Here is a 115043-nt window from a genome sequence, read left to right as displayed (position 1 = left end):
GGGGCCCACTTGCGCTTCTGCCGCAGGAGTGCGCGGTTGAGAAGGTCGGCGAACGGGCCCAAGGGCCGCCGGAAGTCGACGATCACGACGATGCGCGACTCGTCGCTCTCGTTGATGACCTCGTGTTCGAAGGAGACGTCCAGGACGACGCCCTCGCCCTCCTTCCAGGTGTAGTAGTCGCGGTCGAGCCTGATGCGGGGCGGGTTGCTCTTCGGGACCCGCACGCCGAGGTGATAGCGCATGATGCCGGCGTACGGATCCCTGTGCGACGGCAGCGGGACGCCCGGCTCCAGGATGGAGACCATCGCGTTGACGACGTTCGGGGTCGACTCCGCGAAGGCGAGCAGAGCGGGCAGGTCCTCCCTGGCCAGCTCGTTCGGCTGCCCGAACATGTAGGCGTAGTAGAGGCGCCAGTCCTCGGAGACCTGGGCCGCCCGCACCGGGTCGAAGTTGCCGTACTTCGGAATGGTCCGGCGGGCGACGAGGGCGTCCACCTCGGCCTGGATGGTCGCGAACTGCTCCTCCAGCTTCCTGGCCGCGGGGAACACCCCGTGTGGCGAGAGAAGCCTCGGCCGGTGCGGTCCGCCTTTGCGCAGAAAGACCCAGTTCGCGAAGGTGCGGAGCCGCGGATTGTTGACGCTGGGCGATCCCTTCATGACCTGCTCCTGACTCGGTCGGTGTCAGTCAGCCCGGGGGGTGGCCGCGAACCGCGTGTCACGGATCCGGGCGGACGGGGAGATGTAGCCCGCGATGAGCCGGCCCACGCCGATGATTCCGATCAGTGCGGGCCAGCCCAGCACGGGCATCGCGGTCACCATGCCGCCGACGAGCAACGGTCCGGCGGCACTCTGGGTGGCCTCGCCCAGGACGCAGGCGCTCTGGTAGAAGCCGTGCTCGCCGTCGCCGGCGAGCGTCGCGGACAGGCCCCACTCGCCCGCCGCCTCGAACATCTCTCCCGCGGTGAGCGCGATCGTCGCGGCGACGAGCACGACCGTCTGGAGCGCCTGCGGCGCGAAGCTCACCAGGCCGAGCAGCACGCAGCACGCCGCCGTCCACACGGCCGAGCCCCTGAAACACCGCAGCGCGCGCTCCGTCGTCGCGGCGAGCCTGCTCACCGGGATCTGGCCCGCGATGGTGATCACCGCGTTGAGCATGACCAGCCACCCCAGCACGGACACCGGCACCGACGTGTGCCTTGTGATCCACAAGGGCAGCACGGTGGTGAGCAGCGTCGCGTGGACCGTGAGGATGGTCGTCGCCACGGCGAGCGCGGCCCCGGTGCGCAGGTCGCGCGGACGCCGTCGCATGGCCCCCGCCGTCGCGTCGTCCGCCCGGGCGTCGTCCGCCGTCGCCTCGTCCGCCGTCGCCTCGTCCGCCCGAGCCGTGGCCCGCGTACGGCTCCGGGGCCCCAGCGGTGTCGTGGCGAAGCACACGGCCATCAGGACGTAGACGCCGCCGATGAGCAGATAGGCGAGCGCGTATCCGGCCGCCGAGTTGTCCGACAGCAGCCACACGGACAGCAGCCCGCCCAGCGCGAACCCGACGTTCGACACCGTGCGCCCCCAGGCGAGCGTCGTGACCGCGTCGTCGCCCACGCCCGCGAGCATCGCCCGCCTGACCACGTTCCCGGCGCTGTCGAACCCGCCGGCGGCCAACAGGACGATCATGAGGATCCACGGCGAGCGCGTCTGCGCCGCGATCGGCACCAGGACCGCCGTGCAGACCGCGGTGATCGCGCCGAGCTCCCGGCCACGGCCGCGGTCGATGAGCATCCCGGCGGGGACCGCGACGGCCGCGGACGCCGTGCCCCACATGGTCAGCCCCGTGGTCGCGGCCAGCGGGCTCAGCCCGGCCACCTGGAGCAGGTACACCATCACGGTGGCGAGGAACGTCCCCTTGCCCACCGACAGCATCAGGGTCGCGGCCAGCAGCGTACGGGCCCGCCGCGGGGGGCCCGACCGGGCGAGAGCGGCTAGCCGAGCGCGCACAGCCCGCCCCGGGAGGCGCGCCACGTCCGCACGGCGCCGTCCGGCTCCTCGAAGGTGAAGCGCAGATGCGCCAGGCACTGGTCCACGGTCTTGACCATCGTGTCGTGATCGGGCGCGCTGCCGCGCAGGAAGTCCAGCTGGAAGGTCATGACGCTCGGCGGCAGCTCCCTGCCGAGGGGCACCCGCTGGACGTAGTCGATCACTCCCGGCTCCCGCCGGACCGCGTCCGCGCCGTCGGCCCCGCGCAGCACCCCGCCCCCGGCCGGCGGGCTGTTCCAGCAGTGGAACTCGACCGACCCCGCGGGGTTCGCGGGAACCGGGTCCACCGGTTCGCCGCAGGCCACGGCGATCCCCAGCTCCAGCAGGTCCAACCCGGCCCCCCGGCGGTACAACTCGCTGTGGAAGCCGCCGAGCCTGCCGTTGACCTCGATGATCCTCGGCCCCCGCGGCGTGAGCTTGATCTCCGTGTGCACCAGGCCCCGCCGGACGCCGAGCGCCTCCGCGGCCCGCGACGCCAGGCGTACGACCTCGTCGCGCGCGGCCGGGGGCAGGTGCGTGGGCAGGAACTGGCCCTGCTCGCGGAACGGGTCGAGCAGGGGGAACTTGCCGGTGACCCCGAGCGTGAACGCCCGGCCGCCGGCGAAGAGCGACTCCACCGACACGTAGTCGCCGAAGTCCCCCTGGTCGCGGCCCTCCAGGTACTCCTCCAGCACGAAGGGACGCTCGGCGCTCGGCGCCACCCCCGCGGGCAGGCCGGTGGGGTCCTCCACGAGGTAGGTGTCCTGGCTGCTCTGGCTGCGCAGCGGCTTGACCACCACCGGGTCCCGCCGGCTCCCGAGCACCGCCAGGGCCTCGTCGCGGCTGGTCACGACCACGGACGCGACGGCGTCCACCCCGGTGCCGGCCAGCCGCCGCCGCTGCGCCCACTTGTTGACGAGCACCGTCGTCGTGTCGTGATCGTGGAACGGCAGCCCCAGCCCGGCGGCGAGGTCGGTGGTCAGAGGGAGCATGCCCTCGCTGAACGTCGTGACCCCGCACGGCCGGTGGCGCCGCAGTCGCGCGATCGCGTCGCCGGGATCGCCCGGGTCGCACTCGACGAGCGGCCCGAACGCCGTGTGGACGGCCTTGGCCTGCTCGTCCATCGCCCCGGCGACGGCCACGAAGACCGGCTCGTGCCCGCGGGCCGCCGCGGCCCGCGCGATGTCGGCGGGTCCCGCGGCCGCGTTCGGGACTACAGCGGCTATCACCGTGCCCATGTCTCACCTGCACTCGTCGTCGCGGATCCGGTACACCCGGTCCTTGAGTTCCTCGATGCGCGCGTAGTCGCGGTTCACCGCGTCCATGTCGCGCCCGCACATGAAGATCCGGAGCGTGCTCGAATAGAGGTCGACGGTCGGGCGGATGCGTTCGCCCGGCGCGATCTTCAGGTCGAGGCCGAACACGGTCTCCAGGGCGGCGATCTCGTCGGCCACCGCGTGGTCGACGGCCTCGACGACGCCCGAGAGCGTCGTGGAGGTGGTGCAGCAGACCGCCTCCAGCCGCTTCGCGTACCGCCGCCCCGCGTACTCCCGCATGAACCGGCCGGGGTCGAGGTAGGCGAGCGCGGTGACCGTCGCCTGGTTCGCGCCGGCGCAGCGGTCGTGGAATCCCGGATGCATGTTCCCGCCGATGCGGGCGCCGACCTCCACCAGGGCCGCTCCGCCGGGCGTCCACATCACCTCCGCGTGCGCCGGACCGAAGTCGACGCCCAGCGCGGCCAGCGCCCGGTCCACGTAGTCGATCAGTTCCGGCGCCGGGTGCTCGTCGGCCGCCAGGAGCCGCTCGCGGTCGTAGATGTTGCGGCCGGACGGGAGCAGCCGCTTCTGGTACTCCCACACGCCGCACACGTAGCGCCGCCCCGCGTACGACACCGTGTCGACGACGTACTCGACGCCGCGCAGGTACGACTGGACCAGCGCCTCCCGGTTGGCCTCGCAGTAGATCGTCTCGGAGGCCAGCACGGCCTTGGCCGCGTCGCGGACCTCCTCCGCGTCGCGGCAGACGAACACGCCGTCACCGGCGGCCGACCTGAGCGGCTTGACCACCACCGGGTAGTCCGCGGCGCGCTCCGCCCAGGCGACGAGCGCCTCGACGTCCCCGGCCTTGAACTGGTCGGCGCAGTGCAGCCCGGCCTCGCGCAGCACCTCGATCATCCGATACTTGTCGCGCCGGGCCTGCGACAGCGCGGTCCCGTTCGTCGTCAGGCCCAGACGTTCCGACAGGACGTCGGCCAGTGGCACGCCCGGCTCCTGCCCGGCGGCGACGCACACCGGCGCGTACGGCCTCAGCCGCGCCAGGGTGCCTTCGACGTCCTCGTGCACGATGGTCGCGCGGTACACGCTCAGGTCGGGAGCGGGCATCGACGGCATGAGCTCGGGCGTGCTCTGGACGTGGACCAGGTCCGCGCCCAGGGCGCCGAACTCCGGCGGCAGGTATTTCGCCGACGTGTACGCGTCGACGAGCACCACGACGGGTCTGTCCGATGACGGCGGCAACGGCACTCCTTCTGATCGAGGTCAGGACTGCGCTCGCCGGGCGAGCGTCAGGTGGACGAGAACCCCCCGTCGACGAAGATCGTCTGCCCGGTCACGTAGGCCGAGGCGTCGCCGGCCAGGAAGACGGCGATCCCCACGAAGTCGTCCAGCTCGCCGTTCCGGCCGATCATGGTGCGGCGCGCCATCGCCTCGCTGCGGTCCGGGTCGCTGAAAACGGCCTGGGTCAGCGGGGTGCGCACGAAGCCCGGCGCCACGGCGTTGACGCACACGCCGCGGGCCGACCACGCCTCGGCCTGGGACCGGGTCAGCGCCGCGATCCCCGCCTTCGAGACTCCGTAGGCGCCGCTGTTGCCGAAGGCGCGGATCGACTGCTGGGACGCGATGTTGATGATCCGGCCCCAGCCCCTGCCCGCCATGCCCGGGCCCAGACGCTGGCCGAGCACGAACGGCGCGTCGAGGTTGAGGCGCATCGTCAGATCCCAGTCGTCCTCGGCGAGGTCGTCCATCGGCGGCCGGAGGTTCACTCCGGCGGCGTTGATCAGGATGTCCGGCGTGCCGTGCCGTTCCAGCAGCTCGTCGGCCACCTTGTGCACCGCCTGACGGTCGCCGAGGTCCCCGCTGATCCAGGAGGCGGCGCCGCCGGCCGCGCGCATCTCGTCCGCGGCGTCCCGCAGCGCGTCTGTCCGGCGCGAAATCAGCACCACCTCGGCTCCGGCACGGCACAAGGCCATCGCCATCGCCTTCCCGATGCCCGAACTGCCGCCCGTGATCGCGGCTTTGCGGCCGTGCAGCGAGAACAACTCGGTGAGGAATGCGTCCATGGGTGCTCCTTCGCGCGATGACGACGTCAGATCTTCTGCCGAGTGGGGCGAAGGCGGATGTCGTCGAGATGCACGTGGGGCGGCCGGTCGACGGCGAACCCGACGACCTCGGCGACATCCTCCGGCACCAGCAGGGGTCCGTTCTGCTCGGCGACGGCTTCGAACCACTCGGGGTCATAGCCTGCCGTCTCCTGGAAGCCGGAGCGGACGAAACCGGGTTCGATCAAGGTGACTCTGATTCCGTGGACGCAGACCTCCTGACGCAGCGCCTCGACCAGCGCGTGCACGGCGAACTTCGTCGAGCCGTAGACGGGGTTGGCGGCCGAGACCTGCCGCCCGACCGTCGAGCCGATCACCACCACGTCGCGCACGCGCCGTCCGCCGTCCGCCTCCGCCTGCTTCTTGAACTCGGCGGCGGACGCGCGGAGCTGGTGGAGCACGGCGAGGTAGTTGGCCTCGACGAGCTCCCGCCACCTGCCGGGGTCGGACCGAAGGACGGTGCCGGGCAGGCCGCGGCCGGCGGACGCGACGAAGACGCTCGCCGCGCCGAATTCGCGTTCGGCCGCGGCCAGCAGCTCCTCCGTGTGGCCGGGCCTGGTCATGTCTCCCGCGAACGGCACGACGGCGCCCGGGTGCCCGGCGAGCTCACGGACCAGTTCGGCCAGCCGGTCCTCCCTGCGGCCCGCGGCGACCACCCGCATGCCCCGCCGGGCGAAGCAGGCCGTGATCGCCCGCCCGATGCCCGACGAGGCCCCCGTGACGATCGCGATGCGCCCCTCCGTCATGTCCCCTCCGACCTGCCGGGGGCGAGGGAGATCTCGCCCTGCTGGATCAGACCCGTGAAGTACTCCCGCAGCCACGCGCGGCTGGGCGGCGGGAACTCCACGCCGAGTTCGGCGAGCAGGCGCCGGGTGCGGGTGTGGTCGTACCGGACGTTGCGTTCGGGCCTGCTCGCCCACAGGTGCGCGAGCGCGACCTGCTCGTCGTCTCCGCCGAGGTGGCGGCGGAACAGACCGGCGAAGTCGGCGGCCTCGTCGTCCTCCACCGCGCATCCCAGCTCGCGCAGCGCCGCGAAGATCTCTCCGTAGGAGATCCGGTGGTGGGTGTCGACGTGGAAGGTGCCTCCGCACACCCGGGTGCTGCGGGAAATCGCGAAGATGCCGGCGGCCACGACGTCCACGGGGCTCAGCGCGAGGGTTTCGGCGCCCACGGCCGGCACCCGCCCCAGACGGACGGCGGCGCGCAGCAGCTGGACCAGCCGGTTGTCGCCGCCGTTGCGCTGGAATCGGCCCGACACCGAGTGTCCCGTGACGTTTCCGGTGCGGTAGACGAACCCGGTGCCGCCCTGCGCGACGAACTCGTGGACCAGGCGCTCGGCGGCGTACTTGCTGCGCTCGTACTCGTTCAGGAACCGCTGGCCGATGTTCAGGGTGTCCTCGGAGAACACGGCGGGCTCGCCCTCCGGGCCGCGGCCGCAGACCGCCAGCGTGGAGACGTGGTGCAGGTCCTTGGGACGCCCGGTCGCCGCGAGACGGATCAGCGCCCGCACCGGCTCGACGTTGTGCCGTTCGAAGGACTCCCGCCCGGCGAACAACCGCGTGTCGCCGGCGAGGTGGTAGATGGCCTCCACCTCCCGGCACAGCGCCGTGTAGTCCTCCTCGCCGAGCCCGAAGCGGGGCTCCGACAGGTCTCCGGCGAGCACGGTGACACGGTCGCCGTACCGGCCGAGGTCCTCGCCCGGCAGATACCACGCGTACGCCTCCCGCAGCCGGTCGGCGGCAGGCCGCCCCTCCGCCGGGCGCACCAGGCAGCGGATCTCGCCGTCGGTGCGGGTCAGGAGGAGATGCAGCAGGTGCACGCCGATGAAGCCGGTCGCACCGGTGAGCAGGACGGTGCCGTAGTCGCGGGACGGCGGCTCCGGAGGTTCGCCGAGCAGGGCCCGCGGCACCTGGGCGAACAGCCCGGAACTCGACCCGCGCTCCACGACGAGCCGTCCCTCGGTGTACGGGACGCCCGCGGCCTGCACCAGGTGCGCGCGGGTGGCGCGGGCCAGGCGCAGCATCCGCTCGGTGTCGTGCCGGCGTGAGCTGTAGGACAGGTCCGCGACGAGCTGTCCGTCGATGACCCGGGCGGTGAGCTTGAGGTCGTAGACGCGGTCGTTGCCCGCCCCGCGCACCGGCCCCACCGCGTGCCGCGACAGCGCCGGGCGCAGGTCGTCGCCGTACGGCAGGGGGAAGGAGCCGAGGTAGTTGAAGCACACGTCCGAGCGCCGCGGCCGCCCGTGCAGGCCGTACGCGACGCCGAGGCGGGGCACGCCGTGCAGGGCGGTGGCCACGGACTTGCAGGTGGCGGCGACGTCGCCGGCGACGACGCCGATCAGGACGGGGAAGGTCGAGGTGAACCAGCCCACGGCGCGGGAGACGTCCAGCACGTCCCCGAGGGAGGCGCGGCCGTGACTCTCGACGTCCACCACCACGTCGTCGGTGCCGCGCAGCTCGGCCAGCGCCTGGGCGAAGGCGCCGAGGAGCGCGGCGTGGGGCGGCGTCCCCCCGGAGGCCGACCCCTGGGCCAGCGCCTCGCTCTCCGCGCGGGACAGCCGGAACCACACCGACCACGCGTCCCGCTCACGGTTGTCGTCGCCGTCTCCTGCGGACGACGGGGCGGGGAAGCGATCGAGGTCGTTCCAGTAGGCGAGGTCCGCGCGCAGTGCGCCTGCCTGGTCGCGCAGGTGCGTGGCCCACGCGCCGAAACCGGTGGTGCCCGGGGCCGTGACCGGCCGGTCGCCATACAGGCGTGCGCTGTAGCAGCGGCTGAGGTCGTTCACGATGATGCGCCAGGAGACGACGTCGACGGCCAGGTGATGACAGATGAGCAGCAGGTGGGCCCGGCCGGCGCCGCGGAACAGATGCGCCCGGAAGACGGCGCCGTCCGCCACGCTGATCTCGGCCTGGCGGGCCGCCGCGACCTCCCGGATGTGCCCGTCGGCCCGGCCCTCGCCACGCGGCAGCTCCGACACGCTGAAGACCTGCCCGGGCTCGACGACCTCGCGCAGGCGGCCCGCCGCGCCCGTCCTGAAGGCGGTGCGCAGCAGGGGGTGCGACCGGACCACGTCACCGACGGCGGCGGCGAGCTCCGCCGGCCGCACCGCCCCGTCGACGTCCAGGAGCAGGGCCTGGTTCCACTGGTCCGGCTGGGCGAAGTCCTGCCGGAAGAACCACTCCTGCGCCGGGGACAGGACGGCGGCGTCGTCCGGGAGCGGGACGGCCCCAGGACCGTCCCGTTCACCGTCGCGCTCGCCGTCCGGCTCACGGGCCTGCGCGCCGGCCGCGATCCTGGCGGCCAGCGCAGCGGGCGTCGGCTCGGCCAGGAAGGCCGCTGCCGAGATCCGGTAGCCCCTGACCTGGAGGTCGGCGATGACCTGGATGGCGTCGATGGAGCTGCCGCCGATCCGGGTGAAGTCGTCGTCGACGCCGAAGTCCCCGTGGCCGAGGTGCCTGCGCCACACGGCGCACACCTCGGCGAGGATCGGGTCGCCGGCGTCCCGCACGCGCCCGGCCCGCCCGGCCAGCCGCTCCTCGACCATGCCGGCGATCGCGGCCTGGTCGGTCTTGCCGTTGCCGTTCCCGGGGAAGGCGTCGAAGATCTCGACATGGTCCGGGACCATGTACGGCGGGAGAACGCCGAGCGCCTCCTGCCGTAGATCGGCCGCAGGCGCGCCGGACGCGGTCAGCACCGCGGCGACGAGCGCGGGCCGCTCCCCCGGCCGGTGGACCACGACCACATCGGCCACCGCGGGCAGCCGGCGCAGCGCCGCCTCCACATGGCCGAGCTCGACCCGGTAGCCACCGATCTTGACCTGTCTGTCTCCCCGGCCGAGGAACTCCAGCACGCCCCGCGCGTCGGCGCGCACCTTGTCGCCCGTACGGTAGACGCGCCCCAGGCCGGGAAGGGCCGGGTCCTCGGTGAAGGCCGCCGCGGTGGCGGGGGCGTCACCGCGGTAGCCGAGCGCGACCGACGGCCCCGCCACGTACAGCTCGCCGGCCGCGTCCCGCTCGTGGTAACTCCCGTCCTCCGTCCGTACGAGCAGCCGGGTCGCGCCCAGCGCGGTGCCGATGGGCACGGAGGCGGCGTCGCCGAGGGCGTCCACGTCCGCCGTGCCGGTGAGCACGTGCGCCGCGACGCCGACGGTCGTCTCGGTGGGGCCGTAGTGGTTGACGAGCGCGCGGGTGATCCCCGAGGCGAGGGTCCGGCGGGCGAGCGGCGGCGCCAGGAGCTCACCGCCGAGCAGCAGGAAACGCAGGTCCGGCCGGGTCGCCGGGTCGCCGCCGAAGGCGCGGAAGACCGCGTTCCAGTGCGAAGGCGTCGTCTTCAGGACGTCGATCCGCTCCGCCCGCAGGTAGCGGAGCAGCCCCTCGGGGTCACGGCGGGTGGCGTCGTCCACGAGGTGCAGCGACCCGCCGGTCCACAGGGCGAGGAACAGGCAGGTGTTGCCCAGGTCGGCGGCCAGCGTCGTCACGTGCGCGTACGCGAGTGGTTCCGCGACGCCGAGCCGGGCGAGCAGCGACTCGGTGTAGTGCCGGACGTTGGCGTGGGAGACCATGACGCCCTTCGGCACCCCGGTCGAGCCCGACGTGTACAGGACGTAGGCGGTGTCGCCCGCCTCGGGCTCGTCGAGGCGGGCCCGCGGGAGGCGGTCGTCGCCGTCCTCGTTGACGTCCAGCACGGGCAGTCCGTGCCGGAGCAGCTCCTCCCCATAGGGGGAGGAGGTGACGACGAGGTCGGGGCCGGCCGCGGCGAGCCGGCCCGCACATTCATCCGTCCGTCCGGCCGGCTCGACGACCGTGTACGCGGCGCCCGCGCCGAGCACGGCCAGCAGGGCCGCCACCGCGTCCGGTGTGCGGTCGAGGTGGACGCCCACGAGAGAGCCCCGGCCGATGCCCCGGGCCCGCAGGCGGTGGACCAGGCCGGACACCCGGCCGTCGAGCTCGGCGTAGGTCAGCCGGTCCCGGCCCACGGCGACGGCCATCCGGTCGGGACGCGTCCTTGCGTGTCTGCGAACGAGCGCCGCGATCATGCGGTGGTCAATCCTCCGGTCTCGGCTGTCGGTCGTGGGGGGCCGCCGGTGCGCCCGTCAGCTCCAGAAGACGAGAGGCTCCTGCGGGCCCTTCGTGGCGATGAACGCGGCGGCGCCGACACGGTGCCTGCCGTGGCCGGGCGTCACCGCGTGGAGCATCCGCGGGCTGAAGATGATGAGGTCGCCCGCGGCGGGGTGGATCTGATGGACCGGAGGCTCGACGGTCTTGGGGTCCAGGCCCTCGACGTCGAGGATGATGTCGGTCTCCTCCCGGGTGGGCTCGCGCAGCCACAGCTGCAGGTCGCCGCCCTCGTCCGGCACCTGGAGGTAGATGTTGGCCACGAGCTGGTTGAGCACGCCCTGGATCTCGGGGGCGTCGGTCTCCTGGTCGATGGCGTCGTTGTGCGGGTAGAACTCCGAGGTCGTGGGCTGGAAGACCCGGAACGCGCCGACGAAGCAGGCCCGCCCGCGCAGCCGCAGCAGGTTGGCCCCGGCCGGCCACAGCTCCTGCAGTTCCAGGCGCACCTTGTCCACCGGGGCCAGGTACGGGTGGAACATCGAGCGGACGTCCCTGATCGACGGCAGGGCGGCGTCGTGGTATTGCTTCGTGAGCTCGGGGTCCCACTTCGTGTCGATGTGGGGCATGTACACGCGGCCGACGCTGCTCGTGTGCAGCTTGTGGTAGTGACCGAGCGCCGGATGGTCGATCGCCTTCTGCGCGACCTGTTCCGCGATGTCGGCAGGGTAGTACCCCCGGACGTGAATCGCGCCGATCCGCCGATCGGCCAGCTGGAGCAGCGTCTCCGTGGTGAGTTCGGTGGCGATCTCGTTGGTGGCGCATCGGACGACGTTCGACATGACGGTCACGAGTTGCTCCTCGATGGTCGGGGACTGGTCGAACCGGTCTCGCGGACGCGCGGGCGTCCGGGGTACGCGACGGCGGCCGGCGGGGAGGCGGCCGGGCCACGCCCCGCCGTACGGTGGCGGCGGGGCCGCCTGGCGCCCGAGGAACCGGATGCGCGGCGGCCTGAGCCGTTCTCCGCTACGCATGCACGGCCCCCGTACGATGCCAGGCGTATGAGGATCTGAAAGTGCCGTTATCTCCGGGCAATTCGCCGCCGCGCTTCCGCACCGGCCGTTCATCGGCCGGCGATGCGGTGCGCCGCGCCGATGCGCGCCGTCACGGCCGCGGCGTCGCTGTCCGGATCGATCTGTCTACGTCACCACGGGCAAGTCGGCGAGCCGAAGGCCGCAATCGGGTTCGGGATATGCGCTCACAGATGTCCGAGAATTCACGAGGCACCTTTTTGAGAGTGGATACGGCGACGGCACGGTGTCACAACGAACCGCCGCCGCCCCCTATATGCTCGTTTATCCGGCAATTTGCGCCACAAGTGGTTATACAGGAGGTGTCAAAGCCGAGTCAAGCGCCGTTTCGAGGTCGGCGGAAAGGGTGAGCTCGCCCCACACGGCGCCACGGCGACATACAATTACGCCCTATACCGACTTTATTTGTCGGAAAACTTCGGCGATTACGGCCGCGAAATCGCCTCATTATCCGGAATTCCGAAAACGCTCACGCACGGTGACGCGAAAGGCGGCGTGCGGGAGAAAAAGGCAGCACGGCCGCGCGGGCGGCTCAGAGCCAGTCGCGGCGTTTGAAGACCAGATAGAGCGTGAGGCAGACGACGCCCATGAGCATGATCGCGACGGGGTATCCGAGCACCCAGTGCAGCTCGGGCATGTGGTCGAAGTTCATCCCGTAGATCGTGCCGACCAGCGTCGGGGCGAACAGGATGGCCGCCCACGCCGAGATCTTCTTGACCTCGTCGCCCTGGGCGATGCTCGCGGCCGTGAGCTTGGTCATCTCCTCGTTCTGCTGCTGGCTGACGAGCGTGGAGTTGACGACGAGGATGTCCTGCAGCATCTGCCGGAAGCCCGCCACACGCTCGGTGACCGTGATCGCGTGGTCGGACACGTCGCGAAGGTAGCGCTGCAGCTCCTCGTTCACACCATATTTGGGCGAGCCGGCGATGAAGCCGTCGAGCATCGGGACCAGGGGGCTGGTCGCCCGCTGGAATTCGATGACCTCCCGCGACAGGCTGTAGATACGCCGGGGCGCGGCCGGGTCGCCGCCGAAGACCTGCACCTCGATCTCGTCGATGTCGTTCTGCAGCCCGGCGACCACCGGCGCGTAGCCGTCCACCACCGCGTCGAGGATCGCGTACAGCACGGCCTGCGGTCCCTGGCGGAGCAGGTCGGGGTCCGACTCCATCCGGCGGCGCACCTTGGACAGGTCGGGCGCCTCGCTGTGCCGTACGGTCAGCACGAAGTCGGGGCCGACGAAGACGTGCAGCTCGCCGAAGGCCACCTTCTCGGGCTTGTCGAGGTACTGCGCCGCCCGCAGCACCACGAACAGCGTGTCGCCGTACCGGTCGGCCTTGGGCCGCTGGTGGGCGACGATGGCGTCCTCGATGGCGAGCTCGTGCAGGCCGAACTCCTCGGCCGCCTTGATCAGCTCGGCCTCCTCGGGCCGGTACAGGCCGATCCACGCCATCGCCCTCGGCCGCGCGCGCAGCGAGGCGATCGCGTCGCCCAGCGACAGCGGCGAGTCCACGCGCTCGCCGTCCACGTACACGGCGTTGTCGATCACGCTCTGCCTGAACGTCTCCTCCTCGCCCGCACGGGGGTCCATGGAGTGCTCGGGAGCCTGCTCCGGTTTCGCTCTCATCAGCCCACTCAATCCGCGCAACCCACGCATACGCCGCTCAGCCACACGTAGAAGGTAACCACCATCGCCGCACTTACTCAGCGGGCGCCGTACGAAGCGAGAGCCCGCGGCACGAGGAGCCGGGGCCGGACGCACGGGGAACGGGAGCCCGGAGCACGGGGAGCGCGGGCCGGGCCGCCGGGCCGTACGATTCCGAAGGTGAACCCCCTGAAGGCCCTGTGGAACCAGCTGACCGCCACCCAGATCGCGCCCCCGCTCTGGCTGGTCGTCCTGTCCGGGTTCGCCGCCCTGGCCGTCGTCGCCTACCCGGCGTCGTGGCACATCTCCCGCGGCCTGATCACGATCGCGCACGAGGGGGGCCACGCGCTGGTCGCGGTGCTGACCCGGCGCAAACTGCGGGGCATCCGCCTGCACTCGGACACCTCGGGGGTGACGCTCACCCGGGGCAGGCCCACGGGCCCCGGCATGATCGTCACCGCCGCGGCGGGGTACGTCGCGCCCTCCCTGATCGGGCTCGGAGCGGCCTGGCTGGTCTCCGGCGGGCGGATCACGATGCTGCTGTGGGCCGTGCTCGCGCTGCTGACGTGCATGCTGCTGATGATCAGGAACTTCTTCGGCGCCGTGTCGCTGCTCGCCGTCGGCGGCGCGGTCTTCGCGCTGTCGTGGTTCGCGACGCCCGACATCCAGTCGGCCTGCGCGTACGCCGCCGCGTGGTTCCTGCTGCTCGGCGGTGTGCGGCCGATCCTGGAACTGCAGACCAAGCGGCGTCTGGGCCGCGCCCCGGACTCCGACGCCGACCAGCTCGCCCGCCTGACCCGCGTCCCCGGCACGTTCTGGGTGCTGGTGTTCCTGCTCGTCTCCGCCGCCGCGCTCGTCTACGGCGGCTATCTCCTCACCGCCCGCTGGCTGCCGCTGTAGATCTGGTTGACCTTGACGCGACGTCAACGTCTTCAATGAGGGCATGCGGATCGGAGAACTCGCCGCACTGGCCGGGGTGTCCACCCGTACTGTGCGGCACTACCATCATCAGGGCGTGCTGCCCGAACCGGCGAGGCGGGTCAACGGCTATCGGGAGTACGGCCTGCGCGACGCGCTCCGCCTCGCCCGGGCCCGCAGGCTGACCGAGCTGGGCCTGTCGCTGGACGAGGTGCGCGACGTGCTGGCCGGCGACTCCACGCGGGAGCTACGGGAGATCCTGCTGGAGCTGGACGCCGACCTCGCGCGGCAGGAGGAGGCCATCAGGGCCAGGCGCGAGCGGCTCGCCGCGCTGCTGAGCGAGGAGTCGCCGTCGCCGGACGGCGCCGTCTCGCCGCGGATGGCCGAGTTCCTGCGGTGCCTCGAACCCGTGCGCCACTCTCCGTTCGCGGCGGCCGACGCCGAGCTGCTCGCCCTCCTCGACACGGCGGCCGAGCCGGAGGACCGGGACCGGCTGCTGGAGCTGATGAGGCCGCTGACGACGCCGGAGGCCCTCGCCCGGGCCGAGGAGTTGTACCGGAGGCTGGCGGAGCTGGACGAGGCCGGCCCCGCCGATCCCCGCGTCGACGCCCTCGCCGCCGACTTCGCCGCCCACCTCCCGCGGGACCTCGCCGCCGGCCTCGCCATCACGGTGCCCTCGGCCGGCGATCCGTTCGCCCAGGCCTTCCTCGCCGACCTGTCCCCCGCCCAGGCCGAGGTCGTACGGCGGGTCCTGGCCCTGCTCGCGGACCGGCCGTCGTGAGGCACGTAATCGGCTACAGCCGGGAGCAGACGCCGATGATGGCAGTGATGCTGTTCGTGCTGGTGCTGGAGACGGCGGCCGTGGACCTGCTGCTGCGCGGGTTCGGGCTGCCCGACGTGCCCCGTCTGGGCATCCTGGTCCTCGACGCGGCGTCGGCCCTCGCCGTCCTCGGCGTCATGGTCAGCTGCGCCCGGCGGCCGCACACCGTGTCGCCGGAGGCGCTGCGCCTGCGATATGGCCGCCTCTTCGGGCTGGACGTCCCGCTGGAGCTCGTCACCTCGGTGCGGATCGACCGCCGCTACGACCAGAGGAAACTCGTGGGCCTCTCGGACGGCGAACTCGCGCTCGCGGTCTCGTCGCAGACGAACCTCGTGGTCGAGCTGCGCGAACCGATCGAGGTGCCTCCTCCGCGCCGTCCGTGGACGGCTGCACGCCCGGCGGCAGCCGTCCGGCGGCTGCGGTTCTTCGCCGACGACCCGGCCGCGGCGCTGTGCGCGGTCGCCGCGCTCACCCCGAGGACCAGCGAGGAGCGCGCTCCCTGACCTGCCGGGTCCGCGCGCGGATCACGACGCCGCGGCCGGTCGCGTCTCACCGGCCGCGAGAACCGACGCCAGCGCCGCGGCGGTGATGTTGCGGCCCGAGACCACCGCCACGACCCGTCCGTACGCGTCGACCTTGCCGGCGAGCAGGGCGGCGACCGGCACCGCTCCCGCGCCCTCGGCCACGTATCCACGCTCGTAAGCCAGGTAGCGCAGCGCGGCGCGGATCTCGTCCTCGGACACCGTCACCAGGTGATGCACATGCCGCGCGACGAGGCCGACGGTGACCGACCCGGGCTCGATGTTCCCTGCGAGCCCGTCGGCGAGGGTCGGGCGGACCTCGACGGGCACGCGACGGCCCGCGGCGACCGCCGCGGACACGGCGGTGGAGGCGGCGGCCTCCACGCCGACGACGCGTACGTCCGCGCGGCCCGCCGCCCACAGCCCCAGGCCGGAGACGAGCCCTCCGCCGCCGACCGGGCACACCACGGTCAACGGCCCGTCGAGCTGTTCGTCCAGCTCGTGCCCGATCGTGCCCTGACCCGCGATGACGTGCGGATCGTTGTAGGCCGACAGGTAGTGGCGCCCCGACGCTCCGGCGAGCGTGAGCGCGTATTCCTCCGCCTCGTCGAAGCTCTCACCGGTGCACACCAGGTCGGCGTTCAGGCGGCGCAGGCGGGCCGTCTTCGCGGCCGAGGCGGTGCGCGGGACGACCACCGTGGCCTTGCCGCCGAGCGCGTTCGCGGCGAAGGCGACGCCCAGCCCGTGGTTGCCGGCCGACGCCGTCACCACACCGGGTCCGGGTGCGGCGGCTATGGCGCTGAACGCACCGCGAACCTTGAACGACCCCGTGGGCTGCAGGCTCTCCAGCTTCAGCGTGGGATCGCCGGGCGTGCCCGCGCCCAGGTCCACCGGGGTGGGGCGCAGGTGGGCCCGCACCACCTGCCTGGCGTTCTCCAGGTCGTCGCGCCGGGGGACGACCACGTCTCGCATCGATCGGTTCTCGCCCATGTTCCGATCATGGACGCGGTTCGCTCGATGCCGCAGCCCGCTTTGCCCTTTACGTTGTAGATTCATTCGCTTTTTCCGGACATCAGGGATGTCGGCCGCCGGGCGTCCTGCGGCGGCCCGGAGAAGGCCCGGGGGCACGAGAAGCTCGACGATGTGCGCCACATGGCCGCGCATCTCCGCGGGGGCGGCATCCGGGACGGCGGCGGGATGGGCTCGTGCTCCGCGGCATTCCGTCTGATCCGCCCGCAGCGCTCCGGCTTTCCCTTCAGGCCGGGGATCGCGTCAAATGTCAGGTGCACCGTCGCGAACCCCGCACGCCGAGCAGGCCCCCGGGCATGTGCCCTATGACCCCCGCGAGTGAAAGGTCCGGTCATCGTGATCGTTCCGAGCACCCCCGAGTCCGTCTTCACCTACGGCGCGCCCGCGCTGAAGTTCGGCCCGGGCGCGTCCGCCGAGATCGGCTTCGACCTCGGGCAGTACGGCGTGCGCCGCGTGCTGGTGCTGACCGACGCCGGTGTGGCGGCGACCGGCGCCCCGGCGCGGATCGCCGGGCAGATCGCCGGCTTCGGCATGCACGCCGAGGTGTACGACGGCGTGCACGTCGAGCCCACCGACGAGAGCCTGCTCGCGGCGATCGGGCACGCCCGGGCGAGCGGCCCCTGGGACGCCTTCGTCGCCGTCGGCGGCGGGTCGAGCATCGACACCGCCAAGGCCGTGAACCTGCTGACGACCAATCCGGGCGAGCTGATGGACTACGTCAACGCGCCCATCGGTGCCGGCCGCGCCCCATCCGAGCCGCTCAAGCCGCTGGTCGCGGTGCCCACGACCACGGGAACCGGTTCGGAGAGCACCACGATCTGCGTGCTCGACGTGCTCGGGCTCAAGGTCAAGACGGGGATCAGCCACGCCCGGCTCCGCCCCGTGCTGGCCGTCGTGGACCCGGACCTGACGATGACGCAGCCGCCCGGGGTGACCGCCGCCGCGGGGATGGACATCCTCTGTCACGCCCTGGAGAGCTACACCGCCCGGCCGTACACCTCCTATGAGCGCAGGCGGCCGGAGGAGCGCGTGCCGTACTGCGGGTCGAATCCGGTGGCGGACATGTGGTCGGAGCAGGCGCTCCGGCTGCTGTCCGGCTCGTTCCGCACGGCGGTACGGGACGGCGACGACGCCGGGGCGAGGGGCGCGATGGCGCTGGCGGCGACCTTCGCGGGGCTGGGGTTCGGCAACGCGGGCGTGCACATCCCGCACGCCAACGCCTATCCCATCGCCGGGCGGGTGAAGGACTTCCACCCGCACGGCTATCCCGGCGGCGAGCCCATGGTGCCGCACGGCATGGCGGTGGCGCTGACCGCGCCGGAGGCGTTCCGGTTCACCTTCGAGGCGGACCCGGCGCGGCACGTGCGCGCGGCCGGGCTGCTCGATCCCTCGGCCGCCGTGCCGGACGAGCCTGCGGAGTTCCTGCCCGGCGTGCTCACCGCGCTCATGCGCGACGTCGGCATCCCGAACGGCATCGGCGGCGTGGGATACGCGGAGAGCGACGTACCGGCGCTGGTGGAGGGGGCGATGAAGCAGCAGCGGCTGCTCACCACCTCCCCCAGGCCCGTGCGGGAGGAGGACCTCGTCGGCATCCTGACCCGTTCGCTCGCCCTCTGGTGAGTTCGGCCCGTCCGGTCCTCGTCTCCGCCGTCGCTCCGGCGGGTCCCCGGCGGTGGCCGACGCTCAGCAGTGCTTGCTCAGCGACATCCCCTTGATCAGGGGGTACAGGCTGGGGTCGAACCTGCCTTCGGCCAGCCATCGATACTTCCGCGGCCAGGCGAGGGGCAGGTTCTTGACGAATTTGGTGCTGGTGCTGCCGGGTATGCGTAGGTCGGCGAGCAGCGCGCCGTTCTCGTCCTTGAGATGTGCCCACATCAGCCAGGCGTCGTCACCCGACATGCTGGTGAGCGTGGCGTCGAACCAGGCCGTGCCGTCCGGGTAGAGCGTCCATGTCGGGGCCGTCCAGCCGGCGCCGCCGCTGTACATCGTGCAGTCACCCGCGGTGGAACCGTGCTTCCAGGTGAACGTCTTGTAGCCGGCGGACGCGTTGGCCGTTCCCGTGGGGAGCGCCAGACCGAGCGCGAGGGCGCCCGCGGTGACGACCATGACCGTGCTCTTGCGGATGCTCCTCATGACGCACTCACCTCTCATCGGCGGCTGTGCAGCCCGGCCGGTCGGGAGCGGCCGCGCGGTGGACTCCGTGGGCCTGCATGTCGTTGATAGGGCCGCACGGTTGCAGAGCGCTTGACCTCCTCTTACACGGACCGCTCCGGTCCGTGGGCGACCACGGGCATCGCGGGCGGAGAGGCCACCGCCGGCGGGCGGCGGTCCTTACGCTGTGGGTCGTGCCGCCGGGCGCCTCACGACCCACGACCCACGACAGGCGAAACCGCCGGAGCCGGTGGGGCAAGCCGGGGTCAGCGCTGCGACAGGGTCGAGCCGGAGCGGCCCTTGATCACGCGGAGCTGGGCGGGGATGCGCACCCGCAGTTCGGCGACGTGGCTGACCACGCCGACGGCCCGGCCGCCCTCTCGCAGGCCGTCGAGGATGTCGAGCACGTCGTCGAGCGTCTCCTCGTCGAGGGTGCCGAAGCCCTCGTCCACGAAGAGGCTGCCGATCTCGGCGCCGCCCGCCTCGTCCGTCACCACGTCGGCCAGGCCCAGCGCCAGGGCGAGCGAGGTGATGAAGCTCTCGCCGCCGGAAAGGGTGGCGGGGTCGCGTTCCACGCCGGTCCAGGCGTCGAGCACCCGCAGACCCAGCCCGCCGCCCGACCGGCCACGGTCGCCCGCCGACCGGTTCAGGTCGTGCCGCAGCAGGTAGCGCCCGCCCGACATGCGGTCGAGGCGCTCGTTCGCCGCGTCGACGACCTGGCGCAGGCGCTCGCCCAGCACGTACGCCGACAGCCTCATGTGCCACTGATTGTCGCCGGACGTGCCGGTGGCCAGCTCGGCGAGCCGGCGTGCCAGGCGGTGCCGCTCCTCGGCCGGCCGGAAGGCGCGCAGCGCGGCGTCCAGCTCACCGGCGAGCCCGGTGAGCTGGTCGAGCCTCCCCTGCGCCCGGTCACGGGCGGAGGTGCGGGCGGCGTGCTCCCGCTCGGCCCGCTCGTGGCCGGCCTCCAGCTCCGGCAGATCCGCGGCGGGCTCGGCCGCCGCCGCGACCAGCTCGGGATCGGCGAGCAGGCCCTCGACCGTGGCCCGCTCGGCGTCCAGGTGTGCCAGCCGCTCGGACATCGCCTCCCGGTCCTCCGGTGTGCGCACGGCGGCCGCCGCGTGCTCCACGCTCGCGAACCCCTCCTCGGCGGCGGCCCGGGCCGCCTCGGCCAGCGCCGTCTCGCTCTCGCGGCCCGCCGCGGCCGCCTCGGCCGCCGCCTCGGCCGCCTCACGCAGCAGGTCCGCCTCCTCGGCCAGCCGGTCGAGGCGAGCGGCGAGAGACGAGTCATCGCCGCGCAGGGCGTCGATGACCTCGGCCAGCCTGCGCTCGTCGGCCTCCAGCCGGTCGCGATGGGCGCGGATCTCGGCCAGCTCGGCGCCGGTCCGCGCGACGCGCAGGCCCAGGTCCTCCGCCTCGGCCGCGAGCCGCGCCGCGTGGGCGGACAGCTCCTCCTCGGCCGCCGCCAGGGACCGGGCGCGTTCCAGGTCCGCCTCAGCCGTCGCGAGGTCGCCCGCCAGGCCGGCGGCGAGACGCTCGCCCTCCGCCAGCAGGGCCTCGCGCCTGGTCCTGTTCTCGGTCACCAACCCGGCCAGTTCCCCGGCCCGGTCACGGGCGGCGTCGAGGGCGGCCACCAGCCGTGCGGCCTCCTCCTCGGCCGCACCGACGGCCCGTGCCGCCGAACGCAGCCGCGACAGCTCCTCACGCGCGTCCGCGAAAGCGGCCGAGGCCGCCTCCTGGGACAGGTCCGCGGCACGGGAGGCGGCGTCGGCGAGGTGGGAGGAGAGCCGGGCGACGTTCGCCTCGGCCTCCTCACGGGCCCGCTGCGCGGCGTCGAACTCGTCCTGCGCGGCCTGCTCGTCCTCGGCGGTGGCGGGGCGTCCGGCGGCCTCGGCCGGACGCGGGTGCTCGGTGGCGCCGCAGACGACACAGGGCAGCCCGTCCACGAGCCCGGCCGCCAGCTCGGCGGCCATGCCGTCGATGCGGTCCTGCCGGACCTTCTGCAGCCGGTCGCGGCGCTCCTGCGCCAGATCGACCGCCTCGCGGCGGTTCCGCTCGGCCTCCTCCAGCTCGGCGGTCAGCGCGTCGCGCAGCCGCGCGGCCCGCAGCCGCTCCTCCGCCATCTGGGCGGCGGCCTCCAGCGCGGGGATGCGCGCGGTCATGTCACGCAGGTCGCCCAGCCGCTCCTGCGCGCCGGTCAGCGCGGCGGGCAGCTCCCGCTGATCCGTCCGCGCCTGTTCCTCCTCGCCGGCGAGCCGGGCCAGCTCGCCCTCCAGCAGCGCGGCCTCCTCGGTCACCTCGCGCAGCCGCAGCGCGGCGTCCCTGGCGCCGGTCAGTCCCGGAAGGCTCGCCGCCGCCAGCCTCGCCCGCGCGAGCCGCTCCTCGGCGTCGAGCCGCTCGGCGGGCAGCTCGGCCAGCCGCTCCTCCAGCCGGGCCTCGTCCTCCGCCAGCGTCTCCAGCGTCCGCTCGGCGCCCGCGCGCTCGTCCCGCACCCGGCGCAACCGCGCCTCCTCGGGAAGGACCTGACGCACCCGGGCGATCTCGTCGCGCCGTTCCCGCTCCAGCACGGCCAGCCGCTCCGGATCCGGCGGGTCCAGGCCGGGCAGCGCGCGGAACACGGCGTCGGCGGCCACCCGCCGCGCCTTGGCGGCGGCCTCCGCCCGCTGATCGGCCTGCCGGATCAGCGGCGCCGCCCGGCCGGCCCGCGCGGCCTCGTCGAGCATCGCCTCCAGATCCGACCGCTCGTCCGCCGCCGCGTCGAGCTCCTGCCGCCGGGCGAGGGCGGCGGCGTGCCTGCGCTGCCGGTCGGCCAGGGCGCGGCCCTCGTCCAGGCGGGCGCGGGCGGACAGCAGCGCGTCCTGACTCGCCGTGCGGGCCGCGGCCGCGTCCGCGAGAGCGCCGCGGGCGAGGTCGAGCACCTCCAGCGACCAGGCGGCCGGCTCGCCGGCGTCCTCGGGCAGCGGCAGGTCGTCGCCCGCCGCGCCGCGCATGCGGTCGAGCACCGACTCGACCCGCTGCCCCAGCTCCTGGGCCTCCCGCCAGGTGCGCGTGCGGTGGTCGGCCAGCCATCGCTCCACCTCACTGAACACGCGCACGGAGAACAGCCGCTCCAGCAGTTCCCGCCGTTCCTCGCCGCCCGCCCGCAGGAACTTCGCGAACTCGCCCTGAGGCAGCAGCGCGACCTGGCAGAACTGGGCCGCCGTCATGCCCGTCAGCGTGTTCACGAAGTCGCCGGCCTCGTCGCTGCGGGTGGTACGCGCGATCCACTGCCCGCCGGACTCGGCCGGCTCCCCGACGAGCTCCTCGACCAGAGCCTTGGCCTTCTCCTCCACCAGGCCCGAGCCTCTCAGCTTCGGCCGCATCCAGGCGGGCGAGCGGGTGACGCGCAGGCGCCTGCCCCGGATCGTCACCTCCAGCGTCACCGACGGCCCCCGGCCGGGCGGCGCGTGGTCGCAGCGCAGGCTCCTGGCGTTCTCCCGCTGACCGGGCACCCTGCCGTAAAGGGCGTAGCAGACGGCGTCGAGCACGGTCGTCTTGCCGGCGCCGGTCGGGCCGTGGATCAGGAACAGGCCCGCCTCGCCGAGCGCGTCGAAGTCGACCTCCTCGGTCCCGGGGAACGACCCGAACGCGACCATGCGCAGCCGATGCAGCCTCACCGGACCTCCTCGCCTCTCCGCGGGCCGGGCCCGCGCTCCCGCACCGCCGCCCGCCCGGCCTCCGCACACGCGATCATGTGCTCTCCCTGATGCGGCAGGCCTCGACCGCCTCTTCCAGCAGGCGCCGTTCGTCGTCGTCCGCGGGCTCGCCGCGCACCTCGCGGACGAAGTCGAGCGCCACCTCGATTTCGGCCCGGCCCGCGATCCTCGCCCGGGCCGCCGGTCGCTCCGTCACGCCGTCCGGCTCGAAGGCGAGCGCCAGCGTGTGGGGGAAGCGCCGGCGCAGGCGCTCCATCGCCTCGCGCGGCCGCTCCGGATCGGTCAGCGTCACCTGCAGCCAGTGGTCCTCGTACCGGTCGAAACGGGCGTCGGTCAGCAGGTCGTCGATGCGGCCCCGCACCGTGCTCACCGGCCGGGGCACGGGGGCGGGGACGAACTCGGTCCGGCCCGTGCCGAGATCGGCCAGCCAGGAGCCCTTGGTGTGGCCGGCTTCCGAGAAGGAGTAGGCGATCGGCGAGCCGCTGTAGCGGACCGTCTCGCTCATCACCTGGCGACCGTGCAGATGCCCGAGCGCCACGTAGTCGATCTCGGAGAACGCGCTCAACGGCACGTGTGAAACCCCGCCGACGCTGATGTCCCTTTCGCTGTCGCTCGCCTCTCCCCCGGTGACGAAGGCGTGCGCGAGCACCACCTTGCGCGCCGCCGGGTGCTCACGCACGCGGTCCATCGCGTACGTGACGGCGGCGGTGTGGCTGCGCTCGGCCAGCTCCCACGGCCCCCGGACCAGCTCGGGCTCCAGATAGGGGATGCCGAAGAACGCCACGTCGCCGATCATGACCGGCTCCCAGGCCCGGCCGGGGTCGGTGCGCAGATGCACCCGCTCCATGAGGTCGGCGCCGAAACCCAGCCGTACGGCGGAGTCGTGGTTGCCGCTGATCAGCACGATGTGCGCGCCGACGGCCTTGAGCCTGGCCAGCGCCTCGTTGCACAGCGCGACCGCGTCGACGGGAGGCAGCGCCCGGTCGTAGACGTCACCGGAGACCACCACGACGTCCACGCGCTCGCTCCGCACGGTCTCGACCAGATGGTCGACGAACGCGGCCTGGGCGGCGAGCAGGCTTTCGCGGTGGAACGACCGGCCGAGGTGCCAGTCGGAGCTGTGCAGGACACGCATGTCGCAGGAAGCTAACAGGTCCCGCCGACAAACGCGGCACCAACCGCCCCTCTGGTGCGCGTGGTAAATGGCGGGTAATGACTTAGCCTGAGTTCGGTACTACGGGCAAGCATGAGGGAGCGGCCTCATGAACGTCGGCCGGGGCACTCTCGGAGTGATCGCCGGTGTGTTGACGGTGGCACTCGCCATCGTCGGCCACGTGCTCTCCCCGCCGGCCTTCGATCCCCCACCCCTGTCCGCTTCGCCCCAGTTTCATGACTTACCTCCCCAGCCCGCCGCCGAAGTGCGGCCGGTCGCCCGCACCGACCGGTTCCGTACCGAGACGCTGCTCGTGCCGGCGAAGAACGAGACGCTGACGGCGACGATCAGGGCGCCGCTGTCCCCCGGGCGCCACCCGGCGATGGTGTTCGTGCAGGGCTCGGGATCGGGCGACGGCGGGGAGTTCACCCAGCAGGCCGAGTGGCTGGCCCGGGCGGGCATCGTGACGCTCGCCTACGACAAGCGGACGGTGGGCTACTCCTTCCGCAGCCGCGACTTCGGGCTGCTCGCCGACGACGCCCTGCGCATGCTGCGAGTGCTGCGCGGGCGGCCCGACGTCGACCCGGCGCGAGCCGGCCTGTGGGGCGTCAGCGAGGGCGGCTGGGTCGTGCCGATCGCCGCGTCACGCGATCCCAAGGCCGCGTTCGTCGTTCTGGTCTCCTCCCCCAACGTCTCCCCCCTGCGCCAGGTCGCCTGGGCGCTCAACGAGCAACTGCTGCGCCTGCACGCCCCGACCGGCGTGCGCGACCTGCTCACCCGGGCGATGGGCGGGGTCGGCTTCGACTTCCTGCGTTACGACGGGGTGCCCGCCCTGCGCGGGATCAGCCAGCCCGTCCTGGCGCTGTACGGCACCGACGACCCGTCCATCCCGTTCGTGGAGAGCACGCGGACCCTCACCGGCGCGCTCGCGCGGGGCGGCAACACCGACTACACGATCCGCTTCCTCGCGGGTGCCGACCACGCCATGCGGATCCGCGGCGGGCCGTTCGCGGCGGACTACCTGCCGACGCTGGCGAACTGGATCAAAGACCTGCCGCGTACGGTAAGGCCCTCGGTGCCGATCGCGGGGGCGACGCCGGTGCAGCGCTTCGAGGCGGCCGACGTGCCCGCCGCGCCGTGGTGGGGGGACAGCACGATCCTGTGGCTCACGCTGTGCCTGGCCGCGGTCGGGTACGTCGCGGCGCCGGTCACCGAGATGGTCGTCCGGCTGCGCGGGCGCGACCTGGGGCTGCACGCCGGGGTGGGGGCCAGGGTGGAGGACAGCGTGCAGTTGTGGCCCACCATCCGGCCGCGGCTGCGCCGGATGGCCTGGACCGGCCTCGGGGAGCTCGCCGCCGTCCTGGCGTTCATCACGCTCATCGTGCTGTTCTCGGTCAACCAGGCCGGCGCCTGGCCCGCCGTGCAGGCCGGATGGCTGGTCGTACGCCTGCTCGCCATCGTGATGCTCGTGCAGACGGTCACGACGTTCGCGGCGGTGATCGCCGGCCTGCAGGACGGCTGGGAGCCGACGCCCTGGCAGAAGATCGTGCTCGGCGGCGTGCTCGGCGGGACCGCGCTGCTGCTGCTGACCGCCGCCTACTACGGCCTGTTCGCGTTCCCCTGGTAACCGGTCCGGGTTCCTGCGGCGGCCCGGCGCGGACGTCCGGTCCAGGCGCGGGCGATCAGGCCAGTTCCTCGGCCATCCGGGCCGTGATGGTGGTCAGTACACGTGCCGCGACAGCCAGGTCCGCGGCCGGAACCGAACCGTAGGCACGACCGAGGATCTCGCCGGTTTCGGCACGCACCCTCGCCACCAGCGCGCGACCGGCGTCGGTGACCTCGATGTGGTCACCGGGCGCTTCCCGCACCAGACCGGTGCCGACGAGGGCCGCCAGCGCGGCGTCGACGTCGGCGGGCCGCCAACGGGTCAGCCGGGCGACGTGCGCGACGTGCGCGGCCCGTTCGACCGTGCCGCCGGCGGCCAGGGCCTGGTTCACAGTGATCCATTGCTTCTCGTCGAGGGCCGTGCCCGACAGTGCACGGCTCAGGATCGCCGTGTGGTGCTTCTCGGCCTGGCCGACGATCGCGGGGTTCAAAGTGACGGTCATGTCGATCTCCTTGCGCGGCGGTCTCGAACGGCTCGATTCTGACACTCAGTATCAATAATGCGCAAGTATCATTAGCGACTGAAGCTCTTGAGACATCGAGGGTCGGTTTGAGTAGGATTCCGGGCATGACCGCCGACGACCGCTCGCTGCCGCTGCGTGAACGCAAGCGGCTGCGCACCCGGCGCACCATCGCCGACATCGCGCTGCGCCTGTTCACCGAGAGGGGCTTCGACGCAACCACGGTGGAGGAACTGGTCGACGAGGCGGAGGTGTCACGCAGCACGTTCTTCCGCGCGTTCGCGACGAAAGAAGCGGCGGCCGTGGAGGCCGAGAACGAACTGTGGGCGGCCTACCTGGAAGAGCTCGCGGGCCACCGGCCGCCCGGCACGACGCCCGGTGACACGGCGCTCAGTGATATGGCGCCCGGTGACACGGCGCTCGGTGACACGGCGCCCGGTGACACGGTGCTCGCCGAACTGTGTGACACCCTCGCCCGCGCCGCCGGCGTCCTGCCGCCCGACTGGGACCACCGCTACATCCTCACCCGGCGCCTGATCCTCACCACTCCCGCCCTCCTGGGCCATGTCGAGTACCAGCGCACCGGGGTGGAAAAGCAGGTTGTCGCCTGTCTGGCGGAAAAGCTCGGCCTCGACTCCGATGACCTGCGGCTGCGCATCCTGGCCGAACTCGCGACCACCGCCTGGAGCGTCGCCGCCCGCGACTGGGTCCGCGACGACGGCGCCGGCGGCCGCCGGGCCCTCACCGACCGGCTGCGCAACGCCTTCGCGGCCATCCCCGACGCTCTGAACCTCTCCCCGCGCGCGTCATGACCCGCGACCCGGGTCCGGCCGGCCGCGCAGCCCGCCACCGGCTGTCCGGTCTCCGATCGCGGGCCGTTCCCAGGACAGGGGCGAGCCCTGGTCAAATTCGGGTACGGACTTCCCCTCCTCGTGGCTGCCACCGGTTTTCCACGGCGTGGGTCGCTTCAATGTGAGGCGTGATCACCCCTGATCTGGCACCTCGGGAGAGCGCCGCGCCGGTGACGCGTCGCAGCGGGGCGGCGCGCGGAGCCGCGCTCATCGGCTGGGTGGCGCTGTCGGCGGTGCTGCCCGGCGCGGCGCACCTGCGAGCGGGCCGGTGGCGCGCCGGGCTGCTCCTGCTCGGCGGCCATCTGACCGTGGTCGTCTCCGTCGTGTGCGTGGCGGCCGGCGCCGACGCGGGCCTCGCCGGACGCGCGCTGGGGTGGCTGGGCCAGATCTCCATGGTGTTCCTGGCCTGTTCCCTCGCCTGGTTCTGGCTGGTCATCCGCTCGTACGTCGTCCTGCGTCCCGGGCGGCTGCCCCGTTCCTGGCAGATCCTCACCGGGCTGGTCGCGGGCGTGCTCGCGGTCGTCGTCGCGGTCCCGTTCGCGGTCGCCGCCCGGTATGTCCGCGTGTCCGAGCAGACCCTCGACGCGATGTTCGCCGCGCCGGCCGCGACCGGCCAGGCGGGCGTCGCCCCGCAGCGGGACGACCCGTGGGCGGGCCGTGACCGGGTCAACGTACTCCTGCTCGGCGGCGACTGGGGCGACAACCGGATCGGGATGCGCACCGACAGCATCAACGTCGCCAGCGTGGACGTGCGGACCGGCAACACCGTGCTGCTCGGCCTGCCCCGCAATCTGGAGCACGTCCGCTTCCCCCCGGGCAGCCCCATGGCCGTCCGGTTCCCCTTCGGTTTCCAGCTGCCGGAGTATCGCCCCGGCTGGCGCGAGGACCTGCTGTTCTCGGTGTGGCAGTACGCCGACGACCATCCCGAGCTGTTCGGCGGGCGGCGGCACATGGGCGCCGAGGTCCTCAAGGAGACGATCGGCCACATCCTGGGCCTGCGGATCGACTGGTACGCGCTGGTCAACATCTGGGGCTTCGCGAAGATGGTCGACGCACTCGGCGGGCTCGTGATGACGGTGGACCGCGACATCGTGTACGGCCTGTACGACGAGGGCGTCGTCAGGGCGGGCACCCGGCGGCTGAACGGCACCGAGGCGCTGTGGTACGCGCGCTCCCGCACCTACAGCGACGACTTCGACCGGATGCATCGGCAGCGATGCGTCCTCGGGGCCCTGCTCTCCCAGGCCGACCCGGCCACCGTGCTGTCGCGGTTCACCGAGATCGCGGCGGCCACGCGCAGGATCGTCCGCACCGACGTGCCCCGCCCCATGCTGGAGCATCTGGTGCCGCTGGCCTGGAAGGCCAAGCACGCCGCGATCACCAGCCTGCAGTTCGTGCCGCCCCTGGTCAACACCGCCTACCCCGACTGGGACCGGATCCGGCAGCTCACCGCCAAGGCGATCCGCGCCTCGGTCCGCACCCCGGCCCGCACCCCGGCCCGCGCCGCGGCAGGCCCTTCCGCCATCCCGTCCGGCTCCCCGCCCGCGCCCTCGCCCGCTTCGGCGCCGCGCCGGCACCGCCACTCTCCGTCGCCCTCTCCCGCGCCCACGCTCACGCCGCCGGGGACGCCGAGCCCGATCGACGACGGATGCGCCGCGCCGCACCCGGCGACGGCCCGCTGAGCCCGTCTCCTCCCGCCCGCGCCGGTGGCCCTATGAGGGCAGGAGGCTGAGACCAGTGGACGCGGGGCTCAGCTCCGCTCCTCGTCCCGGCGTTCCGCCACACCCGTCTCGTACGACCCGACCAGGCGGGCCAGCTGACGGCCCGCCGCGCGCAGGGGCTCCTCGCTGCGGCGCACCTGGGCGGTCACCTCTGCGCCTTCCAGCGTGCTGATGACCGTGGTCGCCAGGTCGCGCGCGTCCTCCTCGCGGAAACCCGCGTGCAGCAGCTTGTCGTACACCAGCCGCTCCCAGTCTCGCAGGGCCGAGGCGCACACCCGCTGGATCTCGGAGTCCGTGCCCAGCGTCTCCAGCGCCGCCGCCGTGACGGGGCAACCGTCGACCCAGCCGGACTCCCGTAGCGCGGTGGCGAGCCGCCGGGCGCAGGCGTCGACGGCCGCGGCCGGATCCTCCTCGCCGTCCAGCGCCGCACGAAGGAGCGCCGCGAACTCCCGCTCACCGTGCTCGATGGCGGCGACCGCGACGGCCTCCTTGCCGTCCGGGAAGAAGTGGTAGACCGAGCCGAGGGTGGCCCGCGCCTCCTGGGCGATCTGCTTGATGCCCGTGCCGACATAGCCCTGGCGCTGCAGGAGACGCGAGGCGGCGATGACGATCCGATCTCGGGTGCTGGTCTCGGCCATGGGCGCAGCCTACTGGATAGAGCGTTCGTCCTAGTGCTGTGCTAGATTCGACCCGCTCTAGATAGAGCGTTCGTTTTAGTGACTGTGGAGGCTTCCCGTGAACAGCAAGCAGCACGTGAGCGTCATCGGACTCGGTCCCATGGGGCAGGCGATGGTCCACGCCCTCCTCGGCGCGGGCCACCCGGTTACCGTCTGGAACCGTACGGCGTCCCGCGCGGGCGACCTCGTCAGGGAGGGCGCCGTACTGGCCGGAACCGTCGAGGAGGCGCTCACCGCCGGCGACCTGGTGATCCTGAGCCTCACCGACTACGACGCGATGTACGCCGTGCTCGAGCCGGCCGCGCACGCGCTGAACGGCCGTGTGCTGGTCAACCTCAGCTCCGACACCCCGGAGAAGACCCGGGCGGGGGCCCGCTGGGTCGCCGAGCACGGCGGGGTCCACATCACCGGCGGAGTCACCGTGCCGCCGTCGGGCATCGGCAAACCGGAGTCGTCCACCTTCTACAGCGGCCCCCGGGCGCCGTTCGAGGCCGCCCGCCCCACCCTGACCCGTACGGACTTCCGGGGTGAGGACCCCGGACTGGCCGCGCTGTTCTACCAGATCGGCATGGTGATGTTCTGGACGTCCATGCTCGGCTACTGGCAGGCGATCGCGCTCGCCGACGCCAACGGCCTCACCGCCGCGGACATCCTGCCGCACGCCACGGACACCATGGCGTCGCTGCCGGACTTCCTGGCCTTCTACGCGGCGCGCATCGACGCCGGGAGGCACGACGGCGACGTGGACCGCCTGGCCATGGGCACCGCCAGCGTCGAACACGTCCTGCACACCAACGCCGACGCGGGCGTCGACACGACCCTTCCGGCCGCCGTCGCCGGCCTGTTCCGGCGGGGAATGGACGCCGGCCATGCGACCGGCAGCTTCTCCAGCCTGGTGGATCTGCTGAAGAAGCCGGCCGCGTGAAACCGATGAAGGCCAGGTTCCCGTGAGGGCACCCGTTCGACGAGCGCGGGTGAGCGGCTCCCGGCCGAGGCCGGCGGAGCCCGCCGAGGGCGCGGGGCCGGTGGACGCCCGGCCGGCCTCCGCCGGGAGGCCCGCCCAGGTCGTCGCCGTCAGACGCGGAACGACTCGCGGGCCATGCGCCGCACGCGATCCTCGTCCACGGTATGCCCGAGACCGGGCTGGGTGAGCGGCACGGCGACGACCCCGCCGGAGGCGTCCACCGGCGGGAGCACCACCTGGGCGCTGCGCGGCGGCTCGGCCACGTCGCTGGGCAGGGAGCAGCCGGGCAGGCTGGCGACGGCGACCGTCGCGGCCCGGGCGAGCCCGGCGCCGAGGCCGCCGGCGCAGACGATGTCCCACCCGGCCTCCATCGCGTGGTCGTGCGCGAGCCGTACGGCGCCGAGCGAGCCGAACTTCGCGGGCCGCAGCAGCAGCGCCCGGCCCGCCTTGAGGCCCACCGCATCGTCGAGCTCGGCCACGGAGGTCACCTCGACCGCGACCGCGGCCGACACCCGGTCCTGCAGGTCGGCGCTGGTCAGCAGGTCCTTGAAGGGGCGCTCGATGGCCACCACCCCGTAGGCGTCCAGCGCCTCCAGCTGGGCGATCTCGGTGTAGGCGCCACGCCCGTCCACCGCGATGGCCAGACCGGGGTAGGCCGCGCGCACGGCGCGCAGCGGCTCCACGTCCCAGCCGGGGTGGACGTCCAGCGTTACGTGCCCGTAGCCCGCGCAGACATGCCGGTTCACCCGGGCGACCATGCTCTCCAGCGAGCGGTCCGCCGCCAGCCGCACGGTCGCGATCAGCGACGTACGGCTGCCGCCGAGAGCGTGGGCGAGCGGGACGCCGTTCATGCGGCCCCACAGGTCCCAGCAGGCCATGTCGCCGGCCGCCCCGCCGGGGATCTCCCCCAGCTCCGACGGGTGCTCCCAGTCGCGGCCGACGAGCTCGGGCAGGATCCGCTCCAGCTCCCCGGCCTCCCCGGGATCGACGGCCTCCCCCCAGCCGACCATGCCGCCGTAGTCCATGATCTTCACGAGGGCGGTCTCCGGACGCCTGCCGTACGGCAGGGTCATCCTGAAGACCTCCAGCTCCCGGATACGCGGCACCTCTGGATCCCCTCACTTCTTCCCCGGATCCCCGACGGCGGCCGTCCCGGCGGCGCCTCGGGGCGTCGTGTCCGGCCGGCCTGTTCCACGGCGGGATCTCCGGGATTGCCTAGACCTCCATGGTGCCCGCTTCGCCCCGGTGCTCGAAACGGCCACCGACGACGGCGGCCGTGCCCGCCATGACGACGAGCAGGCCCAGGCACGTCAGGTAGACCCACGGCCGCCCCCCGTACGCGGCGAACAGGGCCCCGGTGATCGCGACGGCGACGACCGAGAAGACCGACTCGCCGACGCTCAGCGACGCGCTGTTGCGGCCCTCCTCCCCCGGCGCCGACAGCTCGAGCACCAGCACCGACAGCGTCGGGAAGACCATGCCGATGCCCAGCCCGGCCACCACCCAGCCGGCGAAGACCACGACGGCCGGCGTGGCGGGGATGACGATCAGAGCGGTGACGCAGATGCCGGCGGCGATCAGCGTCGCGCCGAGGCGGATCGTCAGCGCCCGCGCGTGGGGCCTGCGTCCCTGGATCCACGAGCCGAGCGACCAGGCGAGGGCGCCTCCGGTGAGCGCGAGCCCGGCCTCGGCCGTGTTCAGGTGCCGCTCCTGCACCAGCATCAGCGGGACGAACACCTCGGCGGCGAAGAACGACCCGGCGGCCAGGCCGCGCAGCGCGATCACGGTGGGCAGGCCCCGGGCGGCGCGCAGCGTCCCCTTGGGCAGCAGCCTCGGCAGCGTCAGCACGAGCACCACCAGCCCGGCCACGACGAGGGGGACGCCCGCACCGGCCGCGCCGCTGCCGTACTGCAGCAGGGCCGCGCCGATCGCGGCGCACACGCCCCAGGCGAACCTGGGCAGGAAGGCCCGGCCCATCGCCTCTCTCGGCTGCCCGCTCACCGCGGGCAGGCCCCGCCACATGATCAGCGCCGCGGGGACCGACAGGACCGCCACACCCAGGAAGATCCAGCGCCAGCTCCAGGTCTCCGCCACGACGCCGGTGACGGCCGGGCCGACCACGGACGGCAGCACCCACGCCGCGGCCAGCGTGGAGAACACCCGCGGATGCATGGCGGAGGGGTACGCCTGGGCGACCAGGACGTACAACGCCACGTTGAACAGGCCGCCGCCGAGCCCCTGCAGGAACCGGCCCACGAGGAAGACCTCCATGGCGGGCGCGAACCCGGAGACCGCCAGCCCGGCGACGAACCCCGCCACGCCCGTCCACAGGGCGGGGTACGGCCCCCGCGCGTCGCTCCAGCGCCCACCGGCCACCGTGGCGATGACGTTGGCCGCCATGCCGCCGCTGAACGCCAGCCCGTACAGGTGGTAGCCGTTCAGCTCCCGGCCGATCAAGGGCATCGCGGTGGCCACCGCGAGATACTCGAACGCCACGAGCATCACCAGGGCCACGACCCCGACGCTCAGAGCGCGGTATCGCTGGCTGAAGACGGCGGGGGCGGTCATTACCGAAGACATGATACGGACATTACAAATCACCATCCCGGCATGGAAATGCGACCTTGGTCGTAGGACCGGCGTTCGATCGCGGCCGCCATGAGGCCGGGGAAGGCGTCGGGCGTGCAGGCGAAGGCCGGGACTCCCATCGCGGCCAGCGCCGCCGCGTTGTCGCCGTCGTACTGCGGCGCCCCCTCGTCCGACAGCGCGAGCAGCACGATCACCTGCACCCCCGCGGCGGTCATGGCGGCGATCCGGCGCAGCATCTCCTCCCGGGGTCCGCCCTCGTACAGGTCGCTGATCAGCAGGAAGATCGTGTCGGCCGGCCGGGTGATCAGCTTCTGGCAGTAGGCCACGGCCCGGTCGATGTCGGTGCCGCCGCCGAGCTGGGTGCCGAACAGCACCTCGACGGGGTCGCGCAGCCGGTCGGTCAGATCCGCCACGGCCGTGTCGAAGGCCACGAGCGAGGTCTTCAGCGAACGCATCGAGGCGAGCACCGCGGCGAACACGCCGGCGTACACCACCGAGGCGGCCATCGAGCCGCTCTGATCGACGGCCAGCACGACCTCCCGCTGGACGGCCCGCTGTCCGCGGGCGTACCCGACCAGCCGTGACGGCACCACAGTCCGCCGCTCGGGAAGGTAGTTGCGCAGATTCGCCCGGATCGTGCGATTCCAGTCGACCTCGGCCGCCCTCCTCGGCCGATGGTTCCTGGCCGAGCGGTCGAGGGCGCCGGTGACGGCCGCGAGGGTCCGCCGCGTCAGCCGCGCCTCCAGCTCCCGCACCACCGTGCGGACGACGGCGCGGGCCGACTCACGGGCCCGCTCGGGCATCAGCCGGTTCAGCGACAGCAGCGTGCCCACCAGGTGCACGTCGGGCTCGACGGCCTCCAGCATCTCGGGCTCGAGCAGCAGCCGGGTGAGGTCGAGCCGCTCGATGGCGTCCTTCTGCATGACCTGCACGACGCCGGAGGGGAAATGCTCCCTGATGTCCCCCAGCCAGCGGGCCACCCGCGGCGCGGACGCGCCGAGGCCGCCGCCACGCCGCTCCTGCTCGTCGTAGAGGGCCGTGAGAGCGGCGTCCATCCGGGCGTCGGCTCCTTCCAGCGTCCCCTCGGCCGCGCCGCCCAGCACCAGCCGCCAGCGGCGCAGCCGCTCGTCCTCGCCGTCCATCAGGGCCTCCCGCCCGTTCCGCGTCCCAGAATCTCGCGCACGGTCCGTACGGCTCCCGCCGCCAGGGCGTCGTCGTAGTCCGCCGCCTCGTCGCCGTGCGGGGAGCCGGAGCGGAGTGCGGCACCGGAGCGAACCCGCCGGCCGATCATTCGCCGCTCCGGTTCCGGGAACACCCCGAACGTGCGCCGCAGCAGCGGCAGCACGTCCACGAACTCCTGGGAGGACAGGCCGGTGAGCCAGGTGTCCACGGTGGCGAGCAGGCGCGGGTCGTGGACGAGCAGCAGGCCTCCCCCGGACAGGAAACCCTCGATCCAGGCCGCCGACCGGGCCGGGGGGTTGCCGGGCGACATCGACCGCGCCATGCGGGTGGACACGTCGTCCTCCAGGGCCTCGGCGTCGAACAGGATCCGCGCGATCCGGCCGTCGAGCAGCCCCGGCAGGTCGTCCCGCCGGGCGATCCCGGCCAGGGTCGTGAGCCACCGCTCACCCTTCATCAGCCCGGCCGCGGTGTGGACGCCATCCAGCAGCGCCGCCATCTCGCGGGCCGCGTCCTCATCCAGACCCGTCAGGGCGGGGGACAACCCGGCGCAGATCCGCGCGAGCATCGACTCGGTGACGCCCACGAGGCCCTCGGTGCCGCGCACGTCCCCGTACCGGCGGGCCCGCACGAGGGCGGGCAGCGCCCCCATGAGGTGGCGCACCTCGCCGTCGAGGGCCGCCCGGTCCTCGATCCGCACCAGCACGTACGGCAGCGCGTCCGGCAGGTGGGCGAGCAGGCAGCGCTCGACCAGCGCGGCCAGCTCGGGCAGGCCCGCGCCGCCCGCGAGGTCGCGGACGCGGGCCGTCGCCGCCGCCTCGACCCTGATCCCCCACACGGCGGCCTCGATGAGGGCGGCATCGAGCTCCGGGCGCCACTCCAGCGTCCAGCACTCCTTGAACGTCCCCTTGCCCCGGGCCGGCCGGGGCGTCCCCCAGGGCACGTCCAGCAGGGCGAGCCGGTGCAGCAGCCGGCTGCGGCCGAGGTCGAGCGGCCTGCGCAGGTCGAGGTCGTGCTCCGCGGCCGTGGCCTCCGGCTTCATGCGCAGACGCCGCTGCTCGTCGCGCAGATCCCGCCGCAGCGGCACCATCGGCGTGGAGTCCGGCACCCGCCCGAGCCGCTCCCCCACGACCATGCGCCGCTGGACCAGCTCCACCGGCAGCTCGTCGCCGCCGCACAGCACCGCCCTGACCGCCTCGGTGACCTCCGACAGCCCGGCGAGCGGCCTGCCGCGCAGCGCCGCCAGTCCCTCGGCCAGCCGTACGGCCTCGATGACGTGCGCGGAGGAGACGGGCAGGTCCTCCTCCCGCAGGATCGCGGCGGCGCGGGCGAGCCAGCGCTCCACCGGACGGTCGGGCGCCGAGAACAGGTGCTCATACCACCCGGGCGCGGCGACGCCCGCGCCGTAGCCCGCGCCCGCCGCCAGCCGGCCGTGGGTCCACGGCACCCACGTCACCTCGGCCCTGACCTTGGGCAGGCCGCGCAGCAGCCGCTCGTCCTCGCCCGCGGACGGGATCGGCACGGGCGGAACGGCCACGGACGGGATGGGCACATACGGGACCGCGGCAGGCGGGATGGCGTCAGGCGGAGTGCACTCGGGCAAGGTCAGCGCGGGCAGGTGCCATGCCCCGCAGACCACCGCGATCCGGGCGAAGCCCTCCCGCACCGCCTTCCGCAGCGTCCTGCGCATGTACGCCTCGCGCCGGGCCTCGACGCCCTCCGCGACGTGCCCGTCGCGCACGGCCCTCATCGCCTCGGCGATCACGTTGAGCGTCCCGGCCTCGCCCCGATGCTCGATCAGGTCCTCCCACCACCGTTCCGGGTCGTCGTACCCCGCCGCGCGGGCCAGTTCGCCGACGGGGTCGCGGCGTACCGGATCGGCGTCCAGTGCCAGGCTGTGAGCGGCGGGCAGGTCGCAGAACCGCACCTCGACACCCGCCCCGACGGCGTAGGAGATCGCCTGCCACTCGGGCGAGAACCGCGCGAACGGCCAGAAGGCGGCCCGTGACGGCTCCCCAGGCACGTACGCCAGGAGCGCCACGGGCGGGCGCATGCCGGGGTCGGCGGCGAGCGGCACCAGGCCGTCGGCCTCGGGCGGGCCCTCGACGAGCACCAGGTCGGGCCGGATCCTGCGCAACGCGTCACGCACCGCCCTGGCCGATCCCGGCCCGTGGTGCCGCACGCCCAGCACCGACACCTCCGGGCCGCCCCGGTCCTCGCTCGCGCCCGCACGGCCTCGGCGAGTTTCGCCGTCCCGGTCTCCCCCGCGTCTGCCCGTGCCGGGCGTCTCGCCCGGGATCGCGTGTGGACCGGGCGAGGCGCCTGCGGCCATCTCAGCCGGCATCGCGGCAGGCCCGGTAGAAGTCACGCCAGTCGTCGCGGTCGCGGACGACGGTCTCCAGGTACTCCTGCCACACCACCCGGTCGGACACCGGCTCCTGAACCACCGTCCCGACGATGCCGCCCGCGACGTCGGCCGGGCGCAGCACGCCGTCGCCGAAGTGGGCGGCGAGCACGATCCCGTTGGTGACGACCGAGATCGCCTCCGCCGTGCTGAGCGTGCCGCTGGGCGACTTCACCTTGGTCCGCCCGTCGGCGGTCACCCCCGCGCGCAGTTCCCGGAAGACCGTCACCACCCGGCGGATCTCCTCCAGCCCGGTCACGGTCTCCGGCAGCTCCAGGGAGCGGCCGAGCTGCGCCACGCGCCTGGCCACGATGTCCACCTCCTCCTCCACGGTTGCCGGGACCGGCAGCACTACGGTGTTGAACCGCCTGCGCAGCGCGCTCGACAGGTCGTTGACCCCGCGGTCGCGGTCGTTCGCGGTGGCGATGAGGTTGAAGCCCTTGGCCGCCTGCACCTCCTCCCCCAGCTCCGGGATCGGCAGCGTCTTCTCCGACAACACGGTGATCAGAGCGTCCTGCACGTCGGACGGCATGCGGGTGAGCTCCTCGACCCTGGCCAGCCGCCCCTCCGCCATCGCGCGCATGACCGGGCTCGGCGTCAGCGCCCGGCGGGAGGGCCCCTCCGACAGCAGCCGCGCGTAGTTCCAGCCGTAGCGGACGGCCTCCTCCGCCGTGCCGGCCGTGCCCTGCACGAGCAGGGTCGAGTCGCCGCTGATCGCCGCGGCGAGGTGCTCGGACAGCCAGGTCTTGGCCGTGCCGGGCACGCCGAGCAGCAGCAGTGCCCTGTCGGTGGCGAGCGTCGCCACCGCGACCTCGACGATCCTGCGGGGACCGATGTACTTGGAAGTGATCGGGCCGCCGTCGCCCAGCAGGTAGGTCGTCACCGCCCAGGGCGACAGCCGCCAGCCGGGCGGGCGCGGCCGGTCGTCGGTCTTGGCGAGGATCGCCAGCTCGTCGGCGAACTGGTCCTCCGCGTGCGGGCGCATAACGGTCGTCAAGCGAGCTCCTTCAGCATGTCGAAGCGGAATCGCAGAATCGCGGCGAGTTCGGGGACCTCCCCGGCGTGCTCGTGCGCCGCCGGGTCGAACCGCTCGCCCGCCAGCCGGATCAGCTCGCCGGCGTTCCACGGCTGGGTCCGCGTGGTCTCGACGATCTTCTTGAGCACGGCTCTGGCCAGCCGGTCGCCCCACGGTCGCGGCACGCCGCCCAGCATCATGACCATCTGGCCGTCCACCGGATGGCCCGCCACCAGCTCGGCCGCCCGGACGGACTGCTCCTCGGGCGGGAGCACGGCCAGCAGGTCGGTCAGCGGCTCGGCCTCGAACAGGGCACGCGCCCATGCCGGGTCCCGTTGCAGGATGGCGGCCCGGGTCCACCCCATCCGGACCTCCCGCTCCCAGTCGCCGATGCGGGCTCGGGCGATCTCCTCCGGCGGCATGCCGAGGTGCTCCGGCCAGAACGACAGCGGCGTGTGCGCCACCACCTGCTGCAGCCACCAGCCGCGCGTCTCCATTCCGGCGGGCGGCCGTGCCCGGACGCCGTCACGCTCCATCGCGCCGTCGCACGCCGCCGGCGGCTCCGCCCGGAGCCCGGCGCCGCTCCCGGTGACGAGCCGGCGCGCCCGCGCGGTCATGCGCCGGGCCAGCCGCGACCGCGGCAGCCGGGTGAGGAGGTCGGCGGCGGCCTGCCGTACCTCGCGGCGCCGGTCGTCGAGCACCGTCTCCAGGAACGGTTCGTCGGCCATGCCCAAGCCGTCCGCGAGGATCGTCACGAAGACGGCCCGGTCCTCCGGTGTCTCCGCGCTCCAGCCGCGCTCCAGCAGTTCGCGCGCGGCCGCGGGGTCGCGGCGCCGCAACGCGGCCAGAAAGGCACGCCTGTCGCCGCTCGTGCCGAACTCCCACACGTCGTCGTGCGGCACGTGCGTGGGCTCGGCCAGCAGGTACGCCCAGGCGGAGTTGAGGCCGGCGAGCCAGCGGCCCCGGGCTCCGGTGACGGCCCCCAGACAGGCGCGGATCGACCGGTCACGGGCCCCGAGGTCGAGCAGCCCCGGGATGGCGCCGGCCGGCACCCGCACCCGCCGGGCGGCGGCCGTCTCCAGCCACTCGGTCAGCAGCCTGCTCTGCTCGCCCGCGAGCATCCGGGCCAGCCGGTCCGCGGCGGCGTCGGACACGAGCGGCAGCGCCTCCGCGGCCGCCGGGGCGGGTGGCCCGCCCCGGCCCGGCCGCCGCCCCGCGCGTGTCCGGATTACCTGCTCGGCCGCCTGCTCCAGCAGGCTCTCCGGCGGGACGGCGCGGCGGTGGGCGCCCACCAGCGCGGTGGACACCAACTCCTCCCATGAAACGGTCGTGAGGCGGCGCGAGGTCATGAGCGCACCACTTTCCCCTCCTCATCCCATGCGGTGAGCGGGAGCACCCCGCGCGGCGTCCACTCGGCGGCGACCGTGACGGGCCGTCCGCCGGAAACGGCCAGCAGCCGCCAGGGGACGCCGGCGGACGGGTGCAACGGCAGCGCGTCTCCCTCCTGGCCGGCGAGGCCGTCGAGGCAGGGGATGACATCGGCGAGCACCAGCGGCCACGAGTCGGTCCACGGATCCGCCGCGAGCACCTCCGTGATCAGCGCGGGCACCTGCGAGACCTTCGTCCCCGGCGGCGGTCCTGCGCCGACGGGGCCCCGTCGTTCGGTCACCAGAGCCCGCAGCGGCGAGGCCCCCGGATAGAAGGCCAGGTCGCCGTCGAACGTCGTGCCCGGCGGCGGAAACGACTCGAGCGGCTGCCCGACCGGCGCGAACGACAGCACCATCGCCACCCGGCCCGTCGTGCGGCCCGCCAGCCACACGCGCCGCGCGACCAGCCGCTCCTGCTCCTCGTCCCGCTCTCCGAGGACGTCCCAGTGGTCCCGTACGGCGGGGGTCGCCAGGACGGACTCCCTGGTGACGGGGAAGCCGACCCGCGCCCGCACGGTCTGCCGCAGCGGCTCGGGCAGCGCGGCGGCGCGGCGGTGGGCGACCGCGAGCAGGTGCAGCAGTGCGTACTCCCCGAGGAGAAGGCCCGGCCAGTCCTCCGCGCCGAGCACCCGCGAGAGCCGGGCGACCGTCCCCGCCACTCCGGGGGCCTGCGCGTCGATCAGCCTTCTGGCGAGGTCGTCCCAGTCCGCGAGGCCCGTCTGGCGGTCCCGCGCGATCCCCTGCGCGATCCTGTCGGCCAGCCACCGCTCCAGCTCCGACAGTCCCGCGGCGACCCTGTCCTCCCGCTGCTCGGCCTGGGCGCGCCTCGCCGCCGCCCGGCCGGACGCGCCGGCGCCGGTCCCCGCGTCGCCCGCACTGCGGGCGGCAGCCGGGCCCAAGCGTTCCATCACCCGCCGCACACTAGCCACGGCCCCTGACAAAAACCGGGCCCGGCCACAGGGGGTTCCAGCGGTGCGGCGACGGGCACGGCGGGCGAAACCGTCGGTGCCGCCTGGCAGGATCGCCCCCATGAGCGACATCCCCGAGACGAACTACTCGAAGAAGTGGGACGACGATCCCAGGGCCACTCCTCCCCTCGTCGGCGACGAGCGGGAGATCCTCACGGCCTTCCTCGACTGGCACCGCGAGACGTTCGCGCTCAAGTGCTCCGGTGTCCCGCGGGAGCGTCTGTCGGACAAGGGGGTGCCGCCGTCCGGGCTCAGTCTCCACGGGATCCTCCGGCACCTCGCGGCCGTGGAGCGGTGGTGGTTCCGCATCCAGTTCGCCGTTGAGGACGTGCCGCTCCTCTACTACTCCGACGACGACCCCGACCAGGACTTCGAGGATCTGGACGGGAACGCCGACGAGGCGTTCGCCGTGTGGCGGGCCGAGTGCGAACGCTCCCGCGAGATCGTCGCCGCCGCCCGCTCGCTGGACGAGACCGGCGTCCACCGCGCCACCGGGCAGCCGGTCTCGTTGCGCCGGATCCTGGTGAACATGATCGCGGAGTACGCCCGCCACAACGGGCACGCCGACCTGCTCCGCGAGCGGATCGACGGCGCCACCGGCCATTGACGCCGCCGCGGTTCTGTCGGGGCCCCGTGCCATACTCACGTGCGTGGTTGCGCGTACGCCGCAAAAGGCACTGATCGGGCGTTCGGCCGAGCTCGATCGGCTTGTGGGCGTGCTCGACGCCGCGGCGGCCGGGCTCGCGGGGGTCGCCCTGGTGGGCGGCGACGCGGGGATCGGCAAGACGCGGATGGTCGCCGAGCTGTGCGACATCGCGCAACGGCGGGGGTTCGTGACGCTCGTCGGTCAATGCGCCGAGCTCGGCGACGCCCTGCCGTACCTGCCGCTCGCGGACGCCCTGCGCGGCGGCGCCGCCGATCACGGAGGACCTGTGGGCGCGGCCGTCGCGGCCCGTCCCGCGCTGCGGCGGCTGCTGCCCGGTGACGAGGCGGGCCCGGCGGAGGCGACCAACGGCGGGCTCGCCCAGCAGCGCCTGTTCGGGTCGGTGCTCGACATGCTGTCCGAGGTGGCCGGGCAGCGCCCGGCCCTGATCGCGTTCGAGGACCTCCACTGGGCCGACCGTTCGACCCGCGACCTGCTGGTCTTCCTCACCCGCATGCTGCAGCGCGAGCGGGTCTGCCTCGTCGGCACCTACCGCACCGACGACCTCCACCGCCGCCATCCGTTGCGCCCCGTCCTGGCCGAGCTGCGGCGGCTGCCGCTGGTCACCCCGGTCGAGCTGCCGCCGCTCGGCGACGACGACATGGCGGAGTATCTCCACACCCTCGACCGGTACGGCGAGGGACCGGCGGGACCGGTGGCGGGACGCGGCCTGGCGACCGTGATCGAGCGCGCCGGAGGCAACCCGTTCTTCGCCGAGGAACTGCTGGCGGCCAGCGCCGACCGGACGCGGCTGCCCGGGACGCTCGCCGACCTGCTGCTCGCTCGAGTGGAGACCCTGTCGGACACCGCCCGCCAGGTGCTGCGGGTCGCCGCGGTGGCCGGGCGCCGGGTCGGCCACGACCTGCTGCGTGACGCGAGCGGGCTCGGCGACCTGCCGCTGGAGGACGCGCTGCGTGAGATCGTCTCGCGGCGGCTGCTCACGGCGGGCGACGACGGCTACGCGTTCCGGCACGCGCTCCTTCAGGAGGCCGTCTACGACGACCTGCTGCCGGGCGAACGGACCCGGCTGCACACCACGTTCGCCGCGCTGCTCGCCGAACGCGGCGGCGCCCCCGCCGAGCTGGCCCATCACCATCTCGCCGGGCACGACCTGCCGGGCGCGCTGCGGGCGTCGGTGGAGGCAGGCCGGATGGCCGCCGGGCTGGGCGCGCCGGCGGAGGCCCACCGGCACTTCGAACGGGCGCTTGAAGTCTGGGACCAGGTGCCGGAGGCCGAACGGCTGGCCGGGGAGAGCCGGGCCAGGATCGCGCTGGCCAGCGCCGCGGCGGCGGCAGCGGGCGGCGACTACCATCGGGCGGCCGAGCAGTTGCGGCGGCTGCGGCGCGAGACGGGCGACCCGGTCCTGATCGCGGAGACCGGCGAGCGGCTGTCCTACTACCTGGCGGACGCGGGCGGCGACGAGGCCGAGGCGATCACCGTGGCCCGGGAGGCCGTGGACCTCGCGCCGCACAGCCCGCTGCTGGCCAGGGCCTTGGCCACCTACGCCCGTGCCCTGTTCCGCGACTACCGCTACGACGAGGGGGCCGCGACGGCGGCCAGGGCGCTGGAGGCGGCAGAGGCGACCGGCGCACGCGACGCGGAGGCCAGTGCCCTCGTCACGCTCGCCCTGTTCGAGGAGGAGTCGGCGAGCGACGTCGAGCAGGCTGTCGACCTGCTCACGCGCGCGACCCGCCGGCCTTCGGGCGATCTGTCCATCGACCTGCGGGCGCACTTCAACCTCGCCCGCATCCACTACGAGAACGGCGCCCTCGCGGTGGCCGCCCGCATCACCGAGGACGGCGTACGGCTGGCCGGGGAGACCGGGCTCACCTGGAGCACCTACGGCACGGACCTGAGCTTCCTGCACTATCTCGTGCACTACTCGGACGGCGACTGGGACACCGCCGAACGGCTGGCCGGAGGGTTCGGCGTGCGGGTCGGCACCCTGGCGGAGGCCCGGCTGTCATCGTTCGCCCTCTTCGTGGAGGTGGGCCGGGGCCGCCCCGGCGCCGACGAGAGGCTGCGGTGGCTGACCCGGTTCTGGTCCGACGACCTGGTCAGCTACATGGCACGCGGCATGGCGGCCGAGCAGGCGCTGTGGCGCGGCGACCCCGAGGGCGCGCTCGACCACGTCACCGCGGTCGTCGGGGCGCTCGAGCCGTTCGACCCCAGCCTGATCCGCATCGCGGCCACCGGCCTGTGGGCGCTGGCCGACCTCGGGCGGACCGGCGAGCCCTGCGACGACCTGCTGCGGCGGGCGCGGCGGGCGGCGGAGAACGGGCCGAACGGCCCGCGTGCCCGGCTGGGGCCGGAAGGGCTCGCCTGGCTGGCCCGCGCGGAGGCCGAGTGGCACCGCGCCCACGGCACGGCCGATCCGGAGGTCTGGCGGCGCGCCACCGAGGCCTTCGGCTTCGGCTTCGTCTATGAGGAGGCGCGGTCGCGGTGGCGGCTGGCCGAGAGCCTGCTGCGGACGGGCGACCGTGCGGAGGCCCGCGCGGAGTGGGAGCGCGCCGTGCGCGTCGCCGGCGCTCTGGGCGCCGGGCCCTTCTTGAAGACGCTCAGGTCGGTCGGCGTGCGAGCCGGCTTCCCGGACCCGACGGCGACGACAACCGCCACGGCCACCGGCGCGACGGCCGCCGCGGGGACCGCTCCCGCGCCGGGCGTCCCCGCCGCGCGGAACGGGGCACACGCGCCGAGCGGGACCACGGGCCGGGAAGCCGCGCGGGACCCGGGACGGCTCGCCGCGCTCACCGCACGCGAGCGGGAGGTGCTGGCTCACGTCGCCGACGGCCTGGGCAACCGGGAGATCGGCGAGCGGCTGTTCATCTCGCAGAAGACGGTCAGCGTGCACGTCTCCAACATCCTGGCCAAGCTCGGCGTGACCAGCCGCACCCAGGCCGCCGCGGTCGCCCTTCAGGAAGGGCTGTCGCCGGGCGCTCCGGACGGAAATACTGTGTAATCGAGGCTCGGCACCAGCAACAATTCCGGAGGTCAGCGGTGACTCGGCAGATCGTTTCCGTCGTCGCGGGTGAGGAGCTCTCTTCGGGCACGCCGTACGAGTCCGTCAATCCGGCACGGCCCGCGGAGACGGTGGCGACCGTCCTGCTCGCCGACGCGGACGGCTTCGCCGGCGCCTGCCGCGCCGCGGCGGCGGCGCAGCGGGACTGGGCGCGGGTTCCCGCTCCGGTGCGCGGACGGGTGATCGCCTCGATCGGCCGCCTGGTGGAGGCCAACACCGAGGCGCTGGCCCGGCTGGTCACCGAGGAGATCGGCAAGCCGTACGCCGAGGCGCTGGGCGAGGTCCGCGAGATCGTGGACACCTGCGACTTCTTCCTGGGTGAGGGCCGCCGCCTCTACGGGCAGACCGTGCCGTCGGAGATGTCCGACAAGAGCCTGTTCACCTTCCGGATCCCGGTCGGCGTGGCGGCGGTCGTGACGGCCGGCAACTTCCCGGTGGCCGTGCCCTCGTGGTATCTCGTTCCTGCGCTGCTGTGCGGCAACGCGGTGGTGTGGAAACCCGCCGAGTACGCCGCGGCGTCCGCGCACGCGCTCTACCGGCTGTTCGCGGCCGCCGGGCTCCCCGACGGCGTGCTCAACCTCGTCTTCGCCGACGGCGACCAGACGTACGCGGGCCTCGACCGCGCGCTCGGCGAGGGCACCGTGCAGAAGGTCGGCTTCACCGGATCCAGCGCGGTCGGCCGGGTCGTCGGCGAGCTGTGCGGCCGGCACCTGCAGTCGCCCTGCCTTGAGCTCGGCGGCAAGAACCCGATGGTCGTCATGCCGGACGCCGATCTCGACCTGGCGGTCGAGGGCGCCCTGTTCTCCGGATTCGGCACCGCCGGTCAGCGGTGCACCTCTCTCGGCACGGTCGTCGTTCACGAGGACGTCCACGACGAGTTCCTGCGCCGGTTCACCTCCGCCGTGCGCGAGGCGAAGATCGGCGATCCGAACGGCGACGTGCTGTACGGTCCGCTCCTCGACCACAAGTTCGCCGAGCGATACGAGGAGTATCTGAGCTGGGTCCAGCCGCACCACACCGTGCTGCCCGGCCCGGTCGGACGCATGGACGGCGAGGGCCTCTACTACCACCCCGTGGTCGTGGACGGCGTCCGTCCGGACGACCGGCTGTTCCTGGAGGAGACGTTCGGCCCGATCGTGGGCGTCACGACGTTCTCCACCCTCGATGAGGCGATCGACCTGGCCAACCGGCCGGGGTACGGCCTGTCGTCGTCCATCTACACCTCCGACCCCACGGCGGTGTTCCGCTTCCGCGAGGGTGTGTCGGCCGGGATGGTCAGCGTCAACAACTCCACCTCCGGCGCGGAGGCCCACCTGCCGTTCGGCGGGAACGGCAAGTCGGGCAACGGCAGCCGGCAGAGCGGCATGTGGGTGCTCGACCAGTTCACCCGCTGGCAGGCGATGAACTGGGACTACTCGGGCCGCCTGCAGAAGGCGCAGATGGACGTGGCGGAGATCACGCCCGACCTGGACTTCCGGCTCTGACTCGCAAGGACCGCCGCCGCGGCGACCGCGGTCCTGACACGCACGGGCACTCCGCCCGGCGACCCGCGGTCCTGACACGCACGGGCACGCCGACCCGGTGATCGCACCGGGCGGCGTGCCCATCACATGCCTTCCCAGGGTGCCTCGGGGGATCGGCCCCGGCACCACGGGTCATCACGAGGTGAAACGTTCCCCCCGCGTGCTCAGTTGGGGTCGCAGGGGAAGCTCGCCGCTCCGGCGGTCATCTTGATGCCGCCCAGCAGGTGCTTCAGGAACAGCGGGTCGCTGTAGGCCTCCTTGGTGTGGCCCATGCCCGTGTACCAGGAACGCCCGCCGTCGTAGTTGTGGCACCAGGCGATGGGGTGGTCGCCCATGGCGCCGGAGCCGGGGTTGTAGGACTTCTCGTCGAGTTCGGCGAGCACGCGCACCCCGGCGTCGCGCGGGTTGGTGCGGTAGTTGTACCACTCGTCCCAGCGGTTCCAGCGGTTCGGCAGCCCGCGGTTGGACGCCGCGCCCTGGCCCACCATCTTCACCGTGGCGTTCTGCTGCGCCGGGTGATTGCGGAAGTAGGCGCCGACGAGGCCGCCGTACCAGGCCCAGTTGTAGCCCGAGTCCCCGGCGGCGTGCACGCCGACGAAGCCTCCGCCGTTGCGGATGTAGCGCTCGAACGCCGCCTTCTGCTCGGGCTGGCCGAGCGGGTCGCCGGTCGTGGACATGAAGACGACCGTCTGATACTTGGCGAGGTTCGCGTCGGTGAACTGGGCCGCGTCCTCCGTCACGTCCACCACGAAGCCGTTCTCCTGGCCGAGCTTCTGGATCGCCGCCTCACCGGCGGGGATAGAGTCGTGCCGGAAGGCGGTGGTCTTGCCGAAGACGAGCACGCGGAACTCGGAGTCGTCCGCGGGGGCCGCGTTGGCGCCGGTAGCGGCGAGCGCCGGCGCGACGATCGCGGACAGCGCCGCCAGAGCGAGCAGTCGCTTGCGTGACATGGTGACAGATCCTCCATCTCATGCGCCCTGGACGCCGTGCCCGCCGGGGGCGGCGGGCCACGGGTCCGGTGACGGAAGGCGGGGGCCGTGCGCCGAAACGGGTGGCACGGCCCTCAAGTGGGCGCCAAGTTACCCGCTTTGCGCAAAAGTTGGAAGAAGTTAAGTAAAAGTTTCAAGGACTTTCGATCGCGGTAGGACAAAGTCATGGCCAGCTCCTGTCCGGCACACGCTTCCCCCGCCGCCTGGGTGCCCCCCGTGAGAAACGCGGGTCAGCGCCGTCCGCGGAAGGTGCGCCGCAGGTCGTCCACCCACTCGCCGGGGATCTCCCAGGGGATGAAGTGGCCGCCGCGCTCGTGGGCGTTGAGGTTCACGAGGTTGTACCAGCCGGCGCGGTCGCCGTCGAGGAAGTGCCGCACCCGCTGGTCCGTGCTCACGCCGGGCGGGTTCTCATAGCCCACGAAGGTGATGCCGGTGGGGGCCTCGACAGCCGGCCGCCGCTCGTGGGACGGGGTCCAGGGGTAGCGGTTGTTGTTGGCGTAGGTCCGTATCGACGTGCCGATCGAGTTGGTCGCCCAGAAGATCATGGCGTGGGTGAGCAGGTCGTCCTTGGTGAAGACGGTCTCGACGTCGCCGCCGTTGTCGCTCCAGTTCGCCCAGCGCTCCAGGATCCAGGCGAGCATCCCGGCGGGTGAGTCGGACAACCCGTGGGCGAGCGTGCTCGGGGCGAGCACGTGTGCCGCGAGATGGACGGCGAACCGCCTCTCCCAGGCGACGACCTGGGCGTGGACGTCGGCGGGCAGGCCGTCCGGGATGGGCCTGCCTCCGCTGAGGTCCCAGGCCCGGTCGCCGTTGAACAACGTGAGCTTCTGGCCCGACCCGATGTGGATGGCGTGCAGCTCGCCGGCGTACTTGTGGCCGAGCTGCCCGGTCACCATGGCTCCGACGTCGCAGCCCGCCGCGCCGTACCTCTCGTAGCCGAGCGTCTCGGTCATCAGCGTGTGCCAGAGGTCGGCGACCTTCCAGAAGTTCATGCCGTGGTGGTGTGGCAGCGGGGTGGAGAACCCGAAGCCGGGGAACGAGGGCACGATCACGTCGAACGCCTCGGCCGGGTCGCCGCCGTACGCGCCGGGGTCGGCCAGCGGATCGACGACCTTGGACCAGTGCCAGAACGTCCAGGGCCAGCCGTGGGTGAGGATCAGCGGCGTGGCGGCGGGACCGGCGCCGGGCCTGCGCATGAAGTGGACCGGCACGCCCTCGATCTCGACGCGGTAGTGCTCGTAAGCGTTGATGGCGGCCTCGGCCGCCCGCCAGTCGTACCCGTCGCGCCAGTAGTCGACGAGTTCCCGCAGGTAGGCGGCGCTCACGCCGTAGCGCCAGTCGTCGTTGCCCCCGTCGTCGGGCAGGCGGGTCAGCTCCAGGCGCCGCCGCAGGTCGGCGAGCACCTCGTCGGGCACGTGGATCGGCTCGGGCTCCAGCGGGAACGGCCGGGTCTCGGCGGACGGGGTGGTCGTGGGGCTCATCGTCATCTCCTCGTGCTGTCGCGCGGCGTGTCCGTGCCGGAGTCGTCTTCACCGGCTCCCCGTTCGATCGACGGGCCCCCGATCGCACTGGAATGCAGTTCGACCATGCGGGCCAGCGCGGGCAGCGCCGCCGCGATGGCCTCCCGCTCCGCCTCGGTGAGCCGGTCGGCGAGCTCGGTGAGCCGGGCCATGCGCTCGGCGCGCCGCCCGTCCACGATCGCGGCGCCGGCGGCCGTGACGCGGACGAGGACCGCCCGGCCGTCCGACGGATCGGGGTGACGCTCCACCAGGCCCTCGCGCTCCAGCTTGGTCACCATCTGCGTGATCGCCGACTGCGTGACCTGTTCGCTGCCGGCGAGTTCGGTGAGCCGCTTGGGGCCGTCGCCCGCCAGGGTGTGGAGCACGGACAGGGTCGTGAAGCTCAGCCGCCGCTCCGCGGGCAGCCGGATGTGCATGCGGGTGAAGTCTTCGAGCACGCGGGTCAGACCGGCGATGCTCAGCTCGGCGAACTCGGGCACGCGCCGAACTGTATCAGAAACTTAATTAAGTTATTAAAGCGAATGGGGGCCAGAAAAACGCCGATCCCCGGCGGGCCGGGCCCACCGGGGATCGCATCGCGAAGGCGCCTCAGGCCTCCGGGCCTCGCCTGCCGTCGTAGCCGAGCAGCCGCATCGCGACCTCGGGGTCCATGGCCGCGGCCAGCAACTGCGCCCGTTCCGCCGCCCGGTCCCTGGCCTCCTCGGCCCGCCGCCGCCCCGCCTGGTGGGAGCGGACCAGCAGGACCGCGACCGCGATGCCGCCGATCACCGCCACCAGCGCGACGGTCAGCAGGACGGCCGTGCCGGCGGACACACCGCCGACGGCGGCCGCGCCTCCGGCCCGACCCTGAGCCTGGGTGAGAACAAGGGCCCCCAGCAGCACGAACAGCACCACCACCACGACGACGCCGACGACAGCCCACAGCGCGCCGTACGACCCGCGGGACCGCTCGGCGGGCGGCGGCCCGGCCGGCGGGACCGGGGAGACCGGTGGCGACGTGCCGTTCCACGGCACGAAGTCGGGTTGCACCGGCTGCGCCGCCGGGACGTGCCCGTTGCCGCCGGCCAGGCCGTTCGGCGGCGGGGCGACCAGCACGGGAGCGGAGCCGCCGGAGGCCGCCACGACCGACGCCTCGATCGCCCGCACCCGGGGCAGCGGGAGCTCGACCGGAACCGCGCTGTGGGTCCGGTGGGCCTCCACCGCGGCCGTGTGGTACGCCTCGATGTCCTCGTAGAACTCGTCGGAGGTGTAGACGCCGCCGTCGATCAGCGGGCCTGTCCTGCCCTCGATAACCGCGACCACGTCGTCGCCGTTGAGCGTTTTGTGCTGTTCCAGGGCGTGCGCGACCGACAGCACCTCGCGCCGGTTCTCCCTGAGCAGCTCGGCGGTCTTCTCCAGCAGCCGGCTGAGGTTGAACTCGATCCGCTCGGGAAGCATGTCGGGCACCATCTCGTCGCGCCGCCCCGCCGGGGTGCCGGTGAAGCCGATGCCGCCGCCCCCGGGCCGCGGCTGGGCCGCCCTGCCCTCACGCAGGCCGAGCTCCTGCAGCGCCGGCAGCGAGGCCACCCCGATGCCCATGCCCCAATGGGCCTCCATCAGGCCGGTGATCGCGGTCGCGTTCTGCAGGTCGCCGGAGACCCCGGAGGAGTTGTCCTCGCCGAAGAACATCCGCTCCCCCGCCAGCGAGGCGAGCGACACCATGATCTCGGCCTCGTACTCCGACTTCCACATGGTGAACTGGTCTTCCGGCTTGATGCTGGACACCATGCCGAGGTAGTCGGCGCCCTTCTCGATGGTCGCGAGGTCGATCTCCAGATGGTGCCGGGTGCGGTAGGCGACGACCGCGTGACACGCCTCGTGCACCGCGACCGCGTGCCGCTCACGCTCGATGTACTCGACGTCCTCGGGCGGGCCGAGCTGCTTCAGCCGCTTGGCCCGCATGACGTCCGACCAGGTGATGGTCTCCCGGCCGTCCCGGATCGCCGTGATCAGCGACTCGTTGACCAGGTCCTTGATGGTCGCGCCGGTGGCGTACGGCGTGATCGTGGCGAGCTTGTCGATCTGCTCGCCGGTGAGCTGGTGGCTGACCTTGTCGAAGTAGCCCTTGTACGTGCGGATCCGGCCCGCTTTCGAGGGATAGCCGACCTTGTAGATGCGGTCGATGCGGCCGGGACGCAGCAGCGCCTCGTCCAGGGCCTCGGGCAGGTTGGTGGCCATCATGATGAGGATGCGGTACTTCGGCGGCGGCTTGGGCCGCATGCCGAGCAGCCTGCGCACGTGGCGGTTGACGAAGCCGCGCGGCTTCTTGAGACCGGAGATCTCGGTGAGCAGCGCCTCCAGCGTGCCCATGCCACCGCCGCCGCCCATGCCCCCGCCGTACATCAGGCGGTTGACGAAGGCGCCGGTGCGCGGCATCCGCGCGGGCGGGGCCTCGGGTGCCGGACCGGCGGCGTGCCGGCCGAGCACGGTGCGCGTGTGCGGACCAAGATAGGCGAAGCCGTTGCAGCCGGCCCCGTGGAAGGAAGCAGGGCCGAACGGCGCCGGCGCCGACCTGCCCCAGCCGCCGGGCCCGCCCTGGGCGAGCGCGCCGCGGTTGCCGAGCGAGTCGGCCTCGTCGAAGAAGACGATGACGCCGCCGTACCGCAGAGCCAGCTTGCGGAGTTTGCGGAACAGCGACTTGACCTTCAGAACGCCAACGCCGAAGAACATGTTGATGAACGCGCCCGGGTCGACGAACACGTACGGCTTGCCGGTCGAGCCGGCGACGGCCTCGGCCATCAGCGTCTTGCCGGTGCCGGGCGGGCCCCACAGCAGGATGCCGCTGGGCACGTAGCCGCCCCTGGCCTCGATCTCGTCGGGCCTCTCCAGGAAGACGATGTTCTCCTTGACCCGCTCGACGACGTGGTCCTGGCCCCAGACGTCGGAGAACCGCGTCTTGATGTCGTCGGGATAGTAGACGTCGACACCGCCCCGCGACAGGAACCAGAAGATCGCCACGAACTGCCCCACGGCGACCACCATGATCAGCATGTACTGCAGGACCATGGGAAGGAAACCCCACACGGTGGCCGGCACGCTGAACAGCGCCTGCAGCGGCGAGACCTGCTGCAGCTTGCCGAGCACCAGCGCGATGACCGCGATCCAGACGACCCACTTGACGGCCCGCGCGATGCGGTAGCGGTTCCAGTCGTTGAACCTGCGGTGGGTCCAGCGGTTCCAGCCGCCGAAGACCTTGTGCGTCCAGAACCGGTGATAGCCGGCCGAGCGCTCGCTGATCAGGAAATGGATCTGCCGGAGCACCTCGGCGCCGAAGAGCCACAGGATCCAGGACGCGTCCCGGACGGTCAGCACGAGGGCGTCGTAGGGGGAGATGATGCCCTCGTACGTGACGGTGGTGTTCCAGAGCAGGACGCCGAACGCGACGGCGAGCAGGATCAGGAACTTGGTCCGGTCCCACAGCGGCAGGCGTTTCCTGGTGAGAGGGTCGCGGTCCACCGGACCCGACCCCGGTTCGCGAAGCCCCTCGTGGTGCTTCGGTGGGAGGGCCGTGCTCATGTGAGGGGCTCCTTCACGGGTTGATGAGGCGCTTGACCTTGAAGGACTTGACGATGGTGTCGATCTCCGCGGCCCGCTGGCGGTAGCACGCGGGCGAGCAGCGGATCAGGAGAGTGGAGGCCGTCGTCCCGTCGGCGGACAGGTAGGCCGTCCTGTCGAACGTCTGCACCGGCCCGTTTTCCACCCGGTAGTTGTAGACGGTGCGGACGCCGCGGACCCCGTCCGTGATGGGCAGCATCTCGTCGGCCAGCAGCTCGAAACCCGACAGGCCGGCCACCTCGAACGCCTTCCGCTGTTCCTCCGTCAGCGGCACCGGCATCGGAGGGGAGGCGCGCAGCAGGTCGAGCGACGCCGCGTTCTGCTCGACCTCGCTGAGCTTTTGCACCTTCGCGAGCACGAACGGCTTGTCGTCGGCGCCCGCCGAGCCCTGCAGCAGGTGGAGGAGGGACGGCTTGTCGTACGCGTCGAACGCCGCCGTCCACAGCGACTGTTTCGTGAGCTGTGCGGTGGCCGACTCCGTGTCGCCGATGAATACCTTGTCGAGCGCTTTTTGGTCGATCTGCCGCCACGATGCCGGAACCTTGAAGTAGGTGCCGCCCGAATCATCGCGGACGTAGGTGTACTGAGGGCCGGCACAGCCGGACAGCAAGGAGGCGGCCGCGACCGCCCCCACGACCGTTCCCACCGCCCCGGTCCTTACCCGCGGTCTTTCCACCAGGGCCCAACCTCCGCTTTGCGGGTCTACGAGGTAGTAGTGCCCGTTTTTTAACTTTCCATCTCACGGTAAGTCGGCGACGCGCCTTAAAACTAGACCGAATCTTTTCCGGATCTTGATTCCTCCTGTTATCGGAATTCCCCTCGCGTCACCGGCCGGAACCGGCGCCGGGCCTGTTGAGCACCGGACCTGTCGAGCACCGGGCCTGTCCGGCACGGAGACGGCCGGGACACCGGCCGACGGCGGCGGACGCACTTCTCATGGCGATACCCAGGCAAGGGCCGCCGGAAGCGGGCTCCCGTCATATCGAACGACCACGGCCCGGCCGGTGCCGGATAAGAAGATCATGTAACGGCTGACTGCCTCGAACACGACAACCTGATGCGTGCCGTCAGAAATCACCGTGGGAGGGCTGCCGAACATGAAGCAGGTCTACAAGGAGGACGGCACCGGCGAGGGACCGGACGGCTTCTTCGGCATGACGGCGGAGCGTATGTTCGCCGAAGTGTGGTCCCGGCAGATCCTCACGGTCAGGGAACGACGATTGCTGCTGCTCGGCCTGCTCGTCGGCCAGGGCATGGACGACATGCTCGAACTCCACCTGGACACCGCCCTGCGCTCGGGCGAGCTGACCCCGGCCGAGTTGCGGGAGACGGTCGTGTTCCTCACGTTGTACGCCGGGTGGCCCCGCGCCGCCCGGCTCAACGCGAAGGTCGAGGAGCTGATCGGCCGCACCGCCCAGATGTGACCACCGCGACCGCCGGAAGGCCCGGCGCCCGCGCGGGGACGGGCGCCGCCGGCCGGGAGGGAAGGCCGGCCGCGGGGCGGGCCGGACAAGGGGCCCCGCGTGGTGGGTACGCTGCCGTCATGCCCACCGCACTCATCACCGGCGCGACCGCCGGGATCGGCGCCGCATTCGCGCGCCGTCTGGCCGCCGACGGCTTCTCCCTGGTCCTGGTGGCCCGCGACGAGGAGCGGCTCGCCGCCTCCGCCGAGGCTCTGCACAAAAGGTACGGCGTGGCGGTCGAGGCGCTGCCCGCCGACCTGGCCGAGGAGGGGGGCACGGCGGCGGTCGAGGAGCGACTGCACTCGGGCATCGACCTGCTGATCAACAACGCCGGTTTCGGGCACCACGGCGGCTTCCTCGACACCCCGGTGGAGGACGAGGTCCGGATGCTGCGGCTGCACTGCGAGGCGGTGCTGCGGCTGACCCGCGCGGCCCTGCCGTACATGATCTCGAAGGGCCGGGGCGGGGTCGTCAACGTGGCCTCGGTCGCGGCGTTCCTGCCGGGCGGCACCTACAGCGCCACGAAGTCGTGGGTGGTGAACTACAGCGCCTCCGCGGCCAACATGGTCAACCGGCACGGTGTGCGGGTGATGGCGCTGTGCCCGGGGTTCGTGCGGACCGAGTTCCACGACCGGGCCCGGCTCGACATGTCCGGTCTGCCGCCTTTCGCGTGGCTGTCGGCCGACCGCGTCGCCGCCGAGGCGATGCGCGACCTGGCCCGCGGCGCCTGGGTGAGCGTCCCGTCGGTGCGTTACAAGGCGGTCGCCGGGCTGGCCAGGCTCCTGCCGCTCAACCTCGTCGGCCGCTTGGCGAAGCTGCGCTACAGGTGAGCACGCGGTGCGGTGACAGGATCGGCTAGAACCGCTTTCGCCTGCGATACCTCCCGCCGGCCAGAGGATCGGACACTGCTGGACGCCTTCTCGACCGGTGCTCTATGCCCCTCCCGCCAATCTTCGCCCCGTCGCATCGCCCAGAGCGGCACCTCGCGGCGTTGTCGTCGTCGCTCGTAGCCCCGCTACGAGTTCCCCGTCCGCCTTGCGATGCACCGCTCCGGACACCGCTCCCTCCGGGCAAACCTTGTCGGTCGCGGCACTGGACGATTCTCGCCCGCAGCGCCGGCGCCTGGGCGGAGGTAGGGCGACGCGCCCGCCGCTCAAGCATCGCCCGCTCCTCGTCTGTCAGTTCCACAGGCGCCGTCGGGCACTTCGCACCTCAAGCCATGCGCCAAGACCGCAGACAGCCACAGAATTCGCGACTCAGGACACTACTCGGCGGCGAGGCCTGGAGGAGTTGTTCTCCGCCTGCACGCACCCGACGGCGCCGGCCGTCCGGGTGCGTGCGTTCGCCGTTGTCTCTCTTCACAGGACGCGGGTCACGCGGCTTGCGTGGCGGAACACGCCCGGCTGCAGTCCGTTGTCCAGGGCACTCGCCACGCTCAGCATCTGTAGGGGAAGGATCTCGGCGACAGGCCGGGCGGCGCCGGTAAGGGCGGGGACCGCGAGGTTCACCCCCGGACCCTCTCCCGGCCCGATCCAGAGCACCTGCCCGTCGCGGTCGAGGATGTCCTGCGCCATGCGCCGGTTGAGTGGTGCCGTCGTCTGCTCCCCCGCCAGCATGACGGCTGTGAAGCGGTCGTCCACGAGGTCGAGCGGGCCGTGACGGAACTCGCTGGTGGCCAGCGCCTCCGCGTGCACCTTGCCCGCCTCCTTCACGAGCAGTGCCCCGGTGCGCGCCGACGCCAGCGACGGGCCGCGGCCCAGCACCACGAGTGTGCGGCTGGCCAGTTCCAGCGGGCGGACGGTGGCAAGGTGGTCGTCGAGGGCCTCGACGTACCGCCGTACCTCGGACACGGCAGGCGCGAAGTCTGCCGAATGATCCTCGCCGAGCGCGGCGTCCGCCAGGCGCATGCCGGCCACGATTGTGTTGATGTACGTCCCTGTGCCGGCCGTGTCGTCACGCGCGGCCCCCACCTGCAGGGGATAGACGACGTCCGCACGGCGGGCGAGCGGCGAGCCCAGGTTGTTCACCACCGCCAGGATCGCGGGGCGCTTCGGGCCGAGCGTCTCGAGCAGGGCGAGCACCTCAGCCGACTCGCCCGACTGCGAGACGACCACGAGCAACTTGTCGGGGGTCAAGAGGCCAGGCGCGTAGTTGACCAGCTCCGCGGTCTCGACGATCCAGGCGGGCACGCCGGCCGAGACGAGCCTCAGCCACGCCGGGTAGGACGCGAACGGCCCCGAGCCCATGCCGGTGAACACCACGCCGGTGTAGCGCGCCAGCCGGTCGCGCACCAGGCGGCCGACGTCGTCGGGGATCGGGGAGTCGAGGATCGCGCGGAGGGTGTGGACCTGTTGGACGATGCCACGCACGTACGGGGGCACCATGTCGAAGGAGGAGTTCACGCGGCAAAGTTATCACCTTTCTGTTGCTTCTAAATTTCTTCCTGTTCGCTTGTTGCCAGAAATGTCCGAGTGAACATAACCTCTCCGCCATGACATCCTCACCGGCAGAGCCGTTGCTTGAGGCGCGCAACGTCGTGAAGACGTTCGGCCACGTGCAAGCCCTGCGTGGCGCCGACTTCGCGGTCGGTGCGGGCGAAGTGGTAGCGCTGATGGGCGACAACGGCGCGGGCAAGAGCACCCTCATCAAGATCCTTTCCGGTGTCCAGCCCCCGACCAGCGGCGAAATCCTCATGGACGGCGTGCCTGTCGAGCTGCGAAGTCCCGACGCCGCTCGCGTTCTGGGGATCGAGACCGTCTACCAGGACCTCGCGCTCGCCGACTCCCTCGACGCGGCCAGCAACCTGTTTCTCGGAAGGGAGCAGATGCGCTCCGGATTACTCGGGCGCCTCGGCTTCCTGGACAAGAAGGCCATGCGCAGGGAGGCCGCGCGGGTCTTCGCTGAGTTGTCGGTGACGGTCACACCGGGCGGGCAGACGGTCCGCGGCATGTCCGGCGGCCAGCGCCAGGGCGTCGCCGTCTGCCGCGCCGTCATGTGGGCCAACCGCGTCGTCTTCATGGACGAACCCACGGCCGCGCTGGGCGTGGCCCAGACCAGGAACGTCCTCGACCTCATCAGGCGGGTGCGCGACCGGGGCATCGCGGTCGTCCTCATCAGCCACAGCGTTCCCGACGTGCTGGACGTCGCCGACCGGATCGAGGTGCTGCGGCTCGGACGGCGCGTCGCCCGGCTCGACGCGCGCGCCACGAACACCCAGGAAGTGGTCGCCGCCATCACCGGCGCGCACCAGGAGGAGATGAGATGAGCACCCCCAGCGCCGCCACGACGGCCCCCATCGCCGGGACGGAGTCCATGCGCGTCAGGCTGACCGGCCTCCTGCTACGTCCGAGCACGGTCACGTTCATCATCCTTGTCGTGATCGTCGCCGTGTTCGCGACCCTCGCGCCCGTCTCCTTCGCCAGCGTGGACAACGCGCGGGCCATTCTCACCGACGCCTCGATCCTGCTCGTCCTCTCCGTCGCGATCAACTTTCCGATGATCACGGCGGGCATCGACCTCTCGACCGGCTCGGTGCTGGTGTTCTCCGGGGTGCTGTCGGTCAAGGCCATGCAGGCAGTTGGTGGCAACGGCCCTGGAGTGGCCGTCCTTGGTGGCGTCGTCGCGGTCGGCAGTGGCCTGGCCTGGGGCGCGCTCCACGGCGTACTCGTCGCGTATGGGCGGATCCCGGCCTTTATCGCGACGCTTGGCACCCTCGGCGCGGCGCTCGGGCTCTCCTACATCATCACCGGTGGGTTCGACCTGCAGGACGTGCCGTCCTCAGTCACCTCCATCGCGTCGCAGCGCCTGCTCGGCGTGCCCTGGCTCGTGGTGGCGGCCGCGGTCGTCGCCGTCGTCTTCGGGGTGTTGCTGCAGGCCACCCGCTTCGGCCGCTACACGTACGCGATCGGCGCCAGCGAGGAGGCCGCCCGGCGCGCCTCCATCAACGTCAACGTCCATCTCGTGAAGGTGTACGTCATCGCGGGCGGCCTCACTGGTCTGGCCGGGTTCCTGTCACTGGCCAGGTTCGCCACCACCACCCTCGCCGGGCACGCCACCGACAATCTCCAGGCCGTCACCGCCGTCGTTCTCGGCGGCACCAGCCTCTTCGGCGGCACGGGCGCCGTCGTCGGCACCGTCGCCGGCGTCTTCATCCCCACGGTGCTGCAGAACGGCTTCGTCGTGACGGGCGTGACGCCCTACTGGCAGCAGGTCGCCGTGGGCGTCGTCCTCATCGCAGCCGTCTACCTGGACAAGATCCGCCGCAGCCGCTCCGTCTGAGCAGCCACACCCCGAAGGAAGCCCATGAAGCCGTCCCTACGTGCCATCGGACACGCCACCCTCATCGCGTCGGTGATCGCGGGCCTCGCCGCCTGCGGTGCCGCGGAACGCTCCAACGGCCCCTCCACGGCCGCCGCCCACACCGACATGTCCCTCATCGTGGGCAACCTCGGCGACGCCTACTACCAGTCGCTCATGTGCGGGGCAAAGAAGGAGGCCGCGGCCAAGGGCGTCGCGCTCGAACTGCTCGGGCCGAAGGCGTTCGACACCTCGCAGCAGGTACCCATCGTCAACGGCGCCACCGCGAAGAAGCCGGACGCCATCATCATCGCGCCGACCGACTCCAAGGCGCTCTTCCCGCCGCTCCAGCAAGCGCACCAGGACGGCTCAAAGATCATCACAGTGGACACGACGCTCGACGACACCTCGTTCCTGTCCTCGCAGATATCCGCCAACTGGACGCAGATGGGAACTCTCGGCGCTCAGGAGCTCGCCAAGGCGGTCGGTGACAAGGGCACCGTCCTGGCGATCTTCTCACCGCCCGGCGTCACCACCAACGACTTGGGGCGCAAGGCGTTCCTCGAGGAGATGACGAAGCATCCCGGAATCAAGCCGGTCATCCAGTACAGCCAGGGCGACGCGGGTAAGTCCGCCTCGATCGTGACCGCGGCGCTGGCCCGGTATCCCGGGCTGGCGGGAGTGATGACCTTCAACGGCGGCGACGCCGAAGGCGCGGTCACCGGTCTGCGCGAGGCGGGCAAGGCCGGCGGGATCGCCCTGGTGGCCGGGGGCGCCCGCGAATATCAGGTCGGGCTGCTCAGGGACGGCATCGCCAAGGCCCTCCTCGTCCCCGCGCCGTCGAAGATCGGCGCCGCTGCGGTGGACCAGGCGCTGGCTGCGGTGAAGGGCTCGGCCACGCAGCCGACTGTCGGCACAGACATCGTCGTCGCCACCCGCGACAACATGGACGAGCCCGCCATCGCCCAGTCGTTTTACGTGCCCTGCTGACCCACCCAGCGACAGCCGCGGGCGCGCCGACGGCGCGCCCGCGCAGCCGTGGGGGCGGCGGCCGTGCGCCGCCCCGCGTCCCGCCGACCGGCACTACGCTGGGCATGATCGCTCACTGAAGGAACGTGATGAAGAAGTCCGACCGGCACCGCCTGATCCTGGATGTGATCCAGCGCACCGGCCGCCTGCGCATCTCCGACATCGCCCGAGAGAGCGGCATGACCGAGATGACCATCCGCCGCGACCTGGAGGCCTTGGAGCAGGCCGGTGCGCTCAGCCGGGTTCATGGGGGAGCCGTCTCCGTCGTCTCGCAGAGCCACTCGCCGCGCTACCAGGCACGCATCCTCAGCAACGCCGAGAACAAGCAGCGCATCGGCAAGGCCGCCGCCGAGCAGATCCGCGAGGGCGAGACGATCATCCTTGACGCCGGGTCCACCACTGCGAACGTCGCCCGTGCCCTCCTCGGAAGGCGCAACATCCGCGTCCTCACCGTGGACCTGCGCATCGCCTCCGAGCTGGCCGACGATCCGGGCCTCACGGTCCTGCTCGCGGGCGGCGTGGTGCGGCCGGTGGAGCACACGCTGTACGGCGCCGAGACGCAGCGGGCGTTCGCGGAGTACAACTTCGACACCTACATCATGAGTGCGAGCGGCGTGGACGCGGCCAGCGGCGTCACCGAGTACAACCCCGACGACGCGTTCGTCAAGCGTTCCGCCCTGGCCAGCGCCCGCCGCACCATCTTGGTCGCCGACGGCGGCAAGTTCGGCGTCACGACGTACGCGAAGGTGTGCGGTCTGGACGACGCCGACATCATCGTCACCGACGAGCAGGGCGCCGCGACCGAGACAGCCCGCGCGGCCGAGAGCGCCGGCACCCGGATCGTGATCGCCTGACATGAGCCGGCCCGCAGACATCGCCGGCGTCGACGTCGGCGGTACCAAGATCGCCGTCGGCGTCCTGCACGCCGACGGCACCAGAACCCTCGTAGGGGTCGAGCCGACCGTCCGCGGCGCGGGCGAGGCCAACGCCGCCACCGTGCGCACCCTGCTCCGCCGGGCTTGCGACACCTTCGCCATCGCCGCCGTCGGACTTTCCGTGACCACTACGGTCGACGGCGACGGCCGCTTCCGCGACCTCACCTCCTGGATCGGCTGGCGCGGCTGGACGCCCGCCGACGTCCTCGGCGACCCGCCCCGCGGGCTCCGGGACGGCGGCTCCGTCATCGCCGCGAACGACGCCGCCTGTGGCGCCCTGGCCGAGTGGTCGCTCGGCGCCGGGCGCGGCGCCGACGACACCCTCTTCGTCAGCCTCGGCACCGGCCTGTCGCACTCGCTCGTACACGACGGCCGGGTGCTGACCGGCGCCCACGGCGGCGCGCTCTTCAGCGGGTACGCACCGCCGGCGCGCTGCCCCTGGCCGGCGTGCGATGCAGGCACCGTGGAGGACATCTGCTCCGGCCCCGCGCTGGCGGAGGCTTACCAGGGGCCGGGCGCGAGGGACGCCAGACCCGTCCTGTACGACGCCCGTGACGGAGTCCCCGCCGCCAGAGACGTCGTGGACCACGCGGCCTGGCACCTCGGCGCGTACCTCGCGGGGCTGGTCCAGTCCTACGACCCCGGGGTGGTGGTCATCGGCGGCGGGCTGGGCACCGGCGCGCCCGGCTACGTGGAGTCGGCCGTACGCACAGCCCGCGACCTCATCCGGCTGCCCTTCGCGTCCGGCGTTCCCTTCACGCCCGCGGCGCTCGGCGCCGACTCCGGCTGGCTGGGAGCCGCCCTCACCGCTGCTCACGCGTGAGACCCCGTGCGAAGGCCCGGTAATCGAGGGCCGAAAGGCCGGAGCTCGCCCGCCGACTGCGACGCGTCCAACTGGATGCACGCTCGCGACAGGCGGATTCGTCGGCCGGACACTCCCTACCGGTGATTCACAGCCGTTCGACGTTCGGGCCGTGGCAGCGGCCCCGGGTGTCGAAGACGAACCGGCTCGCCCGCTGGACCAGGTCGTAGTCGTAGCAGTCCTGCCCGCCGAGCACGACGACCGCGTCCGCCCTGGCCAGCTCCGCGGCGTCCGGCTCGACGACCTCGACCCCGGCCGGCGCGACGAGGTCCTCCGCCATGGGGTCGGCCGCCCGCACCCGGGCGCCGAGCCGGCACAGGGTCTTGGCGACCTCTACCGGCGACAGCCCGAGCAGCAGGATCCTGCTGCCCCTGATCGAGCGGCACCTCCGGTTCAGCGCGAGGCAGAGCCGGTCGACCACGTGGGCGGGCATGTGCGCGTTGACGTCGTTGGCCGCCTCGACCAGCCGGAATCCCCGCCCGGTGCCGCGCCGGATCCCCCACGGCAGATACGTCACGTCGAGCGGCAGGCAGGGCTCCTCCTGCCCGGGGGAGGGCGGCACGGCGGCCTGCGCGAAGGGCGTGGTGGCCGAGGCCTCGACCGCTTCCCACACGTCGACGCCGAGATGCGCGGCGAAGACGGACAGCTCGTTCGCCAGCGCCGCGCCGACGTGCGCGCGGGCGGTCTCCAGCAGTGCGCACAGCTCGGACACCCGGGGCGAGGAGACCGGGACGGTCTCCCGCACCAGCCTGCCGTAGAAGTCCGTCACCGCCCGCAGCGAGGCCGCGTCGACCCCCGAGACGACCTTGGGCGTGTTGCCGAGCCGCCAGCGCGGGTTGCCGGGCTCGGCGCGGTGCGGGCTGTGGCCGAGGTGGAAGTCACTGCCCGCGCACAGTCCCGACCTGCGCTCGAGCAGCGGCCGTACGAACTCCTCGGTGGTGCCGGGGTAGGCGGTGCTCTCCAGCACGACCGTCGCCCCCGGCCGCAGGAACGGGGCGATCCGGCCGGTGGCCGAGCCGAGCGGGGCGAGGTCGGGCGCGCCGTTCCGCATCCGCACGGGCGAGGTGAGCACGCAGACGTCGAACCCCGACGCGTCGGCCGCGTCGGCACTGGCCGCGTACCGGCCGGAGGCGTGCGCGGCGGCCAGCGCGCCCGCGCCGACGCCCTCGACGCACGGCTCCCCCGCGTTCAGCCGCTTGACCCGCCACTCGTCCTCGTCGAGGCCGACGACGCGGAACCCGGCCTCCACGGCGCGCATCGCCAGGGGCAGCCCGGCCCGGCCCTGGCCCACGACCACCAGCTTCTCCGCCACGCTACGACTGTAGGAGCCACCCCGCCGCCGCCCCCGGCATTGGCGGACGGGACGGCTGTAAGGCTTGGGTACGGATAGGGAAAAGTCTCTTCCGGCGGCGTCCGGGCGACCCGTCGGCGGTGGGACGGCGAGCTAGCTTCTCCGACATGATCAGGGAGGAGCCAGCATGAAACCGGACGACCGGATTCGTGTCATGGAGATAATCGCCCGGATGAACGTGAGCGGTCCCGCCACCCAGGTCACGGGGTTGTGCGAGCGGCTCAGCCCGGTGGAGTTCGACCACCGTCTGTACACCGGGTACGTCGACGGCGGTGAAGGCGACCACCTGCAGCTTCGCGACGTGATGATCCCGATCCATCGGGTGCCGGGCCTCGGCCGCGCGATAAAGCCCGCCGACGACTACCGGGCCCTTTTCCGGCTGACGAACGCGATGCGCGAGTTCCGGCCGCACATCGTGCACACCAGGACCACCAAGGCGGGCGCGCTCGGCCGCCTCGCGGCCCGGTTGTCGGGCGTCGGGGCGGCCCGGGTGCACAGCTACCACGGCCACCTCCTCGACGGGCAGCTCTCCCGCCCGAGGCGAGGCGTGTACGTCCGCATCGAGCGCCGCCTGGCGAGGATGACCGACCGCCTGGTCACGGTCGGCGCCCGGGTGCGCGACGACCTCCTCGCGGCGGGAATCGGCCGGCCGGAGCAGTACGTCGTCATTCCCCCGGGGGCCGGGCTCGGCCCGCTGCCCGAGCGCGCCCGGGCCCGCGCCGCGCTGGGCGTCCCGCTGGACGCACCGGTCGTGGCGTACGTCGGCCGCCTGAAGAAGGCCAAACGGCCCGACCGGCTCGCGGAGGTGGCCAGGGCGGTCCTGGCCCGGCTGCCCGGCGCCCGCTTCCTCGTCTGCGGCGGCGGCGAGCTGAAGGAGGAGGTGGAGCGGGCCGTCATGCCGATGTGGGACTCCTTCCGGCTGCTCGGCTGGCGCCGCGACGTCGAGACCGTGTACGCCGCGGCCGACGTGGTGCTGCTCACCTCCGACAGCGAGGGCACGCCGCTGGCGCTCGTGGAGGCCGGCATGGCGGGCCTGCCGGTGGTGGCCACCCGGGTCGGCAGCGTCCCCGAGGTCGTCATGGACCGCCGTACGGGTTTCCTGACCGAGCCCGACGCGGACGAGATGGCCGACCACGTCGTACGACTGCTGGTGGACCCCGGCCTCGCGCGGCGGATGGGCGAGGCGGCCCGCGCCTGGACGGGGCGGGCGTTCTGTGTGGAGCGGCTGGTGGCGGACACCGAGGCCCTCTACCGCGCCCTGCGCGGCGCGACGCGATCGGAGGTGGGCAGCCGTTGACACCGATTCCGGCGCCGGCGCCCGTGCTCGCGGGGGTGATCGCCTGCCTGCTCGCCGCCTCGGGTCTGCTCCCGGTGCGGCGTGCGATCCCCAACCTGACCGGGGTGACGCTCGCGGCGGCCACGGCGTGCGCCTCGGTGGGGGCTCTCGGCGTCGCGGACCCGCGGGTGATCGCGGTGTTGACGGCCGCCGCCGCGGTGGCGCTGCTCGGGCTCATCGCCGACGTGGGCGCGCTGCCGCTCGTCACGCGACTCATCGTGGAATCGGTGGCGGCGGGCGGAGTCGTGCTGTGCGGCGTGCAGGTGACGCTGACGGGCGACTGGCTGGACGGGCCGGTCAGCGTCATGTGGATCGTCGCGATGACCAACGCCCACGGGCTGCTCGACCGACTCGGCGGCGCGCTGGCCTCGGTCGCCACCGTCACCGGCGCGTTCCTCGCCGGGACGGCGCTCGTGCTGGGCGCCCCGTCCCTCGCGGTGCTCGCGGCCGCCCTGGCCGGGGCGTGCCTCGGCGCCCTGCCGTATGGCAGGAGGCGGGGCTGGGGCACGAGCAGAGGCACGGGCAGGGTTGGAGCCGGGGGCAGGGGTGAAGCCGGGGGCAGGGGTGAAGCCGGGGGCAGGGGTGAAGCCGGGGGCAGGGTGCGGCTCGGTCCCTCCGGCTCGTTGTTCGCCGGGTTCGTCCTGACCTGCACGGCTGCCGATCTCACGGCCGGGCGGGGCACGGGCGTGGTCGCGGCCGGCTTGCTGCTGCCGGCGCTGGCGGCCGTCCTGGGGGCCGGCATGTACGCCTCCCGCCGGGTGCGGCGGGCCGGGCCGGTGCGGCGGGCGGCGCCCGTCCTGTGTTACGTCGCGGCCGTCACCGGGACGGCCGGGCTCGCGGTCGCGCTCGGCTGGGTGCCCGCCGGGACGACGGCCGCGGTCACCGCCGCGACCGCCGCCGCGTTCCTCTCACACACGTGCCTCCGGCACGTCGTTCTTCATCCGCGCCTCCGGCACGCCGTCCTTCCGCGCCTCCAGCACGAGCTTTTTCATGCGCGCCCAGGTCACGATGGGGACACGCGCCGGGGGGAGATGCGGACGTCCTCCGGGGCGCCGCCGAGCGGCGACGAGCCGCGCGGGCGCGTGCCGCGCCCGCGCTCCGCCGGAAGTCCCCCGCCGCCCGTCGTACGGCGGGGGTGACCGGGCTCAGCGGCCGATGTTGGCCTCGTGGCCGATGGACAGGCCCGAGTCGACGTCGAAGAAGTGCAGGTTGTGGGTGTCGACCACCAGCTCGACCTCCTGCCCCGGGCGGACGTGGCTGCGGGCGTTGACACGCGCGGTCCACAGCGACTTGTTGCCGGTCAGCGGAAGCGTCGTCTCCTCGTCGTCGCCGTCGTTGGCGGCGGCCACGGTGTCCTTGTGCTCGACCGGCGGGGCGTCGATCGTGAACAGGACGTTGATCTCCGAGCCCAGCTCCTCGGTGACGTTGGCGCGGACCGGGATGCGGACCCATCCGCCACTGTTGCCACTGGCCGAACCGGCGTCCTCGAAGTCGGAGGGCCGGATGCCGAGGATGAGCTTGCGGCCGATGTAGCGGTCGAGGCCCGGCTTCTCGGCGAAGGTCGAGTCCGGGACGGGGAGGCGGTATCCGGCGAAGGACACGGCCGCGCCGCCGTTGTCGCGGATCAGCTCGGCGTAGGCGAAGTTCATGGCCGGAGAGCCCATGAAGCCGGCGACGAACAGGTTGACCGGGTCGTCGAACAGGTTCTGCGGGGTGTCGACCTGCTGGAGCACACCGTCGCGCAGGACGCAGACGCGGTCGCCGAGGGTCATGGCCTCGACCTGGTCGTGGGTGACGTACACCGTGGTGACGCCGAGGTTCTCGTGGAGCTGGTTGAGCGAGGCGCGCATGGAGACGCGGAGCTTGGCGTCCAGGTTGGACAGCGGCTCGTCCATGAGGAAGGCCTGGGGCTCGCGGACGATGGCGCGGCCCATCGCGACACGCTGGCGCTGACCACCGGACAGGGCGGCGGGCTTCCGCTTGAGGTACTGCTCCAGGCCGAGCATGCGGGCGGCCTCGCCGACCCGCTTCTGGATCTCCGGCTTCGACATCTTGCGCAGCTTGAGGCCGAAGGCGAGGTTCTCCTCGACCGTCATGTGGGGGTACAGCGCGTAGTTCTGGAAGACCATCGCGATGTCGCGGTCCTTCGGAGGAAGGTGGTTCACGACGCGGTCGCCGATGACGATCTCGCCGCCGCTGATGTCCTCCAGGCCGGCGATCATCCGCAGGGCGGTGGACTTGCCACAACCCGACGGGCCGACCAGCACCATGAACTCGCCGTCCTTGATCTCCAGGTTCAGGCCGTTCACGGCCTTGACCCCGCCCGCGTAGATCTTGTCGACGTTGTTCAGAACGATAGAAGCCATGCCAGTCCTTCGTGGTTCCCGAGACATGAGCAAGTGGATACGTTTTCAAGACTGTCCCGTGAAATACCGTCTATTGTCAAGATTTCGGTAACACCAGGCATGAAATCATGGTGGAATCGTTTCCATGAACGGTCCAACGCAGCGGCGGATAACCATCAAGGAAGTGGCGGAGGCGGCCGGGGTCGGCGTGGCCACCGTGTCCCGGGTCCTGTCGGGCGGCTCGGCGAGCGCCGAGACCCGTGAGAAGGTGCTCGCCGCCGCGGCGCGGCTCGACTACCGGCCGAGCGCCCTGGGACGCAACCTGAGGCGCCAGCGGACAGGCGGCATCGGCCTGCTGGTCCCCGACATCACCGACAGCTTCTACGCGCGGCTGACCGACGGCGTGCTGTCGTGTGCCCGCTCGTACGGCGAGCCCGTCACCGTGGGGGTCACCGGCGACGACCCGGAGCGGGAGGCCGAGCTGATCGGCGGGCTCATCGAGCAGAGCATGGACCGTCTGATCGCGGTGCCGTCCGGGGACGGGGACATGTGGGCGCCCGCGCTGCGCGCGGGACTGAACGTCGTGTTCGCCGACCGGCGGGTGCGGACGGACGTGCCCAGCGTGGTGCCCGACGACCGGGCGGGGGTGCTGACAGCCGTGGAGTATCTGGCCGGGCTGGGCCATCGGAAGATCGCCTACCTCGGCCGGCACGGGCAGTCGCAACGGGTGGCCGCCTTCGGCGCCGCGCTCGCCTCGCTCGGGCTGCCCGCCGACCGGGACCTGGTCGTGCACGCCAGGTCGAGCCGCGACTCCGCCTACGCGGCCGCCGCGGGCCTGCTGCAGCACCGGCCCGACGTCACCGCCGTCATCGCGGGCGGCAACGTGCTCGGCGAGGCCGCGGTGCTGGCCGCCAGGGAGCTGGACGTGCGGATCCCCAGGGACGTGTCGCTCATCATGTTCGACGACGTGCCCTGGGCCGAGCTGTGCTCCCCGCCTCTGACGGTGATCGCCCAGCCGGCCCAGGACATCGGCTACCGCGCCGCCGAGCTGGTGCTGCGGCACGGCAGGCGGCCTCCGGCCGTCACGCTGCCCACCAAGCTCGTCGTACGGGCGAGCTGCGGGCCCAGGGTCGCGTTCCCTAGGCGATGAGCTTCTCGACGGCCTCGGTGATCTCCGGGGCCTCGGGTTCGACGCGGGGGCGGAACCGGGCGACCACCTGGCCGTCGGCCGCGACGAGGAACTTCTCGAAGTTCCATTGGATGTCGCCCGCCTCGCCCTCCGCGTCCGGGACCGCGGTCAGCTCGGCGTAGAGGGGATGCCGCCCCGGGCCGTTGACCTCGGTCTTGTCCAGCAGTGGGAAGTCGACGCCGTACGTGGTGGAACAGAACTCCTTGATCTCCTCCGCCGTGCCGGGCTCCTGCCCCATGAACTGGTTGCAGGGCACGCCGACGACGGTGAACCCGCGGTCGCCGTACGCCCGCTGGAGGGCGACCAGGCCCTCGTACTGCGGGGTCAGCCCGCATCTGGACGCCACATTGACCACAAGGGCGGCTCCCCCGCCGAGCAGCCCGCCGAGGGTCGTGCTCTCGCCGTCGATCGTGGTCACCGGAATCTCGAGAACGCTCATGTCCGCACCCTAAACGAGCGTCCCGTCCGTTCTCCGCGCAGGGCGCGGCGCGTCGCGCACGGTAACCGGCGCCTACGGAAAGGGTCGGCGTTGGGGGTCCGATCGGCAAAGAACCGCCCGCGGCGTGTCGCTGATGCCGCCCGCGAGGCGGGCGGCCGTATTTCAATCCGCGTGAGGACCCGTCGCGGTGCCCGCCGGAAGCTCATGTGATCCGGTGCGGGCCGAGCGGACGGCGGCGCCCACGCCATGGGCGCGCGGCCGCACGGCGGGCGCCACGCGCGCCCGCCTTCCGCACGCGACCCGACGACAAGGACCGATTTGGACAGCAGAAGCGTTCTACGCAACACAGTCGCCGCCGTCATCGCGGCCACCGTGGCCGGTGGCGGGAGCGGAGCGGCGTGGGCCGACGAGTGGGCCGCTGCGGAGCGGGCCGAACAGAATGTGCGGCCCGTCACCCACGTGGGGGTGTGGACCACGCGGGCGGCGGCGCAGCCGCCCCGCTTCCGCCGGGCGCCGGCGAAGCTCCGCAGCAAGGCGTACGCCTTCCGGCTCGTCACCCGCCGCACCTGGTCGGGAGAGCAGTTCCAGTGCCTCGACAGCCTGTGGACCAGGGAGAGCAACTGGGATCACCGGGCCTACAACCAGGGCTCGGGCGCCTACGGCATCCCGCAGGCGCTGCCCGGGCGGAAGATGGGCTACGTCGCCGGCGACTGGCGGTTCAATCCGCAGACTCAGATCAGGTGGGGGCTGCGCTACATCAAGGGTCGCTACGGCTCGCCGTGCGGCGCCTGGGGCCACTTCCGGTCCCACAACTGGTACTGACCCGGGCGGAGGGGTCCGGCGGCCTGCCGCAGGCTCCCTCCGCCCCCGGTCCACACGACCCCCGGTCCACACGCCGCCCCCGCGACCGGCCCGGATGTCCGCCCTCGGCGCCTCCCGGTCTCCCCTGCCCGCCCGGGCGTCAGGGTGTCCCCACGGCCGGCGCGAGCACCAGGACCAGCGCCGCCACGGCGACGGCCAGCGCGCCGGCCCAGGCGATGCGCCCGTCCAGCCGGTGATCGAGCGGGTGCCCGCCCCGCAGCGCCCGCTCCAGGCGGCGATGGCGGATCCCGGTGCGCAGGAGCAGGACCGCCCCCGCCAGCGCGGCGGCCGCGAAGGGGACGGCGAGGCCGGGCAGGTCGTGGCGCACGGCGAGCCCCGCCGCCACCATGCCGGTGCCCGACATCGTCACCGCGGTACGGACCCAGGCGAGCCGGGTCCGCTCGCTGTGCAGGCCGGGTTTCGGCACGTCGCTCACGACTGCGGTCACCTCGACAGGAGGATGAGGATCAGAGCCAGGACGGCCACCGCGGCCACGCCGTACCCGAATATGGGGGCCAGAGCGGGCGGCGGGAGCGCCCGGTCCTGCCTGAGCGCCCGGTCGATGTACCGCCAGCGCGGGTAGGCCGATCCCGCCGCCAGGGCGGACAGGAGCACGAGCACGACGGCGAGCAGAGTGCGCACCCACGGCACGAAGACGCCCTCGGGGACGACCGCGATGCCGATGCCGCCGGCGCTCAGTGCGAGAGCGGTGCTGATCCAGGTGAGAAACGTGCGCTCGTTGGCGAGGACGAAGCGGGGGTCAGGTTCGTTCTCTTCCATGCGAGAACGTTATTTCTGCCCCTTTTCCCCTAGATTTGTCGGGGTTGCATTTCGTCGTGCCGACCTCCGTCACGCGGCGCCGGACGGCGTACGCGTGGTGGTGGCGGCCAGGTGCCGCAGTTTCTCCTCCGACTCCGACCCGGGCTCCGCCGCGAACAGGTCCATGCCCTGCAGCTCGGGGTCGCCGGGGAGACCGACGAGCTCGGCGGACAGCCGCAGCTCGCCCACGACCGGGTGATCGAGGACGTAGTCACGGTGCGTCGCCACGGCCACGTGATGCTCGTGCCACAGCCTCCCGAACTCGGGGCTCTGCCCGCAGATGGTGTCGACGTGCTGCATGATCCGCGCGTCCTGCGGGTGACGCGCGGCCATGACGCGGAGCTGGGCCACGTGTTCCCGGGCGAGCCGCGGCCATGCCTCGCCGTGCATGCGCCTGATCTCCTCGTCCAGGAAGATCAGGTGGGCGATCGTCCTGCGCTCTTCCGGGATCGCGGCGAAGTCGGCGAATACCGCCGCCGCCAGTGTGTTCCAGGCGACCACGTCGGCGTGCCGTCCGAGGACGAGTGCCGGGGTGAGCACCATCGAGTCCAGGACACGCCGCACCCCGGGCCTGATCGGGACCCGCGCGACGTCGTGACGCCGATGCGCCGGGCGGGCCAGCGCGTGCAGGTAGGCGCGCTCGTCCCCGGTGAGCCGCAACACGTCCGCGATCGCGTCCAGTACCTCGGCCGAGACGTTCCGGCTGTTGCCCTGCTCCAGGCGGGTGTAGTGGCTGACGCTCACCCCGGCCGCCAGCGCCAGCTCCTCGCGGCGCAGGCCGCGCACGCGCCGCGTCCCGTTGCCCTTGTAGGGCAGGCCGACGTCCTCCGGTCGCACCCGCGCCCTGCGGGACTTGAGGAACTCGCTCAGCTCGGCACCTCGATCCACGATCGTCCAGCCTAGGCAACTTTTGAGTAGCCAGAACGCGGGGCTGGCTGGGTCTCGGAGCCGCGACCAGGCTGCCTGCATGCGATCCGTGATCCCTCTCGTACTTCTCGGCCTGGGCAGCATGATCACCGCCCTGGACTTCACCATCGTCTACGTCGCACTGCCGCAGATCGCCCGTGACGCGGGCTTCTCCCCGCACGCGCTGCAGTGGGTGGTGAGTGCCTACGCCGTGCCCTTCGGCGGCTTCCTGCTGCTCGGGGGCCGCCTGTCCGACCTGCTCGGGAGACGGCGGATGTTCGTCACCGGCCTGCTGCTGTACGGCGCCGCCTCGCTGCTGGGCGGGCTGGCCACGTCTCCGGCCCCGCTCATCGGCGCCAGGGCGCTGCAAGGGCTCGGCGGCGCGGTGCTGATGCCCGCGACCCTCTCTTTGGTCGTCACCATGTTCGCGGAAGGACCCGCGCGCACCCGGGCGATGACCGTGTGGGCGGTGAGCGGCGCGGCCGGGCTGAGCCTCGGGGCGCTGCTCGGCGGCCTGCTCACCGGCGCGTTCGGCTGGGAGGCGGTCTTCTTCGTGAACGTGCCGGCGGCCGCGGCCGCGGCCGCCGCGGCGTTCGCCGTCCTGACACCCGACGGCGGGCGGCGGGCGGGCGGGTTCGACCTGCCGGGAGCCCTCACCGGCACCGCCGGCGTCACGGGACTCGTGTTCGCCGTCGCACAGGGCCCCCAGTGGGGCTGGACCTCCCCCGCCGTCCTGGCCTCCGCCGCCGCGGCGGCGGCGCTGCTCGCCGGGTTCTTCGTCGTCGAGAGGCGCACCCGCATTCCGCTGCTGCCACCGCGGCTGCTGGCCAACCGGCACACGAGCGCCGGGGCCGTGGCCATCCTCGTCTACGGCCTGACCCTGCAGTGCGTGCCGTACTTCCTCACGCTTCATTTCCAGGACGTGCTCGGTTACGACGCCGTCGAGTCGGGACTGGCCTTCCTCGGGCCGACTCTCGCGATCACGGCGGGCAATCTGGCCGCCGAGCGGCTGATTCCGCGCCTCGGGCTGCGGGGCACGCTGGCCGCCAGTCTGGGCGTGGGAGTGGCCGGCACGGCGGCGCTGGCGTCGCTCCTGTCGCCCGGCGGGTCCTATATCGGCCTGCTGGCCGGTCTCGTGGGTTATGGCCTGGGCACGGGCCTGTCGTTCGCCACCATGTTCACGCTGGCCTCGACCGGCGTGGCCCCCCACGAGCAGGGCGTGGTCTCCGGCCTGTCCTCCACCGTCCTGCAGGCGGGCAACGCCGCCGGCCTGGCCGTCCTGGTGGCGGTGGCCGGCCGCGACACCGCCGGGCTCACCGGGCAGGCTCTGCGCGCCACCACCGCCGCCGGCCTGCGCTCAGCCGTCTGGGCCGCCGCCGCGATCTCCGTGATCGGTGTGGTGGCCACGCTGGCACTCGCACCGGCACGCACGCGTGCGGCGGCCCGGCCGGACGGACCGCGGGACACGCCGGCGCGTCTGGCCGGCTGACCCCCGCCCGGGGGCGGTACCGCCGCCGGGATCAGAGGCAGGCCTGGCTGACCTCGCGCAGGTAGTGCGCCCCGTCGGTGGCGACTTTCCGCGCCGCGTCCGCCGCCGCCTTGGCGTCGTCCACGTCGAGCTTCTGCAGGCTGTCGGCGAGGCCCTGGAGCGCCTCCCTGAGCGTGGTGTCGGCCGCCTTGTTCGCCATGTCCTCCAGGTCGGAGGCGCCGTCCTCGAGCTTCTTGCGCATGGCGGCGGGGTCGTCCACGACCTTGCCGATCTCGCTGACGGTCCGGCTGATCACCTGCGTCGCCTCGGCGCACGTCTGCGCCTTGTCCGCGGTCGCGCACCCGGAGACGAGCAGGACGGCGGCCGCGCAGGCGGCGGCGAGCGGGAGGAGTCGCATGCCGGTCACCCTACCCAACCCCCGCCCGCCCGCCGCGGTACCGAGTTCGGGAGTTCTTCGGGGCTTTGAAGCCGGGGGGCGCCTCCCTAGGCCCCTCCGCCCTCACCGCGCCATGACCTCCGCGACGACCGCGCGGAAATATCCCGCGACCTCGCGGGCGAAGGCGGTCCTGGACACTCCGGCCCCGCGCAGGGCCTCGCCGTGATCGAGGGCGACCACGGCCAGTACGCCCGCCAGCAGCGACCACCACAGAGCCGCGGCGATCGTCCGGGAGAGCCGGGAGGACCTCCGGAAGGACCGTCGCAGCCGGTCGCGGTGGAAGGGCACGTGGCGCAGCTCGTCGGCGAGGATCCGGCCCGCGACCTCCGCCGCCAGCAGGTCCCGTACGCCGTCGCGCACGGCCCGGTAGTAGCCGAGCGCGACCACCTCGGCGAGCATCAGGACCATCAGCTCCGTGCGCAGTCCGAGGAGCCGCCGCAACCGGACGAAGGCGGCGTCGGTCCAGTGGCCGGAGATCGTCGCCGCACCCGCCGCCTCCAGGAGCCGGCCCAGCAGGCGGGCGTGCTCGCGCTCTTCGGCCACGAACAGGCGGACCGCCTCCGCGTACACGGGGTCGCGGGCCCGGCGGGCCTTGTCCATGAGGCGGGCGCCGTCGCCGTCCTCCCCCACCTGGAACCGCTGCAGGCTCCGGACGAGGGCGGGCTCCAGCTGTGCTCCCGCGCTCCAGTCGGGGTCGCCCCACGTGCGCCGCAGCAGCGCCGCACCCTCGAAGTCACGCAACCAGGCGGTGAAGTCGCCCGTGTCGACCGTCGTCGTCATGACCCACGAACCTACGGAAGCGATGTGCAGATCCCGAGGGGGAGGTTGTGAAGGTTCGGCGTACCCGGCCCCCGGCCCCCGGCAGGGCGCCGGACACCCGCTCGCGCACCGTAGCATCGGCGGCATGGGGAACTGCGAACACCTGCTCGTGACGGCCGACCCTGCGCCGCTCACGCCCGAAGGCTGCCAGGAGTGCCTGGAGCGCGGCATGCGATGGGTCCACCTGCGCAAGTGCCTGGAGTGCGGCCACATCGGCTGCTGCGACTCCTCGCCCGGCAAGCACGCCACCGCCCACTACAAGGAGACCGGCCATCCGGTGATGCGCTCGTTCGAGCCGGGAGAGGACTGGCGCTGGTGCTTCGTGGACCAGCGCCTGGGCCAGGCGGTGTCCTGAACGCCGGGCCCTGGGCCCGCTCAGCCGCGTTCGAGCGTCGCCTCCTCGAAGTCGAGTTCCTGCATGACCCGGTGGAGGACCTCGTCGTCGATGCGCCGCTCGTCGCGCATCCGCACGAACACCTCGCGTTCGGCGGCGAGCATCTCGCGGCGCAGCCGCCGGTAGAGCGAGGCGGGCGTCTCCTCGCCCTCGGGGCCGATGCCGCCGCCGAGCCGCTCCCAGGCGTGCAGGGCTTTGCGCTCGGCACGGGCGCGCAGCTGCTCGACGACCTCTTCGTGGACGTCCAGCACGCCGTCGGAGGTGAGCTCCTCCAGCCGCGCCAGGGCCGCGGCCGCGGCGGCCTGCTGGGCGCCCGCCTCCGCGAGGTCGTCGCCGTACCGCTCCCGGGCGGTGGAGACGCCCAGCCGCCTGATCAGCCAGGGGAACGACAGACCGTGGACGATCAGCGTGCCCACGACGATCGCGAACGTCAGGAACAGCAGCAGGTTGCGCTGGGGAAAGTTCTCGGGCAGGGCGAAGGCCGCGGCCAGCGACACCACCCCGCGCATGCCCGCCCAGCTCGTCAGCATCACGTTCTGCCAGGACGGCGTCTTCGGCTCCCGGGCGCGCACCCGCCTCGACAGCATCCGCGGCAGGTAGGTGCTGGGCGGCACCCACGCGATCCGCACGAGGACGACCACCAGGAACAGCACGATCGCGTACGTCGCCAGCTCCTGCGGCCGCTCGCCGTCCAGCCCGGCGATGATCGGGCGCAGTTGCAGGCCGATCAGGGCGAACACGATCGACTCCAGCACCAGGTCGGCGACCTTCCAGACCGCGCCCGACAGCAGTCGCGTGCCGTACGTCGTCCGGCTGAGCTCGTGGCCCAGGTAGATGCCGACGATCACTACGGCGATCACGCCGGAGGCGTGCACGGCCTCGGCCGCGAGGTAGGCGGCGTACGGGACGAGCAGCGAGACCCCGTTGGAGATCAGCGCGTCGTCGAGCCGCCGCAGCACGAACCCCGCGAGGTAGGCGATGGCGAGGCCGATCGCCACACCGAGACCGGCGGCCAGGAGGAACTGCCCGCCGATGTCGAGCAGTCCGGCGGCGGCGCCGGTCATCGCCCCGACCGCGACCCGATAGGCGGTCAGCGCGGTGGCGTCGTTGAACAGGCTCTCGCCCACGAGGATGGTCAGCGCGCGTCGCGGCAGGCCGAGCCTGCGCCCGATGGCGACCGCCGACACCGCGTCGGGAGGGGCGACGATCGCGCCGAGGGCGAACGCCGCCGCGAGCGGGAGCTGGGGGACGATGGCGTGCGCGACGAAGCCGACCACCAGGGTGGTCGCCAGGACGAGCCCGACGGCCAGGAGGCCCACGGGCCTGGCGGCGTCGCGCAGCCGCAGGTAGGAGCTGTCCAGCGCCGCCGAGTAGAGCATCGGCGGCAGGAAGACCAGCAGGACTATGTGGGGGTCGAGGCTGTAGTCGGGGACCCCGGGCACGTAGGAGGCGGCCAGGCCGGCCACCACCAGGAGCAGCGGGGCCGACCAGTCGCGCCATCTGGCCAGGGCGGCGACGCCGAGGGCGCCGGCCGGGAGCAGGAGGAACTGCAGTGCCGTTGATGTGTCCATCAGACGACGAGGTTACTTACCGCTGGAACTCCCGCTGACCGGGGCTCACCACCCTCGGCTGTCCTCCCAGTTCTCCCCGCCCTCGTCCGACCACGGGATCGGGGAGTCCTCGGGGGGCTGCCCGGCGCGCCGTCCCCCGCGGCGCTCGCGCTCGGCGTGCGGGTCCGGGGCCTGGCCGGCCGGCCACTGGTCCGGCCGCAGCCGCTCGCCCGTGGTGTAGAGCGGCGGTTCGCCGACGGGCGGCTCGTTCGCGTACGGCTCGTTCATGTACGGCTCGTTCATGTACGGCCGCACCGCGCCGAGACCGAGCGGGTCGCTGGGGTCGACCGCCCCGGGCTGCTGCGCTGCCTGCTGCATCGGCGCCGGCGGCGCGGCAGCGGACTGCGGAGCCGGAGGGTAGGCCGGTTGCGGGCCGGTCTGGGCGGAGGACGCGACGAGGCGGTCCTGGGTGGGCGTGCCCCGGGCGACGAGAACGTCGTTGGGGCCGAGCGCGGCGGGCGCGGGGTAGGCCTCCGGGGCCGGGGCGGGCGGCGGCACCGGCGGACGGGCGTACTGGCCGGTGCCTGGATAGTCCGGGTACTCGTAGTCGGACGGGACGGGCTGCTCGGGGAACCCGGCGTCGCGGCCCCCACGGCGGTCGCGAGCGCCGTAGCCGTTCTCGGCCTGCGCGTAGCCGTCGTGGGCACGGCCGTAGCCGTCCGGGGCCTGCCCGTAGCCGTCGGGCGCGGTGACGTGGCCCTCCTCGGCGGCGTACCCGTCCCGGGCCTGGCCGTACGGAACCTGCGCCGCTTGGCGGGGCGCCTGGTGGGCCGCTTGGTGGGGCGCTTGGTGGGGCACGCCGAAGGGGTCCTGCGCCGCGTATCCGTCACCCGGCTGCCCGGCGTACGCGTCGGGCACGGCGTAGGCGTCCTGGGCCCGCGCCGCGTACGCGTCCGGGGATTCGGCCGCGTACGGGTCGTGGATCTGCGTGGCGTACGGATCGTGGACCTGGGTCGCGTAGGCGTCCTGTCCCTGATCCCGCGTGTGCCCGGGGTACGCCTCCTGGGGGGTGTGGCCGTCCTGGCCCGCCACCCCCTGCCGGGGGAACGGTCCCGTCCCGGCGTCCTGCTCCTCGCCGCCCGCCTCGGCGAAACCATCGTCGAGAGTGTCGATCAGCCGTCCCACGTCGTTCATGGGCATGCGGAAACTGGCCGTGCACATCTCGCCCCGCCACAGGCTCAGCACCAGCGTGCCGTCGTGCCACGTGACCCGGAGCACACGGTCCTGGCCTCGCGCGTCGAAGAACACCTCGCCGAACGATGGCAGTGGGACAACTTCCGACATGGCAGACATAGTGCCTTTACCTGCCCTTTTCCGTCCACTCGATCTCGGGAACCCTCGCGAAACTTCCGTTTCGTCCCTTTTCGACCTCACTGGGTAGATCGCCGTTGACCTTGAGAGCACTGACATCCCAGTGTGCCACGCGTGCCGGGAGGGAGTTCCTGGAACGCCAGGATGTGGTGGGGCGGACACGCACAGGATGTCGGTGGCACCGGGTAGCGTTCTTCCGTGCCCAAGGACCGTCCCGAGCTTCCGCCCGTCGAAGAACTCCTCACCGCCGCGGTGACCGCACTGGGGGGAGTCGAGCGCCCGGGGCAGGTCAAGATGGCACAGGCGGTGCGCGACGCCGTCGAGAGCGAGGAGCACCTCGCGGTGCAGGCAGGCACCGGCACCGGCAAGTCCCTGGCCTACCTCGTGCCCGCGATCAGGCACGCGGCGGAGAAGGGCGAGGCCGTGGTGGTGTCCACCGCCACGATCGCGCTGCAGCGCCAGCTGGTGGACCGCGACCTGCCCCGGCTGGCCGACGCGCTCGAGGGCCTGCTGCCGCACCGCCCCGAGTTCGCGATCCTGAAGGGCCGCCGCAACTATCTGTGCCGCCACAAGATGGCCGCGGGCATGCCCGAGGACGAGGACGACCAGCTCTTCGACCCGCGCGAGGTCAGCGCCACCGGCCGGATGGTGCAGCGCATCCAGGAGTGGGCCAACGAGACCGAGACCGGTGACCGCGACGAGATCGTGCCCGGCGTGAGCGACCAGGCCTGGCGGCAGTTCTCGGTGACCGCCCGGGAGTGCCTGGGGGCGCAGCGGTGCCCCAGCGGGGCCGACTGCTTCGCCGAGCTCGCCCGGGAACGCGCGGGCGAGGCCGACGTGGTGGTGACCAACCACGCGCTGCTGGCGATCGACGCCATGGAGGACTTCGCGGTCCTGCCCGAGCACGACGTGGTCGTGGTGGACGAGGCGCACGAGCTGGTCGACCGGGTGACCTCGGTGGTCACCGGAGAGCTGTCGGAGAGCACGGTCGGCCTGGCGGTGCGCCGAGCGGGCCGGCTCATCGAGCAGGGGGTGGCCGATCGGCTCCAGGAGGCGGGCGAGGACCTGCGCGCCCTGCTGGCCGTCGCTCCGCCCGGGCGCGTCGACACCCTGCCGCAGTCGCTCGGGATGACGCTCGCGCTGGTGCGGGACGCCGCGTTCGCCTGCATCACCGCCCTCGGGCCGCGCAACAAGGACAAGGACGACCCGGAGAACGCCGGGTTGCGCAAGGCCGCCTTCACCGCGCTGGACGAGGTGCACGACACCGCCCAGCGGATGCTCGACGCCTTCGGCCCGGCGGCCGGCGCGGGCGAGGCCGCCGGAGACGCGACCGGCGAGGACGCGGCGGGCGCCGCCGGGGACGAGGAGGTCCATCGGGCGGAGGTGGTCTGGCTGGAGGAGGGACGCGGCAGGATTCCCCCCACGCTGCGGGTGGCGCCGCTGTCGGTGGGCGGCATGCTGCGCGACAAGCTGTTCGGCGACCGGACCGTCGTCCTCACCAGCGCCACGCTCGCGCTGGGCGGCACGTTCGACAGCCTCGCCCGCCTGTGGGGCCTGCGCACCGGCGAGTGGACCGGTCTCGATGTCGGCTCGCCGTTCGACCATCCACGCCGCGGCATCCTCTACGTGGCCACGCATCTCCCCCAGCCCGGCCGCGACGGCCTGCCCGAGGCGTACGTCGACGAGATCGCCGAGCTGATCGAAGCGGCCGGCGGCCGGACGCTCGGCCTGTTCTCCTCGATGCGGGCCGCGAAGGCCGCCACGGAGGCGCTGCGCGAGCGGCTGGACGTGCCGCTGCTCTGCCAGGGCGACGACTCGACCTCGCAGCTCGTCAAGCAGTTCGCGGCCGACGCCGCCACCTGTCTGTTCGGCACGCTGTCCCTGTGGCAGGGCGTCGACGTGCCGGGCCCCTCGCTGACCCTGGTGATCATCGACAGGATCCCGTTCCCGCGTCCCGACGACCCGCTCGCCTCCGCCCGGCAGCGGCACGTGGCCGCCACGGGGGGCAACGGCTTCATGGCCGTGGCGGCCACCCACGCCGCGCTGCTGCTGGCACAGGGCGCGGGCCGGTTGCTGCGGTCGATGGACGACCGGGGCGTCGTCGCCGTTCTCGATCCGAGGCTCGCCACCGCCCGTTACAGCGGGTTCCTGCTCAACTCGCTGCCGCCCTTCTGGCGCACCACCGACCCCGCCAAGGTCCGCGACGCGCTTCGCCGTCTCACCGCCGGCTCCTGAGCGGAGCGGGGCGGGCGGCGCGTCCCGGGCGAAGATCGCCACCTCTACCGGCAGCCCGCCGTACGCGGGGTCGCCGGCTGCGTCACATCCTCGTGATCGCGCCGAACGTCTCCCCCGCGTTCAGGCGCCGTACGAGGTCGAGCACGGCGTGCGGCCCGCCGTTCGCGGTGGCCCATCGGCTCACCCGGCACGCCGCCCTCGCGTAGGTGCGCTGGTCGGCACCGGCCGCCCGCAACCAGGCGTCCAGCGTCACCGGCAGCGCGGCGTCCGTGCTCACCAGGCAGCGGTCGGCTGCCGTCTCCGGCGCGAGATACCGGGGGTCGCCGGAGACCAGAACGGCCAGGCCCTCGTCGAACCACTGCGGCACCTCCGCACCCCCCGAATCCAGCCGGGCGTGGAGCTCGACGTGCGACATCTCGTGGGAGGCGATGACCGGATCCACGCCCGCGGGCGACAACATCACCGCGCGGTTCAGCACCGCGACGCCCCGCTCCCCTCCGCCGCCGATGCGGCGGTAACAGCGGTCGCTAAGGCAGGCGAGGATCCGGGGAGAGGTGCGCCTGCCACCGTAGAAGGCGCGGACGCGCCGCTCCGCCTCCTCCACGGCGGAGATCACCTGCCGCCTCCGGTCGGGCGACAGGCCCGGCTCCGCGTAGACATCCGGGGCCAGACGCTCCAGCCCGTAACAGCCGGGGCAGGCCGTGGCGGCGACCGACGGGAAGGCCGTCGCCACGACGGCGCCCGCCGCGATCGGCAGGGCCGCGAGCACGGCGAGCAGCCACACCCGTCCGCGCCGGGGCACGCGCCGTCGCTTCCACGCCATCGTCACTCCCTTTCTCGAGTCCCGCATCGCGGTCTCGACGCCAGTGGTCCTGAAGCAGGATCTTCGCGCGATGTCCGCCCGTCGCGCGTCGGACCGGGGTAGGACCCTCCCCCGGTCCGAGACGGCTTTCGCGCCGGCCGGGCCGCTGGTGTGGCGTGGCCGGCCACGTCATGCGGACCCGGCCGAGCTCGCGCCGCCGCCTACGCGTGCGCGGTGGCCGGACCGCTCCATCCGCCCTCGGTCAGGGTGTGAGGCGCGGAACCGCGCGTAGAGTGCGGGCATGAGCGCTGACGCCCCTGTCACGTCGGTGTGCCTCACCCGAGGCGGCCGACCGGCCTTCGTCGTGAACGTCGAGATCTTCCTGGAGCGGGACGGCCGGTGGCTGCTCATCCGGCGCGGCAGGCAGGAGGCTCACGCACCCGGCACGCTCGCCGGTGTGGGCGGCAAGGTCGAGGCCGACGGCGCGGGGCTCGACGTGCTCGAGGAGACGGCGCGGCGTGAGGTCGCCGAGGAGATCGGAGTCGACATCACGGGAGTCGGACTCTCCTACGTGGAGAGCGGGTTCTTCGTGACCGACGACGGCGACCCCGTCGTCAACGTGGTCTTCCGCGCGAAGATGCCGCCTCACGCCCAGCCCGTGGCCGCCTCGGCGGAGGAGGTGGAGGAATTCCTCTGGCTGACCGCCGCGGAGGCCGAAGCTGACCCGGACTGCCCGCCCTGGACATCACGGAGCCTGCGCCGCGCGACGTCACGGACCGGCACGCCGGTGTAGCCGTCGGCGTGAGGCGCCGGCGCCGCAGGGCGGGGCCCGCATCAGGGAGCCGGGTCACGGAGAGGGAGCAGGGTCACGGTGAAGGAGCAGGGGGCAGCGGGCTGAGCTCGGGCCGCTTGGGGTCGAGGCCGTCGCCGGAGGACGTGCCGCGAAGGCGCCGCCCGATCCACGGGCCGAAGTGCTCCCTGAGCCACTGCACGTCCTCGCGGCGCTTGGCCCTCGGGTCCGCCTTGTCCCGAGGAGGCCAGGTCTTGCGCCAGTCGTCCTCGCCGGGCACGCCCAGCACGTGCAGGACCCGTGCGGCGACCAGACGGTGGCCCTCGGCGTTCATGTGCAGCCGGTCGCCGCTCCACGCCCGCCAGTCCCGCAGCCCCTGCATCGACCACATGTCCACGAGGTGGCAGCCGTACAGGTCGGCGATCGAGCGGATGTGCATGTAGAAGATCGCGAACTTGCCGCGCGCTCTCCGCATGATCGGGGTGTCCCGGGGGTCGGTGCCGGTGAACAGCACGACGTCCGCGCCGGTCGCCCGCAGGTCGCGTACGGCGGCGGTCAGCTTCTTGGCCATCCGGTCGGGGTCGCTGCCGGGGCGGATGAGGTCGTTGCCGCCCGCGCAGAAGCTGATCAGGTCGGGCTTCAGGTCGACGGCCACGGGCACCTGGTCGGCGACGATCTGGTCGATCAGCTTGCCCCGCACGGCCAAATTGGCGTAGCGGAAGTCCGGCTCGAGTAAGGCGAGCCGTTCGGCTACCCGGTCGGCCCAGCCCCGGTAGCGGACCACCTCCCCCGGCGCCGCCGGGGGCGCGTCCGGGAGGGGGTCGCCCAGCCCCTCGGTGAAGCTGTCTCCGACCGCCACGTACGACCGGTACCCCATGGTCCCTTCTTTCGTCACTCGCCCATGTCGGCGATCGCGCGCAGCGCGAGCTCGTACGACCGCATGCCGAATCCCGCGATCGTCCCGGTGGCCACCGCCGCCACGACGGAGGTGTGGCGGAACTCCTCCCGCGCGTTCGGGTTGGAGATGTGCACTTCCACCAGCGGAGCCGTACGCTGCGCGATCGCGTCGCGCAACGCGTAGGAGTAGTGGGTGAAGGCGGCGGGGTTGAGGACCACGGGGGTCCTGCTGTCGGCCGCCTCGTGGATCCAGCTCACCAGCTCGGCCTCGTCGTCGGTCTGCCTGACCTCCACCGACAGGCCCAGCTCGCGGCCGGTCTCGCGGCACATCGCCGCCAGGTCGTCGAAGGTCTGCGCCCCGTAGACGTCGGGCTCCCGGCTGCCGAGGCGGCCAAGGTTGGGCCCGTTCAGCACGAGCACCTGCCTCATCGGGCGACCTCCCGGTAGGCGGCTTCGAGCAGCTCTTCTGACGGGTTCTCGAGGCGGGAAGGCTTGGCGATGTCGTCGAGCACGACGAACCGCAGCACCGCTCCCCTGGCCTTCTTGTCCACCCGCATGTGCTCGCGCAGCCGCGGCCAGGCGTCCGCGCGGTAGGAGGTGGGCAGCCCGACCGAGTCCAGGATCGAGCGCGTGCGGTCCACGACCTCGCGGCCGACGCGGCCGTCCAGCCGGGACAGCTCGGCGGCGTAGACCAGCCCGATGGCCACCGCCTCGCCGTGCCTGATGCGGTAGTCCTCGACCCGCTCGATCGCGTGGGCGAGGGTGTGGCCGTAGTTGAGGATCTCCCGCAGGCCGCTTTCGCGCAGGTCCGCCCCGACGACGTCGGCCTTCACCCGGATCTTGCGCTCGACCAGCTCACGGGTGTGCTCGCCCTCGGGGGTACGGGCGGCGGCGGGATCGTCCTCGATGAGCATGAGGATCGTGGGATCGGCGATGAACCCGCCCTTGATGATCTCCGCGAGGCCCGCGACGTAGTCCTCGCGCGGCACGCTCGCCAGCGTGGTCAGGTCGCACAGCACGCCCTTCGGCGGGTGGAAGGACCCGACGAGGTTCTTGCCTTCGGGCGTGTTGATGCCGGTCTTGCCGCCGACGGCCGCGTCCACCATGGCCAGCAGCGTGGTGGGCACCTGCACGACCTGGACGCCGCGCAGCCAGGTCGCGGCCACGAACCCGGCCAGGTCGGTGGTCGCCCCGCCGCCGACGCCGACGACCGCGTCGGAACGCGTGATGCCGTACCGGCCGAACGCCGACCACAGCTCGGCCGCGACGTGGACGCTCTTGGCCTCCTCGCCGTCCGGCACGGGCAGGGCGACGACCTCGAACCCGGCACCCTCCAGCGTCTCGCGCACGGGCCTCGTGATCTCGGGCAGCCCGGCGGGGTGGATCACCGCGACCGTGCGGACCCTCGTGTCCAGCAGACCGGGCAGCTCCGGCAGCACGCCGCTGCCGACGACGACGTCGTACGGGCTGTCGCCCCGCACGGTGATGCGCGTCGCGGTCACAGCGCCGCCTCGATCTCGGTCACCACGTCCTCGGGCTCGCGGCCGTCGGTGGCGACGGTGACCGCGGCGAGGCTCTCGTAGATCGGGCGGCGCTGCTCCATCAGCTGCCTGAGCCGGCTGCGCGGGTTCAGCACCAGCAGCGGCCGGGCCGAGGCGAGCCCGACCCGCTTGACCGCCTGGTCGAGCCCGACCTGGAGATACACCACCCGGTGGCCGGACAGCAGCTTCTGGGTGTGCTCGTGCAGGATCGCGCCGCCGCCGAGCGACAGCACGCCGGGGTGCGTCTCCAGCGCGTCGCGCACGGCCTGCGCCTCCAGTTCGCGGAACCGCTCCTCGCCGTCCTCCACGAACACGTCGCTGACGGACTTGCCGGCGACGGCCTCGACGTCGGCGTCGGTGTCGCGGAACGGCAGGCCGAGGCGGTCCGCGAGGAGCCGCCCGACCGTGGACTTGCCCGAGCCGGGCGGGCCGATGAGGACCGCGGCGGGGCCTTGGGACGCCGATTGCATGATCACAAACCCTATTACTTGATGACCAGGGACGACAGGTAGCCGGCCAGGTTGCGCGCGACCTCTTCCACGGAGTCGCCGCCGAACTTCTCGACGGCCGCGTCCGCCAGCACCAGCGCCACCATCGCCTCGGCGACGATCGCGGCGGCCGGGACCGCGCAGACGTCCGAGCGCTCATGGTGCGCCTTGGCCGGCTCGCCGGTCAGCACGTCGATCGTGGCGAGGGCGCGGGGCACCGTGGAGATGGGCTTCATCGCGGCGCTGACCCGCAGCGGCTCGCCGTTGGTCATGCCGCCCTCGACGCCGCCGGCCCGGTTGGTCATCCGGCGCACGCCCTCGGGGGTGTTCTCGATCTCGTCGTGGGCCCGCGAGCCGGGACGGCGGGCGGTCTCGAAGCCGTCGCCGACCGCGACCCCCTTGATCGCCTGGATGCCCATGAGCGCCCCGGCGAGGCGGGAGTCGAGGCGCCGGTCCCAGTGGGTGTAGCTGCCGAGGCCCGGCGGCAGGCCGTAGGCGACGACCTCGACCACGCCGCCGAGGGTGTCGCCGTCCTTGTGCGCCTTGTCGATCTCGGCGACCATGGCCGCGCTCGCGGCCGGGTCGACGCAGCGCACCGGGTCGGCGTCCACCGCCTCCATGTCACCGGGACCGGGGAGCACGTCGCGGGGCGCGCTCGCCTCGCCGATGGACACGACGTGGCTGACGATGTCGACGCCGAGCGCCTGCTTGAGGAAGGAACGGGCGACCTGGCCGAGCGCCACCCGGGCGGCGGTCTCCCGGGCGCTGGCCCGGTCGAGCACCGGCCGCGCGTCATCGAAGCCGTACTTCTGCATTCCGGCGAGGTCGGCGTGGCCCGGACGCGGGCGCGAGCGCGGGGCGTTGCGCGCCTGGCCCTCGAGCACCGCCGGGTCCACCGGGTCGGCGGCCATCACGGTCTCCCACTTCGGCCACTCCGTGTTGCCGATCCGGATCGCGACGGGCGAACCGAGCGTACGGCCGTGCCGTACGCCTCCGGAGATCGTCACCTCGTCCTGCTCGAACTTCATCCGCGCCCCGCGGCCGTATCCGAGACGGCGGCGGCGCAGCGCCTCGGCGAGGTCGGCGGTGGTCACCTCCACCCCGGCGGGCAGTCCTTCCAGGATCGCGAGAAGCTCGGGGCCGTGTGACTCCCCGGCGGTCAACCAGCGCAGCATGGTGACAAGTCTTCCATGTGCACCCGACTGCGACGTCACCCTGACACCCCCATGGCCTTCTCACGGGTGCTTTCGACCGGAAAAACCGTGTGTGCTATGTCCCGGGAAAAGCCACCGCCACGAGTGCCCCCGCCAGCATGAACGGACCGAACGGGAACTCGGTCGTGCGGGTGGCCCTGCGGGCCAGGAGCAGGCCGAGGGCGTACAGCGCGCCGAGGATCTGACCCGCCATCCCCGCCACGACCGTGGCCTGCGCGCCGAGCGCTCCGGTCAGCAGGCCGATCAACCCGGCCAGCTTCACGTCGCCGAGCCCGAGGCCCGTGGGGCGGGCGAACCACAGCACGGCGTAGACGGCGCCGAGCGCGCAGCCCGCCGCCAGCGCGGGCAGCAGGCGGCCCGACGGCGCGAGCAGGGCCAGCAGGATCGGATACGACGGCAGGGTGATCGCGTCGGGCAGGCGCCACGTCCTGCGGTCGATCTCCGCGAGCGCGGCGCCCGCGACCACCGCGTACAGCCACGCGGCCACCACCCAGCCGTCGTGGACGCGCCAGACCACCAGCGCCGCGGTCAGCGCGGTCGCGGCCTCGACCACGTACGGCGGGCGGGGCAGGGGCACGACGCGGGCCGCCGCCGCGAAGGCTCGCAGCGCCTCCTTCCGGTGGTCCTCACGGCCTTCACCGCGATCCTCACCGCGGTCCTCCCGGTCCTCACCGCGGCCCTCTCGATCGTCCCGATCCTCACCGCGGTCGTCCGGTTCGCCTCCTGGCCGTGCTGCGAACTGCGCGGCGACCGCCCGGGCGTACGCTCCCGCGATCAGGCCGGGGACGGCGGCGGCGAGGACGGCTAAGGACACGCGGCCGACACTAACGCCCGCACGCCACCGTGCGCCCGGACGCGTGCTTTCCTGTGGACGGACGCGTTCCTGTGGACGACGGGCCTTCGCCCGGCCGATCGCACGGAAAGGGCCGGGCCACGCGAGCCGGGCGGGCACGCGTTGCCGTCGAAGCGGCTCAGGCGCGGCGGCGGCCCCACCAGCGGCCGCGGCGCCGCTCCTCCTGAGCGCCGAGACGTGCCACGGTGGCGTCCGGCACTTCTCGGGCGAGGCGGTCCACGGCGGAGGCGTCCCTCTTGGCCTCCTCCACGGTGGCGAGGGCCTGCAGCATGCCGCCCTCGATCACGAACGGGACCGGTCCGGCCACGTCGACGACCACGGCCGCGGCGCTCTCGTGCCGCGCCGCCTGGCAGACCTGCGGCGCGGTGGCCTGCACCGGACGGGCGTCCGGGCGCCACCTGCGCATCGGCTCGGTCCCGGTGAAGGCGAGCACGGCCTCACGGCCGTCCTTGCCGACCAGTTTCGGGAGGGCCATCTCGCTCTCCTTCTCCTGGCGCAGGCCGTGCTCCCCCACTTCCGACTCGGTGAGCAGCGCGACCACGGGCACCAGCAACCTGGTCCCGGCGAGTGCCGCCAGGACGTCGGCCGCCGTGGCCGTACCGGCCTGGAACGCCGACAGCACCGCCGCGACGGGCGCGTCGGCACCGCCGTCGTCGTCGGGGCGCAGGGGCTGCGGAATCGTTGGCACGTCTCCCGACCCTACCCCCGGCGGAGGCCGCCTCCGGACTGCGAGATCACGGCGGACGGCACCGCGGCCGAGGGTACGTCCGCCTCGATTTCCTGCGCGATCATCGAGGCTCTCGGTGCAGGTCGGGCGGCACCGGTGCGACAAACTACATGATCACGAGAGGTCGGCGACGGCGATGACGGGGCCTCCCCCGGACGGGCCCTGGTGGACCGCCGCCACGGACACGAACACGGCCGGATCGCCGGTCACACTCGCCGCGACCCCGCCGACGGTCGCCTTGATCTGGCGGTGCCAATGGACGTCGGAGTCGTCGAGCATGATGGTGCGCCGCCCGCGCACGCGACCTGACGGGTCCGCCTCGCACTTGATGAACAGGTTCACCAGCCGGTCGCCGAGGTCGCTCGGATGCGGGCGCTCGGGCAGGTCGATCCCGGCGCTCCGGACCGCCTCCCAGATGCCGTCGGTGTCCAGGGCGTCCTTCATGACCGAGTGTCCGGCGCGGTAGCGCCCGCCTATCCCGCGTACGTTGCCCACCACCACGATCTGGGCCCGGTCGAGCTCGACGCCGCTGGAGCACGACGCCACCGACGAGTAGAGCGACAGGTCCTTGTGGATCTGCTCGGCCGACGGCATCTCGATCTCGCCGAGCGCGACGGCGATGCCGAGCGCCGTGGTGGAGTTGGAGATGTCCATCGACTTGAGCGTGTCCTCGGTGACGACCGTCCGGCCGCGCTCCTTGGCGTCGGTGATCGTGGACAGCGTGAGCAGCGGGGTCTTGGTCTGCACGTAGTGGACGTCGGCCGGATCGTCGATACCGGCGATCTTCATCGCCTCGCGCACCCCGGCCGCCACCTTCTCGACCATCGCGGGCCTGCCGATGTCCTCGGGAAGGATCACCTCGCTCATCGCGACGCCGACACTCACCCGCGGCTCGTCGGTCCGTACGGCTTTGGCCGGGTCGACGGTCGCGAAGATCGTCGCGTGCGGGCTCAGCACGCCGTCCGTGCCGCCGGACCACACCAGGGGCACCTGGGCGACCTCCTCGGCGGAGCGGGTGCCCTTGGCCACGAGCACCTCGCGGAAGGCCCGGTCGGCGAGGATCCGCGTGTAGTCGTTCACGCCGCCGTTGCCCTCGGTCTTGCCGATCACGGCCAGCACCCGGTCGGCCTCGATCACGCCGTCGTCGATCAGCTTCGCCAGCCCGGAGGCGTCGGTGACGCTCTCGATGGGGACCTTCCGTACCTCGATCGGATCCGGCACTATCTCTCCACCTCTCTGTACACCCTCGTACCGATATTTCCTGACAGCGCGGCACCAATGTGGTGCAACGAGGTGATCACGGTGCGTCCCCCGGTTTCCTCGGTGAAGCGCAGGGCGGCCTCGACCTTGGGCCCCATGCTGCCCCCGGCGAAGTGGCCGGCCGCCTGCAACTCGCGCAGGGCGGCGACACCCGTCTCCCCGATCGGACGGGCGCGGGACGTACCGAAGTCCACGACGGCGTTCGGCACGTCCGTCGCGATCACGAGATCGGTGGCGCCGACGGCGGCGGCCAGCGCGGCGGCGGCGAGGTCCTTGTCGATCACGGCCTCAATCCCGGTCAGCGCTCCGTCCGCGCCGCGCACGACCGGCACTCCCCCGCCGCCTGCGGCGACGACGGTGAACCGGGCCTCGATGAGCGCGACGGCGGCGGGGGCGTCCAGGATCTCCACGGGCCGCGGCGAGGCGACCACCCGCCGCCATCCGCGTTCGAAGCGCCGCCAGACCTGGCCGTGCTCCTCGAAGCGGCGCGCCTCGTCCTCGCCGAAGTACCGCCCGATCGGTTTGACCGGGTCGTGGAACGCCGGGTCCGCCGGGTCCACGAGCGTGCGGGTGACGATCGTCGCCACCCGCGCGTGTCCCAGCTCGCGCTGCAGGGCGTTCATGACGATCGTCCCGATCGTGCCCTGCGTCTGAGCCACGCACCAGTCGAGCGGGACCGGCGGCACGACGTGGGCGGCGAGCTGGTTCTTCAGCAGGAGGTTGCCGACCTGGGGTCCGTTGCCGTGCGTGAGCACCACTTCGTGACCGGCCCTGCTGAGCGCCGCCACGTGAGCCATCGCCTCACCGATCGCCAGCCGCTGGTCGGCCGGTGACGCGCTCCCATCGGGAGCCGTCATGGCATTGCCGCCGAGTGCGATCAGTACGCGTCCGCCCACATCGGGAAACTATCCAGCCCCACCCGGGCCTTCATTGGCGAGTCTCGCCCACCCCTGCCGCATCCATGGGCAGATTTCACCAAGCCCGGCACTGGGCGGCGGGGCCGTTCACGCCAAGCTCCGGGCGATGCGGTCCGCGTGCGGGGCCCGGGACAGCGGTCCGGACGCGGAGCCCTCCTGTCCGCGTCGCCGGGCCCGCTCCCGCCCGGGAGCCTCTGTCAGAATGCTCACCACTGCCCCCTCCGAACGGAGATCCGCACGGCCACGCCTCAGGCGAGTCCCGGGCGCTCTTCGGCGAGGCCAACGCCGGCCACCTCACGGTGAGCACCGGGCCTGGTGACCGGGCTGTTCGCCGGCAACGCGGCCGTCCTGCCGCTCTCCCAGGGCGTGCTGTTCACTCTGGTGCCGGCGCAGCGGTTGCACCGGCCGGACGCCGGCCTGCGCCGCCTGTGCGGCAACGCCTGCGTCTACTGGGCCGTCGGGATCTACTGGCTGCTGACCGCCGCGGCGAGCGCGTGGGCGGCCCCCGCGGTGCCCTTCCTGTGGCTGGCGACACCGATCGTCGCCTTGGGCACGGTCCGGGTGCTCAGCAGGCGGTGAAGCCGCGCAGCACGTCCGCGATCTCGTCGACCTCCGTGAGCTTCCCCGACGCGACCGCGATCACGAAATCGTAGGCGACGTCGTCGTCCTGCGGCTCGATCTCCACCCCGTTCTTGGCACAGAAGACGTACATCGTGAGCCAGGCCGCTCGCTTGTTGCCGTCCACAAACGGGTGATTGGAGACGATCGAGTGCAGGATTGCCGCGGCCTTGGTCAGCAGGTCCGGGTACGCGTCCTGCCCGAACAAGGACGTCTGCGGACGCAACAGCGCCGCTTCCAAGAGCCCGATGTCACGAACCTCGATCGGTGCCCCTGTCGCCCATCGGGCGATCCTCAGCGCCTGCTCCAGGGTGATGTAGCGGGTCACTCTCCCAACCTGCGCAGGAGATCCGCGAAACGCTGCGCCCCCTTCTCGGCCAGCAGGTCGGTGTACTCGTCGTCGGCTACGCGGGCGAGGTAATCGTCGATCGCGTGGAGGGCGATCTGCTGCATGCTGCGGCCTTCCTTCTCGGCGCGCCGCCGGAGGGCCTCGGTCTGCTCGTCACTCAGGCGAAGCGTCATAGCCATGCCTCCATGCTATGGCGCGGTATCACACTGATACCATCACCGGAGAGTATAGGAGTGGTAACGGTCAGCGAGCAAACCATCAGCCGCCGAGACGGCGCAGGCGGGCGACGGCCTCGTCGATGACCTCGTCCCGCTTGCAGAAGGCGAACCGCAGGAAGTGACGGCCCCGTGCGGGGTGGTCGTAGAAGACCTGGGTGGGGATTGCCACCACCTCCGCCAGCTCGGGCAGCCGCCGGGCGAGCTCCAGCCCGTCGTCGAAGCCGAGCGGCCGTATGTCGGTCTGCACGAAATAGGTGCCGGACGGCCGGAGCACATCGAAGCCGGCCTCGGTCAGGCCCGCCGCGAGACGGTCGCGCTTGGCCTGCAGGGCCGCCCGCTGGGCCGCGACCCAGTCCATCTCCTCCCGCAGGGCGTACGCGACCGCGATTTGCCAGGTGGCGCTCGCGGTGTAGGTGAGGAACTGTTTGACCGTCTGCACGGCGGCGGTGAGCGGCGCCGGGGCGCATACCCAGCCGGTCTTCCAGCCCGTGACGCTGAAGGTCTTGCCCGCCGAAGAGATCATGACCGTGCGCTCGCGCATGCCGGGCAGCGTGGCGAGCGGAACGTGCTCGACGCCGTCGAAGGTGAGGTGCTCGTAGACCTCGTCCGTCACCGCGATCAGGTCGTGCTCCAGGCAGACCCGGGCGACACACTCCAGTTCCTCGCGGGTGAACACGGTCCCTGTCGGGTTATGCGGCGAGTTCACCAGGATCGCCCGGGTGCGGGGCGTGATCGCGGCCTCCAGCTCGGCAGGGTCGAAGGTGAACCGCCCCGCGTCGACACGCAGCGTGACCGCCCTGCGTACGGCTCCCGCGAGCGCGATGGCCGCGGCGTAGGAGTCGTAGTAGGGCTCGAAGACGACCACCTCGTCACCCGGCTCGCAGAGCGCGAGGATCGCTGCGGCGATGGCCTCGGTGGCCCCGACGGTGACGAGAACCTCCCCGTCGGGGTCGTAGGCGAGGCCGTACCACTGCTTGCGGTGCTCGGCGACCGCCTGCCTCAGCTCAGGGAGGCCCGGGCCTGGCGGGTACTGGTTGAGGCCGCTCCGCACGGCCTCGACCGCGCGCTCCAGCATGCGCTCCGGCCCGTCGGTGTCGGGGAAACCCTGGCCCAGGTTGATCGAGCCCGTCTCCACGGCCAGCTTCGTCATCGTGGCGAACACGGTCGTACCGAACTCCCGCATCCGCCGCACCAGCGGCTCAGTCACGACCCTGACCCTATCCGGGGCCACGCCGGGCGGCACGCGCCGCCTGGCTTCCCCCGGCGCCCCAGCGATTACCCCATAGACCCCTAAAACACTCAACGAGCCCTTACGTCAATTCCGATAGCCAATCGGACATATCGGGGAATAAAACGCCCGCCTTCGGCAAATTACAGTAGTGCGAATACAACTTGTAACGCCGTCGTTATAGTTCTCTTGATAGGCTGCCCTGGTTTGGTTCCCGTCGGCGTAGGCGCGTTCACCTGCGGATATATAGCAGGCGTTCTCCTGCACCACAGGGTTCCAATATCTACTGCTCTCATGCCCAGAAACAGGTGCCGCCATGCACAACGATGCGATTGAGACACATGTCGCCGATGTCACCGCTTCTCCACTGTCCGGTCTGACGGACGGTCATCCCGTGGAGACTTCGGGCGTGTTGTTCAATTCATCCATCTGATTCCGCCCGCTCATAATGCATCCGCCCATCGTGCCGTTCCGGCAGTTCGTGCTCAAAGTGGCGAGCAGGTGTGACCTGTCCTGTGATCACTGCTATGTGTACGAACACGCCGACACCAGCTGGCGGGGACGGCCGATGGTGATGTCCGACGAGACCGCCGCCCGGGTGGCGGACCGGATTGCGGAGCATGCCGTCGAGCACGGAATTCAGACGGCGCACGTCGTCTTTCATGGAGGCGAGCCCCTCCTCGCCGGAATCGAGCGGCTCCGGAGATTCGCGCGTACGCTCCGCCGGGCGGTGGACGGTGTCTGCGACCTCGATCTGCGCATTCATACCAACGGTGTGCTCCTGTCGCGTGCGTTCTGCGAGATGTTCGTGCAGGAGCGCGTCAAGGTCGGTGTCTCGATCGACGGCGACCGCGCGGCCAACGACCTCCACCGCCGGTACGCCGACGGCCGCAGCAGCTACGACCATGTCGTCCGGGCGATCACCCTGCTGCGCGACCACTACCCGGCTCTCTACGCCGGGTTGCTGTGCACGATCGACGTACGCAGTGATCCCGTCGCCGTCTACGAGGCACTCGTCGCGCTGCGCCCTCCGCGTGTCGATTTCCTGCTGCCGCACGCCACGTGGGACCATCCGCCGCCGCGTCCCGCCGGGCGGGAGACCGCGTACGCCGACTGGCTGATCGCGGTGCACGATCGGTGGCGCGCGGACGGCAGGCCGGTCCCGGTCAGGATGTTCGACTCGATCACCCTGACCGCGATGGGCGGGGACAGCCAGACCGAGTCGCTCGGCCTGCGGCCGTCCGACCTCGTCGTCATGGAGACCGACGGCTCCTACGAGCAGGCCGACTCGCTCAAGACCGCCTTCGACGGCGCGCCCGCGACCGGATTCGACGTCTTCCGTCACTCTCTTAGCGAGGCCGCGCGACATCCCGGCTTCGCCGCACGCCAGGGCGGACTGGACTCCCTGGCCGAGGAATGCCGCCGCTGCCCGCTCGTCACCAGTTGCGGCGGGGGCCTTTACGCGCATCGCTACCGGACGGGCCCGGGCTTCGCCAATCCCTCGGTCTACTGCCCGGACCTCTTCCGGCTGATCTCCCACCTGGTCGCAGACGACCGGCGGAGCCCGGCGGCTCCCGTCCATCGGTTGCCGGTCGCCACGCTGGACTCGCTCGCGTCGGGAACCGCCACGGCGGGCGACGTCGCCCATCTGGGCGCTCCGCAGCTCAGCAGGGCCCGCCTCGCCGCGCGCCGCGCGGCGGCGGTCACCGGCGACCAGGAGTCGTGGTCGGTCCTCGTGGACGCCGAGCGGGCGGACCGCGCCGCGGTCGACGACCTGCTGAGTCACCCCTATGTCCACGCCTGGGGGGCCCGCTGCGTGGTCAGCCCCACCCTGCTCACCGCCGCCGACACCGGTCACCTCGCCGCCGTCGCCGCGGTCGCCGCCGTACGGACCGGTCTGGCCGCGAAGGTCGCGGTGCCGGTCCGCGGGACCTTCGTCCATCTTCCCGGTCTCGGGCGGATGCGCGCCGTCGGCCAGGACCGCGCAGAGGTGGACGTTCACGACGGGTCGTTCGCGGTGCGGGTGGACGGCCGGTGGCTGTCGGAGGACAGCCCGCTCTGGGAGCCGATCCGCCCGATCGAGGCCGCCGGGCTCCGTCTGCTGCTCGACGACGTCGATGCCTACCGCGACTGCTACGGCACGCCCGTGGAGGACCGGTTGACCGACGAGGCGGCCGCCGCCCTGGGTGAGGTCGTCGGCGCCGCGCTGGCCTTCCTGTCCGAGGACCGGCGGGCCGCCGTACGAGCCGGCCTTCGGGTGGTGACGCCCCTGCCCCGCGGTGCGAACGGCGCGACGAGCCGCGCGGCGTACGGCGCGGTCGCCCTCCCTCTCGGCGCCGGCCCGGAGACGACGGCCCGGCTGCTCGTCGAGCACTTCCACCGGGCCCAGTTCGGTGCGCTGCTCGATCTGCTCGATCTCGCCGGCGGCGACACGAGCCGCGAACTGCTGCTGTGTGACGCTTACGGGCTGCTCTCCGTCGCCGACTTCCTCGCGGACGAGGAACGCGAGCGGCTGGCGACGACGATCGGCCGGATCACCGGCGGCACGCTGCCTGTGCTGGGGCGTCGCTTCGCCGAGGGGCTCGCCGAGGCCGCCGCCCGCCTGCCCCTGCTCGCGGGTTCCCGGCAGGAGTGACGCGATGCCGGACCTGGCCATGTCCGCCCTCGCGTTCATCTCCTTGTTCGGCCGCCTCTCCACTGGCCCGCTGTCATCGGGGGCGCGGGGCCGGGCCGACGGCCGTGCGGATCGTGCCCTCCGGCAGGACGCGCTGGTCCGGTCGCTGCGCCGGCTGGGCCTGCGGTCCGGTCAGACCGTGCTGGTGCACGCCTCGCTGCGCAGCATCGGCAGGATCGAAGGCGGGGTCGCCTCGCTGGCCGGCGCCTTGCTGAGAGTCCTCGGCGCCAGGGGCACCCTCGTCGTCCCCACCTTCACGTCCGGCAACTCGGACACATCGCGCTCCTATCGCGAGGCCACCCGGGGGATGACCGACGAGGAGAGGAGACGGTACCGCGACGCCATGCCCGCCTTCGACGTCAGGAAGAGCTCCTCGATCGAGTGCGGAGTGCTGTCGGAGCATCTGCGGACGCTGGACGGCGCGGTCCGCAGCGCGCATCCGCAGACCTCCTTCGCCGCCGTCGGCCGGAACGCGGGGTGGCTCATGGCCGACCACGATCTCGAGAGCCACCTCGGGGAGCAGTCGCCGCTGGCCAAACTGGTGAAGACGGAGGCGATGGTGCTGTTGCTCGGCGTCGGGTTCGACAAGTGCAGTTCCTTCCATCTGGCGGAGTACCGGTACCGGCTCGACCCGCCGAAGACCCGGTACGGATGCGTGGTCGAGATCCGCGGACGACGCACGTGGGTCGATTACGAGGACGTCGTTCTGGACGACCGTGATTTCGCGGAGTGCGGCGCCGCACTGGAAAGGACCGAAAAGATCAGCCGGGGCCGGGTGGGTAATGCCGAAAGCAGGCTGTTCCCACTTCCGATGGCCGTGGCCTTCGCCGAGCGATGGTTGTCCGAAAAACGGGTGACGAGCAGAGGAATAATGCGATATTCCTGTCTGCTCTGAAGCGAGAGCTTATAGTGAGGGCACCGGCGGCGTGCGGGAGGTGTGGTGGCTGGTACCTCGGGTACTGGAGACCATCTCCCGTATTTCTTCCTCAGCTATGCACGCACGCCCCGCACGCATCCCGACGACGACAACCCCAACCTTCCCGTGGAAAAGCTCTACAAGGAGCTATGCCGGGAGATTCTGCAGCACACATCCCTGCCCGCGGGCGTTCCTCCGGGTTTCATGGACATGGACATCCCCCCGGGCGTCGAGTGGGACAAACGCCTGGCCAAGGAGCTGGCGACCTGCCGGGTCTTCGTCCCCCTCTACTCGCGGCGCTACTTCCGGAGCGAGCAGTGCGGCAAGGAATGGGCCGCCTTCGACCTGCGCAGACGGCTGCATCTGGACGGGCGCCGGAGCATTCCCGAAGTGATCGTCCCCGCGTTCTGGGTTCCGGTTCCGGACTTCGAACTCCCCGATATGGTCAGATCCATTCAATTCACCCATCCGGACCTCGGGGCGCACTATCTCGAACGAGGCCTGTACGGCCTCATGAAGATCAGGAGATACCGCGACCATTACAAGTCCGCAGTGGACGCGCTGGCCCAGCGCATCATCGAGGTGGCCGAGGGAGTGCGGCTCCCGCCGAGCACGCCCTGCGACTACGGCAGCATAAAGAGCGCCTTCAACCGCGACGAGGAACGCCGTTTCCTGATAGCCGTACTCGCCCATACGACGGCCACTCGTACGGCACCGCGGGAGGCGCGGTTCTACGGGTCCTCCCCGTGTGACTGGAACCCCTATCACCCCGAGGACCCTCGGCCCGTGGCGCAGATCGCCGCCGACATCGTGCGCCGCCTGGGCTTCGAACCCGACGTCGGGACCTTCCTCCACCACCATGAGGAACTGCTGGGCGCCGGGGCGGCCAGTTGCCCCGGGATCGTGCTGCTGGACGTGTGGACGGCCCTCGATCCGCAGTTCCGGCCGTTGCTCGAGGCGTTCGACCGGGCCGACAAGCCGTGGGTGGGCGTGGTCGTGCCCTGGAGCGGCGCCGACTCCCAGACCGGCCAGAACGCGCCGGAGTTACGCGCGGCGCTGCGTGCCCTGCTGCCGGCGAAACTGGCGCAGGGCCGGCCGGCCGCGCGGCGGGCCGTGAGCGACACCTCCACCGTGGCCGGTTTCGAGACGTCGCTGCGGCCGGTCGTGGAGGCCGCCGGCAACTCCTACCTACGGCACGGACGCGCGTTCCCGCCGCAGGTGCCCGGCAGCGGGCGCCCGCGGCTGTGGCCGCTCACGCCGGAAGAACCCGCACCAGACGACCCGCCGGTACGGAAGGGGAGGCCATGAGCGAGCGAAACGAACGCATCAGAAAATATCGTGCCCCTGGCTCACGCGACCCCGAGCCGCGAGGCGAGGGGGTGACATGAGCGAGCTGCGTGACGGCCACATCATCACCTTCTACTCCTACAAAGGGGGGACGGGCAGGACGATGGCGCTGGCCAACACTGCCTGGATCCTCGCCTCCAGCGGCCACCGCGTGCTGGTCGTGGACTGGGACCTGGAGTCTCCCGGCCTGCACAAGTTCTTCCGTCCCTTCCTGGACGGGGAGATCATCAGCGGCACGGCCGGCGTGATCGACCTGATCAAGGACTTCGCCTGGGCCGCGACCCGTCCCGACCCACGTCCCGCCGACTGGCACACGCAGTACGCGAACGTGGGGCGGCACGTCGTGTCGGTCGAATGGCCCCACTTCCCCGACGGCGGCTCCCTCGATTTCCTTCCCGCCGGGCGGCAGAACCGCGACTACTCCTCGCTGGTGTCCACCTTCGACTGGGACAACTTCTACGAGCGGCTGGGCGGAGGGCAGTTCCTCGACGCCCTGCGGGTGGACATGCGGCGCGGCTACGACTACGTGCTCATCGACAGCCGCACCGGGCTGAGCGACATCGCCGACATCTGCACGGTCCACTTCCCCGACACCGTGGTGACCTGCTTCACCCTCAGCGACCAGAGCATCGAGGGGGCCGCACGGGTCGCTGCGGAGATCGCCGAGCGGTTCCCCGACCGCCGTATCAGGATCCTGCCGATCCCCATGCGCGTGGACGACGCGGAGAAGGAGAAGCTCGACGCCGGCCGGGCGTTCGCCCGCAGCCAGTTCGAGGGGTTCCCCAGCGGCATCGCCCATGATCACGGCAACTACTGGGGCGCCGTCGAGATCCCCTACAAGCCGTTCTACGCGTACGAGGAGACCCTGGCGACCTTCGGCGACGCGCCCGGCTCCCCCGGCTCGCTGCTGGCCGCCTACGAGCGGCTCACGAGCGTCATCACCGGAGGCCGGGTCGCGTCCCTTTCCCCGCTGGACGAGGACCTGCGCCTGAGCTACCGGGAACTGTTCGTCCGGCGCCGCCCGTCGCTGTCGAACGAGGTCACCCTGAGCTACGTCCCGGAGGACCGGTTGTGGGCGGAGTGGATCGCCGCCGTGCTGGCCCAGGCGGGTCTGCGGGTCCGCACGCAGGGGGGCGACCGCGAGGAGGTCGAGGGCGGCCAGGGGCGGCCCCCTGAGGCGGCGGCCCGCACGGTCGCGCTGCTGTCCCCCGCGTACCTGCGCTCGCGGCAGGCACGCGAGACGTGGCGCGCCGCCGAGGGCCTCGCCGCGCTGTCGGTCAATCTCGTCCCCGTCCGGGTGTCGGACGTACGGCTCCCGCAGTCGTACGCCGACCCGCCCGCGCTGGACCTGTTCCGGTTGGACGAGCAGCACGCGGCCGCCGCACTGCTGCGCGCCCTCGATCGCCCGTCGGGGGCCGAGGCCGCCGGGCAGGGAGGGACGCCGCGGTATCCCGGCATCCAGCCGGCCATCGTGAACCTGCCGACGAGGAACGCGGCCTTCACGGGCCGCGGCGAGATGCTGGAGCGGCTGCGGGACCAGCTCGTCGGCGGCAGTCAGGCCGTGGTGACCCAGGTGCAGGAAGGCCGCACCCAGGCCCTGTTCGGGCTCGGCGGCGTGGGCAAGACGCAGCTGGCCATCGAGTACGCCCACCGTTTCATGAGCGACTACGACGTGGTGTGGTGGGTGTCGGCGGAGCAGCCGGAACTGCTGAACGGCTCGATGGCCGATCTGGCCGAGCGGCTGGGCATCAGGACCGGCGACAACCTGGCGGAGGCGGCGCTGGCGGCCAAGGACGCGCTGCGGCGAGGCGAGCCGTACGCCCGCTGGCTGCTGATCTTCGACAACGCCAACAGCGCGGAGGACGTGCAGCACTATCTCCCGGGTGGCTCCGGGCATGTGCTGATCACGTCGCGGAGCCAGACCTGGTCGCAGATCGCCAAACCGCTGGAGATCGACGTCTTCACTCGGGAGGAGAGTCTGGAGCACCTGCGGCGGCGGGTGGCCGATCTCAGCGACGAGGACGCCGACCGGGTGGCCGCCGCGCTGGGCGACCTGCCGCTCGCCATCGAGCAGGCCGGTGCGTGGCTGCAGGAGACCGGCATGAGCGTCGACGAGTACGTCGACAAGCTCTCCAAGCAGCCCGTCAGGACGCTCGCGCTCGGGGACTCCCCGACCTACCCGACCTCGGTCGCCGCGACCTGGAACGTGTCCTTCGAGCGCCTGCGGGAGAAGTCGCCCGCGGCGGTCCGGCTGCTCCAGCTGCTGGCCTTCTTCGCCGCGGAACCGGTGTCGCTGTCGATGCTGTACGGCGACGAGACCGTGCGCTGCCTCGTCCCCTACGACGACTCGCTACGCGAGAAGATCATGGTCGGGCGGCTGGTGCGCGAGCTGAACAGGTTCGCCCTCGCCAAGGTCGACCAGCGCAACAACTCGGTGCAGGTGCACAGGCTCGTGCAGGCCGTGCTGCGCGACCAGATGGACGACGACGAGCGTGAGCGCACCGTCCACGAGGTGCACCGCATCCTCCTGGGCGCCCGGCCGCGCGAGGGCGACACGGACGACCCCGGCAACTGGCCGCGGTACGACGAGATCTGGCCGCACCTCGTTCCGTCCAATGCGGAGGACTGCGACGAGGAGGAGACCCGGCAGCTGCTGATCGACCGCGTGCGGTACCTGTATCGGCGGGGCGAGTTCGACCGGGCGCTGAGCCTCGGCCTCCGCCTGGAGGAGCTCTGGATCAGGAAGCTCGGCGACTACGACCGGCAGACGCTCTACCTGCGCTTCCACATGGGGAACGTGCTGCGCGCCCAGGGCAGGTACCGCGAGGCGTGCGATCTCAACCGGGCGATCCTCGACGACCAGCGCCGGGTGCTGCCCGACCCGCACCCGCACACGCTGCAGACCGCGGGAAGCCTCGCCGCGGACCTGCGAGCCCTCGGCGAGCTGACCGAATCGCTGCGGATGGAGCAGGAGACCTATGCCCGGACCAAGGAGCTCTTCTTCGACGACCATCCGCGCGTCCTGGCGGCGGCCAACAACCTGGCCGTCGCCCTGCGGCACGTCGGCGACATCAACGCCGCGCGCCGGCTCGACCAGGAAACCGCGGACAAACGCCGTGAGGTGCTCGGTCCCGCCCATCCGTTCACGCTCCTGTCCGAGACGAACCTCGCCTTGGACATCCGCGAGGCCGGGGAGTTCGCGAAGTCGGCCGACCTGCTGCGGGAGACGCTCGACAGCTACGCCGAGGTGTCCGGCCCCGAGCTCCCCGACACGTTGAACACGGCGCGCAGCCTCGCCGTGTCCCTGCGGGAGACCGGCGCGCTCGCGGAGGCCCGGCGGCTCACGGAGACGACCTACGAGCGCTGTCTCCAGCGCTTCGGCCCCGAGTCGCCCGACACCGTCGCGTGCAAGCTGAGTCTCGCCTGCGACCTCGCCGCGGCGGGCGACAGGCGACGTGCGTTCGAGCTCGCCTCCGAGGTCAGGGCCAGCTACGAGGGCACACTGGGCGCGGACAACCCGTACACGCTGATCGCGGCCAACAACCTCACGATCTACCTGCGGCAGCTCGGGGAGCTCGCCGAGAGCCGGGCGCTGGGCACCCGGACCCTCACGACGCTGCGGCGCAAGCTCGGGCCCGATCACCCCTTCTCGCTCGCGTGCGCCGTCAACGTGGCGAACGTGCTGGGAGACCTGCAGGACTACGCCGAGGCCGAGAAGCTGCAGCGGGACACGCTCGACCGGCTGCGGACGGTCCTCGGCTCCTATCACCCCACCACGCTGATCTGCGAGGCCGACCTGGCCGTCACTCTGCGCGACGTCAGGCGGACCGACGAGGCGCGGGTGCTGCGCGAGCCCCTGCTCGTGCAGCTCCGCCGGATCCTCGGGGAGGCGCACCCGGTCGTCGCCGCGGTCCTGGACTGGCGCCGCCTCGACCGTGAGCTGGAACCTCTCCCCTGGTGACTCCCGCCGGGGGCGGCAGGCGGGCGGATCAGGCCGCCTGCCCGTCCCTGGCGAGCCAGCCCAGGAGGTCGGGCAGCACGTGGAAGGCGTGGAAGTGCGCCGCGCCCCGCTGGATCCGCACCGTGGCGGTCGGTATCCGCCCGGCCAGCCAGCGGGAGTGGCTGACCGGCGAGAACACGTCGTCCTCGCCGTGCCACAGGAGGGTGGGCACCCTGATGTCCGCGGGGTCGAACCCCCACGGTGAGCAGAAGGCCATGGCGTCGTCGATCCAGCCGTAGGCGGAGGTCCGTACGGCCTCCGCGAAGGTCTGCACCAGCATGGTCCGGATCCCGGCGTCCGCGATCACGTTCCTGTCCGGCTCCGGCAGCTCGTCGTACAGGGTGTTGACGAGCCGTACGGGGTCCTCGCGGATCTCGGCGGCGGTCGGGCCGAGCCGCGCCGCGAGCCGCGCCCGCCCCTGCATGGCGGTCATGTACTCCGTGACGTTGCCCTCGGTCATGCCGTCGAACCAGTCGAGGCCCTCCGCCTCCCGCGGGGCGAGCCCGACGAGCACGGCGGCCCGGGTGACCCGGTGGGGAATCAGGGCGGCGCAGGCGAGTGCGTGCGGCCCGCCGCCGGAGCGGCCCACCACCGCGAAGCGGTCCAGGCCGAGGTGGTCCGCGATGGCGGCCACGTCGGCGGCGACGTCCCCCACGCTGCGGCCCTCGTGCCGGTCGGAGTCGCCGTATCCCGGCCGGTCGTAGGTGATGAGCCGCACTCCGAGCCGATAGAGCAGGCCTTCCCGTGGAAGGGGGCCGATCCGGCTGCCCGGCGTCCCGTGGAGCAGGAACACCGGCCTGCCTCCGTGGATCTTTCCCCGCTGCGCGACCGCGAGGCGCCGCTCGCGATCCGCCGACCACACCCCGTCCGTCAACGCCCGGCCCTCCCGTGGCGATCGTCGATGGATCTCAGGCCCAGCATCCACCGAACCGGTGTGACGCGAAAGAGCCCGACGGCATCGGAACGGCAACACCTTCGTGGAATGGAGGCTGGAGCGTTCCCTTTAGACGGGTTATTTTCAAAAAGAGGCATGTGCCGCCCAGCGAAGGAGAGGGTTTATGGCCTTTCCCGCGAGCTATGTGGTGCGTGCGATATTCGCGGGCCTGGCGGTGGCCGCATTAGTGACCGGATATATCGGCCTCCATACGTATGCGAAAACGCTGGGCCTGCCGTCGAATCCGCTCGACCTCCTGTACTGGGACCTGCAACTGTTCGTGTTCGACTCCGCGCCGCTCGACGAGCCGAACCCGCTCCCGGCCGCGCTGGAGTTCGCCCGTTTCGCCGCGCCGGGCGTGACGGTCTACACGCTGGTGGACGGAGCCCGCCTCCTGTTCGCCGCCGAACTGCGGCGGTTGCGGGCGCGCAGGTCGAAGGAGCACGTGGTCGTGTGCGGGTCGGGGTCGGCGGCCCTGGCCCTGGTGGAACGGCTGCGGGTGACGGAAACGCGGATTGTGGTGATCGGCTCGGCCCCGGTCGCCGCCGCGGGCGACCGCAAGGTGCTCCATGTCGGCGGCGACGCACGCAGCCCCGCCACCCTGCGGGCCGCCGGGATCCAGCGGGCCTCCGTCCTGTACGCCTGCGAGCAGGACAGCTCGGCCAACACGGCGATCGCGCTGGCGGCGCACGGCGTGGCCAGGCCCGGCGGCAGGCGGCCGCTGGCGGCGTACGCCCTGATCTCCGATCCCGATTTGTGCGCCGCCCTGCGGGCCCGCAGGCTGAGCCTTCCCGGCAGGCCCCGGCTGCGCCTCGACTTCTTCAACCTGGACGAGCTCGCCGCCCGGGTGCTCCTGAACCGGCACCCGATCGTGAACGAGCGGCCGGTCGTCGTCATCGGGCTGGACGCCTTCGGCCGCAGCCTGCTGGTCGAGATGGCGCGCAGGAGGCGGCTGATCCCCTCGCCGTACCCGCTGCCCGTGACGATCATCGACGCGGACGCCGCGCGGACCGTCGAGGCGGTGTGCCGCAGATTCGAGTTCGTGACCGAGGTGTGCGCGCTGACCACGCACGACGCGCCGCCCGGCGACCTGCCGCTCGGAGAGCTACTGCCGTCGCAGCCGCCGCAGCGGGTGTTCGTCTGTCACGCCGACCAGGATCTCGCGCTCAAGACCGCGCTCACCTCGCTGCGCCTGTGGAACTGCGGGCCGGGGTCGCTCGTGGTGCGGGTCGAGGAGGCCGGCACCTTCGGCCGGGCCTTCGAGAGCGTCAACCTGCTGGAGGGGCTCTCCGGCGCCCTGCGTGTCTTCGCGGTCAACGAAGAGGCCGGCGACCCGCGGCTCATCGTGGAGGACCTGGTGGAGACGCTGGCCCGGGCGATCCACGACAGCTACGTCGCGGAGAACACCGCGCGCCGTCACGTGCGGGCGACCAACCCGTCGCTGGTCCCGTGGGAGAGCCTGCCGCCGCACCTGCGGGCGGCGAACCGTGGGCAGGCGGAGGACATCGGCCGCAAGCTGACGAGCATCGGCTGCGCCCTCGCTCCGCGCGTGGAGCCCGAGCTGCATTTCGCCTTCAAGGACTATGAGATCGAGCAACTTGCGATGATGGAGCACGAGCGGTGGCTGCGGGACCTGGTCGCCGACGGGTGGGCCCGCGGCCCGGTCCGCGACGAGGAGAACAGGAGACACCCCGACCTGGACAGCTGGGACAACATCTCGGACGGGGCGAAGGAGAAGGACCGCGACACCGTGCGGAACCTGCCGCGCATCCTGGCCACCGCCGGTTTTCAGATCGTACGGGTCGGCTGAACGATTGACTTCCTCCCCCGCCTGAAACGTGGGGTTCCGCCCCTCACGGGATGGGTTTCCTGCTTCACCGCCGACCGCCGAAGGGAGGACCCTTGCGGACTCACGTCAGCTCCACAGGCGGACACCGCACGACCAGCGGCCAGGATGTTCGTGGCGGCGTTGACGTCCCGGTCGTGCCGGGTGCCGCAGCCCGGGCACGTCCAGTGCCGGGTCGACAGGGACAGTGCGGCGAGCAGGTGCCCGCACCCGCTGCACGTCTTCGAGCTGTGAAATCCGCGGTCGATCACGACCACCAGGCGTACGCAGCCGAACGTGCGGCTCAGCACCGCCGCTTGTTCGGGGGTCGGGTAGACCCGCACCTTGTAGGCCGTACGTATGTTCGCACTTCACAGGCGCTCTGCCCGGCCGCTCAGCGAAATGAGCAAGACATCACCGCTTCACGCTCCGGGCTGTCCGGGCTTCGTCGGGTCACCCCTTACGGGGGCAGGATTCCTCCCGGTCCTGAAGCTGAAGGACCGGACTTCCTCCGGAGGATTCGGTGAGAGGGATGACCACGATCGCGTTCACCGGCCACCGGGGCCTGCCGCGGGACACGGCCGACCGCGTCCGACGCGCCCTGCGGGCCGTGCTCGCCGCGCGGGGCCGGCCGCTGGTGGGCCTGTCCTGCCTCGCCGAGGGCGCGGACCAGCTCTTCGCCCGGGAGGTGCTGCGCGCCGGCGGCGACCTCGACGTGGTCGTGCCCGCCGGCCGATACCGGGAGAGCCTGCCCCGCGTGGCCCGGGCGGCCTACGACGAGTTGCTCTCACTCGCGCGGCACGTGCACCGGATGCCGTTCGAACGGCCGGAGCCTGTGGCGTTCATGGCCGCCTCCGTCTTCATGCTCGAGCGGGCGGACGAGCTGCTCGCCGTCTGGGACGGGCTCCCGGCACGCGGATTCGGCGGCACGGCCGACGTCGTCGCGCACGCCCGCGAGCAGGAGATGCGGGTGCTGGTGCTCTGGCCGCCCGGCTCGCGCAGGGACTGATACGAAGGGATCGGCACGAAGGGACCGGCACGAGGGGGCTGGCTGAGCATGGCGGTGGGCAGGATCCGGCGGGTCGACGCGCTGCGCGGGTTCGCCGTGTGCGGAATCATGCTGGTCAACGCCTGGCAGCAGACGGTGCGGCGGGGGCCGACCTCGCTGGACTGGGTGATGGCGAACCTGTTCCAGAGCCGCTTCTACCCGATGTTCGCGTTCCTGTTCGGGCTGTCGTTCGCGCTGTTCCTGCGCTCGGCGCGACTGCGCACGCGGCGCCCGCGCGTCGTCATGCTCCGGCGCCTGGCCGTGCTCGCCGTGCTGGGCGCGGCGCACACGCTGATCGAGCCCGGCGAGGTGCTGCTGCCGTACGCGCTGCTGGGGGCCGTCGTCCTGCTTCCCGCGAGTCTCCTGCCGCGCGGGGCGGTGCTGCTCGTGGGCTGCGGCACGCTGGTCGCCGCCGTGCTCGACTCTCATCCGTACGTGCTGATCACCGCACTGTTCCTGCTCGGCCTGGGCGCCGTTCCGGCAGAGGCGGAGCGGGGGGCGACACGCCTCGGCGGGGCCGACGGCCTGGGCGGCGGGCCGTTGCTCGGCGTCGTGTGCGGGACTGCGGCCCTGCTCGCGGCCGGGCTCACCTGGTGGTGGAACCACGCGCCGCCCGGCGGCGGGGTCTACCAGGCCGCGGCGTTGTGCGGCGCGGTGGCGTACGCGGCGGCGTTCCTGCTGCTCGCCCGTCATACGGCGGTGTTCGAGGCGCTGGGACGGATGGCGCTGACCAACTACGTGACGGGCACGACGGTGATCGCGCTGGCGATGCCGCTGCTGGAGGCCGACGGCACGGGGACCGCCATCGTGGTGCTCGCCGTCGTCACCGTCGCCGCGCAGGCGGTCTTCTGCAGGTGGTGGCTCACCCGGCACCGGTACGGCCCGCTGGAACGGGTGTGGCGCACGCTCACCTGGTGGGGCACTTCGCGGGGCACCTGGTGGGGCGTGGCGGCGACCGGGCAGACTGTGGTCCGTGACCCGCGTAGCGCTGTGCCAGATCCCCGTCGACCACGACCCGGAGACCAACCTCGCGACCGTGCGTGACGCACTCGCGCGGGCCCGGGGGGCGGACCTCGCCGTGTTCCCGGAGGCGACGCTCGCCCGGTTCGGCCCGGGCATCCTCGAGACGGCCCAGCCGCTGGACGGCGCGTTCGTCACCGGCCTGGCCGAGGCCGCACGCGAGCACGGCACGGCCGTCATCGCCGGCGTCTTCGAACCCGCCGCGGACGGCAGGGTCTGGAACACCGCGGTCGCCCTGCGGGAGGACGGCTCGCTCGCCGCGGCCTACCGGAAGATCCACCTGTTCGACTCCTTCGGCGCGAAGGAGTCGAAGCTGGTCGCGCCGGGGGACGCGCCGGCGGTCGTGGAGCTGGCGGGGCTCAGGATCGGGCTCATCACCTGTTACGACGTCCGCTTCCCCGAGCTGGCCCGCGCGCTGGTCGACCAGGGCGCGGACACGTTCGCGATGATCGCCGCCTGGGGCTCGGGGCCGCTGAAGGAGGACCACTGGACGACCCTCGTCCGGGCAAGGGCCATCGAGAACACCACGTGGACCATCGCGGTCGGTCAAGCCCCCAATCCCGCCATACCGGACGGGTTCGGTGTCGGCCGCAGCATGCTCGTCGACCCGATGGGCGTCGCCCGGCATGACCTGGGCACGGGCCCCGGCGTGCTGATCGCGGAGATCGACGCGGCGTGGACCGAGACCGCGCGCGCCACCCTCCCCTCGCTCGAACACCGCCGGCTCGGAGTCAGGAGATCGTAAACTTGGCCCCATGAGCGAGCCGGGACGCAGGACGCGGATGCAGAAGGTGGTTCCGCCGCGGCTGCTCGTGCCGTACCTGTCGGGCCGTCGCACGATCATCTCCGGCTACGTCTACCGCGTGCAGGACTGCGACCGCCTCACCACCCCCGCCGCGCTCGTCGAGGCCCTCGACCTGTGCTTCGACGGATCGGAGCTGACGCCGGACGTGCCCGAGCTGTACATCATGCGCTGGGACGCGCGGGACATCGACACCTACGTCGTCCCGTACGGCCCGCACATGGGCGGTGATTGGAGCGATGCACCGCCCTTCACCGGGAACGGCTTCACCGCCTCGCGCGAGCAGGTGGTGCCGCAGTTCCACACGATGCCCATGCCGATCCCCGCGGGCGCGGAGATCGTGCACCTCACCGCGGCCGGAGAGCGTCCCTTCGCCGGGTACGACGGCCTGACCTGGCGACCGGCGCGATGAGCGAGATCGAGCCGGCCGGTCTGGGATTCGTCGCCCGCTACCGCGACCGGGACTACGCCGCCGCGGTCGGGCCCGGTGGCGACGACGTGGTGCTGTTCAGCGAGACGCCGCAGGAGGGGTTCACCGCCGGGGGCGGCTACTGGCGGCTCCGGGTGAGCAGGTCCGCGCTGGAACGGCTCACCCTGCTGCGCACGGTCGGGGCCTTCGGCGGCGAGCCGTGCCTGGTGCTGGACGAGGACGACGGCGGCGACGGCGGAGAGGGCGGCCTGCACATCGCCTACACCGGCCACAACGGCCTCAAGGCCGAGGCGCTCGGTTACTGGCTGGTGGACCACGGCGCGTACGAGGTGGTCGTACCCCGCGACGAGGTCCACGCGATCCGGGTGGAGCGCGTGCCCGTGCCGCTCGCTCCTGACCGGGCGGACGGTCAGGAGACGGGCGACCGTTAACGGGGGGAAGGGGCCCTGGAGCCCTGACGCCCGCGGAAGCCGAGCGCGGCCCCGGCGGCCCGCGCCAGCCCTGCGCCGGACCCGCGCCGGCGCGGGGTCCTCAGGAGCCCAGCGACCGATAGCGGGCGAACCGGGCCGCGATCCGCTCCCCCGCCGGTCGCTCCAGCAGGCCCGCGATCTCGTGTTCGAGGCTGCGGCCGGCCCTGCGGCAGAACTCCTCCGGCTCGTACGCCGCGTCGGGACGTTCCGGCACGACCCGGTCCACGATGCCGTCCCGCCGCAGGTCTGCGGCCCGTACGCCCTGAGCCGCGGCGATCTCCGGGGCGAAGTCGACGGTGCGGTACAGCAGCGCCGACGCGCCCTCCGGCGGGAGCGGAGACAGCCAGGCGTGCTGCGCGCAGACCACCCGGTCGGCCGGGAGCAGGGCCAGCGCGGCGCCGCCCGCGCCCTCGCCCAGCAGCAGGCACACGGTCGGCGCGTCGAGCATGACGAGATCGGCCAGGCAGCGGGCGATCTCGGCGGCCAGGCCGCTCTCCTCGGCCGCCTTCGACAGCTCTGCGCCGCCGGTGTCGACGACCGTGACCAGCGGCAGACGCAGTTCGGCGGCCAGGCGCATTCCGCGCCGGGCCACCCGCAGCCCGGCGGGGCCGAGTGAGCCGCCCACCCGGTGCGGCCGCCGGTCCTGGCCTAGGACGACCGCCGGCGCGGCGCCGAACTTGGCCAGTGCCAGCAGGAGGCCGGGGTCACGCTCCCCCGTGCCGGTGCCGTGCAGCGGCGTCACGTCCCGCGCGCCGTGCTTCAGCAGGTCGCGCACTCCGGGGCGGTCGTCGCGGCGTGAGCGGGTGATGGCCTCCCACGCCGGAACCTGCTCGGCCGGTTCCTCGGGTTCCGGGCCGGGCTCCAGACCGGCACGCGGAGCGCAGAGCACGGCCAGCACCCGGATGGCGACGTCCCGTGCGTCCTCGGCCGACACCACGGCGTCGACCAGCCCGTGGGCGTAGAGGTTCTCGGCCACCTGCACCCCCTTGGGGAACGGGTAGCCGTGCAGCGACTCGAAGACCCGCGGCCCGAGGAAGCCGATGAGCGCTCCCGGCTCCGCGGCCGTCACGTGCCCGAGCGAGCCCCACGACGCGAACACTCCGCCCGTCGTGGGATGCCGCAGGTAGACGACGTACGGCAGGCCGGCGGCGCGGTGGGCGGCGACCGCCGCGGTGATCTTCACCATCTGGGTGAAGGCCAGCGCGCCCTCCTGCATCCGCGTGCCGCCGCTGGCGGGGGCGGCGAGCAGCGGCAGACGCTCGGCGGTGGCCCGTTCGACGGCCCGGACGAGCCGCTCGGCCGCCGCCACTCCGATCGAGCCGGCCAGGAAGGAGAACTCGCAGGCGACGACGGCCACCCGACGGCCGTCGAGGGTGCCCTCGCCGGTGACGATCGACTCGTCGTATCCCGTCCTGGCGCGGACGCGGGCGATCTCGGCGGCGTACTCCGACCCCGGCGCGGCCCGGTCTTGCGGGGGCTCGTCCCACGACTTCCACGAGTGCGGGTCGAGCACCCGCGCGATCAGCGTCCGCGCGTCCGGCCTGCCCACGTCCGCCTCGCGCCGTCCGGTCCTGGCCGGTCCTGGCCGGTCAGCGGTGCGTGCGATGGCCGCGCCACTGGTCCATCAGCCGGCGCAGCCGCTGCTGGTTCTGCGGATCACGCACCGCGGTCTTGGTCTTCTCGACGTTTTCGCGACCCTTGGGGCTCTGCAGGTAGTCCCTGATGCGCTGAACGATAGACGCCATTTGTAACTCACCATCCCGTATGTGCCGTTACTGGACGGCTACCCACGGACACCGCCGCCAATCACCGGCGCCGGGGCGCGCGGAACGGTACGGTGAAAATCGGGGACGACGTGCGTGTCGGTACGCGACCTGGGGGCGAGACGTGGGATCGGATGCATCGGGCACGGGACCTCTGTCGCCTGACTTCAGCGGCATATCCCCACAGCCCATGGATCGTTTCGTCAAGGAGCTGGAGCACGCCCGCGGGGTCATCGGGGAGCGCGCCGAGGCCGTCCGGCGGCTGTTCGCCGCGAAGGGGCTGCCCGCCGCGTCCCTGAACCCCATCGGCGAGATCGAACGGTGGATCGACGACGGGCTGCCCGACCTGCGCCGCCGCCACCGGCTGGCGGTGGGCCTGTCCCACACGCCCAGCTGGTCGCCGGGCTCGCTGGTGCCGTACGACGAGAAGAACCTCCTCGGCGCGGCCGAGGCTCGGCGGCTGGGCGGCGCGCTCGCCACGGCGTACAAGCACGCCGATCCGGACGCCCCGTTCGACTTCCACCTCGTGAACAAGTACCGCAAGATCGTCGAGGACCTGACCGCGCACGCCGACGATGCCGAGTTCACCGCCGCCTTCTTCGCCGGCATAGGCGTGCGCCGCACCGTCGAACTGCCCCGGCGGCTGCGTCAAGTGCTGCAGGAGAACGTGGACGAGGCCGTACGGACCGCGAGCCGGGCGTTCGGCTCGGCGGTGAGCGGAGGTTCCACGGTCCCCGACTTCGCGGCCGTCGCCGCGGGCGTACGCGCCAGGGCGGACGGCGACGAGGACCGCAGGGACATCGGCGAGCTGTTGTCCTCGGGGCGCCTGCCCACGGAGTGGCTCGCCGAGGTGGTGGTCACACAGGTGTTCCTGCCTCGGGACGAGTCACGAGGCGAGACTCTTGCGCCGTATCTGAAGGCGCTGGCCGCCGATCCCGCGGCGGCACGGCTCACGATCGCGCTGGCGACCAGGAACAGCCCGCTCCCGAAGGACGCGGCCGCCCAACTGCTCACGCTTCGGGGTCTCCCCCCGCGTGACCGGCGGCCCGACCTCGTGACGTTCCTCCGGAATGTGAACGATCGCGCAGCCGTAGACGCCACGTCCGCCGACGCGTTCGGGCGGATGCTCGCCGCCGCGTCCGGGGCGTACGACGAAAAGGACGGAGCCCACAGTGACGTCGCCGCGCGGTTCGCGTTCGCCGTCGTCACCGGCACGTCGGGGTTCCGCTTCGCTCCGCCCACGCGGGTCCACCTCGCCGGGATCGCGGGCGCGTACGCCACCGAGATGGCCGAGGGCGCGAACCTCGGCGACTCCAACCAACTGCTGCCCAGCGCGTTCGGCCCGGTCCGTTCGCGGGTGCCGGGCCTGGCACCGGCGTTCCGGCTGAGCCCCGAGGACACCTACCGGTTCCTGCTCACCTTCGCCGGCAGCGAGTCCGACCGCAGGCCGTTCGACCAGGGCATGGGCGACCTCGCCGAACGCCTCGTCGGCGTGAACGTGCCGCCGATGCTGCAAGCCGCGGACCCCTCTCGCCTGGACGACGTCTTCGCAGCGCTGGGCAACGTCCGCGGCTTCGAGCTCGCCGCCGCCGAGAAGCACCTCAAGGCTCTCGACGACATCGCGGAGCGGAACGAACTGGCGGGCGACATGGCCTGGGACGCCAGCCAGCTGGTGCTCGGCAAGGCCCTGCCGCAGGGAGAACTGCTGTGGCTGATGCTCGACCAGAGTCGTGGCCTGCTGAACGACCTCGGCCCCGACGAGAAGACGAACGTCGAGCATCTGCACGACGGCGACAACGCCGAGACCCTGGCCCGCCAGCACACCGTCGCCGGCCTTCTCCTCGGCGCGGGGTTCCCCGCGACCGTGTCGCCGAAGAACTACCAGGCCGCCTGCCCTCCGGGCGTCGCGATCGCCGACGACAAGGGCAACCTCCGTCCGTTCTCCGACATCGCCAAGTCAGGCAATCAGGGCCTGCGCGCCCTCGACCAATACTTCATCACCAACGGCCTCGACGGCGACAAGAATTCCCTCGGGGAGGTCACCCGCTTTCTCGCCGATCGATATGACGGGCGAAAAGGCGCGGCACAGCGCCGTGCAAGCATCTACTAGCCGTTCGAGCTCACGGTCAGGCATTCCGTCTCGCCGTTCACCGAATACTGGCCATCGCGCGGTGATGCAAGTGTCAGGAGCGTATGCGCGGCGTCGTTCCGCACGCGTACAGGCTCTCCTGGATCACCAACAGTGGTGATGTCGTAGGGCGCCACCCGCTTCAATGCTCCCAGCAAAGAGTCCACGAGAGCCGGGGGTTTCCTCTGGGGGAGATCCTGGCCGGTCGCGGCGAAGGTTTGTTTGGCCTTGCCGTCGCCGCAGGGGATGTTCTTGCCTCCGGGGTCGGTGACGGTTACGTTCTGGGCGTTGCGCTCCTTGAGTAGTTGAAGGACGTGGTTTTTCAGCGTCTGTCCTGCTTGTGCTGCTGTAGGGGAATCTTTTGATGTGCAGGCGGTTGGGGCGAGAAGCATCAGCAGGATCGCGACGGCGATGGGGCGTAGCCGTACGGAAAGGGGCGCGCCGGGCATCGAATCCGCCTCCGTGTCTCGCCGGAACCATATCCGGCCACATAATCTCAGGGAGTAGCACGGCTCGACCACCTGTCTACTGCGGTCATTGAAATGGGAGCCCGAAACGTGCCCACGGACGACGACCTGGTGCCGAACCCGAAGCACGACGACCTGCGGGCCGCGCTCGAGACGGTCCGGGAGCATGTTCACGTCCTGGAGTCGGCCCTCGATCGGGCCTGTGCGCAGTTCGGGGGTGAACCGGTGTGGGTGGGCCCGGCGGCTCGTGCCTTCGCCGAGGAGCTCAACGGCCGCAGGGCGCGGCTGAGGAGCACCGTTCAGCACGTGATGGCCGAACTGGAGGCGGAGTTGCGCGTCACACCCGCCACAGTGCCCAGGTCCACCGCCGCCGCGATGAGCGGCTGAGGCAGAACGGAAGGCAGCCCGTCGCGGCGGTGGCTTCCGCTGCGCGTCAGACGGTGTCCACCTCCGCGTGCGGGAGGCCGCCGGAGAGTTTCGGATAGCCGGGGCCGCGGTCGAAGAAGGCGGCGGCACGCGTCTCGCGCAGCCGCTCCCGCAGACGCCCGGTCGCCTCGGCGTCGACGACGATCTCGTCGCGGGTGCCGGTCAGGACGACGCCGTAGTCCTCCCGCGCGCCCTCGAACGAGACCTTCCCGTCGCGGACGTCGGCGGCCACCTTCTCGGCCGGCCGGTCGTACGGCGAGCCCCAGCCGCCTCCGCCGGTCGTGCGGATGCGGATGACCTGCCCGGCGCGTACCGGGAAGTCGTCGACCAGGCCCTCCATCTCCACGCCGTCCACGGTGACCTGGAAGGGACGGCCCGCCCGGCCGCCGTTGACGCCCCAGCACGACAGGATCGAGCGGTCGGCGATCGACATGAAGGAGGCGTCCCGCAGCATGCGGATGTGCTTGTCGTAGCCGAGGCCGCCGCGGAACTTCCCGGGCCCGCCGCTGTCCACGGCCAGGCCCAGCCGCTCCACCCGGAACGGCCAGCGTGACTCGGCGAACTCCGCCGGGATGTTGCGGCTGTCGGGCACCACGTGGATGGTGTCCTCCCCGTCGGCGTACCAGCGCCCGCCCGACCCGCCGCCCAGCACTTCACGCATGAGGTACGGCCCGTCGTCCGACTCGCCGTACACGCCGGTGTAGCGGATGGTCTCCTGGTCGGCGGGCATGCGGCCGCCGGTCGCCTTGGCCAGGACGCCCGCGAGCACGCCGAGCAGGCGCAGGATCACGAACGTACGGGCGTTGGTGGGCGCGGGGAAGATCGGCGTCAGCAGGGTGCCCTTCTCCGGGAAGACCATCCTGATCAGCGGCACGACGCCCTCGTTGACGTCGAGCTCGGCCATCCGTTCGGGCGTGTCGGCGAGGTTGCGCAGGATCGGCGCCAGCCACTTCTTCAGGAAGACCCCGTCGGCGTAGTCGCCCGCGTGGTTGATCGGCCCCTTGGCCTGGGGGGAGGTGCCGGTGAAGTCGATGGTGAGCGGGGTGTCCGCGGAGTGGTCGACGGTGAGCGTGATGCGCTGGGCGTGCAGGCGCGGCTCATCCACGCCGTCGTGCTCGGCGTAGTCCTCCCAGACGTGCACACCCTCGGGGATCTTCGCGAGCAGTTCGCGGCGGAACGTCTCCGTCGTCGTGTCGATGATCGCGTCGAAGCACGCCTCGACCGGCTCCCGGCCGTACCGGTCGAACAGCTCGCCGAGCCGCCGGGCGCCCATGAGGCAGGCCGAGCATTCCGCGTCGAGGTCTCCGGCCAGGGAGTCGGGCATCCGGGAGTTGCGCGTCATGATCGTGAGCGCGGCGCGGTTGGGCACGCCCTGGTCCCACAGCTTGATCGGCGGGACCATCAGGCCCTCCTCGAACGCGCTGCGCGCGTGCGACGGCATGGACCCGGGCACCGCGCCGCCGATGTCGTCGTGGTGGCCGAACGCCTGGACGAACGCGACGACCTCGCCCTCATGGAAGACCGGCACCGTCACGCACAGGTCGGGCAGGTGGCCGATGCCGCCCTCGGACAGGTAGACGTCGTTGTGGAAGAACACGTCGCCCGGTCGCATCGTCTCGATCGGGAAGTCGCGGACGACCGGCTGCACCAGCGCCGAATAGGAGCGCCCGGTCAGCTTGCGCAGCCGCGCGTCGTGGATGCCGGCGCGGAAGTCGTGCGCGTCGCGGATCATGGGCGAGCGGGCGGTCCGCGCGATCGCCGTCTCCACCTCCGTCTCGACCGAGGCGAGCGTGCCCTCCACGATCTCCACGAGCACGGGGTCGGCGGTCCTACCGGTCATCGCTCACCACCACGAGGTTGCCGTAGTCGTCCATGGTCGCCGTGAAGCCGGGGTGCACCGGCAGGGTCGAGCCGTACTCCTCGACGACGGCCGGGCCGCGCACCACGGCTCCCGCGCCGAGGTCGCCGCGGCGGTAGATCACGGTCCTGCCCCACCGCTCGTAGTACACGTCACGGGTCGCGACCGGGCTCGGCTCGTCCTCCTGGCGCGGCCTGCACGCGATCTTCGGCCGGGTGATGGGACCGATGCCCGACACCCGGAGGTTGACCCACTCGACGGCGTGGCGGGGATCGCCGCGGTAGCCGTACCCGTAGAGCCTCTCGTGCTCGGCGTGGAACCGCTCGGCGACCACGCCGAGCCACGCCTCGTCCACGGGCCCGTCGGGGGCCGGTACCCGCACCTCGTACGCCTGGCCGTAGTAACGCAGGTCGGCGCTGCGCGCGTAGACGTGCCCGGCGAATCCCTCGCGGTCGAGCGCGGCGGCCGCCTCGGCCTCCAGGCCGGCGAGGATCCCGGCGAGTGTTTCCGGTGCGGGGTCGCGGGCGACGTGCGTGCGGACGTAGTCGTTCTTCACGTCGACCGTGAGCAGGCCGAACGCCGACACGTTCCCGGGGTCCGGCGGGACGATCGCGGCCCGCAGGCCGAGGATGTCGATGAGACGGCAGGCCAGCAGCGGCCCGGAGCCGCCGAAGGCGACCATCGGGAAGTCCCGCACGTCGAGGCCGCGCTGGACGGTGATCTGCCTGATCGCATTCGACTGGTTGAACGCGCTGATCTCCAGGATCCCGGTGGCGCAGCGCTCCGGGGTCAGCCCCAGCCGGCCCGCCAGCGCCTCGACACCCGCCCGAGCGGCGGCGACGTCGAGGGCGATCTCGCCGCCGAGCAGGTGCGGGGGCACCCGGCCGAGGAAGACGTGGGCGTCGGTCACCGTCACCTCGGTGCCGCCCTTTCCGTAGCAGATCGGGCCGGGATCCGCCCCTGCCGACCTCGGGCCGACCTTCAGCGTCCCCTCGGGGGAGATCCAGGCGATCGAGCCGCCGCCCGCCCCGACCGTGACGATGTCGATCATCGGGATCTTGCACGGGTAGCGGCCGATGCGGCCCTCGGTGGTCAGCGACGGCTCCCCGTCCACCACCACCGCCACGTCGGTCGAGGTGCCGCCGCCGTCGAGGGTGATGGCGCTCGTGTGCCCGGCGGTCCCCGCGATCAGCGCCGCGCCGAGCGCCCCCGCCGCCGGGCCGGACAGCACGGTCGTGATCGGCTGGTGTACCACCTCGGCCGCCGACAGCACGCCGCCGTTGCTCTTCATGACCGAGAACGGCCGGCCGAGCCGCTCGGACAGGTTCTCGATGTACCGCCGCATGGTCGGCTTGACCGCCGCGTCCACCAGCGTGGTCACCGATCGCTCGTACTCCCGGTATTCCCGCAGCACGTCGCTCGACAGCGACACGACCGCCTCGGGGTGCTCGCGCTCCAGCACCTCACGCATCCGCCGCTCGTGGCCCGGGTTGGCGTAGGAGTGCAGGAAGCACACCCCGATCGCGGTGACGCCCCGCTCCCTGAACCATCGCGCGACGGCCGCGGCCTGCTCCTCGTCGAACGGCCGGACCTCCCCGCCGAGGTGGTCGAGCCGTCCCCCGACCGTACGCACCCGGTGGACGGGCACGATCCGCGGCGGCTTGACCCAGAAGTAGGAGTTGCCGTACCCGTCCGGCACGCTCTGCCGGGCGATCTCCAGAACGGACTCGAAGCCCTCCGTGGTGACGAAGCCCAGGTGGGACGTGCCGTCCGGGCGATCCTCCAGCAACTGGTTGGTGGCGACGGTGGTTCCGTGGACGAGGGCGGACACGGCGTCGAGAGCGTGAGACCCCGCGTGGGCCTCGAGCACTTTGTGCACGCCTGCCATGAAACCGTCGGCCGGGTTGGCGGGAGTCGACGGAGTCTTGGTCGTGACGATCTGGCCGGACTCCTCGTCGACGAGCACGACGTCGGTGAAGGTGCCGCCTGTGTCGACCCCGATGCGGACGCTGGACATGCTCCGTGTTTACCGATCACCGCCGATCGGAAGAACCGGCGCACTCTGCCGAAGAATCGCCGTCCTGTCGTCACACCCTGCCCGGACGGGCGTACGGCACAGCGCTGGGACGGGAGCAGCGGACGGCCGCGTGGCTCTCCATGCGGCGGCACTGTCAGCCGGACGGACGGCCGCGCGTTTCTACTTGCGGCGGCACTGTCAGCCGGACGGACGGCCGCGTTTCTACTTGCGGCGGCCCTGCCGGCCCAGCAGCCAGCCGATCACGGCGCTGCCGAGCGCGACACCGGCGCCCGCGCCGAAGGCCGCGAGCATGGTCCAGGCCGGCACGCCCGGCCGGCCCACGGGCCTGGCCGCGGGCTCCCGGGTGAACACCCGCGTCGTGGTCTCCCCGGACGGCGCCACCTCGCCCACCGCCGTCGCCACCGCACCGGGAGCGGCGGGCACGGCGGGAACGGACAGCAGGTGCCGCTCGACGGCGGCGAAGAACTCTCCCGCGGTCTTCTTGGCGACCGAGGCGAGCATCCGCTGCCCCACACCGCCGATCATGCCGCCGACCACGGCCTCCGCGTCGTAGTCGATCCGGGTGCCGCCGTCGGCGTCGCCGAGCCGTACGGCGACGGTCGCCTCGACGGTGCCCGGGGCGCCCTGGCCGCGCGCCGCGAGCGTGAACCGGTCCGGCTCCTCCTGGTCCCGCAGCGTCACCTCGCCCTGGTAGACGCCCTTGATCGAGGCGACTCCCGCGGTCACCGTCATCGCGTACGCGTTCTCGCCGACCGTCTCCAGGCGCTCGCAGCCGGGGATCGTCCGCACCAGGACGCCGGGGTCCTGGAGGGCGTCCCAGACCCGCTTGCGCTCCGCCGCGACCAGCGCGCTGCCTGAGACCTTCATGGGCCACCTCCGATGCCGAGCACCCTAGAGAATCACCCGTACGGCGAGAACGGCAAGATCTGCCCCGTCGCGGCGCGGCGGTCGTGCAGAGTTCACATGCGCGGGCGGCACGGCGGGCTACCGGGGGGCCGGCGCCGCGAGCGGGGACGCGGCGGCCTCCCTGCAGGTGTTGCGGCGCACCACCGTGAGCAGCGCGCGGAGCGTCTCCACCTGCTCCGGCGTCAGGCCGTCGGACATCCGGCGGTGGAGCTCCTCCTCGACCCGGCGGACCTCGGGGCGCAGGTCGTCGCCCTTCGGGGTCGTGCTCACCACGCTGATCCGCCGGTTGGCGGGGGACGGCGTGCGGCTCACGAACCCGCTGCGCTCCAGCCGTTGCAGGCTCTTCGTCATCGTGGACATGTCGATGCCCAGGGCCGCGGCCAGCTTGTTCTGCGACATGGGGCCGTTGCTCCACAGCACGTTGAGCACGCGGTCCTGGCCGGGGTAGAGATCGATCTCCGCCAGAAGGGCGGCGAGCAGGACGCGGTGCCCTAGGGCCGCCTGCGCCATCAGACAGCTCAAGCTGTCGGAGTCCGCACCCGGCGGTCCTCCGCACGTCCTCTCGTCTTCTGTCAGCGCATCCACCATCCCACTCTCCTCGACGCTCAGCCTACCGCTTGCATATTGGTCGGCCAAGTTGTATGACTTGCATTGGCCGACCAAGTTTGCCGACCAAGTTGGCAGGCCACACATTGATGAAAGGACACGGTCATGCCGTTCACACCCTTCGAGCTGGGCTCCCTTCACCTGCCGAACCGCCTCGTCATGGCGCCCATGACGCGGTCACGCGCATACGTGGACGGAATCCCCTCTCCGCTGACCGCGCTCTACTACGCGCAGCGCGCCTCGGCCGGACTGATCGTCACGGAGGGCGTCCAGCCGAGCGCGGCGGGGCAGGGCTATATGGACACACCGGGACTGCACACGGACGAGCAGGTGACGGGCTGGCGCGAGGTGACCGAGGCCGTCCACGCGGCCGGCGGCAGGATCGTGGCCCAGATCATGCACGCGGGCGGGGTGGGCCACCCCGCCAACACCGGCAGGCTTCCCGTCGCCCCCTCGGCCGTACGGATCGGGGAGCAGATCTTCACGCCGTCGGGCCCGCAGGACACGCCGGTGCCGATCGCGTTGTCCGCCGCCGAGGTGGAGTCGACGGTCCGCGACTTCGCCGCCGCCGCACGGCGCGCGGTGGACGCCGGATTCGACGGGGTCGAGTTGCACGGAGCCAACGGCTACCTCATCCAC

At 72.4% G+C, this 115043-nt stretch carries 100 protein-coding genes (2 of these 100 only partly in view); 40 read left to right on the top strand and 60 right to left on the bottom strand.

Annotated elements, in window-relative coordinates; genetic code table 11:
* From AB0O28_RS11625 to AB0O28_RS11585, 9 genes are all read right to left on the bottom strand, one after another.
* Window positions 1–656: the 5' portion of an aspartyl/asparaginyl beta-hydroxylase domain-containing protein gene (locus AB0O28_RS11625; protein ID WP_363638962.1), read on the bottom strand. It extends 46 nt beyond the left edge of the window; the window shows 656 of its 702 coding nt (coding positions 1–656); it begins with the start codon at window positions 654–656; the stop codon falls past the left edge of the window.
* A 24-nt stretch (window positions 657–680) separates the two neighbouring features.
* Complete coding sequence (locus tag AB0O28_RS11620; protein ID WP_363638960.1) at window positions 681–1988, bottom strand: MFS transporter; 1308 nt, start codon at window positions 1986–1988, stop codon at window positions 681–683.
* Window positions 1973–3244 (bottom strand): ATP-grasp domain-containing protein, encoded by a 1272-nt coding sequence (locus AB0O28_RS11615; RefSeq protein ID WP_363638958.1) that lies wholly within the window; start codon window positions 3242–3244, stop codon window positions 1973–1975. The genes AB0O28_RS11620 and AB0O28_RS11615 overlap by 16 nt, the downstream gene beginning before the upstream one ends.
* 3 nt (window positions 3245–3247) lie before the next feature.
* Window positions 3248–4522, bottom strand: coding sequence for an ATP-grasp domain-containing protein (locus AB0O28_RS11610; RefSeq protein WP_363638956.1), 1275 nt, complete (start codon window positions 4520–4522; stop codon window positions 3248–3250).
* 47 nt (window positions 4523–4569) lie between these two features.
* Entirely contained in the window at window positions 4570–5343 is a 774-nt protein-coding gene (locus AB0O28_RS11605; RefSeq protein ID WP_363638954.1) for an SDR family oxidoreductase, read from the bottom strand.
* A gap of 26 nt (window positions 5344–5369) precedes the next feature.
* Window positions 5370–6128 carry an SDR family oxidoreductase gene (locus AB0O28_RS11600; RefSeq protein ID WP_363638952.1) on the bottom strand — a complete coding sequence of 253 codons (759 nt, stop codon included), beginning with the start codon at window positions 6126–6128 and terminating at the stop codon, window positions 5370–5372.
* Entirely contained in the window at window positions 6125–10417 is a 4293-nt protein-coding gene (locus AB0O28_RS11595) for an amino acid adenylation domain-containing protein (RefSeq protein WP_363638950.1), read from the bottom strand. Before AB0O28_RS11595 ends, AB0O28_RS11600 begins: the two co-directional genes overlap by 4 nt.
* 57 nt (window positions 10418–10474) lie before the next feature.
* The gene (locus AB0O28_RS11590; protein WP_363639167.1) at window positions 10475–11275 is read right to left on the bottom strand and encodes a 2OG-Fe(II) oxygenase; all 801 of its coding nucleotides are present in this window, start codon (window positions 11273–11275) and stop codon (window positions 10475–10477) included.
* Between the two features lie 781 nt (window positions 11276–12056).
* A complete protein-coding gene (locus tag AB0O28_RS11585; RefSeq protein WP_363638948.1) occupies window positions 12057–13148 on the bottom strand; it encodes a magnesium and cobalt transport protein CorA in 1092 nt (363 codons plus the stop codon).
* A gap of 198 nt (window positions 13149–13346) precedes the next feature.
* Here AB0O28_RS11585 and AB0O28_RS11580 point away from each other — a divergent pair, with 198 nt between their 5' ends.
* From AB0O28_RS11580 to AB0O28_RS11570, 3 genes are read left to right on the top strand one after another with little or no spacing between them, the layout of a single operon-like run.
* A complete protein-coding gene (locus AB0O28_RS11580; protein ID WP_363638946.1) occupies window positions 13347–14066 on the top strand; it encodes a M50 family metallopeptidase in 720 nt (239 codons plus the stop codon).
* Between the two features lie 43 nt (window positions 14067–14109).
* Window positions 14110–14865, top strand: coding sequence for a MerR family transcriptional regulator (locus AB0O28_RS11575; protein WP_363638944.1), 756 nt, complete (start codon window positions 14110–14112; stop codon window positions 14863–14865).
* Window positions 14862–15407: a hypothetical protein gene (locus AB0O28_RS11570; RefSeq protein WP_363638942.1), complete on the top strand. Its 546-nt coding sequence runs from the start codon at window positions 14862–14864 to the stop codon at window positions 15405–15407. The genes AB0O28_RS11575 and AB0O28_RS11570 overlap by 4 nt, the downstream gene beginning before the upstream one ends.
* Before the next feature lie 21 nt (window positions 15408–15428).
* On the opposite strand, the gene AB0O28_RS11565 is transcribed toward AB0O28_RS11570, so the two are convergent.
* A complete protein-coding gene (locus AB0O28_RS11565; protein WP_363638940.1) occupies window positions 15429–16415 on the bottom strand; it encodes a pyridoxal-phosphate dependent enzyme in 987 nt (328 codons plus the stop codon).
* A gap of 375 nt (window positions 16416–16790) precedes the next feature.
* Here AB0O28_RS11565 and AB0O28_RS11560 point away from each other — a divergent pair, with 375 nt between their 5' ends.
* Complete coding sequence (locus AB0O28_RS11560; protein WP_363638938.1) at window positions 16791–18074, top strand: hydroxyacid-oxoacid transhydrogenase; 1284 nt, start codon at window positions 16791–16793, stop codon at window positions 18072–18074.
* 63 nt (window positions 18075–18137) lie between these two features.
* Here the strand turns inward: AB0O28_RS11560 and AB0O28_RS11555 are convergent, their stop codons facing one another.
* The 3 genes from AB0O28_RS11555 to AB0O28_RS11545 form a co-directional block, all read right to left on the bottom strand.
* A complete protein-coding gene (locus tag AB0O28_RS11555; RefSeq protein WP_363638936.1) occupies window positions 18138–18587 on the bottom strand; it encodes a DUF6294 family protein in 450 nt (149 codons plus the stop codon).
* 284 nt (window positions 18588–18871) lie between these two features.
* On the bottom strand, window positions 18872–22258 hold the full coding sequence (locus tag AB0O28_RS11550; protein ID WP_363638934.1) for an AAA family ATPase: 3387 nt from the start codon (window positions 22256–22258) through the stop codon (window positions 18872–18874).
* A gap of 73 nt (window positions 22259–22331) precedes the next feature.
* A complete protein-coding gene (locus tag AB0O28_RS11545) occupies window positions 22332–23432 on the bottom strand; it encodes an exonuclease SbcCD subunit D (RefSeq protein WP_363638932.1) in 1101 nt (366 codons plus the stop codon).
* Window positions 23433–23559: 127 nt separating this feature from the next.
* Between AB0O28_RS11545 and AB0O28_RS11540 the strand changes: the two genes are divergently transcribed.
* A complete protein-coding gene (locus tag AB0O28_RS11540) occupies window positions 23560–25077 on the top strand; it encodes a prolyl oligopeptidase family serine peptidase (protein ID WP_363638930.1) in 1518 nt (505 codons plus the stop codon).
* 55 nt (window positions 25078–25132) lie between these two features.
* On the opposite strand, the gene AB0O28_RS11535 is transcribed toward AB0O28_RS11540, so the two are convergent.
* Window positions 25133–25558 carry a hypothetical protein gene (locus tag AB0O28_RS11535; protein ID WP_363638928.1) on the bottom strand — a complete coding sequence of 142 codons (426 nt, stop codon included), beginning with the start codon at window positions 25556–25558 and terminating at the stop codon, window positions 25133–25135.
* A gap of 125 nt (window positions 25559–25683) precedes the next feature.
* Here AB0O28_RS11535 and AB0O28_RS11530 point away from each other — a divergent pair, with 125 nt between their 5' ends.
* Both AB0O28_RS11530 and AB0O28_RS11525 read left to right on the top strand, forming a co-directional pair.
* Window positions 25684–26388 (top strand): TetR family transcriptional regulator, encoded by a 705-nt coding sequence (locus AB0O28_RS11530; protein WP_363638926.1) that lies wholly within the window; start codon window positions 25684–25686, stop codon window positions 26386–26388.
* A gap of 167 nt (window positions 26389–26555) precedes the next feature.
* Complete coding sequence (locus tag AB0O28_RS11525) at window positions 26556–28109, top strand: LCP family protein (protein WP_363638924.1); 1554 nt, start codon at window positions 26556–26558, stop codon at window positions 28107–28109.
* Between the two features lie 68 nt (window positions 28110–28177).
* Here the strand turns inward: AB0O28_RS11525 and AB0O28_RS11520 are convergent, their stop codons facing one another.
* Window positions 28178–28786, bottom strand: a complete 609-nt coding sequence (locus tag AB0O28_RS11520; protein ID WP_363638922.1) for a TetR/AcrR family transcriptional regulator — start codon at window positions 28784–28786, stop codon at window positions 28178–28180.
* Window positions 28787–28883: 97 nt separating this feature from the next.
* Here AB0O28_RS11520 and AB0O28_RS11515 point away from each other — a divergent pair, with 97 nt between their 5' ends.
* Window positions 28884–29750, top strand: a complete 867-nt coding sequence (locus tag AB0O28_RS11515) for an NAD(P)-binding domain-containing protein (RefSeq protein WP_363638920.1) — start codon at window positions 28884–28886, stop codon at window positions 29748–29750.
* A gap of 149 nt (window positions 29751–29899) precedes the next feature.
* On the opposite strand, the gene AB0O28_RS11510 is transcribed toward AB0O28_RS11515, so the two are convergent.
* The 7 genes from AB0O28_RS11510 to AB0O28_RS11480 form a co-directional block, all read right to left on the bottom strand.
* The gene (locus tag AB0O28_RS11510; RefSeq protein ID WP_363638918.1) at window positions 29900–30895 is read right to left on the bottom strand and encodes an enolase C-terminal domain-like protein; all 996 of its coding nucleotides are present in this window, start codon (window positions 30893–30895) and stop codon (window positions 29900–29902) included.
* A 109-nt stretch (window positions 30896–31004) separates the two neighbouring features.
* Window positions 31005–32369 (bottom strand): MFS transporter, encoded by a 1365-nt coding sequence (locus AB0O28_RS11505; protein ID WP_363638916.1) that lies wholly within the window; start codon window positions 32367–32369, stop codon window positions 31005–31007.
* 17 nt (window positions 32370–32386) lie between these two features.
* On the bottom strand, window positions 32387–33520 hold the full coding sequence (locus AB0O28_RS11500; RefSeq protein WP_363638914.1) for a VWA domain-containing protein: 1134 nt from the start codon (window positions 33518–33520) through the stop codon (window positions 32387–32389).
* On the bottom strand, window positions 33520–35901 hold the full coding sequence (locus AB0O28_RS11495) for a DUF5682 family protein (RefSeq protein ID WP_363638912.1): 2382 nt from the start codon (window positions 35899–35901) through the stop codon (window positions 33520–33522). Before AB0O28_RS11495 ends, AB0O28_RS11500 begins: the two co-directional genes overlap by 1 nt.
* Window positions 35891–36946 carry an AAA family ATPase gene (locus AB0O28_RS11490; RefSeq protein ID WP_363639165.1) on the bottom strand — a complete coding sequence of 352 codons (1056 nt, stop codon included), beginning with the start codon at window positions 36944–36946 and terminating at the stop codon, window positions 35891–35893. Before AB0O28_RS11490 ends, AB0O28_RS11495 begins: the two co-directional genes overlap by 11 nt.
* An 8-nt stretch (window positions 36947–36954) precedes the next feature.
* Window positions 36955–38325 carry a DUF5691 domain-containing protein gene (locus tag AB0O28_RS11485; protein ID WP_363638910.1) on the bottom strand — a complete coding sequence of 457 codons (1371 nt, stop codon included), beginning with the start codon at window positions 38323–38325 and terminating at the stop codon, window positions 36955–36957.
* Window positions 38322–39311 (bottom strand): SWIM zinc finger family protein, encoded by a 990-nt coding sequence (locus tag AB0O28_RS11480; RefSeq protein WP_363639163.1) that lies wholly within the window; start codon window positions 39309–39311, stop codon window positions 38322–38324. The genes AB0O28_RS11485 and AB0O28_RS11480 overlap by 4 nt, the downstream gene beginning before the upstream one ends.
* A gap of 121 nt (window positions 39312–39432) precedes the next feature.
* On the opposite strand from AB0O28_RS11480, the gene AB0O28_RS11475 reads away from it, so the two are divergent.
* Genes AB0O28_RS11475 through AB0O28_RS11465 form a run of 3 tightly spaced genes read left to right on the top strand, consistent with a single transcriptional unit; the run spans window position 39433 to window position 44577 of the window.
* Window positions 39433–39978: a DinB family protein gene (locus tag AB0O28_RS11475; RefSeq protein WP_363638908.1), complete on the top strand. Its 546-nt coding sequence runs from the start codon at window positions 39433–39435 to the stop codon at window positions 39976–39978.
* A 43-nt stretch (window positions 39979–40021) separates the two neighbouring features.
* On the top strand, window positions 40022–43033 hold the full coding sequence (locus AB0O28_RS11470) for an AAA family ATPase (RefSeq protein ID WP_363638906.1): 3012 nt from the start codon (window positions 40022–40024) through the stop codon (window positions 43031–43033).
* A 38-nt stretch (window positions 43034–43071) separates the two neighbouring features.
* Window positions 43072–44577, top strand: coding sequence for an aldehyde dehydrogenase family protein (locus tag AB0O28_RS11465; protein ID WP_363638904.1), 1506 nt, complete (start codon window positions 43072–43074; stop codon window positions 44575–44577).
* A gap of 203 nt (window positions 44578–44780) precedes the next feature.
* Here AB0O28_RS11465 and AB0O28_RS11460 read toward each other — a convergent pair whose 3' ends face one another.
* The 5 genes from AB0O28_RS11460 to AB0O28_RS11440 form a co-directional block, all read right to left on the bottom strand.
* The gene (locus tag AB0O28_RS11460; RefSeq protein ID WP_363638902.1) at window positions 44781–45566 is read right to left on the bottom strand and encodes a ThuA domain-containing protein; all 786 of its coding nucleotides are present in this window, start codon (window positions 45564–45566) and stop codon (window positions 44781–44783) included.
* Between the two features lie 269 nt (window positions 45567–45835).
* Window positions 45836–47086, bottom strand: a complete 1251-nt coding sequence (locus AB0O28_RS11455) for an epoxide hydrolase (RefSeq protein WP_363638900.1) — start codon at window positions 47084–47086, stop codon at window positions 45836–45838.
* A gap of 2 nt (window positions 47087–47088) precedes the next feature.
* The gene (locus AB0O28_RS11450; protein ID WP_363638898.1) at window positions 47089–47604 is read right to left on the bottom strand and encodes a MarR family transcriptional regulator; all 516 of its coding nucleotides are present in this window, start codon (window positions 47602–47604) and stop codon (window positions 47089–47091) included.
* Between the two features lie 109 nt (window positions 47605–47713).
* Window positions 47714–50680: an AAA family ATPase gene (locus AB0O28_RS11445; RefSeq protein ID WP_363638896.1), complete on the bottom strand. Its 2967-nt coding sequence runs from the start codon at window positions 50678–50680 to the stop codon at window positions 47714–47716.
* Between the two features lie 13 nt (window positions 50681–50693).
* Window positions 50694–51365: a hypothetical protein gene (locus AB0O28_RS11440; RefSeq protein WP_363638894.1), complete on the bottom strand. Its 672-nt coding sequence runs from the start codon at window positions 51363–51365 to the stop codon at window positions 50694–50696.
* A gap of 415 nt (window positions 51366–51780) precedes the next feature.
* Between AB0O28_RS11440 and AB0O28_RS11435 the strand changes: the two genes are divergently transcribed.
* Together AB0O28_RS11435 and AB0O28_RS11430 are read left to right on the top strand one after the other, a co-directional pair.
* Window positions 51781–52143, top strand: coding sequence for a carboxymuconolactone decarboxylase family protein (locus AB0O28_RS11435; RefSeq protein WP_363638892.1), 363 nt, complete (start codon window positions 51781–51783; stop codon window positions 52141–52143).
* A 119-nt stretch (window positions 52144–52262) separates the two neighbouring features.
* Entirely contained in the window at window positions 52263–53012 is a 750-nt protein-coding gene (locus AB0O28_RS11430; RefSeq protein WP_363638890.1) for an SDR family oxidoreductase, read from the top strand.
* A 528-nt stretch (window positions 53013–53540) separates the two neighbouring features.
* On the opposite strand, the gene AB0O28_RS11425 is transcribed toward AB0O28_RS11430, so the two are convergent.
* Window positions 53541–54584, bottom strand: coding sequence for an SIS domain-containing protein (locus AB0O28_RS11425; RefSeq protein ID WP_363638888.1), 1044 nt, complete (start codon window positions 54582–54584; stop codon window positions 53541–53543).
* Window positions 54585–54673: 89 nt separating this feature from the next.
* Between AB0O28_RS11425 and AB0O28_RS11420 the strand changes: the two genes are divergently transcribed.
* From AB0O28_RS11420 to AB0O28_RS11400, 5 genes are all read left to right on the top strand, one after another.
* Window positions 54674–55447, top strand: a complete 774-nt coding sequence (locus tag AB0O28_RS11420; protein ID WP_363638886.1) for an ATP-binding cassette domain-containing protein — start codon at window positions 54674–54676, stop codon at window positions 55445–55447.
* Window positions 55444–56460 (top strand): ABC transporter permease, encoded by a 1017-nt coding sequence (locus AB0O28_RS11415; protein ID WP_363638883.1) that lies wholly within the window; start codon window positions 55444–55446, stop codon window positions 56458–56460. Before AB0O28_RS11420 ends, AB0O28_RS11415 begins: the two co-directional genes overlap by 4 nt.
* Window positions 56461–56484: 24 nt before the next feature.
* Window positions 56485–57468: an ABC transporter substrate-binding protein gene (locus AB0O28_RS11410; protein ID WP_363638881.1), complete on the top strand. Its 984-nt coding sequence runs from the start codon at window positions 56485–56487 to the stop codon at window positions 57466–57468.
* 128 nt (window positions 57469–57596) lie between these two features.
* Complete coding sequence (locus AB0O28_RS11405) at window positions 57597–58361, top strand: DeoR/GlpR family DNA-binding transcription regulator (RefSeq protein WP_363638879.1); 765 nt, start codon at window positions 57597–57599, stop codon at window positions 58359–58361.
* A 1-nt stretch (window position 58362) separates the two neighbouring features.
* Complete coding sequence (locus AB0O28_RS11400; RefSeq protein ID WP_363638877.1) at window positions 58363–59265, top strand: ROK family protein; 903 nt, start codon at window positions 58363–58365, stop codon at window positions 59263–59265.
* Window positions 59266–59392: 127 nt separating this feature from the next.
* Here the strand turns inward: AB0O28_RS11400 and AB0O28_RS11395 are convergent, their stop codons facing one another.
* Window positions 59393–60616 (bottom strand): nucleotide sugar dehydrogenase, encoded by a 1224-nt coding sequence (locus AB0O28_RS11395; protein ID WP_363638875.1) that lies wholly within the window; start codon window positions 60614–60616, stop codon window positions 59393–59395.
* Between the two features lie 166 nt (window positions 60617–60782).
* Between AB0O28_RS11395 and AB0O28_RS11390 the strand changes: the two genes are divergently transcribed.
* Together AB0O28_RS11390 and AB0O28_RS11385 are read left to right on the top strand one after the other, a co-directional pair.
* Window positions 60783–61952 (top strand): glycosyltransferase, encoded by a 1170-nt coding sequence (locus AB0O28_RS11390; RefSeq protein ID WP_363638873.1) that lies wholly within the window; start codon window positions 60783–60785, stop codon window positions 61950–61952.
* Window positions 61949–63130, top strand: coding sequence for a hypothetical protein (locus AB0O28_RS11385; protein WP_363638871.1), 1182 nt, complete (start codon window positions 61949–61951; stop codon window positions 63128–63130). The genes AB0O28_RS11390 and AB0O28_RS11385 overlap by 4 nt, the downstream gene beginning before the upstream one ends.
* A gap of 6 nt (window positions 63131–63136) precedes the next feature.
* Here the strand turns inward: AB0O28_RS11385 and ugpC are convergent, their stop codons facing one another.
* Window positions 63137–64357 (bottom strand): sn-glycerol-3-phosphate ABC transporter ATP-binding protein UgpC, encoded by a 1221-nt coding sequence (ugpC, locus tag AB0O28_RS11380; protein WP_363638869.1) that lies wholly within the window; start codon window positions 64355–64357, stop codon window positions 63137–63139.
* 124 nt (window positions 64358–64481) lie between these two features.
* Here ugpC and AB0O28_RS11375 point away from each other — a divergent pair, with 124 nt between their 5' ends.
* The gene (locus AB0O28_RS11375) at window positions 64482–65486 is read left to right on the top strand and encodes a LacI family DNA-binding transcriptional regulator (RefSeq protein ID WP_363638867.1); all 1005 of its coding nucleotides are present in this window, start codon (window positions 64482–64484) and stop codon (window positions 65484–65486) included.
* Here the strand turns inward: AB0O28_RS11375 and AB0O28_RS11370 are convergent.
* On the bottom strand, window positions 65476–65964 hold the full coding sequence (locus AB0O28_RS11370; RefSeq protein WP_363638865.1) for a glutathione peroxidase: 489 nt from the start codon (window positions 65962–65964) through the stop codon (window positions 65476–65478). The two genes, AB0O28_RS11375 and AB0O28_RS11370, sit on opposite strands and share 11 nt — an antisense overlap.
* 318 nt (window positions 65965–66282) lie before the next feature.
* On the opposite strand from AB0O28_RS11370, the gene AB0O28_RS11365 reads away from it, so the two are divergent.
* Window positions 66283–66786, top strand: a complete 504-nt coding sequence (locus AB0O28_RS11365) for a lytic transglycosylase domain-containing protein (protein WP_363638863.1) — start codon at window positions 66283–66285, stop codon at window positions 66784–66786.
* Window positions 66787–66925: 139 nt separating this feature from the next.
* Here the strand turns inward: AB0O28_RS11365 and AB0O28_RS11360 are convergent, their stop codons facing one another.
* From AB0O28_RS11360 to AB0O28_RS11350, 3 genes are all read right to left on the bottom strand, one after another.
* A complete protein-coding gene (locus tag AB0O28_RS11360) occupies window positions 66926–67261 on the bottom strand; it encodes a DUF202 domain-containing protein (RefSeq protein WP_363638857.1) in 336 nt (111 codons plus the stop codon).
* An 8-nt stretch (window positions 67262–67269) separates the two neighbouring features.
* Window positions 67270–67605, bottom strand: coding sequence for a DUF202 domain-containing protein (locus AB0O28_RS11355; protein WP_363638855.1), 336 nt, complete (start codon window positions 67603–67605; stop codon window positions 67270–67272).
* 69 nt (window positions 67606–67674) lie between these two features.
* Window positions 67675–68532, bottom strand: coding sequence for a helix-turn-helix transcriptional regulator (locus tag AB0O28_RS11350; RefSeq protein ID WP_363638853.1), 858 nt, complete (start codon window positions 68530–68532; stop codon window positions 67675–67677).
* Between the two features lie 79 nt (window positions 68533–68611).
* Here AB0O28_RS11350 and AB0O28_RS11345 point away from each other — a divergent pair, with 79 nt between their 5' ends.
* Window positions 68612–70039, top strand: a complete 1428-nt coding sequence (locus AB0O28_RS11345) for an MFS transporter (protein WP_363638851.1) — start codon at window positions 68612–68614, stop codon at window positions 70037–70039.
* A 31-nt stretch (window positions 70040–70070) separates the two neighbouring features.
* Here AB0O28_RS11345 and AB0O28_RS11340 read toward each other — a convergent pair whose 3' ends face one another.
* Window positions 70071–70436, bottom strand: a complete 366-nt coding sequence (locus AB0O28_RS11340) for a hypothetical protein (protein ID WP_363638849.1) — start codon at window positions 70434–70436, stop codon at window positions 70071–70073.
* 102 nt (window positions 70437–70538) lie between these two features.
* The gene (locus AB0O28_RS11335; protein ID WP_363638847.1) at window positions 70539–71255 is read right to left on the bottom strand and encodes a ferritin-like domain-containing protein; all 717 of its coding nucleotides are present in this window, start codon (window positions 71253–71255) and stop codon (window positions 70539–70541) included.
* 124 nt (window positions 71256–71379) lie between these two features.
* On the opposite strand from AB0O28_RS11335, the gene AB0O28_RS11330 reads away from it, so the two are divergent.
* Window positions 71380–71649, top strand: a complete 270-nt coding sequence (locus AB0O28_RS11330) for a UBP-type zinc finger domain-containing protein (RefSeq protein ID WP_363638845.1) — start codon at window positions 71380–71382, stop codon at window positions 71647–71649.
* A 20-nt stretch (window positions 71650–71669) separates the two neighbouring features.
* Here AB0O28_RS11330 and AB0O28_RS11325 read toward each other — a convergent pair whose 3' ends face one another.
* Window positions 71670–73259, bottom strand: coding sequence for a Na+/H+ antiporter (locus AB0O28_RS11325; RefSeq protein WP_363638843.1), 1590 nt, complete (start codon window positions 73257–73259; stop codon window positions 71670–71672).
* Window positions 73260–73304: 45 nt separating this feature from the next.
* The gene (locus AB0O28_RS11320; RefSeq protein WP_363638841.1) at window positions 73305–74582 is read right to left on the bottom strand and encodes a hypothetical protein; all 1278 of its coding nucleotides are present in this window, start codon (window positions 74580–74582) and stop codon (window positions 73305–73307) included.
* A gap of 225 nt (window positions 74583–74807) precedes the next feature.
* On the opposite strand from AB0O28_RS11320, the gene AB0O28_RS11315 reads away from it, so the two are divergent.
* Window positions 74808–76844 (top strand): ATP-dependent DNA helicase, encoded by a 2037-nt coding sequence (locus AB0O28_RS11315; protein ID WP_363638839.1) that lies wholly within the window; start codon window positions 74808–74810, stop codon window positions 76842–76844.
* 82 nt (window positions 76845–76926) lie between these two features.
* On the opposite strand, the gene AB0O28_RS11310 is transcribed toward AB0O28_RS11315, so the two are convergent.
* The gene (locus AB0O28_RS11310) at window positions 76927–77667 is read right to left on the bottom strand and encodes a hypothetical protein (protein WP_363638837.1); all 741 of its coding nucleotides are present in this window, start codon (window positions 77665–77667) and stop codon (window positions 76927–76929) included.
* A gap of 280 nt (window positions 77668–77947) precedes the next feature.
* Here AB0O28_RS11310 and AB0O28_RS11305 point away from each other — a divergent pair, with 280 nt between their 5' ends.
* Window positions 77948–78439: an NUDIX domain-containing protein gene (locus AB0O28_RS11305; RefSeq protein ID WP_363638835.1), complete on the top strand. Its 492-nt coding sequence runs from the start codon at window positions 77948–77950 to the stop codon at window positions 78437–78439.
* Between the two features lie 73 nt (window positions 78440–78512).
* Here the strand turns inward: AB0O28_RS11305 and AB0O28_RS11300 are convergent, their stop codons facing one another.
* From AB0O28_RS11300 to AB0O28_RS11260, 9 genes are all read right to left on the bottom strand, one after another.
* Window positions 78513–79313, bottom strand: coding sequence for an SGNH/GDSL hydrolase family protein (locus tag AB0O28_RS11300; RefSeq protein WP_363638833.1), 801 nt, complete (start codon window positions 79311–79313; stop codon window positions 78513–78515).
* Window positions 79314–79327: 14 nt separating this feature from the next.
* Window positions 79328–79762, bottom strand: coding sequence for a type II 3-dehydroquinate dehydratase (gene aroQ, locus AB0O28_RS11295; RefSeq protein ID WP_363638831.1), 435 nt, complete (start codon window positions 79760–79762; stop codon window positions 79328–79330).
* A complete protein-coding gene (gene aroB / locus AB0O28_RS11290; protein ID WP_363638829.1) occupies window positions 79759–80835 on the bottom strand; it encodes a 3-dehydroquinate synthase in 1077 nt (358 codons plus the stop codon). Before aroB ends, aroQ begins: the two co-directional genes overlap by 4 nt.
* A complete protein-coding gene (locus tag AB0O28_RS11285; RefSeq protein WP_363638827.1) occupies window positions 80832–81344 on the bottom strand; it encodes a shikimate kinase in 513 nt (170 codons plus the stop codon). The genes aroB and AB0O28_RS11285 overlap by 4 nt, the downstream gene beginning before the upstream one ends.
* A gap of 14 nt (window positions 81345–81358) precedes the next feature.
* On the bottom strand, window positions 81359–82537 hold the full coding sequence (gene aroC, locus AB0O28_RS11280) for a chorismate synthase (RefSeq protein ID WP_363638825.1): 1179 nt from the start codon (window positions 82535–82537) through the stop codon (window positions 81359–81361).
* Window positions 82538–82631: 94 nt separating this feature from the next.
* Window positions 82632–83390 (bottom strand): A24 family peptidase, encoded by a 759-nt coding sequence (locus tag AB0O28_RS11275; protein ID WP_363638823.1) that lies wholly within the window; start codon window positions 83388–83390, stop codon window positions 82632–82634.
* Between the two features lie 157 nt (window positions 83391–83547).
* Window positions 83548–84117 carry an SseB family protein gene (locus tag AB0O28_RS11270; RefSeq protein ID WP_363638821.1) on the bottom strand — a complete coding sequence of 190 codons (570 nt, stop codon included), beginning with the start codon at window positions 84115–84117 and terminating at the stop codon, window positions 83548–83550.
* A gap of 153 nt (window positions 84118–84270) precedes the next feature.
* On the bottom strand, window positions 84271–85377 hold the full coding sequence (locus tag AB0O28_RS11265; RefSeq protein WP_363638819.1) for a ring-opening amidohydrolase: 1107 nt from the start codon (window positions 85375–85377) through the stop codon (window positions 84271–84273).
* Window positions 85377–86312 (bottom strand): carbamate kinase, encoded by a 936-nt coding sequence (locus AB0O28_RS11260; protein ID WP_363638817.1) that lies wholly within the window; start codon window positions 86310–86312, stop codon window positions 85377–85379. The genes AB0O28_RS11265 and AB0O28_RS11260 overlap by 1 nt, the downstream gene beginning before the upstream one ends.
* Before the next feature lie 336 nt (window positions 86313–86648).
* On the opposite strand from AB0O28_RS11260, the gene AB0O28_RS11255 reads away from it, so the two are divergent.
* A complete protein-coding gene (locus AB0O28_RS11255) occupies window positions 86649–86912 on the top strand; it encodes a hypothetical protein (protein ID WP_363638815.1) in 264 nt (87 codons plus the stop codon).
* Here AB0O28_RS11255 and AB0O28_RS11250 read toward each other — a convergent pair.
* The 3 genes from AB0O28_RS11250 to AB0O28_RS11240 form a co-directional block, all read right to left on the bottom strand.
* Complete coding sequence (locus AB0O28_RS11250) at window positions 86899–87279, bottom strand: type II toxin-antitoxin system death-on-curing family toxin (protein ID WP_363638813.1); 381 nt, start codon at window positions 87277–87279, stop codon at window positions 86899–86901. The two genes, AB0O28_RS11255 and AB0O28_RS11250, sit on opposite strands and share 14 nt — an antisense overlap.
* Window positions 87276–87479 carry a CopG family transcriptional regulator gene (locus tag AB0O28_RS11245; protein WP_363638811.1) on the bottom strand — a complete coding sequence of 68 codons (204 nt, stop codon included), beginning with the start codon at window positions 87477–87479 and terminating at the stop codon, window positions 87276–87278. The genes AB0O28_RS11250 and AB0O28_RS11245 overlap by 4 nt, the downstream gene beginning before the upstream one ends.
* A gap of 79 nt (window positions 87480–87558) precedes the next feature.
* Window positions 87559–88725 (bottom strand): pyridoxal phosphate-dependent aminotransferase, encoded by a 1167-nt coding sequence (locus AB0O28_RS11240; RefSeq protein WP_363638809.1) that lies wholly within the window; start codon window positions 88723–88725, stop codon window positions 87559–87561.
* A gap of 484 nt (window positions 88726–89209) precedes the next feature.
* Here AB0O28_RS11240 and AB0O28_RS11235 point away from each other — a divergent pair, with 484 nt between their 5' ends.
* The 4 genes from AB0O28_RS11235 (at window position 89210) to fxsT (ending at window position 97644) form a co-directional block, all read left to right on the top strand.
* Complete coding sequence (locus AB0O28_RS11235; protein ID WP_363638807.1) at window positions 89210–91381, top strand: FxsB family cyclophane-forming radical SAM/SPASM peptide maturase; 2172 nt, start codon at window positions 89210–89212, stop codon at window positions 91379–91381.
* 4 nt (window positions 91382–91385) lie between these two features.
* Window positions 91386–92315 (top strand): AAC(3) family N-acetyltransferase, encoded by a 930-nt coding sequence (locus AB0O28_RS11230; RefSeq protein WP_363638805.1) that lies wholly within the window; start codon window positions 91386–91388, stop codon window positions 92313–92315.
* 45 nt (window positions 92316–92360) lie between these two features.
* The gene (locus AB0O28_RS11225; protein ID WP_363638803.1) at window positions 92361–93644 is read left to right on the top strand and encodes a TIR-like protein FxsC; all 1284 of its coding nucleotides are present in this window, start codon (window positions 92361–92363) and stop codon (window positions 93642–93644) included.
* 76 nt (window positions 93645–93720) lie between these two features.
* A complete protein-coding gene (gene fxsT / locus AB0O28_RS11220) occupies window positions 93721–97644 on the top strand; it encodes an FxSxx-COOH system tetratricopeptide repeat protein (RefSeq protein ID WP_363638802.1) in 3924 nt (1307 codons plus the stop codon).
* 28 nt (window positions 97645–97672) lie between these two features.
* On the opposite strand, the gene AB0O28_RS11215 is transcribed toward fxsT, so the two are convergent.
* Window positions 97673–98557 carry an alpha/beta hydrolase gene (locus AB0O28_RS11215; RefSeq protein ID WP_363638800.1) on the bottom strand — a complete coding sequence of 295 codons (885 nt, stop codon included), beginning with the start codon at window positions 98555–98557 and terminating at the stop codon, window positions 97673–97675.
* Window positions 98558–98741: 184 nt separating this feature from the next.
* Here AB0O28_RS11215 and AB0O28_RS11210 point away from each other — a divergent pair, with 184 nt between their 5' ends.
* The gene (locus AB0O28_RS11210; RefSeq protein WP_363638798.1) at window positions 98742–100427 is read left to right on the top strand and encodes a RyR domain-containing protein; all 1686 of its coding nucleotides are present in this window, start codon (window positions 98742–98744) and stop codon (window positions 100425–100427) included.
* On the opposite strand, the gene AB0O28_RS11205 is transcribed toward AB0O28_RS11210, so the two are convergent.
* The gene (locus tag AB0O28_RS11205) at window positions 100406–100804 is read right to left on the bottom strand and encodes a zinc ribbon domain-containing protein (RefSeq protein WP_363639161.1); all 399 of its coding nucleotides are present in this window, start codon (window positions 100802–100804) and stop codon (window positions 100406–100408) included. The two genes, AB0O28_RS11210 and AB0O28_RS11205, sit on opposite strands and share 22 nt — an antisense overlap.
* Window positions 100805–100974: 170 nt before the next feature.
* Between AB0O28_RS11205 and AB0O28_RS11200 the strand changes: the two genes are divergently transcribed.
* Genes AB0O28_RS11200 through AB0O28_RS11180 form a run of 5 tightly spaced genes read left to right on the top strand, consistent with a single transcriptional unit; the run spans window position 100975 to window position 104173 of the window.
* Window positions 100975–101451 carry a hypothetical protein gene (locus AB0O28_RS11200; protein WP_363638796.1) on the top strand — a complete coding sequence of 159 codons (477 nt, stop codon included), beginning with the start codon at window positions 100975–100977 and terminating at the stop codon, window positions 101449–101451.
* 48 nt (window positions 101452–101499) lie between these two features.
* Entirely contained in the window at window positions 101500–102534 is a 1035-nt protein-coding gene (locus AB0O28_RS11195) for a DUF418 domain-containing protein (protein WP_363638794.1), read from the top strand.
* Window positions 102464–103255, top strand: a complete 792-nt coding sequence (locus tag AB0O28_RS11190) for a carbon-nitrogen hydrolase family protein (protein WP_363638792.1) — start codon at window positions 102464–102466, stop codon at window positions 103253–103255. Before AB0O28_RS11195 ends, AB0O28_RS11190 begins: the two co-directional genes overlap by 71 nt.
* A 10-nt stretch (window positions 103256–103265) precedes the next feature.
* Entirely contained in the window at window positions 103266–103724 is a 459-nt protein-coding gene (locus AB0O28_RS11185) for a hypothetical protein (RefSeq protein WP_225898026.1), read from the top strand.
* A complete protein-coding gene (locus AB0O28_RS11180; protein ID WP_363638790.1) occupies window positions 103721–104173 on the top strand; it encodes a hypothetical protein in 453 nt (150 codons plus the stop codon). Before AB0O28_RS11185 ends, AB0O28_RS11180 begins: the two co-directional genes overlap by 4 nt.
* Before the next feature lie 100 nt (window positions 104174–104273).
* On the opposite strand, the gene AB0O28_RS11175 is transcribed toward AB0O28_RS11180, so the two are convergent.
* Both AB0O28_RS11175 and AB0O28_RS11170 read right to left on the bottom strand, forming a co-directional pair.
* A complete protein-coding gene (locus tag AB0O28_RS11175; protein WP_363638788.1) occupies window positions 104274–105761 on the bottom strand; it encodes a carboxyl transferase domain-containing protein in 1488 nt (495 codons plus the stop codon).
* Between the two features lie 40 nt (window positions 105762–105801).
* Complete coding sequence (locus AB0O28_RS11170) at window positions 105802–105957, bottom strand: hypothetical protein (RefSeq protein WP_363638786.1); 156 nt, start codon at window positions 105955–105957, stop codon at window positions 105802–105804.
* Window positions 105958–106165: 208 nt separating this feature from the next.
* Between AB0O28_RS11170 and AB0O28_RS11165 the strand changes: the two genes are divergently transcribed.
* A complete protein-coding gene (locus AB0O28_RS11165) occupies window positions 106166–108085 on the top strand; it encodes a hypothetical protein (RefSeq protein WP_363638784.1) in 1920 nt (639 codons plus the stop codon).
* Here the strand turns inward: AB0O28_RS11165 and AB0O28_RS11160 are convergent.
* Entirely contained in the window at window positions 108082–108552 is a 471-nt protein-coding gene (locus tag AB0O28_RS11160) for a hypothetical protein (protein WP_363638782.1), read from the bottom strand. The genes AB0O28_RS11165 and AB0O28_RS11160 overlap by 4 nt on opposite strands.
* A 108-nt stretch (window positions 108553–108660) precedes the next feature.
* Here AB0O28_RS11160 and AB0O28_RS11155 point away from each other — a divergent pair, with 108 nt between their 5' ends.
* On the top strand, window positions 108661–108957 hold the full coding sequence (locus AB0O28_RS11155) for a hypothetical protein (RefSeq protein WP_363638780.1): 297 nt from the start codon (window positions 108661–108663) through the stop codon (window positions 108955–108957).
* A gap of 46 nt (window positions 108958–109003) precedes the next feature.
* On the opposite strand, the gene AB0O28_RS11150 is transcribed toward AB0O28_RS11155, so the two are convergent.
* From AB0O28_RS11150 to AB0O28_RS11135, 4 genes are all read right to left on the bottom strand, one after another.
* Complete coding sequence (locus AB0O28_RS11150; RefSeq protein ID WP_363638778.1) at window positions 109004–110836, bottom strand: hydantoinase B/oxoprolinase family protein; 1833 nt, start codon at window positions 110834–110836, stop codon at window positions 109004–109006.
* Complete coding sequence (locus tag AB0O28_RS11145; protein WP_363638776.1) at window positions 110826–112871, bottom strand: hydantoinase/oxoprolinase family protein; 2046 nt, start codon at window positions 112869–112871, stop codon at window positions 110826–110828. Before AB0O28_RS11145 ends, AB0O28_RS11150 begins: the two co-directional genes overlap by 11 nt.
* Before the next feature lie 222 nt (window positions 112872–113093).
* Window positions 113094–113759 (bottom strand): carbon monoxide dehydrogenase subunit G, encoded by a 666-nt coding sequence (locus AB0O28_RS11140; protein ID WP_363638774.1) that lies wholly within the window; start codon window positions 113757–113759, stop codon window positions 113094–113096.
* 117 nt (window positions 113760–113876) lie between these two features.
* Window positions 113877–114320 (bottom strand): MarR family transcriptional regulator, encoded by a 444-nt coding sequence (locus AB0O28_RS11135; RefSeq protein ID WP_363638772.1) that lies wholly within the window; start codon window positions 114318–114320, stop codon window positions 113877–113879.
* A gap of 189 nt (window positions 114321–114509) precedes the next feature.
* On the opposite strand from AB0O28_RS11135, the gene AB0O28_RS11130 reads away from it, so the two are divergent.
* Window positions 114510–115043, top strand: the 5' portion of a protein-coding gene (locus AB0O28_RS11130; RefSeq protein WP_363638770.1) for an alkene reductase. It continues 531 nt past the right edge of the window; the window shows 534 of its 1065 coding nt (coding positions 1–534); it begins with the start codon at window positions 114510–114512; its stop codon lies off the right edge, out of view.

It is taken from the genome of Microbispora sp. NPDC088329, assembly GCF_040685655.1.
Classification (GTDB): domain Bacteria; phylum Actinomycetota; class Actinomycetes; order Streptosporangiales; family Streptosporangiaceae; genus Microbispora.
This window is presented reverse-complemented; position numbering and strand designations above follow the sequence as displayed.

Bases quoted from the DNA above. Each gene is read 5' to 3' on its own strand.
- AB0O28_RS11615 (WP_363638958.1), bottom strand. From the start codon at position 3,244: ATGGGCACGGTGATAGCCGCTGTAGTCCCGAACGCGGCCGCGGGACCC.
- AB0O28_RS11230 (WP_363638805.1), top strand. From the start codon at position 91,386: ATGCCGGACCTGGCCATGTCCGCCCTCGCGTTCATCTCCTTGTTCGGC.
- AB0O28_RS11165 (WP_363638784.1), top strand. From the start codon at position 106,166: ATGGATCGTTTCGTCAAGGAGCTGGAGCACGCCCGCGGGGTCATCGGG.
- AB0O28_RS11310 (WP_363638837.1), bottom strand. From the start codon at position 77,667: ATGGCGTGGAAGCGACGGCGCGTGCCCCGGCGCGGACGGGTGTGGCTG.
- AB0O28_RS11355 (WP_363638855.1), bottom strand. From the start codon at position 67,605: ATGGAAGAGAACGAACCTGACCCCCGCTTCGTCCTCGCCAACGAGCGC.
- aroQ (WP_363638831.1), bottom strand. From the start codon at position 79,762: ATGAGGCAGGTGCTCGTGCTGAACGGGCCCAACCTTGGCCGCCTCGGC.
- aroC (WP_363638825.1), bottom strand. From the start codon at position 82,537: ATGCTGCGCTGGTTGACCGCCGGGGAGTCACACGGCCCCGAGCTTCTC.
- AB0O28_RS11345 (WP_363638851.1), top strand. From the start codon at position 68,612: ATGCGATCCGTGATCCCTCTCGTACTTCTCGGCCTGGGCAGCATGATC.
- AB0O28_RS11285 (WP_363638827.1), bottom strand. From the start codon at position 81,344: ATGCAATCGGCGTCCCAAGGCCCCGCCGCGGTCCTCATCGGCCCGCCC.
- AB0O28_RS11565 (WP_363638940.1), bottom strand. From the start codon at position 16,415: ATGGGCGAGAACCGATCGATGCGAGACGTGGTCGTCCCCCGGCGCGAC.
- AB0O28_RS11445 (WP_363638896.1), bottom strand. From the start codon at position 50,680: ATGAGCACGGCCCTCCCACCGAAGCACCACGAGGGGCTTCGCGAACCG.
- AB0O28_RS11495 (WP_363638912.1), bottom strand. From the start codon at position 35,901: ATGCCGGCTGAGATGGCCGCAGGCGCCTCGCCCGGTCCACACGCGATC.
- AB0O28_RS11335 (WP_363638847.1), bottom strand. From the start codon at position 71,255: ATGACGACGACGGTCGACACGGGCGACTTCACCGCCTGGTTGCGTGAC.
- AB0O28_RS11370 (WP_363638865.1), bottom strand. From the start codon at position 65,964: ATGAGCGTTCTCGAGATTCCGGTGACCACGATCGACGGCGAGAGCACG.
- AB0O28_RS11490 (WP_363639165.1), bottom strand. From the start codon at position 36,946: ATGCGCCCGCACGCGGAGGACCAGTTCGCCGACGAGCTGGCGATCCTC.
- AB0O28_RS11185 (WP_225898026.1), top strand. From the start codon at position 103,266: ATGAGCGAGCCGGGACGCAGGACGCGGATGCAGAAGGTGGTTCCGCCG.
- AB0O28_RS11170 (WP_363638786.1), bottom strand. From the start codon at position 105,957: ATGGCGTCTATCGTTCAGCGCATCAGGGACTACCTGCAGAGCCCCAAG.
- AB0O28_RS11200 (WP_363638796.1), top strand. From the start codon at position 100,975: ATGACCACGATCGCGTTCACCGGCCACCGGGGCCTGCCGCGGGACACG.
- AB0O28_RS11325 (WP_363638843.1), bottom strand. From the start codon at position 73,259: ATGGACACATCAACGGCACTGCAGTTCCTCCTGCTCCCGGCCGGCGCC.
- AB0O28_RS11180 (WP_363638790.1), top strand. From the start codon at position 103,721: ATGAGCGAGATCGAGCCGGCCGGTCTGGGATTCGTCGCCCGCTACCGC.
- AB0O28_RS11405 (WP_363638879.1), top strand. From the start codon at position 57,597: ATGAAGAAGTCCGACCGGCACCGCCTGATCCTGGATGTGATCCAGCGC.
- AB0O28_RS11535 (WP_363638928.1), bottom strand. From the start codon at position 25,558: ATGACCGTCACTTTGAACCCCGCGATCGTCGGCCAGGCCGAGAAGCAC.
- AB0O28_RS11375 (WP_363638867.1), top strand. From the start codon at position 64,482: ATGAACGGTCCAACGCAGCGGCGGATAACCATCAAGGAAGTGGCGGAG.
- AB0O28_RS11195 (WP_363638794.1), top strand. From the start codon at position 101,500: ATGGCGGTGGGCAGGATCCGGCGGGTCGACGCGCTGCGCGGGTTCGCC.
- AB0O28_RS11600 (WP_363638952.1), bottom strand. From the start codon at position 6,128: ATGACGGAGGGGCGCATCGCGATCGTCACGGGGGCCTCGTCGGGCATC.
- AB0O28_RS11145 (WP_363638776.1), bottom strand. From the start codon at position 112,871: ATGTCCAGCGTCCGCATCGGGGTCGACACAGGCGGCACCTTCACCGAC.
- AB0O28_RS11400 (WP_363638877.1), top strand. From the start codon at position 58,363: ATGAGCCGGCCCGCAGACATCGCCGGCGTCGACGTCGGCGGTACCAAG.
- AB0O28_RS11480 (WP_363639163.1), bottom strand. From the start codon at position 39,311: ATGGAACGCTTGGGCCCGGCTGCCGCCCGCAGTGCGGGCGACGCGGGG.
- AB0O28_RS11300 (WP_363638833.1), bottom strand. From the start codon at position 79,313: ATGGGGTACCGGTCGTACGTGGCGGTCGGAGACAGCTTCACCGAGGGG.
- AB0O28_RS11420 (WP_363638886.1), top strand. From the start codon at position 54,674: ATGACATCCTCACCGGCAGAGCCGTTGCTTGAGGCGCGCAACGTCGTG.
- AB0O28_RS11455 (WP_363638900.1), bottom strand. From the start codon at position 47,086: ATGAGCCCCACGACCACCCCGTCCGCCGAGACCCGGCCGTTCCCGCTG.
- AB0O28_RS11555 (WP_363638936.1), bottom strand. From the start codon at position 18,587: ATGAGGAGCATCCGCAAGAGCACGGTCATGGTCGTCACCGCGGGCGCC.
- AB0O28_RS11590 (WP_363639167.1), bottom strand. From the start codon at position 11,275: ATGTCGAACGTCGTCCGATGCGCCACCAACGAGATCGCCACCGAACTC.
- AB0O28_RS11150 (WP_363638778.1), bottom strand. From the start codon at position 110,836: ATGACCGGTAGGACCGCCGACCCCGTGCTCGTGGAGATCGTGGAGGGC.
- AB0O28_RS11595 (WP_363638950.1), bottom strand. From the start codon at position 10,417: ATGATCGCGGCGCTCGTTCGCAGACACGCAAGGACGCGTCCCGACCGG.
- AB0O28_RS11530 (WP_363638926.1), top strand. From the start codon at position 25,684: ATGACCGCCGACGACCGCTCGCTGCCGCTGCGTGAACGCAAGCGGCTG.
- AB0O28_RS11210 (WP_363638798.1), top strand. From the start codon at position 98,742: ATGGCCTTTCCCGCGAGCTATGTGGTGCGTGCGATATTCGCGGGCCTG.
- AB0O28_RS11475 (WP_363638908.1), top strand. From the start codon at position 39,433: ATGAGCGACATCCCCGAGACGAACTACTCGAAGAAGTGGGACGACGAT.
- AB0O28_RS11410 (WP_363638881.1), top strand. From the start codon at position 56,485: ATGAAGCCGTCCCTACGTGCCATCGGACACGCCACCCTCATCGCGTCG.
- AB0O28_RS11320 (WP_363638841.1), bottom strand. From the start codon at position 74,582: ATGTCGGAAGTTGTCCCACTGCCATCGTTCGGCGAGGTGTTCTTCGAC.
- AB0O28_RS11160 (WP_363638782.1), bottom strand. From the start codon at position 108,552: ATGCCCGGCGCGCCCCTTTCCGTACGGCTACGCCCCATCGCCGTCGCG.
- ugpC (WP_363638869.1), bottom strand. From the start codon at position 64,357: ATGGCTTCTATCGTTCTGAACAACGTCGACAAGATCTACGCGGGCGGG.
- AB0O28_RS11460 (WP_363638902.1), bottom strand. From the start codon at position 45,566: ATGTCACGCAAGCGACTGCTCGCTCTGGCGGCGCTGTCCGCGATCGTC.
- AB0O28_RS11500 (WP_363638914.1), bottom strand. From the start codon at position 33,520: ATGGACGGCGAGGACGAGCGGCTGCGCCGCTGGCGGCTGGTGCTGGGC.
- AB0O28_RS11305 (WP_363638835.1), top strand. From the start codon at position 77,948: ATGAGCGCTGACGCCCCTGTCACGTCGGTGTGCCTCACCCGAGGCGGC.
- AB0O28_RS11330 (WP_363638845.1), top strand. From the start codon at position 71,380: ATGGGGAACTGCGAACACCTGCTCGTGACGGCCGACCCTGCGCCGCTC.
- AB0O28_RS11340 (WP_363638849.1), bottom strand. From the start codon at position 70,436: ATGCGACTCCTCCCGCTCGCCGCCGCCTGCGCGGCCGCCGTCCTGCTC.
- AB0O28_RS11575 (WP_363638944.1), top strand. From the start codon at position 14,110: ATGCGGATCGGAGAACTCGCCGCACTGGCCGGGGTGTCCACCCGTACT.
- AB0O28_RS11520 (WP_363638922.1), bottom strand. From the start codon at position 28,786: ATGGCCGAGACCAGCACCCGAGATCGGATCGTCATCGCCGCCTCGCGT.
- AB0O28_RS11390 (WP_363638873.1), top strand. From the start codon at position 60,783: ATGAAACCGGACGACCGGATTCGTGTCATGGAGATAATCGCCCGGATG.
- AB0O28_RS11540 (WP_363638930.1), top strand. From the start codon at position 23,560: ATGAACGTCGGCCGGGGCACTCTCGGAGTGATCGCCGGTGTGTTGACG.
- AB0O28_RS11605 (WP_363638954.1), bottom strand. From the start codon at position 5,343: ATGGACGCATTCCTCACCGAGTTGTTCTCGCTGCACGGCCGCAAAGCC.
- AB0O28_RS11545 (WP_363638932.1), bottom strand. From the start codon at position 23,432: ATGCGTGTCCTGCACAGCTCCGACTGGCACCTCGGCCGGTCGTTCCAC.
- AB0O28_RS11585 (WP_363638948.1), bottom strand. From the start codon at position 13,148: ATGAGAGCGAAACCGGAGCAGGCTCCCGAGCACTCCATGGACCCCCGT.
- AB0O28_RS11485 (WP_363638910.1), bottom strand. From the start codon at position 38,325: ATGACCTCGCGCCGCCTCACGACCGTTTCATGGGAGGAGTTGGTGTCC.
- AB0O28_RS11505 (WP_363638916.1), bottom strand. From the start codon at position 32,369: ATGTCTTCGGTAATGACCGCCCCCGCCGTCTTCAGCCAGCGATACCGC.
- AB0O28_RS11140 (WP_363638774.1), bottom strand. From the start codon at position 113,759: ATGAAGGTCTCAGGCAGCGCGCTGGTCGCGGCGGAGCGCAAGCGGGTC.
- AB0O28_RS11245 (WP_363638811.1), bottom strand. From the start codon at position 87,479: ATGGCTATGACGCTTCGCCTGAGTGACGAGCAGACCGAGGCCCTCCGG.
- fxsT (WP_363638802.1), top strand. From the start codon at position 93,721: ATGAGCGAGCTGCGTGACGGCCACATCATCACCTTCTACTCCTACAAA.
- AB0O28_RS11430 (WP_363638890.1), top strand. From the start codon at position 52,263: ATGCCCACCGCACTCATCACCGGCGCGACCGCCGGGATCGGCGCCGCA.
- AB0O28_RS11415 (WP_363638883.1), top strand. From the start codon at position 55,444: ATGAGCACCCCCAGCGCCGCCACGACGGCCCCCATCGCCGGGACGGAG.